Source organism: Falsiroseomonas algicola, assembly GCF_011040385.1.
In the GTDB taxonomy this organism is placed as follows: Bacteria; Pseudomonadota; Alphaproteobacteria; order Acetobacterales; family Acetobacteraceae; genus Falsiroseomonas; species Falsiroseomonas algicola.
Window position 1 is genome coordinate 281,267 of the sequence record NZ_JAAIKB010000005.1, and the last position, 112,553, is coordinate 393,819.

Annotated in this window: 102 protein-coding genes, 1 tRNA gene and 1 pseudogene (2 of these 104 running past the window's edge); 51 read left to right on the top strand and 53 right to left on the bottom strand. The window is 72.4% G+C overall.

What is annotated here, in order from left to right; genetic code table 11:
- The 5 genes from G3576_RS14840 to G3576_RS14860 form a co-directional block, all read left to right on the top strand.
- Positions 1-436, top strand: the 3' portion of a protein-coding gene (locus tag G3576_RS14840) for a CoA-transferase (protein WP_164695192.1). 314 nt of this gene lie to the left of the window's left edge; the window shows 436 of its 750 coding nt (coding positions 315-750); the start codon falls outside the window, past its left edge; it ends in the stop codon at positions 434-436.
- Complete coding sequence (locus G3576_RS14845; RefSeq protein ID WP_164695193.1) at positions 433-1,668, top strand: CaiB/BaiF CoA transferase family protein; 1,236 nt, start codon at positions 433-435, stop codon at positions 1,666-1,668. Before G3576_RS14840 ends, G3576_RS14845 begins: the two co-directional genes overlap by 4 nt.
- Entirely contained in the window at positions 1,665-2,192 is a 528-nt protein-coding gene (locus G3576_RS14850; protein ID WP_164695194.1) for a hypothetical protein, read from the top strand. Before G3576_RS14845 ends, G3576_RS14850 begins: the two co-directional genes overlap by 4 nt.
- Positions 2,193-2,406: 214 nt before the next feature.
- Complete coding sequence (locus G3576_RS14855; protein WP_164695195.1) at positions 2,407-2,589, top strand: hypothetical protein; 183 nt, start codon at positions 2,407-2,409, stop codon at positions 2,587-2,589.
- 74 nt (positions 2,590-2,663) lie between these two features.
- Positions 2,664-3,560: a DMT family transporter gene (locus tag G3576_RS14860; protein ID WP_164695196.1), complete on the top strand. Its 897-nt coding sequence runs from the start codon at positions 2,664-2,666 to the stop codon at positions 3,558-3,560.
- Here G3576_RS14860 and G3576_RS14865 read toward each other — a convergent pair.
- The 6 genes from G3576_RS14865 to G3576_RS14890 all read right to left on the bottom strand — a co-directional run bounded on the left by G3576_RS14865 (position 3,541) and on the right by G3576_RS14890 (position 7,176).
- Positions 3,541-3,783, bottom strand: a complete 243-nt coding sequence (locus tag G3576_RS14865) for a hypothetical protein (protein ID WP_164695197.1) — start codon at positions 3,781-3,783, stop codon at positions 3,541-3,543. The genes G3576_RS14860 and G3576_RS14865 overlap by 20 nt on opposite strands.
- A gap of 107 nt (positions 3,784-3,890) precedes the next feature.
- Positions 3,891-4,313: a protein-tyrosine phosphatase family protein gene (locus tag G3576_RS14870; RefSeq protein ID WP_164695198.1), complete on the bottom strand. Its 423-nt coding sequence runs from the start codon at positions 4,311-4,313 to the stop codon at positions 3,891-3,893.
- Positions 4,314-4,329: 16 nt separating this feature from the next.
- Positions 4,330-5,166 carry a cytochrome c gene (locus G3576_RS14875; protein WP_207622825.1) on the bottom strand — a complete coding sequence of 279 codons (837 nt, stop codon included), beginning with the start codon at positions 5,164-5,166 and terminating at the stop codon, positions 4,330-4,332.
- An 84-nt stretch (positions 5,167-5,250) separates the two neighbouring features.
- Positions 5,251-5,535 (bottom strand): DUF427 domain-containing protein, encoded by a 285-nt coding sequence (locus tag G3576_RS14880; protein WP_164695199.1) that lies wholly within the window; start codon positions 5,533-5,535, stop codon positions 5,251-5,253.
- Between the two features lie 49 nt (positions 5,536-5,584).
- Complete coding sequence (locus tag G3576_RS14885; RefSeq protein WP_164695200.1) at positions 5,585-6,487, bottom strand: CDP-alcohol phosphatidyltransferase family protein; 903 nt, start codon at positions 6,485-6,487, stop codon at positions 5,585-5,587.
- Positions 6,484-7,176: a phosphatidylserine decarboxylase gene (locus G3576_RS14890; protein ID WP_164695201.1), complete on the bottom strand. Its 693-nt coding sequence runs from the start codon at positions 7,174-7,176 to the stop codon at positions 6,484-6,486. The genes G3576_RS14885 and G3576_RS14890 overlap by 4 nt, the downstream gene beginning before the upstream one ends.
- Before the next feature lie 45 nt (positions 7,177-7,221).
- Between G3576_RS14890 and G3576_RS14895 the strand changes: the two genes are divergently transcribed.
- Positions 7,222-7,677 carry a hypothetical protein gene (locus G3576_RS14895; RefSeq protein ID WP_164695202.1) on the top strand — a complete coding sequence of 152 codons (456 nt, stop codon included), beginning with the start codon at positions 7,222-7,224 and terminating at the stop codon, positions 7,675-7,677.
- On the opposite strand, the gene G3576_RS14900 is transcribed toward G3576_RS14895, so the two are convergent.
- Positions 7,581-9,479, bottom strand: a complete 1,899-nt coding sequence (locus G3576_RS14900) for a LysM peptidoglycan-binding domain-containing protein (RefSeq protein ID WP_164695203.1) — start codon at positions 9,477-9,479, stop codon at positions 7,581-7,583. The two genes, G3576_RS14895 and G3576_RS14900, sit on opposite strands and share 97 nt — an antisense overlap.
- Positions 9,480-9,590: 111 nt before the next feature.
- Entirely contained in the window at positions 9,591-10,370 is a 780-nt protein-coding gene (locus G3576_RS14905) for a hypothetical protein (protein ID WP_164695204.1), read from the bottom strand.
- A 127-nt stretch (positions 10,371-10,497) separates the two neighbouring features.
- On the opposite strand from G3576_RS14905, the gene G3576_RS14910 reads away from it, so the two are divergent.
- The gene (locus G3576_RS14910) at positions 10,498-11,247 is read left to right on the top strand and encodes a cytochrome b/b6 domain-containing protein (protein ID WP_164695205.1); all 750 of its coding nucleotides are present in this window, start codon (positions 10,498-10,500) and stop codon (positions 11,245-11,247) included.
- Between the two features lie 61 nt (positions 11,248-11,308).
- On the opposite strand, the gene G3576_RS14915 is transcribed toward G3576_RS14910, so the two are convergent.
- Positions 11,309-11,752: a cytochrome c gene (locus G3576_RS14915; protein WP_164695206.1), complete on the bottom strand. Its 444-nt coding sequence runs from the start codon at positions 11,750-11,752 to the stop codon at positions 11,309-11,311.
- 204 nt (positions 11,753-11,956) lie between these two features.
- Between G3576_RS14915 and G3576_RS14920 the strand changes: the two genes are divergently transcribed.
- The 3 genes from G3576_RS14920 to G3576_RS14930 all read left to right on the top strand — a co-directional run bounded on the left by G3576_RS14920 (position 11,957) and on the right by G3576_RS14930 (position 14,014).
- Positions 11,957-12,033: transfer RNA gene (locus G3576_RS14920), tRNA-Pro, on the top strand.
- Positions 12,034-12,251: 218 nt separating this feature from the next.
- On the top strand, positions 12,252-13,043 hold the full coding sequence (locus tag G3576_RS14925) for a TorF family putative porin (RefSeq protein WP_164695207.1): 792 nt from the start codon (positions 12,252-12,254) through the stop codon (positions 13,041-13,043).
- Positions 13,044-13,216: 173 nt separating this feature from the next.
- Positions 13,217-14,014 carry a TorF family putative porin gene (locus tag G3576_RS14930; protein ID WP_164695208.1) on the top strand — a complete coding sequence of 266 codons (798 nt, stop codon included), beginning with the start codon at positions 13,217-13,219 and terminating at the stop codon, positions 14,012-14,014.
- Between the two features lie 78 nt (positions 14,015-14,092).
- Here the strand turns inward: G3576_RS14930 and G3576_RS14935 are convergent, their stop codons facing one another.
- Complete coding sequence (locus G3576_RS14935) at positions 14,093-14,284, bottom strand: DUF2842 domain-containing protein (RefSeq protein ID WP_164695209.1); 192 nt, start codon at positions 14,282-14,284, stop codon at positions 14,093-14,095.
- Positions 14,285-14,557: 273 nt separating this feature from the next.
- On the opposite strand from G3576_RS14935, the gene G3576_RS14940 reads away from it, so the two are divergent.
- The 3 genes from G3576_RS14940 to G3576_RS14950 all read left to right on the top strand — a co-directional run bounded on the left by G3576_RS14940 (position 14,558) and on the right by G3576_RS14950 (position 18,270).
- Positions 14,558-15,073 carry an adenine phosphoribosyltransferase gene (locus G3576_RS14940; RefSeq protein WP_164695341.1) on the top strand — a complete coding sequence of 172 codons (516 nt, stop codon included), beginning with the start codon at positions 14,558-14,560 and terminating at the stop codon, positions 15,071-15,073.
- A gap of 130 nt (positions 15,074-15,203) precedes the next feature.
- On the top strand, positions 15,204-17,186 hold the full coding sequence (locus tag G3576_RS14945) for an ATP-binding protein (RefSeq protein WP_164695210.1): 1,983 nt from the start codon (positions 15,204-15,206) through the stop codon (positions 17,184-17,186).
- Between the two features lie 88 nt (positions 17,187-17,274).
- Positions 17,275-18,270: a hypothetical protein gene (locus tag G3576_RS14950; RefSeq protein ID WP_164695211.1), complete on the top strand. Its 996-nt coding sequence runs from the start codon at positions 17,275-17,277 to the stop codon at positions 18,268-18,270.
- A gap of 3 nt (positions 18,271-18,273) precedes the next feature.
- Here the strand turns inward: G3576_RS14950 and G3576_RS14955 are convergent, their stop codons facing one another.
- Entirely contained in the window at positions 18,274-19,368 is a 1,095-nt protein-coding gene (locus G3576_RS14955) for an AbrB family transcriptional regulator (RefSeq protein ID WP_164695212.1), read from the bottom strand.
- A gap of 257 nt (positions 19,369-19,625) precedes the next feature.
- Here G3576_RS14955 and G3576_RS14960 point away from each other — a divergent pair, with 257 nt between their 5' ends.
- Positions 19,626-19,916 (top strand): hypothetical protein, encoded by a 291-nt coding sequence (locus G3576_RS14960; RefSeq protein WP_164695213.1) that lies wholly within the window; start codon positions 19,626-19,628, stop codon positions 19,914-19,916.
- Between the two features lie 63 nt (positions 19,917-19,979).
- Here the strand turns inward: G3576_RS14960 and G3576_RS14965 are convergent, their stop codons facing one another.
- From G3576_RS14965 to G3576_RS14995, 7 genes are all read right to left on the bottom strand, one after another.
- Positions 19,980-21,284: a DUF1217 domain-containing protein gene (locus G3576_RS14965; RefSeq protein ID WP_164695214.1), complete on the bottom strand. Its 1,305-nt coding sequence runs from the start codon at positions 21,282-21,284 to the stop codon at positions 19,980-19,982.
- A gap of 1 nt (position 21,285) precedes the next feature.
- Positions 21,286-21,693 (bottom strand): flagellar biosynthesis regulator FlaF, encoded by a 408-nt coding sequence (locus tag G3576_RS14970; RefSeq protein WP_164695215.1) that lies wholly within the window; start codon positions 21,691-21,693, stop codon positions 21,286-21,288.
- A 79-nt stretch (positions 21,694-21,772) separates the two neighbouring features.
- Positions 21,773-22,963: a flagellin gene (locus G3576_RS14975; protein WP_164695216.1), complete on the bottom strand. Its 1,191-nt coding sequence runs from the start codon at positions 22,961-22,963 to the stop codon at positions 21,773-21,775.
- Between the two features lie 193 nt (positions 22,964-23,156).
- Positions 23,157-23,648, bottom strand: a complete 492-nt coding sequence (locus G3576_RS14980; protein ID WP_164695217.1) for a flagellar biosynthesis repressor FlbT — start codon at positions 23,646-23,648, stop codon at positions 23,157-23,159.
- A 271-nt stretch (positions 23,649-23,919) separates the two neighbouring features.
- Complete coding sequence (locus G3576_RS14985; RefSeq protein ID WP_164695218.1) at positions 23,920-24,960, bottom strand: flagellin; 1,041 nt, start codon at positions 24,958-24,960, stop codon at positions 23,920-23,922.
- Positions 24,961-24,962: 2 nt separating this feature from the next.
- Complete coding sequence (locus tag G3576_RS14990; RefSeq protein WP_164695219.1) at positions 24,963-26,492, bottom strand: flagellar hook-associated protein FlgK; 1,530 nt, start codon at positions 26,490-26,492, stop codon at positions 24,963-24,965.
- Positions 26,493-26,517: 25 nt separating this feature from the next.
- Complete coding sequence (locus tag G3576_RS14995) at positions 26,518-27,885, bottom strand: flagellar hook protein FlgE (protein WP_164695220.1); 1,368 nt, start codon at positions 27,883-27,885, stop codon at positions 26,518-26,520.
- Between the two features lie 209 nt (positions 27,886-28,094).
- On the opposite strand from G3576_RS14995, the gene G3576_RS15000 reads away from it, so the two are divergent.
- Both G3576_RS15000 and G3576_RS15005 read left to right on the top strand, forming a co-directional pair.
- Positions 28,095-30,092, top strand: a complete 1,998-nt coding sequence (locus tag G3576_RS15000) for a flagellar hook-length control protein FliK (protein WP_164695221.1) — start codon at positions 28,095-28,097, stop codon at positions 30,090-30,092.
- Between the two features lie 12 nt (positions 30,093-30,104).
- Positions 30,105-30,773, top strand: a complete 669-nt coding sequence (locus G3576_RS15005) for a flagellar hook assembly protein FlgD (protein WP_164695222.1) — start codon at positions 30,105-30,107, stop codon at positions 30,771-30,773.
- Positions 30,774-30,775: 2 nt separating this feature from the next.
- Here G3576_RS15005 and pgi read toward each other — a convergent pair whose 3' ends face one another.
- A complete protein-coding gene (gene pgi / locus G3576_RS15010; protein ID WP_164695223.1) occupies positions 30,776-32,395 on the bottom strand; it encodes a glucose-6-phosphate isomerase in 1,620 nt (539 codons plus the stop codon).
- Between the two features lie 101 nt (positions 32,396-32,496).
- On the opposite strand from pgi, the gene G3576_RS32585 reads away from it, so the two are divergent.
- From G3576_RS32585 to G3576_RS15035, 5 genes are all read left to right on the top strand, one after another.
- The gene (locus G3576_RS32585) at positions 32,497-35,487 is read left to right on the top strand and encodes a PAS domain-containing protein (protein ID WP_164695224.1); all 2,991 of its coding nucleotides are present in this window, start codon (positions 32,497-32,499) and stop codon (positions 35,485-35,487) included.
- 68 nt (positions 35,488-35,555) lie between these two features.
- Positions 35,556-36,329, top strand: coding sequence for an SDR family NAD(P)-dependent oxidoreductase (locus G3576_RS15020; protein WP_164695225.1), 774 nt, complete (start codon positions 35,556-35,558; stop codon positions 36,327-36,329).
- A 19-nt stretch (positions 36,330-36,348) separates the two neighbouring features.
- Positions 36,349-37,698 (top strand): homogentisate 1,2-dioxygenase, encoded by a 1,350-nt coding sequence (gene hmgA, locus G3576_RS15025; protein ID WP_235951944.1) that lies wholly within the window; start codon positions 36,349-36,351, stop codon positions 37,696-37,698.
- Positions 37,695-38,468: a GntR family transcriptional regulator gene (locus G3576_RS15030; RefSeq protein ID WP_164695226.1), complete on the top strand. Its 774-nt coding sequence runs from the start codon at positions 37,695-37,697 to the stop codon at positions 38,466-38,468. Before hmgA ends, G3576_RS15030 begins: the two co-directional genes overlap by 4 nt.
- Positions 38,469-38,555: 87 nt before the next feature.
- Entirely contained in the window at positions 38,556-39,521 is a 966-nt protein-coding gene (locus tag G3576_RS15035; RefSeq protein ID WP_164695227.1) for a tripartite tricarboxylate transporter substrate binding protein, read from the top strand.
- A 28-nt stretch (positions 39,522-39,549) separates the two neighbouring features.
- Here the strand turns inward: G3576_RS15035 and G3576_RS15040 are convergent, their stop codons facing one another.
- From G3576_RS15040 to G3576_RS15050, 3 genes are read right to left on the bottom strand one after another with little or no spacing between them, the layout of a single operon-like run.
- A complete protein-coding gene (locus G3576_RS15040) occupies positions 39,550-39,858 on the bottom strand; it encodes an AzlD family protein (RefSeq protein WP_164695343.1) in 309 nt (102 codons plus the stop codon).
- Between the two features lies 1 nt (position 39,859).
- A complete protein-coding gene (locus G3576_RS15045; protein WP_328729156.1) occupies positions 39,860-40,618 on the bottom strand; it encodes an AzlC family ABC transporter permease in 759 nt (252 codons plus the stop codon).
- Positions 40,615-41,241, bottom strand: coding sequence for a RecX family transcriptional regulator (locus G3576_RS15050; RefSeq protein WP_164695228.1), 627 nt, complete (start codon positions 41,239-41,241; stop codon positions 40,615-40,617). The genes G3576_RS15045 and G3576_RS15050 overlap by 4 nt, the downstream gene beginning before the upstream one ends.
- 14 nt (positions 41,242-41,255) lie before the next feature.
- Here G3576_RS15050 and G3576_RS15055 point away from each other — a divergent pair, with 14 nt between their 5' ends.
- The 7 genes from G3576_RS15055 to G3576_RS15085 all read left to right on the top strand — a co-directional run bounded on the left by G3576_RS15055 (position 41,256) and on the right by G3576_RS15085 (position 49,235).
- Positions 41,256-42,071: an ABC transporter permease gene (locus tag G3576_RS15055; RefSeq protein ID WP_235951946.1), complete on the top strand. Its 816-nt coding sequence runs from the start codon at positions 41,256-41,258 to the stop codon at positions 42,069-42,071.
- A 129-nt stretch (positions 42,072-42,200) separates the two neighbouring features.
- Complete coding sequence (locus G3576_RS15060; protein WP_164695229.1) at positions 42,201-42,830, top strand: PRC-barrel domain-containing protein; 630 nt, start codon at positions 42,201-42,203, stop codon at positions 42,828-42,830.
- 103 nt (positions 42,831-42,933) lie between these two features.
- On the top strand, positions 42,934-43,287 hold the full coding sequence (locus G3576_RS15065; protein ID WP_164695230.1) for a hypothetical protein: 354 nt from the start codon (positions 42,934-42,936) through the stop codon (positions 43,285-43,287).
- A gap of 161 nt (positions 43,288-43,448) precedes the next feature.
- On the top strand, positions 43,449-44,651 hold the full coding sequence (locus G3576_RS15070) for an aspartate aminotransferase family protein (RefSeq protein WP_328729159.1): 1,203 nt from the start codon (positions 43,449-43,451) through the stop codon (positions 44,649-44,651).
- A 10-nt stretch (positions 44,652-44,661) separates the two neighbouring features.
- Positions 44,662-45,615: an ornithine carbamoyltransferase gene (argF, locus tag G3576_RS15075; protein WP_164695232.1), complete on the top strand. Its 954-nt coding sequence runs from the start codon at positions 44,662-44,664 to the stop codon at positions 45,613-45,615.
- 159 nt (positions 45,616-45,774) lie between these two features.
- Complete coding sequence (locus G3576_RS15080; RefSeq protein ID WP_164695233.1) at positions 45,775-47,475, top strand: methyl-accepting chemotaxis protein; 1,701 nt, start codon at positions 45,775-45,777, stop codon at positions 47,473-47,475.
- A 56-nt stretch (positions 47,476-47,531) separates the two neighbouring features.
- Positions 47,532-49,235 (top strand): methyl-accepting chemotaxis protein, encoded by a 1,704-nt coding sequence (locus G3576_RS15085; protein WP_164695234.1) that lies wholly within the window; start codon positions 47,532-47,534, stop codon positions 49,233-49,235.
- On the opposite strand, the gene G3576_RS15090 is transcribed toward G3576_RS15085, so the two are convergent.
- Positions 49,188-50,630: a hypothetical protein gene (locus G3576_RS15090; RefSeq protein WP_164695235.1), complete on the bottom strand. Its 1,443-nt coding sequence runs from the start codon at positions 50,628-50,630 to the stop codon at positions 49,188-49,190. The two genes, G3576_RS15085 and G3576_RS15090, sit on opposite strands and share 48 nt — an antisense overlap.
- 127 nt (positions 50,631-50,757) lie before the next feature.
- Here G3576_RS15090 and G3576_RS31745 point away from each other — a divergent pair, with 127 nt between their 5' ends.
- From G3576_RS31745 to G3576_RS15130, 8 genes are all read left to right on the top strand, one after another.
- Positions 50,758-52,170, top strand: coding sequence for a M16 family metallopeptidase (locus G3576_RS31745; RefSeq protein ID WP_164695236.1), 1,413 nt, complete (start codon positions 50,758-50,760; stop codon positions 52,168-52,170).
- Positions 52,167-53,423, top strand: coding sequence for a M16 family metallopeptidase (locus G3576_RS31750; protein ID WP_328729162.1), 1,257 nt, complete (start codon positions 52,167-52,169; stop codon positions 53,421-53,423). Before G3576_RS31745 ends, G3576_RS31750 begins: the two co-directional genes overlap by 4 nt.
- A 499-nt stretch (positions 53,424-53,922) precedes the next feature.
- A complete protein-coding gene (gene ileS, locus G3576_RS15105; protein ID WP_164695238.1) occupies positions 53,923-56,751 on the top strand; it encodes an isoleucine--tRNA ligase in 2,829 nt (942 codons plus the stop codon).
- A 4-nt stretch (positions 56,752-56,755) separates the two neighbouring features.
- Positions 56,756-57,253 carry a signal peptidase II gene (lspA, locus tag G3576_RS15110; protein WP_164695239.1) on the top strand — a complete coding sequence of 166 codons (498 nt, stop codon included), beginning with the start codon at positions 56,756-56,758 and terminating at the stop codon, positions 57,251-57,253.
- Positions 57,250-57,804 carry a DUF3035 domain-containing protein gene (locus tag G3576_RS15115; protein WP_164695240.1) on the top strand — a complete coding sequence of 185 codons (555 nt, stop codon included), beginning with the start codon at positions 57,250-57,252 and terminating at the stop codon, positions 57,802-57,804. The genes lspA and G3576_RS15115 overlap by 4 nt, the downstream gene beginning before the upstream one ends.
- A gap of 81 nt (positions 57,805-57,885) precedes the next feature.
- Positions 57,886-58,863, top strand: coding sequence for an Hsp33 family molecular chaperone HslO (gene hslO, locus G3576_RS15120; RefSeq protein WP_164695241.1), 978 nt, complete (start codon positions 57,886-57,888; stop codon positions 58,861-58,863).
- 71 nt (positions 58,864-58,934) lie between these two features.
- Entirely contained in the window at positions 58,935-59,600 is a 666-nt protein-coding gene (locus tag G3576_RS15125) for a hypothetical protein (RefSeq protein WP_164695242.1), read from the top strand.
- Between the two features lie 11 nt (positions 59,601-59,611).
- Positions 59,612-59,998: a RidA family protein gene (locus G3576_RS15130; RefSeq protein WP_164695243.1), complete on the top strand. Its 387-nt coding sequence runs from the start codon at positions 59,612-59,614 to the stop codon at positions 59,996-59,998.
- Here G3576_RS15130 and G3576_RS15135 read toward each other — a convergent pair.
- A complete protein-coding gene (locus G3576_RS15135; RefSeq protein ID WP_164695244.1) occupies positions 59,995-63,408 on the bottom strand; it encodes a beta strand repeat-containing protein in 3,414 nt (1,137 codons plus the stop codon). The genes G3576_RS15130 and G3576_RS15135 overlap by 4 nt on opposite strands.
- Positions 63,409-63,536: 128 nt before the next feature.
- Here G3576_RS15135 and G3576_RS15140 point away from each other — a divergent pair, with 128 nt between their 5' ends.
- Both G3576_RS15140 and G3576_RS15145 read left to right on the top strand, forming a co-directional pair.
- The gene (locus G3576_RS15140) at positions 63,537-64,511 is read left to right on the top strand and encodes a tripartite tricarboxylate transporter substrate binding protein (RefSeq protein ID WP_164695245.1); all 975 of its coding nucleotides are present in this window, start codon (positions 63,537-63,539) and stop codon (positions 64,509-64,511) included.
- Positions 64,508-65,647, top strand: coding sequence for a hypothetical protein (locus tag G3576_RS15145; protein WP_164695246.1), 1,140 nt, complete (start codon positions 64,508-64,510; stop codon positions 65,645-65,647). The genes G3576_RS15140 and G3576_RS15145 overlap by 4 nt, the downstream gene beginning before the upstream one ends.
- A gap of 74 nt (positions 65,648-65,721) precedes the next feature.
- Here the strand turns inward: G3576_RS15145 and folE are convergent, their stop codons facing one another.
- The 7 genes from folE to G3576_RS15180 form a co-directional block, all read right to left on the bottom strand.
- The gene (folE, locus tag G3576_RS15150) at positions 65,722-66,360 is read right to left on the bottom strand and encodes a GTP cyclohydrolase I FolE (RefSeq protein ID WP_328729168.1); all 639 of its coding nucleotides are present in this window, start codon (positions 66,358-66,360) and stop codon (positions 65,722-65,724) included.
- 357 nt (positions 66,361-66,717) lie between these two features.
- Entirely contained in the window at positions 66,718-67,479 is a 762-nt protein-coding gene (locus tag G3576_RS15155; protein WP_164695248.1) for a competence/damage-inducible protein A, read from the bottom strand.
- Positions 67,476-67,907 (bottom strand): type II toxin-antitoxin system VapC family toxin, encoded by a 432-nt coding sequence (locus G3576_RS15160; RefSeq protein ID WP_164695249.1) that lies wholly within the window; start codon positions 67,905-67,907, stop codon positions 67,476-67,478. The genes G3576_RS15155 and G3576_RS15160 overlap by 4 nt, the downstream gene beginning before the upstream one ends.
- Positions 67,904-68,146: a FitA-like ribbon-helix-helix domain-containing protein gene (locus G3576_RS15165; RefSeq protein ID WP_164695250.1), complete on the bottom strand. Its 243-nt coding sequence runs from the start codon at positions 68,144-68,146 to the stop codon at positions 67,904-67,906. Before G3576_RS15165 ends, G3576_RS15160 begins: the two co-directional genes overlap by 4 nt.
- 56 nt (positions 68,147-68,202) lie before the next feature.
- Complete coding sequence (locus G3576_RS15170) at positions 68,203-69,282, bottom strand: bifunctional GNAT family N-acetyltransferase/(deoxy)nucleoside triphosphate pyrophosphohydrolase (protein WP_164695251.1); 1,080 nt, start codon at positions 69,280-69,282, stop codon at positions 68,203-68,205.
- Positions 69,283-69,453: 171 nt separating this feature from the next.
- Positions 69,454-70,692 carry a bifunctional glutamate N-acetyltransferase/amino-acid acetyltransferase ArgJ gene (gene argJ, locus G3576_RS15175; RefSeq protein ID WP_164695252.1) on the bottom strand — a complete coding sequence of 413 codons (1,239 nt, stop codon included), beginning with the start codon at positions 70,690-70,692 and terminating at the stop codon, positions 69,454-69,456.
- Positions 70,693-70,706: 14 nt separating this feature from the next.
- Positions 70,707-71,663 carry a peptidylprolyl isomerase gene (locus G3576_RS15180; RefSeq protein WP_235951948.1) on the bottom strand — a complete coding sequence of 319 codons (957 nt, stop codon included), beginning with the start codon at positions 71,661-71,663 and terminating at the stop codon, positions 70,707-70,709.
- Between the two features lie 248 nt (positions 71,664-71,911).
- Here G3576_RS15180 and secA point away from each other — a divergent pair, with 248 nt between their 5' ends.
- Positions 71,912-74,644 carry a preprotein translocase subunit SecA gene (secA, locus tag G3576_RS15185; protein WP_164695253.1) on the top strand — a complete coding sequence of 911 codons (2,733 nt, stop codon included), beginning with the start codon at positions 71,912-71,914 and terminating at the stop codon, positions 74,642-74,644.
- A gap of 61 nt (positions 74,645-74,705) precedes the next feature.
- Here secA and G3576_RS15190 read toward each other — a convergent pair whose 3' ends face one another.
- From G3576_RS15190 to G3576_RS15215, 6 genes are all read right to left on the bottom strand, one after another.
- Complete coding sequence (locus G3576_RS15190) at positions 74,706-75,164, bottom strand: hypothetical protein (RefSeq protein WP_164695254.1); 459 nt, start codon at positions 75,162-75,164, stop codon at positions 74,706-74,708.
- Positions 75,165-75,282: 118 nt separating this feature from the next.
- Entirely contained in the window at positions 75,283-76,776 is a 1,494-nt protein-coding gene (locus G3576_RS15195; RefSeq protein WP_164695255.1) for an MFS transporter, read from the bottom strand.
- Positions 76,777-76,806: 30 nt separating this feature from the next.
- Positions 76,807-77,763, bottom strand: a complete 957-nt coding sequence (locus tag G3576_RS15200; protein ID WP_164695256.1) for an acetyl-CoA carboxylase carboxyltransferase subunit alpha — start codon at positions 77,761-77,763, stop codon at positions 76,807-76,809.
- Positions 77,764-77,819: 56 nt separating this feature from the next.
- A complete protein-coding gene (locus G3576_RS15205) occupies positions 77,820-78,797 on the bottom strand; it encodes a Bug family tripartite tricarboxylate transporter substrate binding protein (protein WP_164695257.1) in 978 nt (325 codons plus the stop codon).
- A 69-nt stretch (positions 78,798-78,866) separates the two neighbouring features.
- Positions 78,867-79,847: a tripartite tricarboxylate transporter substrate binding protein gene (locus G3576_RS15210; protein ID WP_164695258.1), complete on the bottom strand. Its 981-nt coding sequence runs from the start codon at positions 79,845-79,847 to the stop codon at positions 78,867-78,869.
- Between the two features lie 69 nt (positions 79,848-79,916).
- Positions 79,917-80,591, bottom strand: coding sequence for a substrate-binding periplasmic protein (locus G3576_RS15215; protein WP_164695259.1), 675 nt, complete (start codon positions 80,589-80,591; stop codon positions 79,917-79,919).
- 376 nt (positions 80,592-80,967) lie between these two features.
- Between G3576_RS15215 and G3576_RS15220 the strand changes: the two genes are divergently transcribed.
- Positions 80,968-83,460, top strand: coding sequence for a hybrid sensor histidine kinase/response regulator (locus G3576_RS15220; protein ID WP_164695260.1), 2,493 nt, complete (start codon positions 80,968-80,970; stop codon positions 83,458-83,460).
- 211 nt (positions 83,461-83,671) lie between these two features.
- Here the strand turns inward: G3576_RS15220 and G3576_RS15225 are convergent, their stop codons facing one another.
- The gene (locus G3576_RS15225; RefSeq protein WP_164695261.1) at positions 83,672-84,430 is read right to left on the bottom strand and encodes a trypsin-like serine peptidase; all 759 of its coding nucleotides are present in this window, start codon (positions 84,428-84,430) and stop codon (positions 83,672-83,674) included.
- A complete protein-coding gene (locus G3576_RS15230) occupies positions 84,394-84,984 on the bottom strand; it encodes a TetR/AcrR family transcriptional regulator (RefSeq protein ID WP_164695262.1) in 591 nt (196 codons plus the stop codon). The genes G3576_RS15225 and G3576_RS15230 overlap by 37 nt, the downstream gene beginning before the upstream one ends.
- Before the next feature lie 157 nt (positions 84,985-85,141).
- On the opposite strand from G3576_RS15230, the gene G3576_RS15235 reads away from it, so the two are divergent.
- Positions 85,142-85,561 carry a RidA family protein gene (locus tag G3576_RS15235; protein WP_164695263.1) on the top strand — a complete coding sequence of 140 codons (420 nt, stop codon included), beginning with the start codon at positions 85,142-85,144 and terminating at the stop codon, positions 85,559-85,561.
- Between the two features lie 24 nt (positions 85,562-85,585).
- Here G3576_RS15235 and G3576_RS15240 read toward each other — a convergent pair whose 3' ends face one another.
- A complete protein-coding gene (locus G3576_RS15240; RefSeq protein WP_164695264.1) occupies positions 85,586-86,287 on the bottom strand; it encodes an NAD-dependent deacylase in 702 nt (233 codons plus the stop codon).
- A 54-nt stretch (positions 86,288-86,341) separates the two neighbouring features.
- Between G3576_RS15240 and G3576_RS15245 the strand changes: the two genes are divergently transcribed.
- Together G3576_RS15245 and G3576_RS32715 are read left to right on the top strand one after the other, a co-directional pair.
- Positions 86,342-88,045: a methyltransferase domain-containing protein gene (locus G3576_RS15245; RefSeq protein ID WP_164695265.1), complete on the top strand. Its 1,704-nt coding sequence runs from the start codon at positions 86,342-86,344 to the stop codon at positions 88,043-88,045.
- 257 nt (positions 88,046-88,302) lie between these two features.
- Positions 88,303-88,857 (top strand): annotated as a pseudogene (locus tag G3576_RS32715) (M48 family metallopeptidase); the annotation flags it as partial.
- An 83-nt stretch (positions 88,858-88,940) separates the two neighbouring features.
- Here G3576_RS32715 and G3576_RS31760 read toward each other — a convergent pair.
- Entirely contained in the window at positions 88,941-90,068 is a 1,128-nt protein-coding gene (locus G3576_RS31760; RefSeq protein ID WP_164695267.1) for an MFS transporter, read from the bottom strand.
- Between the two features lie 102 nt (positions 90,069-90,170).
- Between G3576_RS31760 and G3576_RS15260 the strand changes: the two genes are divergently transcribed.
- Positions 90,171-90,551 (top strand): rhodanese-like domain-containing protein, encoded by a 381-nt coding sequence (locus G3576_RS15260; RefSeq protein WP_164695268.1) that lies wholly within the window; start codon positions 90,171-90,173, stop codon positions 90,549-90,551.
- 221 nt (positions 90,552-90,772) lie between these two features.
- Here the strand turns inward: G3576_RS15260 and G3576_RS15265 are convergent, their stop codons facing one another.
- The 3 genes from G3576_RS15265 to G3576_RS15275 form a co-directional block, all read right to left on the bottom strand.
- A complete protein-coding gene (locus G3576_RS15265) occupies positions 90,773-91,240 on the bottom strand; it encodes a GlcG/HbpS family heme-binding protein (RefSeq protein WP_164695269.1) in 468 nt (155 codons plus the stop codon).
- A gap of 61 nt (positions 91,241-91,301) precedes the next feature.
- The gene (locus G3576_RS15270) at positions 91,302-92,840 is read right to left on the bottom strand and encodes a hypothetical protein (protein WP_164695270.1); all 1,539 of its coding nucleotides are present in this window, start codon (positions 92,838-92,840) and stop codon (positions 91,302-91,304) included.
- A 325-nt stretch (positions 92,841-93,165) separates the two neighbouring features.
- Positions 93,166-94,812 (bottom strand): electron transfer flavoprotein-ubiquinone oxidoreductase, encoded by a 1,647-nt coding sequence (locus tag G3576_RS15275; protein WP_164695271.1) that lies wholly within the window; start codon positions 94,810-94,812, stop codon positions 93,166-93,168.
- 126 nt (positions 94,813-94,938) lie between these two features.
- Here G3576_RS15275 and G3576_RS15280 point away from each other — a divergent pair, with 126 nt between their 5' ends.
- The 3 genes from G3576_RS15280 (at position 94,939) to moaB (ending at position 98,290) form a co-directional block, all read left to right on the top strand.
- Positions 94,939-95,745 (top strand): uracil-DNA glycosylase, encoded by an 807-nt coding sequence (locus G3576_RS15280; RefSeq protein WP_164695272.1) that lies wholly within the window; start codon positions 94,939-94,941, stop codon positions 95,743-95,745.
- 397 nt (positions 95,746-96,142) lie between these two features.
- Positions 96,143-97,702: a lytic transglycosylase domain-containing protein gene (locus G3576_RS15285; RefSeq protein ID WP_235951950.1), complete on the top strand. Its 1,560-nt coding sequence runs from the start codon at positions 96,143-96,145 to the stop codon at positions 97,700-97,702.
- A gap of 48 nt (positions 97,703-97,750) precedes the next feature.
- A complete protein-coding gene (moaB, locus tag G3576_RS15290; RefSeq protein ID WP_164695274.1) occupies positions 97,751-98,290 on the top strand; it encodes a molybdenum cofactor biosynthesis protein B in 540 nt (179 codons plus the stop codon).
- A 97-nt stretch (positions 98,291-98,387) separates the two neighbouring features.
- Here moaB and G3576_RS15295 read toward each other — a convergent pair whose 3' ends face one another.
- Both G3576_RS15295 and G3576_RS15300 read right to left on the bottom strand, forming a co-directional pair.
- Positions 98,388-98,627: a DUF2188 domain-containing protein gene (locus G3576_RS15295; RefSeq protein WP_164695275.1), complete on the bottom strand. Its 240-nt coding sequence runs from the start codon at positions 98,625-98,627 to the stop codon at positions 98,388-98,390.
- Between the two features lie 44 nt (positions 98,628-98,671).
- Entirely contained in the window at positions 98,672-100,336 is a 1,665-nt protein-coding gene (locus G3576_RS15300; protein WP_164695276.1) for a stimulus-sensing domain-containing protein, read from the bottom strand.
- A 116-nt stretch (positions 100,337-100,452) separates the two neighbouring features.
- On the opposite strand from G3576_RS15300, the gene G3576_RS15305 reads away from it, so the two are divergent.
- Positions 100,453-102,078, top strand: a complete 1,626-nt coding sequence (locus G3576_RS15305; protein WP_328729177.1) for a long-chain-fatty-acid--CoA ligase — start codon at positions 100,453-100,455, stop codon at positions 102,076-102,078.
- A 10-nt stretch (positions 102,079-102,088) separates the two neighbouring features.
- Here the strand turns inward: G3576_RS15305 and G3576_RS15310 are convergent, their stop codons facing one another.
- The 4 genes from G3576_RS15310 to xseA all read right to left on the bottom strand — a co-directional run bounded on the left by G3576_RS15310 (position 102,089) and on the right by xseA (position 105,792).
- Positions 102,089-102,625 carry a hypothetical protein gene (locus tag G3576_RS15310; protein ID WP_164695277.1) on the bottom strand — a complete coding sequence of 179 codons (537 nt, stop codon included), beginning with the start codon at positions 102,623-102,625 and terminating at the stop codon, positions 102,089-102,091.
- A 107-nt stretch (positions 102,626-102,732) separates the two neighbouring features.
- Positions 102,733-103,488, bottom strand: a complete 756-nt coding sequence (locus G3576_RS15315; protein ID WP_164695278.1) for an SDR family NAD(P)-dependent oxidoreductase — start codon at positions 103,486-103,488, stop codon at positions 102,733-102,735.
- 40 nt (positions 103,489-103,528) lie between these two features.
- On the bottom strand, positions 103,529-104,338 hold the full coding sequence (locus tag G3576_RS15320) for a M23 family metallopeptidase (RefSeq protein WP_164695279.1): 810 nt from the start codon (positions 104,336-104,338) through the stop codon (positions 103,529-103,531).
- Entirely contained in the window at positions 104,335-105,792 is a 1,458-nt protein-coding gene (gene xseA / locus G3576_RS15325) for an exodeoxyribonuclease VII large subunit (protein ID WP_164695280.1), read from the bottom strand. The genes G3576_RS15320 and xseA overlap by 4 nt, the downstream gene beginning before the upstream one ends.
- 75 nt (positions 105,793-105,867) lie before the next feature.
- Between xseA and purD the strand changes: the two genes are divergently transcribed.
- Positions 105,868-107,136 (top strand): phosphoribosylamine--glycine ligase, encoded by a 1,269-nt coding sequence (gene purD / locus G3576_RS15330; RefSeq protein WP_164695281.1) that lies wholly within the window; start codon positions 105,868-105,870, stop codon positions 107,134-107,136.
- Between the two features lie 5 nt (positions 107,137-107,141).
- Here purD and G3576_RS15335 read toward each other — a convergent pair whose 3' ends face one another.
- Positions 107,142-107,765, bottom strand: a complete 624-nt coding sequence (locus tag G3576_RS15335; protein ID WP_164695282.1) for a TetR/AcrR family transcriptional regulator — start codon at positions 107,763-107,765, stop codon at positions 107,142-107,144.
- A 146-nt stretch (positions 107,766-107,911) separates the two neighbouring features.
- Between G3576_RS15335 and G3576_RS15340 the strand changes: the two genes are divergently transcribed.
- Both G3576_RS15340 and G3576_RS15345 read left to right on the top strand, forming a co-directional pair.
- A complete protein-coding gene (locus G3576_RS15340; RefSeq protein WP_164695283.1) occupies positions 107,912-108,214 on the top strand; it encodes a hypothetical protein in 303 nt (100 codons plus the stop codon).
- Positions 108,215-108,676: 462 nt separating this feature from the next.
- On the top strand, positions 108,677-109,099 hold the full coding sequence (locus G3576_RS15345; protein WP_164695284.1) for a hypothetical protein: 423 nt from the start codon (positions 108,677-108,679) through the stop codon (positions 109,097-109,099).
- Between the two features lie 44 nt (positions 109,100-109,143).
- On the opposite strand, the gene G3576_RS15350 is transcribed toward G3576_RS15345, so the two are convergent.
- Together G3576_RS15350 and G3576_RS15355 are read right to left on the bottom strand one after the other, a co-directional pair.
- Positions 109,144-111,330 (bottom strand): glycosyltransferase, encoded by a 2,187-nt coding sequence (locus tag G3576_RS15350; RefSeq protein WP_164695285.1) that lies wholly within the window; start codon positions 111,328-111,330, stop codon positions 109,144-109,146.
- 16 nt (positions 111,331-111,346) lie between these two features.
- Positions 111,347-112,553, bottom strand: the 3' portion of a protein-coding gene (locus tag G3576_RS15355) for a mannose-1-phosphate guanylyltransferase/mannose-6-phosphate isomerase (protein WP_164695286.1). The gene runs 263 nt beyond the window's last position; the window shows 1,207 of its 1,470 coding nt (coding positions 264-1,470); its start codon lies off the right edge, out of view; the stop codon is at positions 111,347-111,349.

A 112,553-nucleotide genomic window follows, 5' to 3' on the forward strand; every position in this document is an offset into this window, starting at 1 on the left:
CGGCACAGGCGTCCGCTTCCCCGGCAGCTTCGGCTCCGCCTTCATGTATTTCATGACGCCGCGGACCATCCTGTTCCGGGAGGAGCATTCCGCCCGCGTCCTGGTCCCCCGCGTGGACAACATCTCCGCCCCCGGTGTCTCGGAGCCCGGCGTGTTCCGCCGCGGCACCGCCCAGGCGCTCGTCACCGGAAAGTGCGTCTTCACCTTCGATCCTGGTGCCGCGCGCTTCACCCTCGCCAGCCTGCACCCCGGCGAGACGGTGGAGAGCATCCGGGAGGCGACGGGCTTCGACTTCGACGCCCCCGCCGAGGTTCCGCAGACGCCGGACCCGACGCCGGATGAACTCGCGCTTCTCCGCGGCCCCGTCTGCGACGAGATGCTGGAAACCTACCCCGATTTCTGTGCCCGCGTTTTCTCGAGGAAGCTTGCCGCATGACGGATGCCGTCCCGACAACCGAAGGAAAGGGCCTGGCGAAATCCGCCGGCGCGCTCGCGGGCCTGAAGGTCATCGACCTCACCCGCGTCCTGGGTGGCCCCTACTGCACCATGATCCTCTCCGACCACGGGGCGGAGGTGGTGAAGATCGAGCCGCCCCAGGGCGACGAGGTCCGCGACTGGGGCCCCCCCTTCGTGGAGGGATCGGCCAGCTACTTCATCGGCGTGAACCGCAACAAGCGGTCGCTGGCGCTCGACCTCGGCAAGCCCGAGGGGCGCCAGGTCCTGATGCGCCTGCTGGAAGGCGCTGACGTGCTGATCGAGAACTACAAGCCCGGCGCCATGGAGAAATGGGGCATGGGCTACCAGGAGGTGCTGTCCAAGCGCTTCCCGAAGCTGGTGCATTGCCGCGTCTCCGGCTTCGGGCCGGACGGGCCGCTCGGCGCGCTGCCGGGCTATGACGCCGTGATCCAGGCGATGGTCGGCCTCATGTCCATCAACGGCAATGCCGATACCGGCCCGCTGCGCATGGGCACGCCCATCGTCGATCTCGCGACCGGCCTCTATTCCGCGATCGGCATCCTGATGGCGCTGCAGGAACGCAACCGCAGCGGGCAGGGACAGTTCCTCGACATGTCGCTGCATGATTGCGGCATGGCGCTGCTGCACCCCCAGGCCGCCAACTACTTCCTCAATGACCGCCGGCCCAAGGCGACCGGCAACCCGCACCCCAACATCAGCCCCTACTCGAAGTACCGGACCGCGACCTGCGAGGTCTTCCTGGCGGTCGGCAACGACCCCGCCTTCCGCAAGTTCTGCGACTTCCTGTCGCTGAAGGCGCTGCCCGACGACCCGCGCTTCCGCACCAATGGCGACCGCCTGACCAACCGCGACACGCTGACGGAAATCCTGGAAGCGCGGCTGGCGGCGGAGGACGGCCACGACCTCTGCGAGCGCCTGTTGAAGGCCGGCGTGCCGGCCGGGCCCGTCTTGCATGTGGACGAGGCGATGAATGCGGCCCATACCGCGCATCGCGAGATGGTGACGGAGCTCGGCGCCTATAAAGGCCTCGGCACCCCCATCAAGATGAGCCGCACGCCCGGCGGCACCCGTGCCGCCCCGCCGCGGTTCAACGAGCATGGTGACGACATCCTGGCCCGCCACGGCTTCACGGCGGATGAGGTGAGCGAGTTGAAAGCGAAGGGAATCGTGGTGGGCACGCGGCGTACATGAGCAAGGAACCACCGCGCAGCCTCCGCGCGATCGAGACGCCGGCGGAAATCGACCGCCTGCTGGCGCTCTGGGGCAAGGCCTTCGACGACAAGGCCATCCCCGCGCGCCAGCGGCCGCGGCTGAAGCCCATGGGCCCGGGCCGCCGCGACGGCTTCACGCAATGGGGCGCCAAGGTGGGCGGGATGGAGATGAACATCTCCCTCGAGGAAGTGACCCATAACCGCTGGCGCATCGACCACGGCAACCAGGGCGCGCTGGCGCTGCTGGATGGCCAGCCGGCGCTGCTGCGGCAATGGTATGTGAAGCGCGCCCCCGCCGATGCCTCCCTCTCCGCCAAGGAGATCGCGGAAGTGACGGAGGAAGCGCCCTTCTACGTCACCCCCGGCGTGCATCGCGGCACGCCCACGGAACGGCGGCTCTACCAGCTGGTGGCGATGCCGGAGGCCGATGTCGCGACCATCCGCGAGCAGACGGCGGCGGCCATCGCACGGCACGCGGCGGCGCTGGAGAAGTTCGGCTTCTGAGGGCGCGAAGGGGGAGCGCTGCTCCCCCTTGGACCCCCTCGCCAGGGTCGAAGGCGACCCTGGACCGCCGGGTTTTTGGCACTGGAATCAAATTGATGACGGTCCAGGAGGCTCTGCCTCCTGGCGGATGGGGTGCGGGGAAGGCAGCGCCTTCCCCGCATCGGGGGCCCGCCCTTCACCCCGCCTTCATCCCTGCCTGCGACCATGCTGTGTCATGGAAATCGTCAACGGCTATCCCTGCCGGGACTGCGCCGATGTCGCGCGCGCGGAGCGCGGCATCGATCCGGCGCGGCCGGAGCAGGGCCCGGCGCCGAAGCCGGCAGGGCAGGAACCCGGCTGGGTCGCTGGCGCCCGCGCCGCGGGGGTGCCGGAGCGGCTGCTCGACCTCTACGCCTGAGGGGGCAGACCCGCGCAACGGCCGGATGGCGCGGGTCCCCGGCATGCGCCACACCGCGACCCATGCCCGGTCCCATGACCCCCCGCCTCTGGGCGCTGCTGATCGCCCTCTCGCTGGCCTGGGGCACCTCCTTCCTCACCATGGCGGTCGCGCTGCGCGGCTTCCCGCCCTTCACCATCGTCCTGGCGCGCACCGCCATGGCGGCGCTGGTGCTGGGCCTGGCCTGCGTCGCGATGGGGCTGCGTCTGCCGCGGGGCCGCCAGGCCTGGACCACCTGCGCAGGCATGGGGCTGCTGAACAACGCCATCCCCTTCACCCTGATCGTCGCGGGGCTGCAATTCATCCCCTCCGGCCTCGCCGCCGTGGTGAATGCCGCGACGCCGGTCTTCGCGGTGCTCTGCGCCCATTGGCTGGCGGATGACGAAAGGCTGACGCCGAACCGCCTGGCCGGGGCGCTGACGGGCGTGCTCGGCGTCGGCATCCTGGTCGGGCCGGCCGCCTTCGACCTGACGCGAGGCGGGGAGGCGCTGGGCATCGCGCTCTGCCTGGGCGCCTGCCTCTCCTATGGATTGTCCGGCGTCTGGTCCCGCCGCGTGAAGCGCGTGGGGCTCGCGCCGCTGCCGGCGGCGACGGGGCAATGCGCGACGGCGGCGCTGCTGATGCTGCCGCTGGTCGTGCTGGTGGACCAACCCTGGGCACTGCCCGCCCCGCCGCTGGAGGCCGTGCTCGCGCTGCTGGCCCTCGGCCTGGTGGCGACGGCGCTGGCCTATGCGCTGTTCTTTGCGATCCTCGCCGGCGCGGGCGCCACCAACACCATGCTGGTGACCCTGCTCGTCCCCGTCTCCGCCCTGCTGCTGGGCTGGGCGGTGCTGGGGGAGGCGCTCTCCCCCCGCCAGGTCGCCGGCATGGTCGTGATCGGCGCCGGGCTGCTGCTGATCGATGGCAGGCTGGTCAGACGAGCGGCCGGATGAAGACGGCGTAGACGCCCACCGCCGTCACCACGCCACCCACCGCCATCGCGGCGATGAATCCCAGCGCCCGTCGCCAGCCCCGAAGCCCCCGCGTCGCCAGCCAGGCCAGGGGCACAGAGGCCCCCCACCAGGCGGCGACGAGGATGAAGAAGGGCCAGGAGGTATCGCGCGGCAGCAACTCGGGCGCCGGCCAGATCGCCAGCAGCAGCGGCTCCGTCGCCACCGCCAGCAGCGCGCCCGGCAGGCCGAGCAGCCCCAGCGCGCCGAGCGCCGAGAAGGCCGCGCCCGCCAGCGCCGAGACCAGCGCCGCCTGCCAGAGCGGGCGCCTCCTCAGGGTTTCTCGTCCTTGGGCCAGGTGAACCCCCGCGCCATGGCCTGCTGCTCCGCAGTTTCCGCGGCATGGGCCAGGTAATGCGCCCGGACATAGTCCAGCGGATCGCCCGGCACCCCCGCCGCCTTGGCGAGGCAGGCCATGAAGAGCCCCGTCCGCCCGATGCCCGCCCGGCAGCCGATATGCACGGGCCGGGCAGGGTCGGATTCCAGCTGCGCCAGCACGGTGCCCACCGCCGCCCGCAGCACCGCCGGGTCCGGCAGGCCGAAATCGGGCGTCGGCACCGCGACATCCGCGAGCCAGGCCTTCTCCGCCTGCATTTCCAGGCAGACGCCGAAGGCGCCGTCCGGGATGGCGTCGAAGGGGCCTCCGGTGATGGTCACGGGCTGTCCCGCGACCATCAGGGGCAGGGTGCCGCGCACTCTCAAGGCTGCGTCCTCAAGGTTGGGGCGGCAGGCTGCGGAGGTAGCTGACGAGGTCCGACAGCTCCTGCGGCGTCATGTTTCGGTAGGCCCAGAAGGCCATGGGCGGCGCCAGCGGTCGGCCGTTCTGCGACACGCCGGTCGTGATGGCGCGGATGATCTCGGCGTCCGTCCAGCCGCCGATACCATTGGCATGCGGCGTGATGTTGCGCGCGACGGAGACGCCCCAGGGGCCGCGGAATTCCATGCCGCCGCCGCCGATCCGGCTGAAGTCGTTCCGGCCATCCACCATCGGCGTGTGGCATTCCATGCAATGCGCGACCGCATTGGCCAGGTAGGCGCCGCGCGCCACCGGATTGTCCGCGGGGTCCGGCACGCTGGTGACGGGCGGGCCATAGGCCGGCGGCAGCGGGATGCGATAGACGCTGGCCTCCACCGCGTTGCGCACCGGCGCCACGGTGCGGAGATACGCCACCATCGCCGCGAGGTCGCGATCGGACAGGCCGCGATAGAGGCCGATCGGCATGGGCGGGCCGATGATGCGGCCGTCGGGGCGGATGCCCTCCCGGATCGCGCGCGCAATCTGCGCATCGGTCCAGCGGCCGATGCCCGTCTCCGGATCCTGGGTGATGTTGGAGGCGACGGCGCGGAAGGGCGGCTCGTCGAACACCGTGCCGCCGGCCAGGGTCTGGCCGGCCACCGGACCCTGCGGCCCCATGGGCGTATGGCAGTTCCCGCAGGCGCCCGTGACTTCGACCAGGTGCTTGCCCCGCGCCAGCAGCGCGGCGTCCTGCGCCAAGGCAGGCAGGCTGAAGCACAGCGCGGCCAGCGCCGCGCCCATCAGACGTTTCATGATGGAAATCTCCCCGTTCCTTCCCCGGCGGCGACAGCCTGCCGCAGGGGGAAGGTCAGGGCAATGCAACGGTTTGCAGGACGATCAGTCGGAGACCGTCACGCCGCGCCAGAAGGCAATCCGATCACGGATGTTTGCGGCCGCCGGCTTCGGGTCCGGGTAGTACCAGGCGGCGGCGGCATTGGTTGCGCCATCGACGACGATGTCGTGGTAGCGCGCCGTGCCCTTCCAGCCACAGACCGTGGTCTGGCTGCTGTCGCGCAGGAATTCCGGCTTCACCGCTGCGCGGGGGAAGTAGAGGTTGCCTTCCACCCGTTCCACCGCGTCGCTTTCCGCGATCACCGCGCCGTTCCAGACCGCCTTCGCCATCCGCCTGCCCTCCGCCATCAGGCGGCAGGTGGCGCGGCGGGCGCCGGCATCAAGGCCGGCCGTTGGCGGGCTCTGGCACCTGCTCGATCAGCGCCTCGGCCTCCTGCTTCAGGGTCAGGTAGGATTTGAGGGAGAAGGGCAGCATGCCGAGATAGATGATCCCGCCCGCCGCCAGCGCCGCCCAGGGCTCCGCCACCAGCATCGCGACATAGAGCCCGACGCCCAGCAGCAGCGGCAGGATGGCCGCGCGCGGCACCCGGAAATTCTTGAAGGACCAGGTCGGCAGGGTGGAGACCATCAGCCCGCCCACCGTCACCAGCACGATGCCCACCAGGATCGGGTGGCGCACCACCGATGCCGTGCCCTCCCACCCCCATTCGCCAAGCGCGAGCCCGGCAAAGAGCGGGAACAGCGCGCAGCCAGCCCCGGCCGGCGCCGGCACGCCGGTGAAGAAGTTGTAGGAATAGGCCGGCTTCGGCGCCGGCCCGATGTCGAGCGAGGCATTGAAGCGGGCGAGGCGGAGGGAGGAGCAGACCGCGAACATCAGGCAGGGCACGAAGCCCAGCGGCCCGACCGCCTGCATGGACCAGAGGTAGAGCACCAGCGCCGGCGCCACGCCGAAGCTCAGGAAATCCGCCAGGCTGTCGAATTCCGCGCCGAAGCGCGACGTGGCCTTCAGCAGCCGCGCAAGCCGCCCGTCCAGCCCGTCGATCACCGCGGCGACGACGATCATCCCCGCCGCCGGCGCCCAGCGCCCGTCGATCGCGAAGCGGATCGCGACCAGCCCGGCGCAGAGCCCGAGCATGGTCAGGATGTTCGGGATCAGCCGGTTGAAGGACTGGCCATCGAAGCGCGGCCGCGTCCGTGGCCGGAAGCGCCGGCGGAACCGGTGCAGCGGCTGCGGTCGGCGGGGCGTGCCCTGGTTACCGGAACCGGGGCCAGTGTCGCTCATGCGCGCGTTCCCGTCGTGGCGTTGAGATCGGCCACCACCGTCTCACCACCGATCATGAGCTGGCCCACGGCGACCAGCGGCCTGACGCCTTCCGGCAGGTAGACATCGGTGCGGCTGCCGAAGCGGATGATCCCGAAGCGGTCGCCGGCCGTCACCTGGTCCAACTCCCGGACATGGCAAAGGATGCGTCGCGCGATCAGCCCGGCGATCTGCACCACCGCGACATCGCGCCCATCCGGCATGCGGATGGCCAGCGCGTTGCGCTCGTTGTCGTCGCTCGCCTTGTCCAGGCTGGCATTGAGGAAGGCGCCGTGGCGGTAGGCGATGCGCGTCACGACGCCATCGACCGGCACGCGGTTCACATGCACGTCGAGCACCGAGAGGAAGATGCAGACACGCCAGCGCGGCACGTCGCCAAGCCCGAGCTCGGCCGGCGGCACGGCGGGCCCCACCATGACGACGCGCCCATCGGCGGGCGCGATCACCACCCCGGGCCGGGGCGGCGGTACGCGCTCCGGGTCGCGGAAGAAGTAGAGGCAGAACAGCGTGAAGGCGACGCCGGGCCAGAACAGCCACTTGCCGAGGATCAACCCCCCCAGCACGGCCACGGCGACGCCGCCATAGATGAAGGGTCGCCCCGCCGGATGCGGCTTGGCGAGGACGAGGCGGAAGCTGGAGATCAGGCTCATGCGGGCGCTTATGGTCCGTTCACTCTATCCGGACAACATAGGGCCATGGCACACCTCACGCACGGTCCTTTCCTTGTCGCCGAGGACGGGTCGCTCACCCCCCATCGCCAGCCCGCGATGCGCTTCGAATGGCGCGGCCGCGACTGCGAGGCGACCTTCGATGACGGCCAGGTCAGCCTGACCGTCCAGGCCGGCGCCATCCCCTATACCGCGGAGCGGGCGGAGGTCCGCCCCGGCGCCTTCGCGGCGCTGGGGGAGCTTGCGCCGGAATTGCCGGAGGGCTGGCGGCTGAAGCTGCTGCCGGACCATCGCGTGAGGCTGGAGGCGGCCCTGCCGCGGCAGGGCGACGTGACGGCGACGGCGCTGGTGCGGGCGATGGTGGCCTTCGCCCTCGCGCTCGATCCCTATCTGGACCGGCTAGAATCCGCCGGCCTCGATGCCGGCCGGGCCGCTGGCCTGGGCGCCGGGGGCGGGGGTGGCGGCGGCAGGGTGAAGACCTGACCCGGCCAGATCATGTTCGGGTTGCGGATCTGGTCGCGGTTGGCTTCGTAGATGATGGTGTAGAGCACGCCGCGCCCATAGGCCGCGCGCGCCAGGCGCCACAGGCTGTTGCCGGGCTGCACGATGACGCGGCCCTCGGGGATCTCGCCCTGCGGCACGCTTTCCCGCTGGAAGGGCAGTTCGACCCGCGCGGAGACCGCGCCATTCGCCGCCAGCTGGTCCACCCGCACGCGGTGCCGGCCGATGGCGGGCGCCGTCGGGGGCGACAATTCCCAGCGCCCCTGCTCATCCGCCCGCGAATCGCCGGCATGGACGCCGTTGACATAGATGCGCACCGGCGCGCCGGGCGTGGCGCTGCCGGAGAAGCGGATGCTGCCGGTGTCGTCGTAATCCACCAGATCGAGACCGAGGCCCCGGCGTGCGGGCCCGGTCGGCGTCTGCAGGATGCGCGGCGTGGCGTTGGGGGCGCCCGGCACCAGCACCACCATCGGCGGCTGCGGCGCCGGCGGCGGCGCGGCCTGGGCGGTCTGGCGGCGCGCAGCCTCCGCGGCGCGCGCGGCTTCCGCCTGGCGGGCGGCGGCGGCGCGCGCCTCCTCGGCCTGGCGCGCGACCTCCGCCTGGCGGGACTGCTCGGCGCGGCGATTGGCCTCGGCGCGCGCGGCAGCCTCGGCATCGGCGCGCGCCAGGGTCTGCTGGCGGATCGCGACCTCCGCCGCGCGGGCGGCGGCCTCGGCGGCGCGGGCGGAAACCTCCGCGGCGCGGGCACTGGCCTCCGCGGCGCGGGAAGCGCTTTCGGCGACGCGCATCGCCGCATCGACGCGGGCATCGGCCTCGGCACGGGCCGCGACTTCGGCACGGGCGGCCGCGGCCGCGCGTTGAGCGGCCTCCGCGGCACGGGCCTGCGCCTCGGCTTCCTCGCGGGCCTGCGCCTGGAGGCGGGCGGCTTCCTCGGCGGCGCGCGCTTCGGCGGCCAGGCGGGCGGCCTGTTCGGCGGCGCGGGCCTCGGCCGCGGCGCGTTCCTCTGCCTGCCGGCGCGCGGCGGCCTCGGCGCGGGAACGTTCATCGGCCGCGCGGGCCGCCGCGGCGGCCTCGCGCTCCGCTTCCTGGCGCGCCAGCGCCTCGGCCCGGGCGGCGGCTTCGGCGCGCGCGGTGGCCTCGGCGCGTTGCGCAGCCTCCCGCGCCTCGCGCTCCGCCTGCAGGGCGGCCTGGCGGGCCATCTCCTCCAACCGCGCCAGCGCCGCGGCGCGTTCCTCCGCCTGGCGGCGGGCCTCGGCCTCGGCGCGGGCGGTCGCCTCGGCGCGTTCCTGCGCCTCGCGCGCCTCGCGCTCCGCCACCACGGCGGGGTCGGGCACGACGACGACGACGACGTCGGGACCCGCGATCTCCGCGCCGCCCTGGCGGCCGCGCAGGCTGAACTGGCGGGTGCCCGGGCGCAGCGGGTCGGCGGGCAGGATCACCCATTCACCGCGGGCATCGGCACGGGTGCGGCCGATCTCCCGCTCATCCTCCAGCAGCAGCACCTCGGACCCCGGCGCGGCGCGGCCGGCGACCACCACATTGCCGCGTGCGCCGACCCGCGCCACGTCGAATCGCGGCGGCTCCAGCGCGGCCACGGCAGGCGGTGACGCGGGGGCGGGCGGGGGCGGGAGGCTGGCCTGGGGCGGGGGCGCGGGGGTGGCCGGCGGCGGCACCAGGACCGGCCGCGTTTCCGGCGGCGCCGGGGGGCGCGGAGTCGCCACCCGCATCGGCTCCTGCGATGCGAACTCGCTGGCGACGTAAGCGGCCAGGCCACCAGCGGCCATGGCCACGATCAACAGGACACGCCCGCTGGGCTTCATGTCTTCGTAACTAGAGCGTGAAGTCGCGTCGGCACAAGGGCCTATGAGGCGCAACCATCATTTCGCTGCAACTGGTCAACGCAAAAGCCACACCCCCCCAAGGCAGCCGAGCGCCGCCAGTCCCGCCGAGACGGGGGATGGCATCCTGAGGAATGGCAGCAGCCCCGCCAGCGCCCCTGCCCAGAGCACCGAGGCCGGCGCCGCCGCCACCAGCCAATCGGCCGGCGCGCCCCGCGCCAGTACCGGCAGCGCGGCCAGCGCCGCCATGCCGGCCGCGAGCGGCATTGCCGCCGCGGGCGATCCACGCCCGGCCTGTCCACCCGCCAGGGCGCCCAGCGCCGCCCCGGCCGCGGCCACGCCCAGCACCACCGCCGGGCCCGGCAGCCGCGCCAGCACCAGCGCCGCCAGAAGGGCGAGCGCCGCGGCCGGGGCGGACCAGGCGGCAGGGCGACGCAGCAGCAGCGCCGCCAGCGCGGCCACGCCGAGAAGAGCAGGCAGCGCGGCCAGCGCATCCGCCACGGTCCGTGGTGCGCCCCCCATCCACCATCCCGTCGCCAGCACGCCCATCCCCGCCGCGGCAGGGGCGACCCAGCGCCCGCGCCGCGCCGCCATGCCGCCCAGCGCGGCCAGCAGCAGCAGCGCCGCCGCCAGCAGCGGCAGCCGTTCCGGCAATTGGCGGGGGGAGGCGGTCACCAGACCCATGGTCCACCACCACCCCGCCAGCAGCCCGGCCGCCGCCGCCAGCGCCGCGAGCACCGGCCGCCGCGCCACGCGCCCGCCCAGCGCGATGGCCGCCGATACCGCCAGCGCGACGAGTCCCGGCACGAATCCCGGCCAGACGATCCATCCATCCATGCCGCCTTCCTGCCGCCATCCACCGCCCGGGCGCAATCGGCGATGGGCGCGCCCGTCACGCAACGAAACTTGCGGGGGGCGCCCCGGCGCGGCCTAATCCCGCGGACAACGACACCGGGCTTTTGGCATGGCGGATACGACACCACGGGGCAGGGCCTATTCCGGGCCGGGGACGGGGCCGGGCACGCGGCGCCTCAAGGTCTGGGACCCCTGGGTGCGCCTGGTGCACTGGTCGATCGTGCTGCTGATCCCGTTCTCCTTCTGGACGGCCAAGACGGATCGCTGGGACCTGCACCTGCTGGCGGGCTACACGATGCTGACGCTGATCGTCTTCCGCATCGCCTGGGGGCTCGTGGGATCCCACACCGCGCGGTTCCGGAACTTCCTCAAGTCACCGCTGGAGGCGCTGCGCCACCTCGGCCATCTGCGCCAGCGGCCGGTCGGCGTGGAGATCGGCCACAATGCGGCCGGCGGCTGGATGGTGCTGGTGCTGCTGCTGCTGCTGCTGACCCAGGCGGGCACCGGGCTCTTCGCCAACCACGATCCCGGCTTCACCTATTCGCAGCATGGCCCGCTCTCGATGCTGGTCAGCGAGGCGGACAGCGAATGGGCCACCAGCATCCATCTCAGGCTGTTCTGGGTGATCGTCGCCGCGGCGGTGCTGCACATCCTGGCGATCATCGCCTACCGCGTTCTGCGCGGGCAGAACCTGGTGGGGCCGATGGTGACGGGGGATCTCAAGATCCCGGTGCTCTACAGCGGCCCGCAGCCGAAGATGGGGCATCCGCTGCTGGCGCTCGCGCTGCTGGCGGCGGCGGCGGGGCTGGTCTGGTATGTGGTGGGGCTGGGGGCCGGTGCCGTGGGCGGCTTCGGCTGACAGGCTCCGACGCCTCATCTGGCCGCGCGCCCGCACGGCCAGAGTGAGGCGTTTCGGGCCTTCAGCGGGCGCGGAAGGGCTGGTGGCAGGCGCCGCAGGTGCCGCCCACCGTCCGCAGCGTATCCGCGGTGACGGTGCCGGCTTCCGCGGCCGTCTTGAGCGTGGCGAAGGCGGCCGCGGCGGCGCTGGCGCGCGTCGCGAAGGTGGCGCGGTCCGCATCGATGGCGGCGAGCGCGCGGGTCTGGCCCTCATTCGTGCCCTGCGGCTGCGGCGGCGTCAGGGATGCGGCCGGCACGCGGTTCGGGAGGCTGTTGATGAAGGCCGTCATCTGGTCGACCCGCGGCGCCAGGGCACGGGTATCGCCGCGCTGGTTCACCGCCTGGGTGAAGGCCTCCATCGTCTGGCCGAGCATGCGGAAGCCGGCCCGGCGTTCCGCGATGACATCGCCCTGCGCGAAGGCCGGCGCCGCCGTCCCCACCGCCAGCACGACGCCGGCCACAAGCATCCAAGAACGCATCCGTCCATCCCTTCCGGTATCGGAGGGCTGGAAGGCTGGCAGCATCGAAGTGCCGGCGCAACGGTCAGGCGCCCTTGTCGCATTTCGTAGCATTCGGGCCCGGCTGCGCCGGTGGCCTGACCGCCGGCGGGGATACCCCCCCTTGTCGGGCCCTGGGGGCTTCGCTATAGCGCCCACCTCGCCGCGCCCCACCGGAGTGTAGCTCAGCCTGGTAGAGCACTGTGTTCGGGACGCAGGGGCCGGAGGTTCGAATCCTCTCACTCCGACCATCAAGGCCGCGGCGCCGAAGCCCCGCCAGACTGACGTCTGGCGGGGTTTTTCGTGCCGATGCCCAGAAGCTGGGCAATCCGCTGCGGATGTGACGATTGTGCGATGCATCGGTGCAACTATGCGGCATGAATTCAACACAACGTTGAACTTTGCCCCTCGCGCGATCGTGTGGTGCTGCTAATGGAACCGGGACCGATCCCCTTCGAGGAGCCTCCCGATGGCCCGTAACCTCATCCTGGCCGCCACGGCGCTCTGCGGCGGCATCCTGCTGGCGCCCCAGGCCGGCACCGCCCAGACCACGATCGACAGCATCGGCGTGACGGTCACCACGACCCCCGCCATCACCAGCGACTACCTGTTCCGCGGCCTCAGCCAGACGCGTGGCCGCCCCGCCGCGCAGCTGACGCTGGATGCCGAGCACAGCAGCGGCGTCTATGTCGGCGCCTTCGTCAGCAATGTGGCTTTCGCCGGCACCAATGCCCGGAGCGAGGTCGACTACAGCGCGGGCTACCGCTTCGCGCTCGGCGACCTCAAGCTCGACCTGGGCGGCACCTACTACAGCTACCCCGGCTACACCGCCCCGCGCGGCGGCTTCGAGCTGAATTTTTACGAGCTCGCCTTGCGCGCGAGCTACGAGATCGCCCCGGTGAAGTTCGTCGGCCTCGCCGCCTGGTCGCCCAACTTCACGGGCGAATCCGGCAGCGCCGTCTACCTCGAGGGCGGCTTCGACATGGCGCTCGACTACGGCTTCACCATCTCGCCGCGCCTCGGCTACCAGATGGTGGAGCGCAACATCGTCCCCGCCGCCGGCAGCCGGGACGGCTATTTCGGGGCGCCCGACTACTACACCCTGTCGCTGGCCGTCTCCCGCGAGATCTTCGGCGGCTTCATCGGCACCGGCATGGTGGTGTGGAACAGCATGACGCACTCCAGCGGCCGGTCCGACTGCTTCGGCGGCAGCAAGACCTGCGACAGCCGGGCGATCGTGACGCTCAGCCGTCCCTTCTGATCCGCGGCCCTTCTTCGGAGCGTGGCAGGCGGCGTCCCCCGGGGGGCGCCGCCTTTTTCATGGGGTTGTGGACTGATTCGAGCACGAAATCTTGAGGAAGGGTGCGCGGACCTTGTCGTGGCGCCAGGTTTGCAAGGCCTGCTGCAGTGCAACCGCAGAAGGCGCTCCGTCCGATGCTCCGCGTCTCCCTCCTCGCCGCGACCGCCCTGTTCGGCGGCATCGTGCTTGCCCCCCAGGCATCCCAGGCCCAACAGGCCATCGACAGCCTCGGCCTGACGGTCACCACCACGCCGGCCATCACCAGCGACTACCTGTTCCGCGGCCTGAGCCAGACCCGGAACCGCCCCGCGGCACAGCTCACCCTCGATGTCGAGCATGCGAGCGGCGTCTATGTCGGCGCCTTCCTCAGCAACGTCGCCTTCGCCGGCACCAATGCACGGCAGGAACTCGACCTGCTCGCCGGCTACCGCTTCGCGATCGGCGACCTGAAGCTCGACCTCGGCGCCACCTACTACGCCTATCCCGGCTATTCCGCGGCGCCTGGCGGCTTCGACCTCGATTTCTACGAATTCGCCCTGCGCGCGAGCTACGAGATCGCGCCGATGAAGTTCGTGGCCACCGCGGCCTGGTCGCCGCAATTCACCGGCGAATCCGGCGCCGCCTACTACCTGGAAGGCGGCTTCGACATGGCGCTGGACTACGGTTTCACCGTCTCGCCGCGCGTCGGCTACCAATGGGTGGAGCGCAACATCGTTCCCGCCGGCGGCAGCCGCGACGGCTATTTCGGCGCCATCGACTACGGGTACTTCTCGCTCTCCGTGTCGCGGGAGATCGTGGGCGGCATCATCGGCACCGTGACCGGCGTCTACAACACGCTGTCGACGGAGCGGAATGGCGTCGCCAGCGACTGCTTCGGAGGCTCCAAGGTCTGCGACAACCGCTTCACCCTGACGCTCAGCCGCCCCTTCTGAGGCCGGGACCATGGGCCGGCGCGCGGCAGCGCGCCGGTTCGCTACCGCGCGCCGATCTCCCTAAGAAAAAGCCGGCGCCTACCGTGCGCCGGCCGCCCAGAACATCAGCCGCTTGGCGGGCCAGGCCCAGGCGATGCCCGCCACCGTGAAGTAGATGAACTGCAGCACCCAGTGCAGCGGCAGGACATGGTCCGCCAGCGCGACCACCGCCATCACATAGAGCGCGAAGCCGACCAGGCCGATGAGCAGGGCAATGGGGGTGCGGGACATGGCGGCGATGTGGACCGCGCCTGCCGATCCGCCAAGCCCCCAGCCAGCGTGATCGCGCGCGACTCCATCCTGCTGTTGCGGCGGCCAGCCCCCCGGGCGTAGCGTGCCCCCCGAGGAAGGCACAGGCTCGCCCGCCATCCGCGCACCCCGCGCGGTGGCCCACGGTCTTGCGCCCCCATCCCGGAGCACACGACCACAGGCATGGCTGACCAGAACCTCCCCCCTTCCGGCCTCCCCGGCACCGATGGCACGCGCCTCATCCCCGATCCCGCGATCGACCTGAAGGACCATATCCGGGGCATCCCCGATTTCCCGAAGCCGGGGATCCTGTTCTACGACATCTCCACCCTGCTCCGGCACGGCTCCGCCTGGCGCACGGCGATGGCGCGGATGGCGGACATCATCCGCCCGCACCAGCCCCAGGTCCTGGCCGGCATCGAAAGCCGCGGCTTCCTGGTGGCCGCGCCGCTCGCCCTCGAACTCGGCCTCGGCTTCGTCATGCTGCGCAAGCCGCGCAAGCTGCCGGGCCTGACCATCGGGCTCAGCTACGCGCTCGAATACGGCACCGACCGGATCGAGATGCAGGCGGATGCCGTGCAGCCCGGCCAGCGCGTCGTGCTGCTGGATGATCTGCTGGCGACGGGCGGCACCATGGCGGCCGGCATCTCCCTGCTCCGCCAGGCCGGCGCCGTCGTGCCCTGCGCCGCGGCGCTGATCGAATTGACCTTCCTCGGTGGCAGAGGCCGGCTCGATGTCCCGTTCGAAGCGCTCATCCAGTACGACGACTAGCCGGCCTCCGCCGGCGGGTTCGGAATCGGACCCGCCGCCGGAAACGCCGGCCAGACTGTCGCCCGCCGCCGGATCACTCCCCGGACCGGCGGCGGGCATCCCGGACCACGCTGCCCCGCCAGCCGTCCTCATGGCGGCCGGCTTCCCTTCCGTGCTGGCCGCCGCCGCCGCCGCCGCGCCCACCGGCATCGTCATCGCCGACCCGACCCTGCCGGACTGCCCCATCGTCTTCGCGAACCCGGCCTTCCACCGCATCACCGGCTATGCGCCGGAGGCCGTCATCGGCCGCAACTGCCGCTTCCTCCAGGGCCCGGGCACGGACCCCGATTCCATCGCCGCCATCCGCGCCGCGATCCGGGAGGCCCGGCCCCTCGACATCCGCCTGGTCAACTACCGCCGCGACGGCCGCCGCTTCGTCAACGAACTCCACCTCTCCCCCGTCCTCGATGCCGAGGGCCGGCTGCGCCACATCCTCGGCATCCAGCACGACGTCACGGACCGCGTCGCCGCGGAGGCCGCCGCCCGGTCCGCCCAGCGCGCGGCGGAGCGTGCCCGCCGTGCCGCGGAGCGCGCCAGCCACGAGAAATCCGAATTCCTCGCCTTCATGAGCCATGAGGTCCGCACGCCGCTCAACGGCGTGCTCGGCACGCTCTCGCTCCTCACGGACACGCCGCTCGATGCGGAGCAGCGCGCCTATGTCGATACCGCGCGGCGCTGCGGCGATACGCTGCTCTGGACGGTGAACGAGATCCTCGACCTCTCGCGGATCGAGGCCGGGCAGCTGATCCTGGAGGCGATTCCCTTCGACCTCGACCAGCCGGTGCGGGACGTGCTGGCCCTGCAGGCCGCGGCGGCGGCGGAGAAGGGGATCGGGCTGCGCGCGGTGATCGACCCGGCGCTGCCGCGCCGCGTGGTGGCGGATCCGCAGCGGCTGCGCCAGGTGCTGCTGAACCTGGCCGACAACGCCGTGAAGTTCACCGCCGCCGGCGCCGTGGAGATCCGCCTGGCCCGATTCGGCGATCGCCTGGTGGTGGAGGTGCAGGATAGCGGCTGCGGCATCTCCCCCTCGCTGCGCCGCCGCCTGTTCCAGCGCTTCCAGCAGGCGGATTCGGGCACGGCGCGGCGGCATGGCGGATCGGGCCTCGGCCTGATGATCTGCCGCCGCCTGGTCGGGCTGATGGGCGGCACCATCGCGGTGGAGAGCGAGGCCGGCGCCGGCAGCGTCTTCCGCTTCGACCTGCCGCTGGTCGCCGCGCCGGACCAGCCGGAGGGGATCGGCCCCGCCACGCTGCTGCCCATCGCGCCCGATCCGGCGCCTGGAACCTCCGCCCCGCGCCGCGCGCCCGCCGCGCCCCGCGGCCATGTGCTGCTGGCGGAGGATGGGGAGGCGAGCCAGCTCGTTGCCGCCGCCATGCTGCGGCGCGCGGGCTTCGGGGTGGACCTCGTGACCGATGGCACGGAGGCCGTCGCCGCCGCCGCGCGGGGATCCTACGACGCCATCCTGATGGATGTCCGGATGCCGGGCCTCGATGGCTATGCTGCCACGGCCATGATCCGCGCGCTGGAGGGGGAGGCCGCGCAGGTCCCGATCCTGGCCTTCACCGCCGCCGCCATGCCGGGCGATGCCGAACGCTGCCTCGCTGCCGGCATGGATGCGCATCTCGCCAAGCCGGTGGACCGGGAGGGGCTGGTCCGCGCCGTCGATGCCCTGATGGAACGCCGCCCGCGCCGTCCCACCCCGACGCCCGAACCCGGCCCCGCCCATTCGCTGCTGGACCGGGAGACGGTGGAGGAACTGCGCGGCGCCCTCGGCCCCGGCCGCCTGCCGGACCTCATCGCCATCTTCGTCGCGGAGACCGAATCCCGCCTCCGCCGCCTGCTGGCCCGCCCCGACCTGGCCGCGTTGGAGGAGGAGGCGCATTCCCTGCAGGCCGCCGCCGGCACCTTCGGCACGGCGGCACTCCGGGAGGCGGCGCTGGCGCTGGAGGACGCCGCCCGGGCGCGGGACCAGGGGCGCGTCGATGCCCTGCTGGCAAGCCTGCCGGCGCTGGTGGAACGCAGCCTCCAGGCGCTGACCCGCAGTATCGGACAGGCCGCGACGGCGCGATCCTGACCCTGCCCACCTGGGGTGGGCTGGCAGCTTGCCACGATTGCGCCTTAATCCGACGGCTAGGTGGCGCCCGATGGAGAGGCCGAGGGGGATGGGAACCACGCACCCGACCCGAAGGGGGCTCGCCGGCGCCGGCCTTCTGGCGGCGCTGGGCGTTGCCGCGCGGCCTGTCCTGGCCGCGACGCCCGTGCCGGAGGCCGCGATCCTGCTCTCGCCGGGGCCGGAGGATGGGCCGGAAGCCCGCATGGCCGGCCGCGCCGCCGCGGCGCTCGCCCGGGGCCTGGTGCAGGCCTCGGCGCTGCGAGTCACCGTGCTCGGCGGGCCGGATGGCATCACCGCCGCCAACCGCTTCGCCTCCTCCACCGCGCCGGATGGCCGCGTGCTGCTGCTGCTGCCGGGGCTCGCTGCCCAGGCCCAACTCGTCGGCGACAGCCGCGCCCGCTACGAGCCGCGGCAATGGCCGGCGCTTTGCGCCAGCCTGCAGGCGGCGGTGGTGGCGGGACGAGGGGCGCCGGCGGATGGCACGCCGCTGCGGGTCGCACTCCCCGGCCCCGCCGCGCCGGAAGCGGCGGCGCTGCTGGCGCTCGATCTGCTCGGCCGGCGCGCGGCGCCGGTCTTCGGCCTGTCCGGCGCGGCGGCGGAAGCGGCCGTCAGCCAGGGCCAGGTGGATGCGCTGGTGCTTTGCGGGGGTGCGCCGGGGCCGCGTGCCGCCGCGCTCGGCCTCACCCCCTGGTTCGCCTTCGATGCCGCCGGCGGCGGGCGGGATGCGCTGGCGCCGGAAATCCCCTCCCTCGGCGACCTGATCCCCGACCCGCACCGCCCGGACCTGCTGGAAGCCGCCCGCGCCGCCGGCGCGGCCATGCGCACCCGCGCGCTGGTGGTGCTGCCCCAGCTCACCTCCGCCGATGTGGTGGCGCTGTGGCGCGGCGCCGCGCAGCGCTGGGCGGAGGAACCGGCGGATGAGGGGGCGCGCCGCGTCGGCGCGGCGGAGGCGACGATGCTCTCCTCCACGCTCTGCGCGGCGCCCGACATCGCCCTGGCCTATCGCGAATGGCTGCTGCGCCGCCTCAACTGGCGGGCGGGGTAGGCGCTACTTCGCAAGCCCCACCTTCACTGCGACCCGCCAGATCGGATCGACCAGCAGGTTGCAGGCGACCGTGCGCACCAGGTGGAAGCCCAGCACCAGCGGCACCGCCATGTCGAGCGCCTTGGCCGTGATCGTCATCTCCGGCATGCCCCCCGGCGCCATGCCGAGCATCGCCGCCGTCACCGGCAGGCCGGAGACCCAGGCCAGCCCCACCGCGACCGCGGCCAGGATGGCGGAGAGCAGCAGCGTCGATCCGACGGAGGCCAGCGCGAGTCGCCGCGAGCTCAGGATGAAGCGCCGGTTCAGCCGCTGCCCCAGGCTGGCCCCCATGCCGATCTGGCCGAGATTCACCATCCAGGTCGGCACGCCGGAGGGCAGCATGTCGAAGGCCGCCATCAGCACCACGATGGCGCAGGGGCCGAGCATCCAGGGATTGGCGATGGGCAGCAGGCGGAACAGGAAGGCCGCCCCGAAGCCGATCGGCATCAGCGCCAGCAGGCCGAGCCATTCCACCGGCGGGCGTTCCGCCAGGAAGGCGCCGGCGCCGCCGCGGGGCGCCAGCCAGGTGATCAGCGGCGGGAAGATCACCACCACCAGCATCACCCGGATGGTCTGCGCCAGCGTCACCGCGGGGACGGAGACATTGGCCCGCTGCGCCAGCACGGCCATGACGATGACGCCGCCCGGCACGGCGGCGAAATAGCCGGTGCGCGTATCCGTGCCTGCCATGCGCGCGAAGGCCTGCGCCACCAGCGCGCCGACGACGATGCTGAGCACCGCTGCCAGCACCAGCCAGGGCAGCGCCGTGGCCAGCGCCGCCAGCACGGAGGGCGAGAAGGTCTGCCCGAAGCCGAGGCCGAGAAACACGAGGCCGACCGGCCGCAGCGGCGGCGCCACCGCCGCGCGGTCATGCCAGGCCAGCACGCCGGTCGCCGCCATGGCGCCCAGCATCCAGGCCAGCGGGATATGCAGCAGGGAGAACAACGCGCCCCCGCCCGCCGCGGCCAGCGCCGTCAGCAGATAGGCGATCGGCCCGGGCGAGGCTCGGGCAGCGGGTGCGGGGTCTGGCGCGGAAGGGGGGGAGGGGGAGGGTGCCACGAACGACCGGTCTTGCCGTGGTGCAGCATCCACCCGGGCCAGCCCGCGGTCAAACCGCCGCGTGGGGAGGCCGCCCGTCGCGATGCAAGAGGAAATCTCGCACGACGAGGCACTGTTTCGGTCGCGCTTAACGCTTCTGTAGCGGCTGTGTCGCATGGTGGGCTGTGCCGCCGGAAATCCCATGTTCCGGTTGCCTGCCGCCGCCCCGCCAGGGACGGCCGATCCCGCCAGGAGGGCGCTTCCCGGAAGATTCCGCCATGAGCACCTCACTGCTCCAGCCCGCCAGCCCCGCCGCCGCCGCGACGCCGATCGCGCAGCCGCGCAGCCAGGCGCCGTCCTCGGCGCCCGCGGCGCCGGCCGAATCGGCGCCGGCCATGCCGAACCCCCGGCTGCGAATCGACCCCGCGCTCAGCCTGGTGGTGATCGAGTTCCGCGACTCGGTGGGAGAGGTGTCGCTGTCCATCCCGACGCCGAAGGAGCTGGAAGCCTATCGCGACCAGCCCAAGGCGGAGCCGGAGCCCGCGCCGCAGGTCGACGTCTCCCGCTGAGGCGGGGCCTTGCCGCCGCCTGGCGCGTGATCAGGCGGTGCCCCGCCGCCGCTTGCGGCGGCGTCAGGCGGTAAAGGAAATCCGCCTGGTGGACAGCGTGGCGATGGTGCTGGCGCTGCTGCCGCCGAACAGCGCCATCACCGCGCCGTTGCCGCTGCTGCTGGTGCCGGCCGACAGCGCCAGGAAGCGCTGCGCCAGCTTCGCCACCTCCCGCGTGTCCTGCAGCTTCGTGATGTCGAGCCGTTGCGTCAGCAGCGTCTTCTGCTGGTCGAAATCCAGCACGCCGAAGCTCTCCGGCAGGCCGAGCGCGCCGCGCACCACCGCGGTCATGGCCTTGTCCTCCATCAGCCCGACGATGGTCGTCACCTTCGACGCGTTGCGCATGAAGTAGAGCGCCTCCCGCAGCCCCGCATTGCCATCGCCCATCGCCTTCTCGTAGCGGTTGGTGATGGCGCCGGCGACCACGCGGTCGAGCAGCTTCGGATCGGCGCCGAAGGGGGAGACGGCGCTCGCTTCCGCCGCCGCCGCGGCTTCCACCGCCTCGTCGCCCGCCCGCGTCGCGCGGCTGAGCGAGGCGAGTTGCGCGGTGCCGAGCGCGGCCACCTGCCGCGTGGTCAGCGCGCGGGACTGGTCGAAGCTCATCGCCGCCAGCTGCGTGGTGGACAGCGCCGCCACCTGCTCCGTCCCCATCGTCGCGATCTGGGCGGAGGAGAGGGCGCGGATCTGCGCCGCGCCCCATTGCCGAGCCTCCGCGGGATCGATCACCGCCACCTGCAGCGGCGTCAGCGCCGCGACCTGGCTGGGCCGCAGCGCGGCGACCTGCGTCGATCCCAGCGCGCGCACATCCGGCAGGTCGAGCACGGAGATCGCGGCGCTGCCGAGCGCGCGGAGCTGCGTGGTGGACAGCGCCGCCACCTGGCTGCTGGAGAGCGCCCGCACCTGTTCCGTGCTGAGCCCCGCCACCTGCTTCGCGGTGAGGGACGCGACCTGCATCGTCGTCAGCGCGGCGATCTGCGTCGTGGTCAGCGCACTCGCTTCCCGCGTCGCGAAGGCGGCGGCGAGTTCGCGCCACCGCCGGTCGGTCAGCTTGTTGGCCAGGCTGCCTTCCGCGGTAGGGTCCTCGGTCAGGATCTTCCGCAGGATGCCGCGCTTGTCGATCTCCCCTTCCAGCTGGAAGGCTTCCAGCACCACCTGCAGGGTGCGGCGGTCCTTCAGCAGGGATTCGACATCGCGATGCTTCGAGGCGGCGTCGCGGAAGCGCTCCATCGCCGCCTTGTTGTCGGCGCGCGTCGCGAAGCGCGCTTCGAGGTTGGCGCCTTCGCGCTGTGCGACGGCGAAGGCCGTCAGCGCGCCAAGGCCGGGCAGCATGTCACGCCATGCCCGGAACGAAGTGCAGCACGGTGCCGGGCGCCTTGGCCGGGGCCGGCGCCGCGGGAAGGGCGCGCTGCGCTTCCAGCGCCTCGATCAGGTCGCGATGCAGCGCCATCAGCGGATCGAGGCTGCCGCCGTCATCCAGCCGCCGATCCGTCTCCCGCTGCGCCCAGAGGCCGAGGGAGATGAGCTGCCCGCGCAGCGCAGGCGGCAGCTTGTTGCCGGGGGATCCGAGGTCGCTGATCAGGATCGACCACAGCCGGTGCACCTTCTCCAGCGCCACGGCGCGGGACCTTGTGTCGGTGGCGGCGGCCATCAGCCCGTTGACGTAGCGGAAGGCGCGCAATTCGATGTCGCGCGGATGCGCGTGGGCGTTCTGGGTGGCGGCGTAGCGCGCTGCGCTCATGATCCCTCCGGTTGGACAGAAGCGGCGGGGGCGCCGGCTCCATCGCCGCCCCCGCCGCCTTGGACGACGCCTCAGCCGATCATCGGAACAGGCTGAGCAGCGACTGGCTCTGTTCGTTGGCGATGGAGAGCGACTGCGTCGCCAGCTGCTGCTTGGTCTGCAGGCTGGTCAGCCGCGCGCTTTCCTCCGCGAGATCCGCATCGACCAGGGCGCCGAGGCCTTCCTTGATCGAGTCGTTCAGCTGGGTGGTGAAGGTCGTCAGGCCATCCACCTGGCGGATATTGGCGCCGAGGTTCGCGAGCCGCGTGCCCATCAGGTCGATCGCACCCTCGACGAGCGCGATCGCCTCATCCTGGCCCGTGCCCGCCGCCGGCGCGGCTTCCACCGTGGCGCCGGTGATGTCGGTGGTGACATCCTCCGAATTGCCGCGGATGTAGAGCTCACCCTCATTGTTCAGGCCGGCATCGAGGCCCGCTTCCTTCATGCGCGTGATCAGCGCGGTGACGCGCGTCAGCGGGCTGTCCGTCGCCTCGAACTGCACGTCGAAGACGCGGACGTTCGGGTCGGGCGTGGTGCCGAGCGCGGCGGAGCCGTCGCTGAACTCGAACACCAGGTCCACGTCTTCCAGCGCCGTCGTCGGGTCATTGTCCAGGTCGCGCTGCACCGTCACGGTCAGCACTTCGCCATTCGCGGGCGCCAGCGTGTCGTCGAAGGTCACGGTGCGTGCCGCGGAGGTGACGGACAGGCCCGTCAGGTCGAGCCCGCCCGAGGTGCTGTCCGTGCCCTGGACCGACGTGACGGAGCCCGAGATGTCGCGGACGATGTCGACGGAGGTGTTGGTCACCCCTTCCACCGTCAGGCCGTTCACCAGCAGGTTCACGCCGTTGAAGGTGGCGGAGCGCGCGAAGGCGTCGATGTTCTGCAGCGCGTTGGTGATCTGGTTGTTGATCTGCTCCGCATCCAGGCCCTGCTGCTGGCCCTGCGTCATGGTCTGCTTCAGCCGGCCGAGCTCGTCGGAGATCTGCGTCGCGGCGTCGCGCGCCACTGTCAGCGCGGACTTGCCGAACTTCAGGCTGTCCTTCACCGCCGTCATGCCGTTGAGGTCGGCGCGCATGTTCTGCGAGATCGCGAACACCGCGGGATCGTCATCCGCCTTGCTGATGCGCAGATTCGTCTCGATCCGCTGCTGGGTCTTCCCCATGTCCTTGCCGATATTGTTCAGCGAGCGGATCGCCGCCATGGCGGCGGCATTGGTGTTGACGGAGGACATCGTCCCCATCTCCTTCGACAGGCGTTCCGTGGTCAGGCCGGCCTTTTGCCTCCCTCCTCACGGGGCCGGGCGCATGGCGTCGCGACGACGCCCCCGCCTCCGGCCGGAGACCCGCGCTTCGCGGGCCTTCTCCCACATCCTGCCATGCCGGGGATGAAGCTTGCGTAAAGCCCCGTCCGGCACGGCGGGAAATCTAGTCGGCGTGCGGCCGCATCCCCTGCATCTGGGCCTGCGTATGCGCCTGCGCCGCGGCGGCCACGCCCACCATCGGCATCGGCAGGCCGGTCTGCACATCCAGCCCCAGCACCGTCGCCTCATGCCGCATCACATGCCGCACCAGCCGCAGCGCCTGGTACCACTCATCCTGCTCCGCCATCGCCAGCGCACGCTCCAGCAGCTGCCGCGCCATCGACGATGTCGTCGCCTCCTGGAACTCCGCCACCAGGCGATGCGCATCCGCCATCGCGGATTCGCGATCCTCCTCGGGCCCGACATAGGCGCATTGCAGGGCGAAATAGATGCGGCGCGCCGGGGTGTTCGCCGCCTCCGGGGCCATCACCTGCTTGCCGAACAGGAAACGCGCCTTGGCAACAAGCTCCACCCGGGTCCGGCTGCGGAACCGCAGCGACGCGCCGTTCACCACCATCAATTCGCCGGCACGCATCTCGAGCACCAACGTGGACATGCCACTCTCCCAAGCCTGGCGGCATGGCGGCGGGGGGGTAGAAGCCCGCCATGCCGGGGGGCCGGCGAACGCCGGCCAACGCGAATCTTTCGCCACCACACAGCCTGCGCCGCGTGCTCGATCCTTCGAGGGCGCGTCGCGCGTCCCGGCACGGGGGCCGGGGACGCACGTCGCAGACGCATCATCACCCATCCGGCTTAACCAGGGTTGAAGGCGGCGCCCCCGATCCATCGCGTCATCCCTCATGCCATGTCTCCTGCCCCATCCCGCCTCAGCCCAGCATCGACGCGAGCGAGAGGCGGGAGACCATCGTCGTCACGGTGTAGGAAGCCTCCAGCCGTTCCTTCACCTGCGCCAGCTCGGCGGAGACCTGCGCCAGGTCCACCTCCGCCACGTCGCCCAACTGCGTGCGCAGCGCCACCACCAGGTCCGCATGGCGTTCCCGCGCGGCATCGATGCGGGAGGCGGCAGAGCCGAGCTTGCCCTGTTCCGCCGCCAGCCCATCCGTGGCGCCATCCAGCATGGCGGTCGCGCCTTCCAGCAGGTCATCCCAGCCATCGCCCGCCTGGAACTGCGCCTGGGTGACGGAAGCCAGCACCGCCAGCCCGCGCAGCAGCTCCCGCCCCCAGGATTCCGTCACCTCATCCGCGCTGTCGCGGTTGGCGAAGACGCCGATCGACACGCGCTCCCCATCCGCCACCTGCAGCGCGCGCCGCGCCTCCGTGGTGCCGTCGCCTTCCAGGAAGTCAGAGAAAGGGGTGGTCGCCGGGTCGGTCGCGATCGCCTGCGTATCGGCCAGCACCGTCGCGGCATTGGTCGGGTCCAGCGTGGCGACGGAAGCGGCGATGGCGGTCGCCATCGGCCCGGTCGCGATGTTCACGGCATCCGGCACCGGCGGGTTGGTCACGTCCGACCCGCCGAACAGGTATTCATTGCCGTGCTTCGTGTTCAGCAGCGCCGCCGCCTCCTCAAGCGCCGCGCGGGCGATGTCGGCCAGCGATTCGACGGAGACCGAGCCGAGCGTGCGCGCCCGCAGGGCTTCGGAGGCCACGTTGCTCGACAGCTGGTGCAGCCGGTTCAGCACGGTCTGGGTGGCATCGGTGCGCGCGAGCGCGCGGTCGGCGGCCTCCGTGAAGACCTCCCGCTTCGCGATCTCCACCTTGAGGTCGATGGCGCGCCGCGCATCGAGCCCGAGGTCGCCATGCACCACCCCCCGCTGGCCCGTGCTGACCTGGCGGGAGATCACGTCCATCCGGGCCCGCATGGAGGCCTGTTCCAGCGCCATGCCGCCGATCATGGAGATGGTCGACATGATCAGCGCACCGCGCCGAACAGCGCGTCCCACATCGCCTGGATGGTGGAGATCACGCGCGCATTCACGCCATAGGCCGTCTGCAGCTGCACCATCGCTGCCACCTCCTTGTCCACATCGACGCCGGACCGTTCCTGCAGGCGCGATCCCAGCACGTCCCGCAGCCCCTCCGCCCGTTCCTTCGTGGCCGTGGCGGCGGCGCGCGTGCCGGCCTGCTCCGCCACCAGCGCGCTGCCGTATTCCTCCAGCGTCCGCAGCCCGCTGAGGGGCGAGGAAAGCGTGCCATCCGGGCCGAGCCCGCCGGTCGCGAAGCCTGGCTGCGCGACGCCGGCCGCCAGTTCGGCGCCGAAGCTGAAATCCAGCAGCCGGTCGAGCAGGGTGGAGAAGCCGGCCGGCCCGGTCGCCGTGTTCGGCGTGAAGGCGGTGGGCCCGCCCGGCGCCGCCGCCACCGCATGGGTGCCGTCGCGCACCAGCGACGGGTCCGCCACCACATCCGGGTTCACGCGGATGGCGCCGGCGAAGCCCACCATGGCGCTGCCGGCATAGGGCTGCGTCACATCCGGCACCGTGCCGGCATCGTCGGTGAAGAGCCGGAGGCCCTGCGCCTCCATGCGGTAGGCGAGCTGGGAGGCCGCGACATCGGCCTCCGCCTGCATGCGCGGCAGCGTCGCGTCCCGCAGTTCCGCCGCCGCACCCAGCCGCCCGCCGGCCAGGCGCCGCGTCACGTCGATGCCGTCCAGCATCACGCCGGGCAGCGTGCCGCCATTGCCGTGCCAGGCGCCGGAGCCGACGGTCGCATCGTCCAGCGAGAAGGGCTGGCTCCCTTCATCGAGCGGCAGCGTGATGCCGCCGCGGGCGATCAGCGTCACCTCCCCGGTCGAACGCCGGATGACGGTGATGTCGATGCTCTCCGCCACCGCGCCGATCAGCCCGTCGCGCTGGTCCTCCAGCTCCGCCGTGCTGCGCGCGGCCGCGGCTTCCTGCCGGATCGCCTCGTTCAGGCCGGCGATGGCGGAGAGGTTGGCATTCAGCGACGCCACCTCCGTCCGCATCGCGTCCTGCGCCTGCTGCCGCGCCTCCCCGATCGCGGCGGAGACGCCGTTGAGCCGCGCGGCCAGGTCCTCCGCCGCGCTCACCACATCGCCGCGCCGGATCGCATCCGCCGGCGCCTCCCGCAGCGCCACGATCGCGTCGCGCAGCCCGCCCATCAGCCCGCCGATGCTGTCGCCATTCTCGGGCGATCCATGCGCGGCCTCCACGCCGCGCAGCAGATCCTCCCGCAGCGCGCCGGCCGCCACGTTGCCCTTCGCGCGGTCCTGCGCCGCGATCAGCGCCAGGTCCACGTCGCGTGCCGCCGGCTGGCTCTTCACGCCGATGCCGGTGCCGGCCGCCGTCATGGTGGTGCCTTCCAGCACCTTGCGCGTATGCCCCGCGACACCCGCATTCGCGATGTCGTTGGAGGCGCGCGCCATCTGCTTCTCGAGCAGCCGGAGCCCGCTGCGCGCGACGGTGAAGGCGAGGTCAAGGCCCATCGGTCAATCCTGCCGGGTCGCCGCCTCAGCGCTTCATGTTGATGGTGTCCTGCAGCATCTCGTCGCTCGCGGTCACGATGCGCGTGTTGGAGGTGTAGGCGCGCTGCGCCAGGATGAGCTTCGAGAACTCGGCGGCGATATCCACGTTCGACCGCTCCACCGACCCGGTGACGAGCTTGCCGACCCCGTTGGTGGAGGCATCGGTCACGCGCGCCTCCCCGCTTTCCACCGTGCGCAGGAAGGCCTGGCCGTCCAGGCGCTGCAGCTTGTCGGGATCGTTGAAGGCCACGACCGGCACGCGCGCCACGATGCGCGTCTGGCCATTGTCGTAGTTCACCGCGACGTCGCCATTCTCCCGCACCGTCACGCCGGAATAGGAACCGAGCGGCACGCCATCCTGCGACAGGTCGCGCACCGTGTATTCGGTGCCGGCATACATGGTCAGGCCCGTCGGCACGCCGAAGCCGCCGAGATTGATCTGCACGTCCTGGTTCCCGTAGCCGTAGTCGACGCTGAAGCCGAGGAAGGCGTTGTCGCCCGCCTCCGCCGGCGCGGGCGTCGTGCCCGTGGCGTTGGCGATGGTGGTGATGGAGGAGATGGTGCCGGGCGCCGCCGTCACCACCGGCGGGCCGGCGGCGATCTGGCCGCCGAACTGCACATCGACGAAGCGGCCGGCCGCGGGGTTCAGCGTGTCGTTCTCCGGCGTGATGCGCAGCCGCCAGGTGTCGGTATCCAGCCGCCACCAGTCGAGCGTCACCTGCTGCTGGTTGCCGAGCGCGTCATAGATCTGGATCACGCTGCTGACGGGATCCTCCACCGGCGCCCAGGGCGCCGCGGCGGGGATCGCGGCCACCGCATCCACGTTGCTCGGCAGGTTGGCCGCGAGGTTGATCTCCCCGGTCGGGACGGGGTTGTAGACCAGCTCGGAGACGCGGATCGGTGCCAGCGTGGTGCGGTCCGGCTCCCCGGTCGCCAGCATCTTCCAGCCTTCGAGGTAGTAGCCGCTGCCATTCACCATGTAGCCGTCGCGGTCCATGGCGAAGTCGCCGGCGCGGGTGAACATCTGCCGGTCGTCGAAGATCACGTCGGCGCCCGAGCCCCCGCGCGACTGCGCGACGGAGAAGAAGCCCTGGCCGGCGATCGCCATGGCCAGCGGGTTCTCCACCTGCTCGATCGTGCCCTGCACCGTATTGGTGTAGTCCGGCCGCGCCTCCACCGAGCCCGGCATGTTCAGCCGCAGGTTCGACCGTGTCAGCCAGTTGGTGAAGTTGGTGTCGGTGCGCTTGAAGCCGACCGTCTGGCTGTTGGCCACGTTGTCGGAGACATGGCCCAGCGCGCGGGCCTGCGCCGCAAGCCCGCTGATCGCGGTGGTCATCGAGCCGAGCAGCGACATGTCCCTGGTACTCCGCAAGGGGTGGGGGCCAGCGTCGTTGCCGTCGCCGAACCCGGTCCCGGGGGCCAGCGCAACCGCCGTGCCAGCGCCATCGGCCCGCCGGCCGGGCCAAGCCTGCCCGGTGCCGGCAGATCCTGCCGGGCAGGAACCCGCTTCTGCCGCCGCCGGCCGCCGCCGCCCTGGCATGGTCGTTGCGCTGGGGCCCGGCCATGGACCAGCCGCTTGCCGCCACCGCGCCGACCCTGTCCGTGAACCCGCCGGGCCGCACGGCGGAACGGCCGGCCGCGACGCCCGGCGGCTTCGGCCAGGTGCTGGACGCCGCGGTGGCGGGGGAGGGCGCCCCGGCGCCCGAGGCCGCGCCGGCGGCGGAGCCCGCCGCGACCGAGGCGGCGGCGGTGCCTGCTTCGGCCGAGGCCGCGGTTCCAGCGCCGGCCGAGCCTGCCGGGGAGGCGGTGGCCGAGGACGCGATCCCCGTGCCCGGCGGCGACGCTGCCCCCGCCTTGCCCGCCACCATCCCCCTGGCCGAGCCGGTCACGCCACTGGCCATCGAGCAGGCGCTGGCCGGCCTGCCGCCGACATTGGCAGCCGCCCTGCCGCCGGTCGCGGCGCCCACCGCCCCGTCCCCCGCCACGCCATCCCCGCCCGGAGCCGCCCCGGCCCCCGCGCCACTGGCCCCGACCGCGATGCCGCAAACGGGCGATCCGGAGGCAGCGCCGTCTCCGACGCCGGATGTGGCGCCGGGGCAGCCGGCCCTTGCCGTGCCCGCCGGTCCGGCTTCCCCCGTCGAGGGGCCGGCACCCACCGCGATGGAGCTTCCCGTGCCGGCTGCCCCGGCGGAGGCAGCCGCCGACTCGCCCGCACCATCGATACCCGGCGTCCCATCCCCCGGCACCGCGACCCCCGGCACCGCAACCCCGGGCAGTGCCGGGCCGTCACGCCCTGCGTCCGAGGGCACGTCGGCGCCGGCTGATCCGGGCCAGGCCAACCCCGGCGCAGCGCCCGTCGCCGTTGCGGCCGATGCCGCCGCGCCTGGGGAGGCAGCGCCTTCCGTCACCACCTCCGCTGCCGCGGTCGATCGACCGGCCCCAGGGCAGGCAGCCACGTCGCCATCCGTTGAAGAACCCGCACAGGCGCCGGGGTTGGGCGCCACGCAGGGCCCCGCGCCGCCCGCCGGGCCTGGGCCGCAAGCTCAGGCCCCGGCGCTGGCCATGGGCGATCCCGCGCGGCCATCCCCTGCCGTGCCAGCCAACGCGCCGCCGACGGGCGGGCCCGCGGCAGAGACCGCTGCCGCCGTCGTGTCGGTCGCCACCACCGGCGTCCCCACGGGCGCCCCCACGGGCGCCGCGACGCTCGCGGCCGCCACCGCTGCCCAGGCTGGCGCGACCGCCAACCCGAGGGCGGCCCCGGCCGCGGCACCGGCCCCCACCGCTCCGACCCCGCCCGGCGCCATCGCGGCGGAGGCATCCGCCACCGATCCCGCCCCCCTGCCAGCCGCGCCCGGCTTCGATCTTCCGCCGGAGGCTGACGCCATCCCGGCACCAGGCATCCCCGCCGCGGCACCGGCCACCGATGCGGCGACCGCGATCCAGCCGGAAGCGCCGGCGGCCGATCTCCGCCTCGCCGAGGCCGCGCATCGCCCCGCCGACCACCGCGCCGCGGAACCCCGCGCCGAGGCCGCGACGCCGCCCGCCCAGCCCTCCGCCCCCACCGATCCCGCCCCGCGCACGCCGCCCCTGCTGGCGCGAGCCCCCGCCACCCCCGCCGCCTGGCCCGCGCGCCAGGTGGCGCCCTTCGCCGTCGCCCTGGCGCTTGGCGGCGATTCCTCCCTGACGCTGACGCTGGACCCGGTCGAACTCGGCCGGGTGGAGGTCTCGATCGACCGCAGCCGGGGCGAGGCGCTGGTCCGCGTCACGGCGGAGCGTGCCGATACCCTCGCCCTGCTGCAGCGCGATGCGCGGGAGCTGGAACGCGCGCTCTCCGATGCCGGGCTCGGGGAGCGCGGCACCAGCCTCTCCTTCGGCCTCAGCGATGGCGGCGCGGCGCGGGACCAGCGGCAGGCGCAGGAGCAATCGCAGGCCGAGGCCCAGGCCCAGGCCCAGCGCAGCCAGCCCGACCGGGCCGCGGAGCTCGGCGGCCCGCTGACCCGGCTGGGCGCCATCCCTCGCCAGGGGGCCGCGCATCGCGGCCTCCTTGACCTTGCCGTCTGAAGGAGGACCGCGATGAGCGGCAGCATCACCGCCACCACCAGCCGGACCACCTCCGGCACCGCCGCGACCGCGAACAGCAACCGCCTGTCGTCGGACCTCAACACCTTCCTGCGCCTGCTGACGACGCAGCTGCAGAACCAGGACCCGACCCAGCCGATGGATGCCAACCAGCTGACCCAGCAGCTGGTGCAGTTCTCCACCGTCGAGCAGCAGATGAACACCAACAGCACGCTGCAATCGCTGCTGTCGCTGCAGCAGGCCGGGCAGCTCGGCCAGGCGGCGTCGCTGGTCGGGAACCGCGTGACGGTGGCCTCCGACCGGCTGCCGCTGCAGAACGGCGGCGCCACGGTGAACCTGCCCGCCGCCGGCGCCGCCCGCTCCGCCCGGATCGAGATCCGCGACACCACGGGCAACCTGGTGCGCAGCCAGACCGTGGCCCTCGGCACCGCCGCCGGCAGCTGGCAGTGGGACGGCAAGGATACGCGCGGCCGGCAGCGCGACGATGGCAGCTATCGCCTGACGGTGACGGGCCTGGCCAGCGATGGCGGTCGCGTCGATATCGACCACACCGTCACCGCCACCGTCACCGGCGCGACCCGCGTCGATGGCGCGGTCACGCTGAAGATGGGCGCCGTGAATGTCGGCTACGACGCCATCCGCGACATCGTCGCGACCAGGTAGGATCAGCCCTGCAGCCGCCGGATCGCCGCCACCATGGCGGCGGTCGCGGCATCGCTGGCCGGCGCATCCCCCGCCAGCGCCGGCAGGATGCCGCCCGCCAGCTGCTTGCCCAGCTCCACGCCCCACTGGTCGAAGGGGTTGATCCCCCAGAAGGCGCCGAGGCAGGCCACCTTGTGCTCATAGAGCGCCACCAGCGCGCCGAGGCTCTCCGGCGTCAGCGCCGGCAGAAGGATGGACACGCTCGGCCGGTCGCCCGGGAAGGTGCGGTGCGGGGCGAGGCGATCGATCTCGTGCGGCGGCAGCCCGGCACGCTGCATCTCCGCCCGCGCCTCCGCCTCCGTCCGCCCACGGGCCAGCGCCTCCGCCTGCGCCAGCGCATTGGCCAGCAGGATGCGGTGGCTTGCGGCGTGACCGTGGTCCGGCCGCGCCACCAGCACGAAATCCACCGGCACCGGCGTGGTGCCCTGGTGGATCAGCTGCAGGAAGGAATGCTGCGCGTTCGTCCCCGGCTCCCCGAACACCACGGGGCCCGTCGCGTGGGCCACCGGCGCGCCCTGCACGGTCACCCGCTTGCCGAGGCTTTCCATCTCCAGCTGCTGAAGATGGGCGGCGAAGCGCGCCAGGCGTTCGTCATAGGGCAGCACGGCGCGGGCGGGGTAGCCCAGCGCATTGACGTGCCAGACCTCGGTCGCCGCCAGCAGCAGCGGCAGGTTGGCGTCCTCCGGCGCCGCCAGGAAATGCTCGTCCATGGCGCGGGCGCCGGCGAGCAGGCCCTGGAACGCCCCCATGCCGCAGGCCAGCGCGATGGAGAGCCCGACCGCCGACCACAGGCTGAACCGTCCGCCCACCCAGTCCCGGAAGCCGAAGACTCGGTCGGGCGCGATGCCGAAGGCGGCCGTCGCGGGCAGGTTGGTGGACAGCGCCGCCAGGTGCCCGCGGGCGCCCTCCTCCCCCAGTGAAGCGGCCAGCCAGGCCTTCACCAGCCCGGCATTGGCCATGGTCTCCTGCGTCGTGAAGGTCTTGGAGGCCACCAGCACCAAGGTCCGCGCGGGATCGAGCGTGGGGCGCAGCGCCTCCCACGCATGGGCATCGACATTGGCGAGGTAATGGGCCCGCATCGGCATGCCGGTCTGCCAGAGGGCCCGCGTCACCATGGCGGGGCCGAGGTCGGAGCCGCCGATGCCGATATTCACCACATCGGTGAAGCGGTCCCCGCGCGCGCCAAGGATCTCCCCCTCATGCACCGCCCGCACGAAGCCGGCCATGGCGGCCAGGGTGCCGTGCACGGCGGCGGAGGCGTCCTCCGACCCCGCCCGGAAGGCGCCCTCCGGCCCCCGCAGCGCCATGTGCAGCGCCGCGCGCGCTTCGGTGCCGTTCACCGCCTGGCCCGCCGCCATGGAGTCGCGGAAGGCCGCCACGCCGCGCGCCCGCGCCAGGGCCAGCAGCGCATCGAGCACCGCCGGCGTCAGCGCGGTGCGGGACAGGTCGAGCGTCAGCCCGGCGGCCTGGTGGGTGAAGGTGGCGGCCCGCCCGGGATCGGCATCCAGCCTGGACCGGATGGCGGCGGCACCCGGCTGGCGGCCGAGCGCCAGCAGCGCCCCCCAAGCCTCTCCGTCCGTCATGCCTGCCCCTCCAATGTTCCGGCTTCGCCCTAACGAACGTGTGCCGGCTCCGTTTCTCGGTCTAGATAACGCCGGCACGAGGCACTGCGAAGGGAAGCGGCGTGGCGGAGACGGCGGGGCGTTTGGCGGGGCGGGGGCGCCCGGTGGCGCGGGGCGGGCGATGGCTTGCCCTGAGCCTGGCCGCTTTCGCGCTGATCGCGACCTGGCTGTTCGGCGCGACCGTGCTGGTGGATCGGCAGGCCACGCTGGAACAGGGCTGGACGGATGCAGAGAACACCGCGGCGCTGCTCGCCCAGCACACCGACCGCGTGCTGCGCATCGCCGCCATCACGGCGGAACGGGTGGAAGCGCTGATCGATCGCCATGGGCTGGAGGAACTGGGGGAGCGGCGCCAGCCGCTGCTCGCCGCCCTGGTCGCCGGCACGCCGGAAGTCTCCAAGCTTTGGATCATGGATGCCGAGGGCCATGTCGCCGCCAGCAGCGAGGGCACGCTGCTGCTGGGCCAGGACTACGGCAGGCGGCCCTATTTCGCGCCCCTGCTGGATGGCGGCCGGGACCACATCTCCGGCATGATCTACACCCGGCCCGAGACCGGCTGGTACTTCACCTGGAGCCGCGCGCGGCGGGATGAGCGGGGCGCGCTCGCCGCCGTCGTCGTCGTCGCCATCAGCAGCGCCGATATGAGCCAGGTGGCGGGTGGCCTGGCCCTCGGCCCCGGCGCCATGCTGCGCCTGTCCCGGCAGGACGGCACGCGCGTGATGCAATGGCCCCTGCCGCCGGTCGGTGCCGTGCTGCCCTCCCCGGACCCGCTGCCGGGCCCGATCGGGCGGCGGGAGGAGCGGGGGCCGGATGGCAATGAACGCCTGCTGGCCTGGAGCAGCACGCCCGGCCAGTCCCTCGTGGCGGTCGCCGCCGTGTCGCGCGACCATGTCCTCGCCCCCTTCTACGGGCGGCTGCTGCGCAACGGGCTGCTCTTCGGCGCCGCCATCGCCATCGCCGGCCTGCTGGCCCGTGCCGCGCTGCGCGCCGCGCGGCGGGAGGCGGCCGCGCTGTCCTCCGCCGAGGAGCGTGGCAGCGCGCTGGCCTTCGCGCTGGCGGAGCGGGAGGACCTGCTGGCCTCCGTGCAGGAAGGCGAGGCCAGGCTGCGGCTGGCGGAACAGGCCGGCGGCATCGGGCTCTGGGACTGGGACCTGCGCGATGGTCGCCTGACGCTGATCGGCGACGTCTTCCTGGCCTGGGGGCTGCGCATCCGCCGCCGCGTCTCCACCCGCGCCGCGCTCCGCGCCGTGCATCCGGAGGATCGGCCGGCGCTGGCCGAGGCGCTGGCCGCCGCGGTGCGTGGCGATGCGCCGCTCGACATCGAGTTCCGCCTGGCGCCCCGGAGGGGCCCCGCGGGTGGGGAGGCCGCCGATCCCCGCTGGATCGGCGTGCGGGCGGAGGTGCGGCGCGCGATCGACGGGGAGGCGCGGCGCCTGCTCGGCATCGCGCTCGACGTCACGGCGCGGCGGCGGCAGGCGCTGGCGCTGACGGAAGCCAACGCCATGCTGGAACGCCGCGTCGCCGAACGCACCCGCGCGCTGGCCGACGCCAACGCCCGGCTGAGGGAGGGGGAGGCCCGCTTCCGCGGCATCTTCGACGCCACCTTCCAGTTCATCGGCCTGCTGTCGCCGGATGGCACGGTGCTGGAGACGAACGATGCCCTGCTGCGCCTGGTCGGCGCGGAGGCCGCCAGCATGACCGGCCGCAAATCCTGGGAAGCCCCCTGGTGGCCGGAGGAGGAGAAGGAGGCCGTTCGCGCCGCCATCCGCCAGGCCGCGGAAGGCGGCTTCGTGCGGCGGGAAGCGCGGATGCGCGCCGCGGATGGCACCCTCATCACGGTCGACTTCTCCATCAAGCCGGTGCGGGACGAGGACGGCATCGTCTCCCTCCTCGTGCCGGAGGCGCGCGACGTCACCGACCTCAAGGTCGCGCAGGCGCAGCTGCTGGAAGCCCAGAAGATGGAGACGCTGGGCCGCCTGACCGGCGGCGTGGCGCATGACTTCAACAACCTGCTGATGGCGGTCATGGGCAACCTGGCCCTGGCCCGCAAGCGCCTGGGGGAGGCGCCGCCGCCTGCCGTCATCCGCCACCTCGATGCCGCGACGCTGGGGGCGGAGCGCGGCGCGCAGTTGACGCAGCGGCTGCTGGCCTTCGCCCGGCGGCAGGACCTCAAGCCCTCCGCCGTCGATCTCGCCGCGCTGCTGGAAGGGCTGCGCGACCTGATCGCGCGTTCCGCCGGGCCGCGGGTGACGGTGGCGACACGTGTCGCGCCCGGGCTGCCCGCCGCGCGGGTCGATCCGCACGCGCTGGAACTCGCCCTCATCAACCTCGTCGTCAATGCGCGGGACGCGATGCCGGAAGGCGGGCGGATCGAGCTGACGGTCGCCCTGGCCAGCTCCCCCGCCGGGCTGCCGCCGGGCCGCTACCTCTCCGTCGCCGTCGCCGATACCGGGCATGGCATGGATGCGACCACCCTTGCCCGCGCCGTGGAGCCCTTCTTCTCCACCAAGGGGCCCGGGCAGGGGACGGGGCTCGGCCTGTCCATGGTGCATGGCCTGGCGCACCAGTCCGGCGGCGCGCTCCGCATCGACAGCACGCCGGGGGAGGGCACGACCTGCACGCTCTGGCTGCCCGTCTCCGCGACCGAGGCGCTGCCGGCGACGGTGGCGGCGGAACAGCCCGCGCCGCTCGGCACCGGGCGCGTGCTGCTGGTGGATGACGAACCGCTGGTGCTGGACAGCACCGCCGCGCTGATCGAGGAGCTGGGCTACGAGGTCGCCACCGCGACCTGCGCGGAGGATGCGCTGGCGATGCTGGATGCGGCGCAGGAGCCCTTCCGCGCCGTGGTCACGGATTTCGCCATGCCGGGCATGACGGGCGCCGAACTCGCGGGCCGCATCGGCGCGCTGCATCCGGGCCTGCCCGTCATCCTCGCCAGCGGCCATGCGGGACCCTGGCCGGACGGGCCCGGCCCGCTCCGCCTGGCGAAACCCTTCAGCCTGGCGGAACTGGCCATGGCGCTGGACAGCGCCCTGGCGCGGGCGGCGGCCTGAATGCCTCGTTGACCATCGGTCAGGCTGTCGCGTATTCATCCTATCCATAGAAGGATTGGAGGAAGCGCATGAGCGGGGCACTGCGTCAGGGTGGGCAGGGCGAATACCGGCTGGATGGGCGCATCGCGGTCGTCACGGGCGGCAGCAGCGGCATCGGCGCCGCCACCGTCCGCCGCCTGGCCGCCGCCGGCGCTTCCGTCGTGGTGGGCTACAATGGCGGCGCGGATCGCGCGGCGGCGCTGGTCGCCGAACTGCCGGGCCGGCACCTCGCGCTCCGCATCCCGATGGAGGACAGCGCCGCCATCCGCGACGCGGCGGCGAAGGTCGAGGCGGAGTATGGCCGCTGCGACGTGCTGGTGAATTCCGCCGGCGTGACGCGCGCGGTGCCGCATGCGGATCTGGAGGGGCTGGACGATGCCAGCTTCGACCGCATCCTGATCACCAATGTGCGCGGCCCCTTCTCCACCATCCGCGCCTTCGCGCCGCTCATGAAGCGGGGCGGCGATGCGGTGGTGGTGAACGTCTCCTCGCTCTCCGCCTCCACCGGCCTTGGCTCCTCCATCGCCTACTGCGCGTCGAAGGCGGCGCTCGACACGATGGGCATGTCGCTGGCCCGGGTGCTGGGGCCGGAGGTCCGGATCATCAGCGTCTCCCCTGCCGCCGTCGCGACCGATTTCGTGCCGGGCCGCGGGCGGGAAGGGGTGGAGCGCCAGGCCGCGACCACGCCGCTCAAGACGGTGGCGGAGGCCGATGACGTCGCACTCGCCATCATGGCGGCGGCCACCCATCTGCGGCTGACCACCGGCACCGCCATCCTCGTCGATGGCGGCAGGCATCTTTGACACGAACGGAGGATCGACCATGCCCGACACCGTGCTGATGCCGCCCTCCGAGGCGGTGCTCTCCCCCACCGATGGCTCGCTGGCCTACATGACCGGCTTCGCCAATTCCTTCGCGACGGAGGCCGTGCCCGGTGCGCTGCCGGTTGGCCGCAATTCGCCGCAGAAGGCGCCGCGCGGCCTTTATGCCGAACAGCTCAGCGGCACCGCCTTTACCGCGCCGCGCCATGCCAACAAGCGCACCTGGTTCTACCGCATCCGCCCCAGCGTCCGGCACGGCAACGGCTTCCGCCGCGTCGATGCCGGCCTGATCCGCACCGCGCCCTGCCGGGATGAGAGCGACCTGCCGATCGGCCAGCTGCGCTGGCACCCGATCGAGATGCCGACGGAGCCCACGGATTTCATCCAGGGCCTGCGCACCATCACCACCTGCGGCGACGCGCAGATGCAGGCGGGCATCGCCAGCCACGTCTATCTCGCCAACCGCTCCATGGATAACCGCTACTTCTACAATGCGGATGGGGAGATGCTGCTGGTGCCGCAGACCGGCGCCATCGAGGTCTTCACGGAGTGCGGGAAGCTACACGCCGCGCCCGGCGAGATCGTGCTGATCCCGAAGGGCATGAAGTTCAAGGTGGACCTGCCGGACGGCCCCGTGCGCGGCTATGTCTGCGAGAATTACGGCGCCTATTTCACCCTGCCCGAACGCGGCCCGATCGGCGCCAATTGCCTGGCCAATCCGCGCGACTTCCTGACGCCCGTCGCGGCCTATGAGGATCGGGAGGAACCCTGCGAGCTGCTGGTGAAGTCGCAGGGCAAGCTCTACACGACGGAGCTCGCGCAATCGCCGCTCGACGTCGTCGCCTGGCACGGCAATTTCGCGCCCTGCAAGTATGATCTCCGCCGCTTCTCGCCCGTGGGATCGGTGCTCTTCGACCATCCCGATCCCTCGATCTACACGGTGCTGACGTCGCCTTCCGAAACGCCCGGCACGGCGAACGTCGATTTCGTCATCTTCCCGGAGCGCTGGGTGGTGATGGAGGACAGCTTCCGGCCGCCCTGGTACCACATGAACGTCATGAGCGAGTTCATGGGCCTGATCTACGGCCAGTACGACGCGAAGCCCGAAGGCTTCAAGCCCGGCGGCATGAGCCTGCACAATGCCCTCATCGCCCATGGCCCGGATACCGAGGCCTTCGAAAAGGCCTCGAACCGCGAGCTGAAGCCGGAGCGCCTTTCCGGTACCATGGCCTTCATGTTCGAGACGCGTTACCCCATGAACGCCACCGGCTACGCCTCCTCGCTGGAGTTGATGGATACGGGCTACCCCGATTGCTGGGACGGCCTGGCGCGCGAATTCCGCCCGCGATGAGCCTGGAGACAGGGGACGGGACCTTGTGGCCCGCCCCCGCCAGCTTCGACCGCGACCTGCCGCTGCGCTACCAGCTGCAGCAGCACCTCCTCGCCACCATCCGCGCCAGGCCACGCCCGAACCAGGCGCTGCGCCTGCCGACGGAGGCCGAACTCGCGCGCCACTACGGCGTCGGCGTGGTGACGGTGCGGGAAGCGCTGCGGCCGCTGGAGGCCGATGGCGTCATCACCCGCCACCGCCGCCGCGGCACCTTCGTGGCGGCGGACGCCCCCACCGCGCCGCCGCTCGAACTCCGCGGCTCCCTCGCCTCCCACTTCGCGCAGCATGACGCGGAGGAATTCGAGTTGCTGGAACAGGCGGAGGTCCCGGTGCCGCCGCGCCTCGCCGCGCATTTTCCGGGTGCCTCGGTGCTCTCGATGTTCCGCCGCCTGCGCCGCAACGCCGGCGAGGTCGTGAGCCACGCCGTGAACTGGCTGCCCGTCGAGCACGGTCGCCGCGTGCCGCTCGACCGGCTCGCACGCTGGCCGATGACGCGCGTGCTGCGCGACGCACTCGGCCTGCCCGTTGCGCGCATCGAGAACAGCGTGGAAGCGCGCCTCGGCAGTCCCGACGTCACGCGCCTGCTCGGCGTGCCGCCGCTCAGCCCGATCCTCTTCTTCACCGGCATCAGCCAGGATGCGCAACGCCGCGTGCTGGACCTGGTGGAGATCGACTACCGCGCGGACCGGTTCCGCTTCGGGGTGAGCTTCGACGTGGCACAGAACGAATAGGTGCGAGGCGCTGCCTCGCGCTCCGCCGGGGGGCGTGGCGCCCCCCGGACCCCGCCTTCAATCAACAAGAATGAGGAACGACAAGGAATGACCACCATCACCCGCCGCGCGACACTCGCCGCCGCGCTCGCGCCCCTCGCCACGCCAGCCCTCGCACAGACCTGGCCCGACCGGCCCATCACCCTGATGCACGGCTTCGGCGCCGGCGGGAACGCCGATGTCATCGCGCGCGTCATCGCAGCCCCGCTGGCCGAAGCGCTGGGCAAGCCCGTCGTCGTCGAAGCCCGCACCGGCGCGGGCGGCAACATCGCCAGCGAAGCCGTCGCCCGCGCCCGGCCCGATGGCCACACGCTGATCCTGCTGACCGGCGGCCACGCCGTCTCCGCGGCGCTCTACCGCTCGCACCGCTTCGACCCGATCGAGGATTTCAGCTTCATCTCCACCGTCTCCGTCTTCCCCTTTGTCGTCGCCACGCGCGCGGACGGCCCCATCACCTCCATCGCGGAAATGGCGGCACGCGCGCGGCGCGACCCGGGCGCGCTCACCTTCTCCTCCGTTGGCGTCGGATCGACGCAGCACCTGACGGGCGAACTGCTGGCGCAGACGCTCGGCGTCTCCCTGACCCATGTGCCCTATCGCGGCGGCACCCAGCCGCTGACGGACCTGCTGTCCGGCCGCATCGACATGATGGTGGACAGCGTGACCGTCACGGGCGCCGGCATCGCCGCCGGCACGGTCCGTGCCCTCGGCGTCACCAGTGCCACCCCCTGGCCCGCCCTGCCGGAGGTGCCGACCGTGGCCAGCGCCGCGCCGGGCTTCGAGGTCGTGTCCTGGGTCGGCCTCGCCGCCCCCGCCCGCACGCCGGCGCCCATCGTCGAACGCCTGAACGCCGAGCTCCGCCGCGCCGTCGCCATCCCCGCGGTGAAGGAGAGGCTGGAAGCGCTCGGCACCCGCGTCGCCCCCAATGCGCCGGAGGAGATGCGGCGCTTCGTGGCCGGCGAGGTCGCGCGCTGGAACCAGGTGATCGACCGCGCGCGGATCGACCGGCAGTAGGCGCGCCTACCCCGGGGGTGGCGTGCCACTACCCCGCGATCAGCCGCAACCCCCAGGTCGCCGCGATCCCCGCGATGATCGCGGCGCCCATGTTGCGCGTCGTGACCTGCACGCCCACCACCACGGCCGCGCCGCACCAGCCCGGCCAGCCCAGCGCCAGCAGCGGCGGCGCCACATAGGCGGCGAAGAGGCAGCCGGGCAGGTGCCGCAGCACCATCTCCACCCAGGGCGGCGGCCGCACGGCCCGCAGCACGGCATAGCCGCCCGCCCGGCAGGCATAGGTCACCAGCGCCATGCCCGTGATGGCGGCCAGCACGTCCCAGCGGACCACCCACATCTCAGCCACGGGACGCGTCCTTCCATCCCGGCATCCCGCGCCCGCGCATCTCCATCCAGGCGCCGAGCCCCGCGCCGGCGAAACTGCCCAGCAGCAGCGGCAGCGGCACCGGCAGTGCCGCGCGATGCGCCGCGATGGCGACCAGCGCCGCCACCCCCCAGGGCAGCAGATCCAGCCTCGGCCCGCGCCACAGCGGTACCAGGATCGACAGGAAGGCCGCGATGGAGGCGAAGAACAGCGGATGCCCCGGCGGCACCCGCACCAGCCCGCCCCCGAGATGCCCCGCCGCGACGGTCGCGACCCATCCCACCCAGATGCAGAGCCCCACCCCCAGCAGGAACCCCGCATCCCGCCCGCCCGCCCGCTGTTCCGCGATGCCGAGCGCGAAGGAATGATCGACGAGGGTCGAGAGCGTCCCCCACAGCTTCCAGCCCCGCAGCTTGTCGAGCCAGGGCGCCAGCGCCGCGCCCATCGGCGCCATGCGGATGTTGACGACCAGCGCCGCGATGGTCGCGGCCAGGATCGGCGCCGGATCGGTCCAGAGTTCCAGCACCACCAGCTGCGCGGCACCCGCGAAGACGAAGGTGCTCATCAGCACCGCCTCCGCGAAGCTCAGCCCCTTGGCGGCGGAGAGCACGCCGATGACCAGGCCGAAGGGCACCATCCCGATCAGCAGCGGCACGGAGGTCACCGCCCCCCGCCGCACCCCGTCCCGCGTGAAGATCACGCGCCCGCGCGAACGCTCCTCGCTGCCGCTCACGAATGCCGCGCCGCCAGCAGCCGGTCCTCCGCCAGGCCGGGCTCCATGCCGAGCGCCCGCGCCGCGACATCCCGCCCGAAGCCGCCCCGCGCCAGCGCCGCCATGGCCTTCCGCCGTTCCTCCAACCCCGGCTCCGCCGTGCCGAAGGGCCCGATCCGCCGGCGGCGGCAGAAGGCCAGCGCGGCGTCGAGTTCCGCCTCCTCGCCCTCCGGCAGCGCCGCCGCGGCGGTTTCGGAATCCACACCCTTGGCCGCCAGGTGGGCCAGCGCCGCGCGGCGGGACTTGCCGCCCCGCAGCAGCCGCCGCGCCCGGCTTTCGGCGAAGGCCGCGTCATCGACACTGCCGGTGGCGACCATCTTCTTCGCCACCTCCGCCGCCGCCTGCTTCCCCGCGGCGACCGCCGCTTCCGTGTCCTGCATCCCGAAGGCTTCCGCCGCGCGCTTCCAGCGATCGACGCGCCGCATCAGCACGCGCCGCAGCCCGGCCTCCGTCGCCGCAAACCGCGCGAGATGCGCCACCGCCGCCTCCTGCAACCGGATGGCGTTCGGCGGCGGTCCGGGCGGGCGGGGTTCGCGGCGTTCACCGGCGGGGGGTCTGGCGTGGCGGCGCCGCTCTTGTGCCATGGCGGTATTCTGCCATGGTCCGCGCCCTCATGGCGACCCTCACCCCCTCTCCCATCGATGCCGGCCATCCCGCCTGGCGCGGCTTCCTCGCGCTGACGGCGCGGGAGACGAAGCGCTTCCTCAAGGTCTGGGCGCAGACGCTCGGCGCGCCGGTCGTCACCACGCTGCTCTTCCTCGCCGTCTTCGTGCTTGCGCTCGGCGAGACGAAGAAGGAGGTCGGCGGCATCCCCTATCTCGAATTCCTCGGCGCCGGCCTCGTGGTCATGGCGCTGGCGCAGAACGCCTTCTCCAACTCGGCGTCGTCCCTGATCATCATGAAGGTGCAGGGCAACATCGTGGATTTGCTGATGGCGCCGCTGCCGCCGGCGGCGCTCCTGGGCGGCCTGGTCGCGGGCGCGGCGTTGCGGGGCTTGGCGGTGGCGGCGGTGGTGCTGGCGACGATGTGGCCGATCGTCGGCTTCTCCGTGCCCTCGCCGCTCACGGCGCTGGCCTTCGCCGCGCTGGGTTCGACGCTGATGGCGATCCTCGGCGTGCTGGCCGGGCTCTGGGCGCAGAAATTCGACCAGATGGCCACCATCACCAACTTCGTCATCACGCCCTTGGCCTTCCTGTCGGGCACCTTCTATTCGGTGGAGCGCCTGCCGCCCGCCTTCCGCGCGGTGGCGCATGCCGATCCGCTCTTCTGGATGATCGATGGCTTCCGCGCCGGCATCGCCGGCCATGCGGAGGGACACACGCTGCTCGGCCTGCTGGCGCTCTCCGCCACCACGCTGGCGCTGTGGCTGGTGACGCTGCGGCTGGTGCGCCGGGGGTGGCGGCTGCGCGCCTGACAGCAGGCATGGTGATCCTCCCAAGCGGTTGACGAAGCGGATATCGCAACCATCGCGACCATGGCCGCGTTGGGTGGCCGATCGCGGGGGGCAACCACCCGCGGCGCCACCCCCCGGAGACGCCACGCCATGCTGACCAGCAAGACGATCCTCACTATGACGACCGCGGCCGCGCTCTGCGCCGCGCCCGTGCTGGCCTTCGGTCAGCCCAACTCCCCCGGCACCAACCAGCAGCCGCAGACGACGCAGACCAGCCCCTCCGACGGCACGCCCGGCAACCCGCCCTCCACCGCGACGCAGCGTGCGCTCGATGCCGTGACCGGCAACCGCACCGACGCGGACGGCACCGGCAACAACCCGCCCGGCACCGCCGCCGGCCGCGCCATCGACCGCGCCACGGGCAATGCCCCTGCCGCCGGTGCCAGCGCGACTGGCGCGACCACGCCCGGCATGGCTGTGGACAGCCTCCGCCTCCGCGATGGGCGCCGCGCCAGCCAGGTGATCGGCTCCACCGTCTACAACGAGAACAACGAGAGCATCGGCGAGGTCGACGACCTCATCGTCCCCTCGGCCGGCGGCCAGCCCGTGGCGGTCATCTCGGTCGGCGGCTTCCTTGGCATCGGCGCCCGCCTGGTCGCCGTCCCCTATGAGCGCCTGACCCACAATGCCGAGCGCAACCGCTGGATGCTGCAGGGCGCGACGAAGGAAGGGCTGCAGGCGCTGCCGGCCTTCAACTACGACAACAACCGTCGCGGCTGATCCGCCACCCCCGTTCGGGCCCGTCGCAGTCGCGGCGGGCCGCCTCCGGCGGGCGCGGGGCGCGCCAAGAGGCCAGATCAACGCCCTGCCAGGAACCCTGAGCATGAAACGCACCCTTTTCGCCATGGTGGCGCTCGCGCCGCTCGTCGCCTGCGCCAACCCGCAGGATGGCCGTCCGGGCAACCCGCCCTCCACCGCGACGCAGCGCGCCTATGACCGCGCCACGGGCAGCCCGCCCACCAGCGCGGACGGCACGGGCAACAACCCCTCCGGCACCGCCGCCACGCGCGCGCTGGACCGGGCCGCCGGCACCAACACCTCCGGCGCCTACCCGTCCCAGTCGGATGGCCGTCCGGGCAACCCGCCCGGCACGGCGGCGGAGCGCGCCTATGACCGCGCCACGGGCTCCAACACCTCCGGCGCCTACCCGTCCAACAGCGGCGGCGTCCGCCAGTAATCGCTGGCGTGCGGAAGAGGCCGGTTCCCGCAAGGGACCGGCCTTTTTTTGTGCCTCCCTGTTTTGACCCGCGCCTCTCTTTCGTGCAATTTCCTCCGCTTCCGCGCCTGCCCTGGCGAATGGACGCCCCGGGCCGTGCGGACCGAAGGAGGATGGATCCCGTGATCCCCGCCCTGATGCCGACCTACAACCGCGCCGACCTCGCCTTCGAGCGGGGCGAGGGCGCCTGGCTGTGGACGGCGGATGGGCGACGATACCTCGATTTCGGCGCGGGTATCGCGACCAGCAGCCTCGGCCATGGCCATCCGCACCTGACGAAGGTGATCGCGGAGCAGGCGGCGAAGGTCATGCACGTCTCGAACCTGTACCGCGTGCCGCAGGCGGAGCAGCTGGCGGCGCGCCACGTCGCGGCCTCCTTCGCCGACAGCGTCTTCTTCTGCAATTCGGGCGCCGAGGCGAACGAGGGCATGGTGAAGGCCGTCCGCAAATACCATGCGGAGAACGGCCACCCCGAGCGCTTCCACATGATCTGCTTCGAGGGCGCCTTCCACGGCCGCACCCTCGGCATGCTGTCGGCCACGGGCAACGAGAAGTACCTGGCCGGCTTCGGCCCGCCGGTGCAGGGCTTCGACCATGTGCCCTTCGGCAACATGAATGCCGTGCGCGATGCCATCGGCCCGCAGACCGCGGGCATCATGATCGAGCCGGTGCAGGGGGAGGGCGGCGTCCGCCCCGCCGATCTCCGCTTCCTGCGCGAACTCCGCGCCGTCTGCGACGAGTTCGGCCTGCTGCTGGCGCTCGATGAGGTGCAGACCGGCATGGGCCGCTCCGGCAAGCTCTGGGCCCATCAATGGGCCGGGATCGAGCCGGACGTCATGTCCTCCGCCAAGGGCATCGGCGGCGGCTTCCCGCTGGGTGCCATCCTGGCGAAGGAGAAGGTGGCCAAGCACCTGAAGCCCGGCACCCATGGCACCACCTATGGCGGCGGGCCGCTGGCCTGCGCGGCCGGCAATGCCGTGCTGGACGTGGTGCTCGCGCCCGGCTTCCTCGACCAGGTCGATCGCGTGGCCCGCGTGCTGTGGCGCGGGCTGCTCGACCTCGCGCAGAAGCACCCGGCGGTGATCGCCGGCGTGCAGGGGGCGGGGCTGCTGCTCGGCCTCAAGCTGCGGCCGGAGGTCAACAACGGGGAGATGCAGGGCGCCTGCGTCGCCGAGGGGCTGCTGACCGTCGCCGCGGGCATGAACGTGCTGCGCCTGGCGCCGCCGCTCATCATCACGGAGGCCGAGGTGGAGCAGGCGCTGGCCCTGCTCGACCGCGCCTGCCTGCGCATGACCCCGTCCCAGGCGCAGGTCGCGGCGAAGTGAGCGTGGCCCCATGAGCGTGGCACTCAAAAGCGTGGCGGGGGGCGGCAAGGCCGCTCCCCGTCATTTCCTCGAACTGATGGACCATGATGCCGCGACGCTGCGGCGCATGCTGGATCTCGGCCAGCAGGCCAAGCGCGGGCAGGTGCAGGGCAAGCCGCTGGCCGGGAAATCCGTCGCGCTGATCTTCGAGAAGCCCTCCACCCGCACCCGCGTCAGCTTCGAGGTCGGCATCCGCCAGCTCGGCGGCGACGTCATCGTGCTGTCCTCCAGGGACATGCAACTGGGGCGGGGGGAGACGCCGGCCGATACCGCGAAGGTCCTGTCCCGCTACGTCGATGCCATCATGCTGCGCACCGACAATGTGGCGAAGATCCGCGAGCTGGCGGAACACGCGACGATCCCCGTCATCAACGGCCTCACGGATGTCTCCCATCCCTGCCAGCTGATGGCCGACATCATGACCTTCGAGGAGCATCGCGGCCCCATCGCCGGCCAGGTCGTGGCCTGGACGGGCGATGGCAACAACGTGGCCCAGAGCTTCATCCAGGCCGCGGCGCGCTTCGACTTCACGCTGCGCCTGGCCACGCCGCCCGAACTCGCGCCCCCCGCGCAGCTGATCGACTGGGCCCGCCAGCAGGGCGCGCGGATCGAGCTGACCGCCGACCCCCACGCCGCCGTCGCCGGCGCGCGCTGCGTGGTGACCGATACCTGGGTCTCCATGTCGGATGAGAAGGGCGAGGCGCAGATCAGCCGCCACAACCTCCTCGCCCCCTACCAGGTGAATGCCGGCCTGCTGCGCGGCGCCGCGCCGGACGCCATCGTCATGCATTGCCTGCCCGCCCATCGCGGGGAGGAGATCACCGACGAGGTGATGGACGGCCCGCAAAGCGTGGTGTTCGACGAGGCCGAGAACCGCCTGCACGCGCAGAAGGGCGTGCTGCTCTGGGCTCTCGGCGCCGGCTGAGCCGACCACCCGACGACTTGTCGGGAAAATAGGGCAGCTTCACTGCCCATTAAGCGCTTGCCCCCATGGTAAGGTGTCCCTGCCGGGACACCGAACCCGCCCCTCGTCGGTGCATGGCGCGCCGTCCCTCGGGGGGCGCCGTGCCATGGATCCGCCGGCATGAAGCTGCCCTTCCCCCCATCCCTCAGCCTGGCCGCCATCGGCGTGCGCACCCGCATCCTGCTGCTGGTCATGGCCGCCCTGCTCGCCAGCGTCGCCGGCCTCGGCGCCTGGAGCCTCCGCACCCTGCATGGGCATGAGATGGAGGCGGCCTCCCGGCAGCTGGAACGCAATCTCGAGCTGATGAACGCGCTGCTCGGCGATGTCGGCGGTGCCTGGCGGCTGGAGGCGGGCAACCGCCTCTTCCTCGGCGATACGCTGATGAACGACAACCACCGCATCCCCGACCGCGTGAAGCAGGGCGGCGGCGGCGTCGCCACCATCTTCGCCGGCGAGACGCGGATCGCCACCAACGTCCCCGGCCCCAATGGCGGCCGCGCCATCGGCACCGCGCTCGGCGCCGGCCCGGCGCTGGACGCCATCCGGCGAGGTGAGACCTATCGCGGGGAGGCGATGATCCTCGGCCGCCCGCATGTGACGATCTACCAGCCGATCCGCGACGCATCGGGCCGCCAGGTCGGCATCGTCTTCGTCGGGCAGGACCTCGTCGCCGCGACGACGACCGTGGAGGCGCAGAAGCGCGACCTCATCCTCGCCGTGCTGGTCCTCGGCCTGGTCCTGGCCATCGGGCTCTGGGCGCTGCTGCGCTGGTCGCTGCGGCCGCTGGTGGCGCTCGGCGCGGCCCTGCGCGCCATCGCCGCGGGGCGCACCGACACCACCGTGCCCTGCACGGATCGCCGCGACGAACTGGGCGATATCGGCCGCGCCGTGGCCGCGCTGCGGGACGGCACGGCCGCAGCCCGGCGCGCCCAGGCGGCGGCGGAGGAGGAGCGGCATCGCGCGGAGGCCGCGCGTGACGCCGCCCGTCGCACCGCCGCGGACCAGATGGAAGGCGCCATCGGCGGCATCGCGCAGGGCGTGGCCGGCGCCGCGACCGCCGTGCAGGACGCGACCGCTGTCGTCGGCGATGTCAGCCAGCGGATCGGCGACCGGGCCCGCCACGGCGCCTCCCGCATCGGCGAGGCGACGCAGAACGTCCATGCCGTTGCCGCGGCGGCGGAGGAACTCGCCACCTCGGTCGCCGAGATCACCCGCCAGGTCGCCGCCAGCACACGGACGGCGCAGGAAGCCGCGGAAGCGGCCCGCGCCTCCGACATCACCGTGGCAAGCCTGGCGGAAGCCGCGACGCGGATCGGCGACGTGGTGCGGCTGATCAGCGACATCGCCGGCCAGACCAACCTGCTGGCGCTGAACGCGACGATCGAGGCGGCGCGGGCCGGGGAGGCCGGGAAGGGCTTCGCGGTGGTGGCACAGGAAGTGAAGGCGCTGGCCAACCAGACCGCGAAGGCGACGGAGGAGATCGCGTCCCAGATCGGCGCCATGCGCGGCGCCACGGACCAGGCGGTGGGCGCCGTGCGCGGCATCGCCGATGCGGTCGGCCGGATGGAGCAGGTCACCACCAGCATCGCCGCGGCGGTGGAACAGCAGGGCGCCGCGACGCGGGAGATCGCCCGCAACGCGGCGGAGGCCGCTGCCGGCACGCAGCACGCCGCCGCCGACATCGACGGGCTGAGCGAGGAGATCGCCGCCGGCGCCACGGGCATCGCCACGCTGCGCGCGGCGGGCGTCGAGGTCGGCCGCCAGGGTGACGCGCTGCGGACGGAACTCGCGAGCTTCGCAGGCCGCATGCGGGCTGGGTGACGAAATATTCATGACATTTTCGTAGGAATTGCCACTTCCGATCACGGGAACCTCTGATGGCCATCACCCTGCGCGGCACGCTTGCGCGCCTCCGCCGCCCCTCCCTTCGCGCCGGGCTGCTCGCGGCCGCGCTGGCCATGCTGGCCGCTGCGGCCGTCATCCCCACCGCCCTGCTGCTGTCCGACAGCCGGGAGCAGGAGCGGAAGCAGGCGCAGGACTCGATCCGCGCCAACCTCGCCTTGCTGGCGGAGGTGCTGAAGCCCCTCGGCACGGAGTGGCGGATGGAGGGCGAGGTCCTCCGGCTCGGCGATACGCCGCTGAATGGCCGGCATGAGCTGGTGGATACGGTCAAGCGCGTCACCGGCGGCGTCGCCACCGTCTTCGCGGGTGAGGTCCGGGTCGCCACCAACGTGCTGCGTCCCGATGGCAGCCGCGCGGTCGGCGCGCCGATCGGCCCCGGGCCGGTGCGCGATGCCGTCTTCGGCCGCGGCGAACGCTATGAGGGCCGCGTGACGATCCTCGGCCAGCCGCATCTCGGTGCCTATGAACCGGTGAAGGATGCTGCGGGCCGCGTCGTCGGCATGATCGGCGTCGCCGTGCCGATGGCGGAAGCCGATGCCCGTGCCGATGCGCTGATCCAGCGCGCCATGATGGCGGCGGGGCTGACGCTGCTGCTGGCGGGGGTGCTGCTCTGGTGGCTGCTCCGCCGGTCGCTGCGGCCGCTGCAGGGCCTGTCGGCCGCGCTGCGCGCCATCACCGCCGGGCGGCTCGATGCGGAGGTGCCCTGCGCGGACCGGCATGACGAACTCGGCGATATCGGCCGCGCCGTCGCGGCATTGCGCGACGCGACCGCCGTGGCCCAGGCCCAGGCCCGCGCGGCGGAGACCGAGCGCCAGGAAGCCCAGGCCGCCCGCGCCGCCGCCCGGACCGCGACGGCCGCCCAGCTGGAGGAAGCGGTCGGTGCCATCGCCACCGAACTCGGTGGCTCCGCGGAGGCGCTGCTGGCGGCGGCGGAGACGGTGGGGGAGGCCGGCACCCGCACCGCAGGCCGCGCGGCCCAGAGCGCGGTGCGCATCGACCAGGCGACCGCCAACGTCAACGCCGTCGCTGCCGCGGCGGAGGAACTCGCGGTCTCCGTCTCCGAGATCACCCGCCAGGTCGCGGAAAGCGCCCGCACCGCGCAGGAAGCGGCTTCCGCCGCCCGTGCCTCCGACACCACCGTGGCAAGCCTGGCGGAAGCCGCGACGCGCATCGGCGACGTGGTGCGGCTGATCAGCGACATCGCCGGCCAGACCAACCTGCTGGCGCTCAACGCCACGATCGAGGCCGCGCGGGCCGGCGAGGCCGGGAAGGGCTTCGCCGTGGTGGCGCAGGAGGTGAAGGCGCTGGCGGCGCAGACCGGCAAGGCGACGGAGGAGATCGCCAGCCAGATCGGCGCCATGCGCGGCGCCACGGACCAGGCGGTGGGCGCCGTGCGCGGCATCGCCGATGCGGTCGGGCGGATGGAGGAAGTCACCACCAGCATTGCCGCGGCGGTGGAGCAGCAGGGTGCCGCGACGCGGGAGATCGCCCGCAACGCGGCGGAGGCCGCCGCCGGCACGCAGGACGCCGCCGCCGATATCAGCGGCCTGACGGAGGAAGTCGCCGCCGGCGCCGAGGGCATCGCGACGCTGCGGGAGGCCGGCGCCGCCGTCGGCCGCCAGGGCGCCGCGCTACGGACGGAGGTGGCGAGCTTCGCGAATCGCCTGCGCGCCGCGTGACAGCACGACCATCCCGATGAGGACCAGGAGCGGCGCCACCGGCATCAGGTAGCGCTGCTCCACATGCACCGGCAGGTAGACGCCGAGGAACCCGCCGCAGACCAGCCAGGCGCCGAGCAGCGGCAGGAAGCGCGGATCCCGCCGCAGCAGCAGCGGCGCCAGCATCGCCGCCCCCGCCAGCAGCAGCGCGATGGCCCGGCTGCCCGCCAGCGTGACCAGCGCCGCCAGGGCCATGGGCGATCCCTGCTTCAGCCGGTCCAGGATCGCGTCGATCCGCCCGAACCAGGGCCGCGGCCGGTCGAAGCGCAGATGCAGCTCCGCCACCGCATCCACCGGCATGAAGCCGATCTGGAACAGCTTCACCGGTGCCCGGACGACCATGGCGCGCAGCATCTCCAGCGGGTGTCGCTGCCAGGCGCGCCAGTAGCGGTCGCCGGCCACCGCCGCGATCTCCGGTGCCGTCATGCCGGCCGCGAAAAGCGCGTCATTCATCGCGTCCAGCCCCTGGTAGCCGCGCGGCACCACGTGCTCGCGCACCGTTCGGTCGAACAGGTCATCGCCATCGAAGACCGGCACGCCGCGCGCCAGCAGCGGCAGCACCGCCTGCACCATCACGATCTGCTTCGTCGTCGACAGCACCGCATGGCCGCTGCGGCGCAGATTCTCCTCCATCAGCCAGCCCGCCGCCAGCAGCACGGGCGCCAGCAGCAGCCCCGCGCCGAGGATCCGCCGCGATGCCCCTCGGCCAGCCGCGATGACGGCCGCAGGCAGGAAGGCCAGCACGAGATAGGCCGTGGCCTCCCGCACCAGCAGCCCGATGCCGAGCATGGCCCCCGCCAGTGCCACCGCGGTCAGCGACCCGCGTCCCAGCCCGGCCTTCAGCAGCAGCAGCCCCGCGCCGCCGGCCAGCGCGCCGTAGAGCGCATCCGTCATCACCGCGACCTGCATGGCGAGGGTGACGCCGACCGCCGGCATCAGCGCCGCCGCCACGGCCCAGGCCCCGCGCAGCCCGAGGGCCAGGGCCACGCGATGCGCGAGCCCCGCCAGCGCCGCCTGCGCCGCCATCTGGAGGACGACCAGCCCCCAGACCCAGCGCTCCGGCGCCAAGACCTGCAGCGCCGCGATCACCGCGGGATAGCCCGGCGTGCGGAACAGCGTGGCGGGGGAGGATGCCTGGCGCAGCAGCGCCTCGCCCGCCGGCAGCGGCCCGGCGCGCAGCGCCTCCGCATAGGCCAGGTAGCTCGGGCTGTCCGGCGTCATCATCGGACCGAAGGCCAGCAGCGCCGCCAGCGCCGCCGCCAGGGATGCCAGCACGACCAGCGCCGTCCCGCGCCAGCCCTGATCGCGCGGGGCCAGCAGGGCAGGGGGCGCCGCCATCGAGGGCTGGACATACATGGCGGGCCTTCACGGTCCTGTGACGGGCGCGGCCTACCATGCGCGTCGAACCTTGGTCGAGCGCGCCGATACACATCGAAACCGTCGCCGCTTTGCGTGGCGCCCATCCGGGCCCATCTTGCAGCCCATGATCCCGATCACCCGTCGCACCTGCCTGCAGGCCGCGGCCGCCACCACCCTCCTCGCCACCCCGCTCGCTGCGCCCTCTGCCCAGCCGGCCGCCCCCGCTGCCCTGGAGGATCGACCCCTGTTCGGCGCCACGCTCCGCACCCTGCCGAACGGCCTCCGCGTCGCGCATGTGGAACAGCGCCGCGCGCCGGTGATCGCCAACTACGCCTATGTCTCGGCCGGGGGCGGCGAGGATCCGCCCGGCCTGTCGGGCATCGCCCACTACCTCGAGCACATGCTCTTCAAGGGCAGCCCGCGCGTCGCCTCCGGCGAGTTCTCCCGCCGGGTCGCCCGTGAGGGGGGCAACGACAACGCCTTCACCTCCCGCGACGTCACCGGCTACTTCCAGCATGTCGAGGCGTCCCGCCTGCCGCTGGTCACCATGATGGAGGCCGACCGCTTCGCCGGCGCCCTGATCCCGGCGGCCGAGATGGAGAGCGAACGCCGCGTGATCCTGGAGGAGCGCGCCCAGCGCACCGGCTCCTCCCCCCGCGCGCTGTTCTACGAGGGCTTCGACGCCGCCATGTGGGGCCGCCAGCATTGGCGCGGCCGCCCGATCATCGGGTGGGAGGAGGAGATCCGCGCCATCTCCCATGCCGACCTGCTCGCCTTCTTCCGCGCCCGCTATGCGCCGGGCAATGCCGTGCTGGTCGTGGCCGGCGCGGTCAGTGCCGAGGATTTCTGGCGCATCGCCGAATCCGAATGGGGCGCGCTGCCTGCCGGCCCCGCCGTGCCGCGGGACCGCGCGCCGCCCCCCGCCGCCCCGCCCGAGCCCCGTTTCGTCCGCAACGATCCGCGTCTGCGGGGCGAGGCCAACTTCGTCCGCTCCTGGCAGGCGCCCTCCATGACGGCGGGCGATTCCGCGCTCGCCGATCCGCTGGAGGTGCTGCGCCACCTGCTGGGCGGTGGGCAGGGATCCCGCCTGCACCGGGCGCTGGTCGAGGGCGGCATCGCGCTGGCGGCGTCGGCCAGCTACGACGGCGATGTCGCAGGCTGGACCGATTTCGACATCGCCGCGACGCCGCGGCGGGAGGTGCCGCCGGAGCGCGTGGAACAGGCCATCATGGCCGAGGTCAAGCGCCTGCTGGATGCGGGCGGCCCGACCGAGGCCGAGGTCGCGCGCAGCATCCGCCAGATGACGGCAGGATCGCTGCTGGCGCTCGATGGGCTCGGAGCCGCGCCACGCATGATCGGCAATGCGCTGGCCATCGGCCTGTCCATCGACACCGTCGAATACTGGCCGCGCCGCATGCGCGCCGTGACGCGCGACCAGGTGGCGAAGGCCGCCGAGGCCGTGCTGGGCCGCGCGCCGTCCGGCAGCGGCTGGCTGCTACCCGAAGGCGTCGCGGCGCCAGCGGAGGTGCGGCTGTGACGACGCCCTTCCGGCTGGAGATCCAGACCGTCACCGCGCCGGGTGGCCTCACCGCCTGGCTGATCGAGGACCACTCCGTCCCCGTCGTCTCCCTCGCCTGGGGCTGGGGCGGCGGCGCGGCGCTGGATGCGCCGGAGCATGCCGGCGCGCTGGCGCTGGGCGCCGGGCTGCTGACGGATGGGGCGGGGGATCTCGACAACGTCGCCTTCGCCGATGCGCTGCGGGACAACGCCATCGGCCTCGGCTTCGATGCCCAGCGCGACGGGTTCGAGGGTTCGCTCCGCGCCCTGCTGCCCGCCCTGCCGGAGGCGGTGCGCCTCGCGAACCTGGCCATGACGGCCCCCCGCCTGGCGCCGGACAGCGTGGCGCGGATGCGCGCCCGCGCGGTCGCCGGCGCGCGGTCGCAGCTGGAGACGCCGCGCGGCCAGGTCGGCCGTGCCTTCTGGGCCGCGGCCTATCCCAATCATCCCGCCGGTCGACCCACGGGCGGCACGGTGGAGACGCTGTCGACCCTGCCCGAACAGGCGATCCGCGACGCGCTGGCCCGCCAGCTGCGTGCCGGCGGCGTGCTGGTGGCGGCCTCCGGCGCCATCACCGCGGCTCAACTGTCCGCGCTGCTGCCGACGCTGTTTGCCGGGCTGCCGGCCGGGGAGCCGCCCACGGCCCCGCCGCTGCCCGCCTTCGTCCCCTTCGCGCCCCGCATCATCGAGGTCCCGGCCCCGCAATCCGCCATCCAGTTCGGCCAGCCGGGCCTGGCCGTCAGCGACCCGGATTGGGAAGCCTTCCAGGTCGTGCTGCGCATCCTGGCCGGCGGCGGCTTCTCCTCCCGCCTCATGGAAGCGGTGCGCGTCCAGCGCGGGCTCACCTACGGCATCGGCGCCGGGCTCGACACGCTGTTCGGCCAGGGCTTCGTCGTGGGCTCCTCCGCCACCGACAACGCCAAGGTGGGGGAGGCGATGGCCGTCACCCGTGCCGAATGGGCGCGCATGGCCGCCGAGGGGCCGACGGCGGAGGAGCTGGACGATGCGGTCGCCTTCCTGACCGGCAACCTGCCCCTGCAATTCACGGACAGCCGGCGCATCGCGGCCACGCTGCTGGCGCTGCGCCGGAACAACCGGCCGATCGACTGGCTCGACCGGCGCAGCGATCGCCTGCGGGCGCTGACGGTGGAGGGGCTGCGCAGCGTGGCGGGGCGGCTGTTGAAGCCGGAGGCGCTGTCGGTCGCGATCGCGGGGCGGCCGGAGGGGGTGTGATTCCGCTGGCGTCAGGGTCGGTGTTCCTGATAGGTTCCAGCGACCAGGGCCGAGCCATGCGCCGGTGATTCCGGGAAAGGCGCTGCCTTTCCCGGACCCTATCCGCCAGGCCCGAGACGGGCCTGGACCGTCGTCGTTCAGGGTTGCGCCAAAATCCCGCGGTCCAGGGTCCCGCTGGACCCTGGCCCGGGGGTGCGGGGGGGCGGAGCCCCCCTGCGAAAGCGGGCAGTGCAGGGGGGCGGAGCCCCCATGCGAAAGCGGTGCTAAATGCACCTAATCGGGATAATCGGCTAAAACCGCCTTAGTTTTAGTGACCTCAAAGCCACAGTCCGCCCCGCCTGCTTGACCCCGGCGCCTCCGCCTCCGCATATGGTCGACATGTTCCGGCAGCCCGCCCTTCGAATTAGCGGCCCGGCCCTCCGCTGAGGGTCGGGACTCGCCGCGCGCCGAACACCCCCTTTCCGCCGCCCGCCCCGCCGGGCCGCCCGGGACACCACCGATGACCGACAGCCCCGCCACCGCCGAAGCCGCTGCCCGCGACTACCGCGGCACCGTCTTCCTGCCCAAGACGCCCTTCCCGATGCGCGGCGACCTGCCGAAGCGCGAACCCGAATGGATCGCCCGCTGGCAGAAGATGGACCTCTGGTCGAAGCTCCGCGAACGGTCGAAGGGCCGGCAGAAATTCGTCCTGCATGACGGCCCGCCCTATGCGAACGGCCCGCTGCATATCGGCCACGCCCTCAACAAGATCCTGAAGGACGTCATCAACCGCGCCGCCCAGATGGCGGGGCATGATGCCGACTACGTGCCTGGCTGGGACTGCCACGGCCTGCCGATCGAATGGAAGATCGAGGAGGAATACCGGTCCAAGGGCAAGGACAAGGACAGCGTCCCCGTCCTCGACTTCCGCGCGGAATGCCGCGCCTATGCGCAGCACTGGCTCGGCGTGCAGCGGGACGAATTCACGCGCCTCGGCGTCTTCGGCGACTGGCAGGGCCGCTACGCGACGATGGACTTCCCGTCGGAGGCCGTGATCGCCGGCGAGATCGGCAAGTTCTTGATGAACGGCTCGCTCTATCGCGGGCTGCGCCCCGTGATGTGGAGCCCGGTCGAGAAGACCGCGCTGGCGGAAGCGGAGATCGAGTACCACGACCATGTCTCGCCGACGCTGCATGCGCTGTTCCGCGTGCTGCGCGCGCCTTCCTCGCCCGGCCTGGTCGGCGCCGATGTCGTGATCTGGACGACGACGCCCTGGACCATCCCGGGCAACCGCGCGCTCGCCTATGGCCCCGAACTGACCTACGCGGAGATCCATGTGGACAGCGTCGCCGAAGGCGCGCTGGTGAAGCCGGGCGCGCGGATGCTGGTGGCGCTGGCGCTGCTGCCGCAATTCTGCACCGACGCGAAGATCGCCACCCACACCCTGGTCCGCACCTTCCCGGGCACGGAGTTCGAGGGCGCGGCCTGCGCCGCGCCGCTCCGTGGCCATGCCGGCGCCTACAACCATGATGCGCTGATGCTGGCCGGCGACTACGTCACCGACGATGCCGGCACGGGCATCGTCCATATCGCGCCGAGCCATGGCGAGGAGGACTTCGCCCTCGTCGTCACGCATAACCGCGCGCATCCGGACAGCCGGATCGAGATCCCCGAATGCGTCGGCGATGACGGCACCTACACCGTCCAGGCCCCGGGCTTCGAGGGCCAGCACGTCTTCAAGGCGCACACATCGGTCTATGCCGCGCTGGAGGCCCTCGGCACGCTGGCCGCGACGGGCAAGCTGCAGCACAGCTACCCCCATAGCTGGCGGTCCAAGAAGCCGGTGATCTACCGCGCCACGCCGCAATGGTTCATCGCCATGGATGATGAGCGCCAGATCCGCGCCAAGTCCCTCGACGCCATCGCGAAGACGCACTTCGTCCCCGATATCGGCCGCAACCGCATCGGCAGCATGGTCGCCGCGCGGCCGGACTGGTGCATCAGCCGCCAGCGCGCCTGGGGCGTGCCCATCGCCGTCTTCGTGGAGAAGCGCACGGGCGAACCGCTGCGCGACCCGACGGTCATGGCGCGCATCCTGGAGGCCTTCCGCGTGGAGGGCGCCGACGCCTGGTACCAGCCCGGCGCCGCGGCCCGCTTCCTGGGGAATGAGCGGAACCCGGATGACTACGAGCAGGTGATGGACATCGTCGATGTCTGGTTCGAATCCGGCAGCACCCACGCCTTCGTCCTGCCGCCGCGCGGCCTTCCCTTCCCGGCGGATCTCTACCTCGAAGGCTCCGACCAGCATCGCGGCTGGTTCCATTCCTCGCTGCTGGAATCGGTCGGCACCAACGGCGTCGCGCCCTTCAAGGCGATCCTGACGCATGGCTTCGTGCTCGATGAGCAGGGCCGGAAGATGTCGAAGTCGCTCGGCAACGTCACGGCGCCCCAGGACGTGATGAAGCAGTATGGCGCGGATATCCTGCGGCTCTGGGTGATGAACTCCGACACCGCGCTCGACCTGCGCATCGGGCCGGAGATCCTGAAGCAGCAGGCGGAGCTCTATCGCCGCATCCGCAACACGCTGCGCTGGCTGCTCGGCAGCCTCGACGGCTTCTCCGAGGAGGAGAAGCTGCCGCATGACCAGCTGCCGGAGCTGGAGCGCTGGGTGCTGCACCGGCTGACGGAGCTGGACACGAAGCTTCGCGCCGCCGCCGATCCCGCCAGCCCGACGCGCTTCGACTGGACCGGCGTCTATCCCGAGATCCACAATTTCTGCTCGACGGATCTCAGCGCCTTCTACTTCGATATCCGCAAGGACGCGCTCTACTGCGACGCGCCGGATAGCCTGCGGCGACGTGCCGCGCGGACGGTGCTGGACGTGCTGCATCGCTGCCTCTGCGCCTGGCTGGCGCCGGTGCTGGCCTTCACGGCGGAGGAAGCTTGGCTGGCGCGCTTCCCGTCGGAGGATGGGTCCATCCATCTGGAGGATTGGCCCGCGATCCCAGGCGAGTGGCGGAACGAGGCGCTGGCCGGGAAGTGGGCCCGCATCCGCGAACTCCGCGGCACGGTGACGACGCAGTTGGAAGCGCTCCGCACGGCGAAGGAGATCGGCTCCTCCCTCCAGGCCGCAGTCACGCTGCGCCTGCCCGAAGGGGACGCGCTGCTGGATGCGGAGCGCTGGGCTGAGGTGCTGATCGTCTCTGACGTCGCGATCGAGGCCGGCGAGCCCCCGCACGCCGCCGGCAAGGCGCCCGGCGAGAAGTGCGAGCGCTGCTGGCGCGTCCTGCCGGAAGTGGTCGGCCACGCCGGAAAGCTCTGCCGCCGCTGCGACGCGGTGGTCGGCTGATCCCATGCTGCGCATCGGGCTGATCCTGGCGGCGATCGTGCTGGTCGCCGACCAGGCCTCCAAGTGGTTCATGCTGGAGGTGCTGCGCCTGCCGGAGGTGGGGCACATCCCGCTGCTGGCGATCGGCCCCTTCGGCTTCGACCTGACCATGGTCTGGAACCGCGGCGTCACCTTCGGGATGTTCGCGGGCGACAGCATGGGCACGCAGATCGTGCTGGGCGTCATGGCGCTGCTGATCGCGGGCTTCCTGCTGCGCTGGATGGCACGGGCGGAGAACCGCCTGACGGCGCTGGCGCTGGGCGGCGTGGTGGGCGGGGCGGTCGGCAATGTCATCGACCGTGCCCGCTTCGGCGCCGTGGCGGATTTCGCCGATGCCCATGCCTGGGGGTGGCACTGGTACGTGTTCAACGTGGCGGATGCCGCTATCGTGATCGGCGTCTTCTGCCTGCTCGCGGATGCCTTGTTCCGGCCATCGGGCAGGGGTAAGGATCAGGCGCCATGACCCGCATCCGCACCCTCCTGCTCGGCCTGCCGCTCGCCGCGACGCTCGCGGGTTGCGGGGGCGATACCGCCCGGTCCCTCGGCTTCACCCGGGACCCGCCGGACGAATTCCAAGTCACCACCCGCGCGCCGCTGTCGGTGCCGCCGCGGATGACGGACCTGCCGCCGCCCACGCCAGGCGCCCCGCGCCCGCAGGACCAGGCGCGCGGCCCCGCCGCCATCCTGGGCGGCGCCGCCGGCACCACCGCCGCCGCGCCCTCGGGCGCGGAGCGCGCCCTGCTGGCCCAGGCCGGCACCCCCGTCACCGGCGATGTCCGCCGCGCCGTGGATGCCGAGAGCCTGCGGCTCGACCGGCCGGAGCGCAGCGTGGTGGACCGCCTGATGTTCTGGCGTGAGCCGCCGCCGCCCGGCATTGCCGTGGACTCGACCCGCGAGGCCCAGCGCCTGAGGGAGAATGCGGCGCTCGGGCGGGAGACGACGGAGGGCACCACGCCCATCCAGCAGCCCGCCACCACCAACAGCCGCACGGGCATCCTGAACCGGCTGTTCTGACGGCCCGGGGGCGGGCCGGGTTCACTCCCCGGTCCTGCGCCCCTATCTAGGCGGCTTACCCTCCCCGACTGGTAGCTGCCCGTGACCGATCCGACGTCGCCTTCCGCCACGCCCAACTTCCTGAACCATGACCGGCCGCCCGTGCCGGACCTCGTCGTGCCCCGTGGCGTGCTGCCTTTCCACCTGGAGGAACGGCCCGTCCGTGGCCGCTTGGTGCGGCTCGGCGCGCTCGCCGATGCGCTGCTCGGCCGCCACAGCCAGCACCCCGCCGTGCTGAGGCTGATGGGGGAGGCGCTGGCCCTGACGGCGGCGCTGGCGACGGCGCTGAAGTTCAAGGGCTCCTTCAGCCTCCAGGCCAAGGGCGATGGCCCCGTCTCCATGCTGCTGGCGGATTGCACCGATGGCGGCGCGTTGCGCGGCACCGCCAAGGTGGATGCCGAAAGGCTGGACGCGCTGCTGGCGGAACACCCCCAGCCCAGCGCGAAGCAGTTGCTCGGCAAGGGGTACCTGGCCTTCACCTGCGACCAGGGCCCCGACATGGACCGCTACCAGGGCATCGTTGCGATCGAGGGCGAGAGCCTGGCGACCATGACCGGCGCCTATTTCGAGAATTCGGAGCAGTTGAAGAGCCAGGTCTGGCTCGCCTGCGGCCGCAGCCTGTCCGGCTGGCGGGCCAGCGCGCTGGTGATCGAGCGGGTGGCCGCCGATGGCGGCATCGGCGCCGCCGAGGATTCGGAGGAGCATGAGGAGGCCTGGCGCACCGCCCAGGTCCTGGCCGGCACCATCACCCCCGCCGAATTGCTGGATGATGGCCTGACGCCAGACCAGCTGCTGCATCGCCTGTTCCATGCGGAGGGCTTGCAGGCCGACCGCGCCCGGGCGCTGTCCTATGGCTGCCGCTGCTCCCGCGCGCGCCTGGCCTCGGTGCTGGAGACCTTCGGCCAGGACGACCTGGACCACATGGCGGAAGCCGGGGCCATCACCATGACCTGCGAGTTCTGCGCGGTGGATTTCCGCTTCGAACGGGCGGAGGTCCGCGGCCAGGCTGGCCGGGCGTAGCGGGCGCGGTTGCCGACCGCGCGCGGCCCGTGTCTAGTCACCGCCGATTCCCGCCGGAGGCCCCGAACCCCATGACGATGCGCCGGTCGCTGCTCAAGGCTCCGCTGCTGCTGCCCCTCGGCCTGGCCGCCTGTGGCGGGGACCCCGAGCCGGTCGCCCTGCCGCCGCTGGTCACGGGCTACCGGCACCTGACGCCGCTGCGCCTCAACGTGCTGGATATCGAGGTCGCGGAGCCCGCCCCCGGCGCCGTCCAGCTCTCCAACCCCGCCCCCGCGCTGCGGCCGGATGTGGAGATGCGGCGGATGGCGGATGAACGGCTGGTGCCCGTCGGCACCGAAGGCCAGGGCCGCTTCATCATCAGCCAGGCCCGCTTCACCCGCGAACGCCTGGCCGGCGGTGGCGGGCTCACCAGCCTCTTCGCCGGGGAGCCCGGGGAGCGCCTGACCTGCCAGCTGCTCGGACGGCTGGAGATCCTCTCGCCCGAGGGCCGCCGCGTCGCCTTCGTGGAGGCTGAGGCCCGTCGCGGCCGTACCCTGCCCGATGGCGCCACCCCCGGCGCCCGCGCCCGCGCGGCGGAGGATGTGGTGCGGGAGGCGATGGACCAGCTCAATGTCGAGTTCGAGTTCCAGGTCCGGCGCACGCTCCGCGCCTGGCTGCAGGAAGCCGTGACCACGCCCGCCGCGCCGGCGCCCGAGGCGGTGGAGCGCGAAGACCTCTCCGCCACGCAACGCCGCTGAGGAGCTGCCCGATGCCCGTCACCTTCAGCAATCCCGAGGGCGTCCACGCCCCCGGCTCCCGCTACTCCCACGCCGCCCTGGTGGAAAGCGCGTCCCGCCGCCTGGTCATCTCCGGCCAGATCGGCGTGGCGCCGGATGGCAGCATCGCCTCGGGCGGGGAGGCGCAGATCGCCCAGGCGCTGGCCAATCTCGGCGCCATCCTGGCGGCCCATGGGATGGGCCCCGCCAACATCGTGAAGATGGGCGTCTTCCTCACCGACCGCGCCCTGATCGGCCCCTGGCGGGCGGAGCGGGAGAAGTTCCTCGGCACGCTGGCGCCGACCAGCACGCTGCTGGTCGTGGCGGGCCTCGCCGATCCGCGCTTCGTCTTTGAGGTGGAGGCGGAAGCCGTCGCCTAGCCGTACAAGGCCGCAAGCTGCGGCTCGCTGAACTGCTGCAGCTGCGCCTGGGTGAAGGCGGCGACCTGGCGGGCGCGGATGGCGGCCAGCTGCGCCGTCGTCACCGCCGCCAATTGGCCATTGTCCAGCGCCGCCAGCGTCCCGGGGCGCATCGCCGCGAAGGCCTCCGCGCCCAGCGCGCCGATATCGCCGGGCTCCAGCGCCTGGAGCTGCAGGGTGGTGAGCCCCGGCGTATCCTCCGACCCCAGCGCGGCCAGCGCGTCGGTCGTCAGTGACGCCACCTGCGCCGTGGTCAGCGCCGCGATCTGCGTCGTGGTCAGCGCCCTGAGCTGCGTGGTGGTCAGGGCGCCGAGCTGGTCGGTCGTCAGCGCCAGCACCTGCACGGTGCTCAGCCCGCCGATCTGCGCGGTGTCGAGCACGCCGATCTGCTCCGTCGTCAGCGCCCGCGTCGCGGAATAGCCGAGCGCGCCCAGCTGCGTGGCCGAGAGCGCGCCCAGCATCGCCGTCGTCAGCGCCCCGATCTGGGTGGAGCCGAGCCCCGCCATCTGCGTGCTGGTCAGCCCCGCGATGCGGGTGCCGAGCGCCGCCAGCGTGTCCGTCGTGAGCCCCGCGATGGCGCCGGAGCCCAGCGCAGGCAGGGCGGTGGAGGCGAGCGCCGTCGCGGCCTCGCTCCCCAGCGCCGCCATCTGGGTGGAGACGAGGCCGGAAAGCTGCGTGGTGCTCATGGCGCCAAGCCGCGCCGTGACGCTGGCGGCATCGATCCCGCCGATGGCGGCGGCCGACAGCGCGCCGAACTGCGTGGTGGTGAACGCTGCCACCTGGTCCGACGACAGCGCCGCCAGCGCGGCGGAGCCCAGCGCCGAGACCTGCCCGGTCGTCAATGCCCGCAACTGGGTGGTGCCGAGCCCCGCTACCACGGCGGGCTGCAAGCCGCCGATCACCGCCGGCGCCAGCACCGCCAGCCGTGCCGTTCCCTGCGCCGCGACCGCGCCCGGCTGCAGCGCGGCACCCTGGGTGGAGGTCAGCGCCGCCAGGCCCTCGGTCGGCAGCGCCGCCAGGAAGCCGGCATTCAGCGCGCCGATCGCCTCCGTGGACAGGCCGCGGATGGTGGCGCTCGCCAGCGCGGCGAGGCCGGCGGTGCCGATCGCGGCCATGTCCTCCGCCGCCAGCGCGCCCGCCTGTCCGGCATTGAGCGCCGCGACCTGCGAGGTGGTCAGCGCCGCCAGATGCTCAGTCCCCAGTGCCGCCAGGGTCGCCGGGCGCAGCGCGGCGATGGCGCCGGTGGAGAAGGTGGCGAACTCCCCGGCGTCCAACGCCGCCACGGCCTCCGTCGTCAGGCCCGCCATGGCCTTGGTGGACAGTGCCGCCCATTGCGTGGTGGCGAAGCCGGCCAGCATGGTGGAGGTCAGCGCGGTCGCCTGGACGCGGGTCAGCGCGTTAAGCTGCGTCGTGCCGAGAGCGCCGATCCGGCCCGCATCCAGCGCCTCGATCTGGGAGGCGGTGAGGGCGCCGATCTGCGCGGTGGAGAGCGTCGCGAAGCGGGCGGCCGAGAGGGTCGCGAGCCGGGTCGGCAGCACGCCCGACAGCGCCGCGGGCGTCAGCGCGGCCAGGCCGGTGGTGCCGAGCGTGTCCAGCGCCTCCGTCGTCAGCGCAGCGCCCTGGGCGGCGGTGAGCCCGCCGATCTGCGTCGTCGTCAGCGCGGCGAGCTGCGTCGTGGCCAGCGCGGCGATGGCGGTGGCGGACAGCGCCGCGACCTGCGGCCGGCCGAGCGCCGACAGGCCGGCGGTGCCCAGCGCCGCGACGCCCTGGCTCGACAACCCCGCAATGCTCTCGGTGGAGATCGCCGCGACCTGCGTCGTGGTGAGCGCCGCGATGGCGGTGGTGCCGAGCGCCGCCATCTGGGCGGAGCCGAGGCCCGAGAATTGCCGCGGCAGCAGTCCCGCCAGCTGCGTCGTCGTCAGCGCCGCCAGCGTGGTGGGCGGGATGCCGCCGAAGGCGCTGGCGGAGAGCCCGTCCAGCGCATCCACGCTCAGCCCCTGCACCGCCGCGGTCGAAAGCCCAGCCAGCGCGGCGGAGCCCAGCATCGCCACCTGGCCGGCACTCAGCGCGGCCAGGCCGGTGGAGCCGAGTGCAGCGGTCTGGGTCGAGCCCAGCGCGCGAAGCTGCGGCAGGCGGAGCGCGGCCAGCGCCTCCGTCCCCAGCGCGGCGAAGGCGTCGGAGGAGAGGGCGGCGAGCGCGGTCGGGGGCAGCGCCGCGACCTGGTCGGGCCGCAGCGCGGCGATGGCGGTCGTGGACAGCGACCCCAGCTGCGCCCCGCGCAGCGCCGCCATCTGGGTGCTGGTGAGGGCACGCAGCTGGTCGGTGGACAGCGCGGCCAGGTCCTCCGCCCCAAGTCCCGAGACGCCGGCGGCGGAGAGGGCCGCAAGCTGCGTCGTCTCCAGCGACGCCACCTCCGCCGCCGTCAGCGCCTCCACCTGCGCGCGGCCGAGCGCGCGCAGTTGCGTCGTGGAGAGTGCATCGAGGTCCGCGCTGTCCAGCGCCGCCACCTGCGCCACCGTCAGCAGCGCCATGGCGGAGGCGCTGATGGCGGCGAGCTGCGCGCCGGAGAAGTCTGCCACATCCTCCGCCGCGATGGACGCGATCTGGCGCCCGTCCATCGCCGCGATCTGGGTGGAGGACAGCGCCGCCAGGGCGTCGTCCGACAGGCGGGCGACGGCGGTGGCGCGCAGCCCGGCGACCGCGGCGGGGGAGAGGGCGGCGACCTGCGCCGTGCCCAGTGCCGCGACCTGGGCGGGCTTGAGGGCCGCGACCTGCTGGCGCGTCAGGCTGCCGATCTGCGCCGTGGACAGCGCCGCCACCTGCTCCGTCCGCAGCGCGGCGATGTTCGCCGTCGGCATCGCCGCCAGCGCCGTGGCGCCGAGGGCGCCGATCGCCTCCGTGCTCAGCGCTGCCGCCGCGGTGGGGCGCAGCGCCGCAACCTGCGTGGCGCCGAGCGCCCCCGCCTGGGCGGCGGAGAGCCCCGCGACCTGGAGGGGCGAAAGCGTGGCGATGCCGGCCGGCGCCAGGGCGCGCATCTGCGCCGCGCCGAGCACGGCAAGCTGGCTGGAATCGAGCGCGCCGACCGTCCGCGCCTGCAGCGCGGCGATGCCCGCGGTGCCGAAGGCCGCGAGCTGCGCGCTGCCCAGCGCCGGCGCCTGGGTGGAGGACAGGCCGGACCAGGCGCGGCCGGGGATCTTGCCGATCGCCTCCGGCGTGAAGGCGGCCAGCTGGTCCGCCCGCAGCGCGGCGATGGCCTGCGGCGTCATGCGCGCCAGTAAGGCGTCGCCAAGCCCCGCGATCTGCTCGGGCGTCAGCGTGTTGATCGTCACGGTCTGCCCGGCAGCGCGCAGCGTGACCGATGTGACCTGCATCCCCTTCGTCCCTGGAGCGTGCTTCACGCGGCCGGCCAGTCTGCCGTGGCAATGGTAAAGATTCCGCCGATGGAAGCCCGGCTGATCCGGGTCTAGGCTCGCGGTCCAAGAAGGGTGGAGGAAGCGCGATGCGGCGAAGGACCGTGCTCGGGGCCATGGCGTCGGCCCTGGCGAGCCCCGCTTTGGCCCAGCCGCGCTGGCCGGACCGGCCGATCCGCCTGGTGGTCCCCTTCGTCGCCGGCTCCTCCACCGACCTCATCGCCCGCATCGTCGCGGCCAGGCTCTCCGAATTGCTGGGGGAGCGGATGGTGGTGGACAACCGTGCGGGGGCGGGCGGGCTGATCGCGGCGCAGACCGTGGCGCGGGCGGCGCCGGATGGGCTGACGCTCTACTTCGGCGGATCGACGCTGATCGGCAATGCGTCGCTGCATCGCGACCCCGGCTACGACCCGGTGGCGGATTTCACCCCGATCGTGAACATCGTGGAGAACCCGGCCCTGCTGGTGGTGAAGCGCGATGCTCCCTGGCGGGATGCGGCCGCGCTGGCGGCGGCGATGCGGGAGAGGGCGGCGGCGGGGCGGCCCCTCACCTACGGATCGGGCGGCGTCGGCACGCCTGCGCACCTGGCCGCGGCGGCGCTGGCGACGCTGGCGGGCACCCAGGCGCTGCACGTGCCCTATCGCGGCGCCAACCAGGCCGTGCTGGCGCTGGAACAGGGGGAGGTGGATTTCACCTACGCCATCATCGGCATCGCACTCCCCCAGGTCCGCGCCGGCAATTTCCGGCCGCTGATGGTGACGGGCGCCCGCCGCGCTTCCTCCCTGCCCGAGGTGCCGACCTTCGGGGAGGCGATCGCCGATGGCCCGGTCGTCACCACCTGGTCGGCGCTGTCCGGCCCCGCCGGCCTGCCCGCCCATGCGGTCGCGACGCTGCATCAGGCGGTGCACCGCGCCGCCCGCGACGCGCCCTTCGTGGAGGCGCTGACCCGCGACGGCGGGGAGATGGTACTGAGCGAAAGCCCGCAGGCCTTCGCCGCCTTCTGGCGCGACCAGCGGCGCGTGCTGTCGGAACTGGTGACCATGACGGGGGCGCGGGTGGAATGAGCATTCGGGACCGGATCGCCGCGCGATTCCAGGCCTATGACGGGCTCGGCACGCTTCGCGCGACCACGCCGGATGACCTGCCCGCCGCGCGCTGGCTGGCCGGGGAGGCCGGGCGGGCGGGCCTGGCAACCGTCGCCATCCCGCGCCTGGTGGTGAAGGCCGCGCGCGCCGAATGGGCGGGCGGCGTCGTGGAGGGGCTTCCCCTGTTCGATGGCGGGCTGACCGGGCCCGGCGGCGTCGAGGGCCGCTTCGGCGCCATCGACGATGCCGCCGCGACCATCGGCTTCCTGGAGATCCACCCCGGCGCGGCGTCACTCAAGAAGATGCCCTTCGAGCGGCAGCGGCGCGAATCCCGCCACGCGGCGCTGGTGCTGGCGCCGCGCACGCTGACGGATGGGCTGGCGCCGCTGAACGCGCCGAACTTCCTGGCCCCCTTCGGCCCACCCGTGCTGCAGGTGGCGGGGCATGAGGCCGGGCGTCTTGCCGCCCTGGCCGCCAGCGGCGCGCCCATCCGCGTGACGCTGGACGCGGCGCGGGAGGAGGGGGCGAGCGCCAATGTGGTGGCGGAGGTGGCCGGCCCGCCGGCGGCGCCGCTCGTGGTCATGACGCCGCGCACCTCCTGGTGGACGAGCCTCAGCGAACGCGCGGGTGGTATCCTCGCCTGGCTGGAGGCGCTGCAGGCCGTGCGCGCGGCGGGCGAGCTGGCGCGACCCGTGCGCTTCGCCGCGACCTGCGGGCATGAACTCGGCCATCTCGGCCTGAATGCCTGGCTGGCCGCGTCACCGGGGCTGGTGGAGCAGGCGTCGGTCTTCCTGCATCTCGGCGCCAATCTGGGCGCGGCGGGCGATGCGCGGCTGACGGTGCGGAGCAACGTGCCGGGTCTCTCGGCCCGCGCCGCCATGGCGCTGGCCCATGCCGGCTACCCTGCCGCAATGATCGAGCAGGCGCCCGGTGAGACCGCCAACGGGGAGGCGCATGACATCCTGGTCCGGGGCGGGCGCTTCCTGTCGCTGATCGGCGCCAATCCGCGCTTCCACGCGCCCGAGGATCGGTGGCCGCATAGCGTGGACGTGCCTCATGCGGCTGCCATCGCGGAGGCTGTCGCGCGGCTGACTGTGGAACTGGCGACGAGCTGAAGACAGAAAAGGCGACCGGGCCGTGATGGCCTGGTCGCCTTTCGCGTGGCTCCGGCGCGCAAGGCGCCGCCGGGTCAGCCCTCCGCGCCGAGGCGCGGGGAGCCGATCATCGCCAGGAACTCACGGCGCGTGGACGGATCGTCCCGGAAGGCGCCGAGCATGCGGGACGTCACCATGCTGACGCCGGGCTTGTGGATGCCGCGCGTCGTCATGCACTGGTGCTGCGCCTCGATCACCACGGCGACGCCCTTGGGCTTCAGCACCGTCTCGATCGTGTTGGCCACCTGCGCCGTCAGCTTCTCCTGGATCTGCAGGCGCTTGGCATAGGCTTCCAGCACGCGGGCGAGCTTGGAGATGCCGACGACGCGGCCATCCGGGATGTAGGCGATATGCGCGCGGCCGATGATCGGCACCAGGTGGTGCTCGCAATGCGATTCCAGCCGGATGTCGCGCAGCACGACCATCTCGTCATAGCCGTCCGTCTCCTCGAAGGAACGGGCGAGCAGCTCGACCGGATCGGTGGCGTAGCCGCCGAAGAACTCCTCATAGGCGCGGGCGACGCGGGCGGGGGTATCGACCAGCCCTTCACGGTTCGGGTCGTCGCCGGCCCAGAGCAGCAGGGTACGGACGGCAGCTTCCGCCTCCTCCCGCGTCGGGCGTTGGAGGGTGGAGGCCTGGGGGGCGGCGATGCTGGCGGGCGTCTGGATGTTCACGGTCTTGGTTCCTGATGGCGTCTGGATGCGGCGGTAGTCTTGTCGCGCCGCCGCGTCACGGCGCCTTCCTCTGCAGGCCAGATGGGGCGCGTCCGGGATCGCGCAATAGTGGGTGGAATGTCGCATGCCGCCCCCGCGTAGCGGGCATGGAAGTTCATATCAGCGGCCCTGCGGTGCCACCTGCGGCCGGCAACGCCAGCCGAGGCCGCGACGGGTGCCCATGCGCGTTGCTTCGCAATGTGCATGGGCACCCGGAATGCGGCCCGCGGCAAGTGCGTCACGCCGAAGGCGTGCCTCCGGCACGACGCTTGAGGGCACCGATATATACCGACAGGTCGCTGCAAGCGGCCGTTGGTGTCACACAGGGGGTTCGCCCTGCACCGGCTGGCTGCCCACGGCGCGCAGCAGCATGGTGATGGCGGCGGAGGCCGCGTCCACCGCCTCCGCATCATTCCCCTTGGCTACCAGCGCCACGCCGCCGCCACCCATGCGGTAATAGGGGTAGCTGCCGATATCGAGGTCCGGCCACCGCTTCTGGATCTCCGCCAGCCCCTCCGCGATCCTTCCCTCCATCACGCCATTCGCGTGCACGGTGCGGGAGTTGATGGGCGGGCCGCCCTGCAGGGTCGGCGCCAGGCTTTCGAACATCGCCTGCATGATGCGCGGCACGCCGGCCATGACATGCACGTTGCCCATGGTGAAGCCGGGCGCGATGGAGATGGCGTTGTCGATCAGCGTGGCGCCGCGCGGCATGGTGCCCATGCGCTGGCGGGCCGGGTTGAATTCGCCCGGCTTGTAGTGGCGCTCGAGCCGCCCCCAGGCCTCAGGATGCGGCTCCCACGGCACGCCGAAGGCGGCGGCGATGCATTCGCTGGTGATGTCGTCATGCGTCGGGCCGATGCCGCCGGTGGTGAAGACGTGGTCGAATTTCTGCCGGACCTCGTTCACCGTCGCGACGATGGTCTCGCGGATGTCGGGGATCACGCGCACCTCCCGCAGCGGGATGCCGATCTCGCCGAGGCGCGTCGCCAGGAACTTGATGTTGGCGTCCTGGGTGCGCCCGGACAGGACCTCATTGCCGATGACGAGCAGGCAGGCGGTGGGATTCGATCCGGTCATGCTGGAGGATCCTGGGCGGCGGGCGGAAGAGGGAGGGCGGCAGGGATCGCGAGGCGCTGGGCGAGGAGCGCGACCGGCCGGTCGAAGGTGGCGATCGGCGCGCGCCGTTCCAGCGCGACGATGAGGTAGAGGCAGTCGAACAGCGCGTGGCGATGCTGCATGGCGAGTTCGGTGGCACGGCGCAGCCGCGGCGCCACCGGCAGCAACTCGATGCCGAGCGACTCTAATTCTGCCAGTGCGCGCATGGCCGTGCCCGGCTCGACCTGCCCGCCGCGTTCCTTGCGGAGCAGCGTCGAGGAAACCTCGACCGGCATGATGTCAGGGGCGAGGAATGATGCACCGCTGTCGAGCAGCGCCAGCGCATCCTCTGTCCCCTGCTCCCGCGCGAACCACTTCACGGCGGCGGAGGCATCCAGCACCAGGATCACGCGCCTTCGCCAAGCCCGTCGCGATGTTGGCGGATCAGGGTCGTGGAATCGACCGGCGACAGCGGCTGTCCGGCCAGCCTGGCGCGCAGCCGGGCCGCGATCGCCTCCCGGCTCTCGGCCGCGTCGCGGGTCATGAGGTCACGGACATAGGCTTCGAGCGAGGCGCCTCGGGCGGCAGCCTTGCGCTTCAGCGCTTCCACCACCGTGTCCTCGACCTGGCGGACCAGGACCTGCGCCACGAGATCCCCTCCTCGGATGCTATCAGTCGATGATAGCGCGAGGTCGTGCGGCGCCGCTACAGGAAATCCCGCAGCAGCGCGACCAGCGGCTTGTCCGCCGGCGGCATGGCGTAGTCGGACAGCTTCTGCGGCCGCACCCAGGCCAGCGCCTGCCCCTCCACCGCCGTCACCGGGCCGCTCCAGCGGCGGCAGAGATAGAGCGGCATCAGCAGGTGGAACTTCTCGTAGCCGTGGCTGGCGAAGGCGAAGGGGGCCAGGCAGCTTTCGGCCACATCGATCGCCAGCTCCTCCTTCAGCTCGCGGATCAGCGCGGCTTCCGGCGTCTCCCCGGCATGGACCTTGCCGCCGGGGAACTCCCAGAGCCCTGCCAGCGGCTTGCCCTCGGGCCGCCGCGCCAGCAGCACGCGGCCATCGCCATCGATCAGCGCGCAGGCGGCGACGAGGAGGATCTTCTTGCCCGGCGCGTCTTCCAGCGCGGGTGCCGGGGCGGCAGGGGCGGCGGGCGGGGCAGGCAGGTCGGCGCGGGTCATGGCGAAGAGCTTGACCGGCATCGGCCCGCCGCGCGCAACGAAATCCCGCACGCCCTCTCCGGCGTCGCGGAAGCCGATGCGGCCCAGCAGCTTCTGGCTGCGCTCATTGTCCACCAGCGCGGAGGCCACCAGGCGGTCCACATCGATATGGGCGAAGGCCCAGCTGACGATCCGCGCCGCGGCCTCCGGCCCCACGCCATGGCCCCAGAAGCGGCGGCCGACCCAGTAGCCGAGCTCCGCCTCCCGCTTCGCGGCATCGCGCGTCAGGCCGATGCAGCCCACCAGCACCTCCCGCTCCTCCGCCGTGCCGGCGCCCTCCAGCCCGGTGATGGCGAGGTGCCAGGCCTGGCCGGCCGCCATCTGCGCGCGGGTGGAGGCGATCCATTCATCCGCGAGGTCGCGGGGATAGGGGAAGGGCACGCGCGCCAGGGTCTTCGCCACCTCCCAGTCATTCACCAGGCGATGCAGGTCTGCCGCATCCTCCGGCCGCAGCGGGCGGATGGTCAGGCGTTCCGTGCGCAGCGGCGTGAAGGGCGGCGGCGCGAGGGGATCGGGCTCATCCCCGGGGGGCGAGGCGGTCGGCGCAAGGGGGGAGGTGGTCGCCATGGGTAGGGCGGGGTCCTGCGGCGTTCAAACGGGGCGATCCCGCCCGCCGGGCCGATCACGACCTGGTGGGTGGGGTTGCCCCGGTCTTAACGCCGGGACTCGGGCGCTGTCAGGCGGCGTGCCGGGGGCGGGCGGAAAGTTTCCGCCGCTGTGGCCCGCGCGCCCCTCATCTCAGCTCCGATACGACCCGTTGATGTTGATGTAGCCATGCGTCAGGTCGCAGGTCCAAACCGTGGCCTTGCCGCGGCCGAGGCCGATATCGACCTCGATATGCACTTCCCGCCCCTTCATGTGGGCGACCACCGGCGTTTCGTCATAGCCCGGCACCACGCCGCCTTCGCGGGCCATCCAGGTGCCGCCGACGGCGACGGAGAGGCTGTCGCGGTCCGCGGGCTCGCCGGCCTTGCCGACGGCCATGACGATGCGGCCCCAATTCGCGTCCTCGCCGGCGATCGCGGTCTTCACGAGCGGCGAATTGGCGATCGACATGGCGATGCGGTGCGCCGATTTCGCGCTGACGGCGCCGGTGACGTCGATCTGGATCAGCTTCTGCGCACCCTCGCCGTCGCGGGCGACCATCAGCGCCAGGTCCATCAGGACCTCATGCACCGCCCGGGTGAAATCCTTCAGCATCGCGCCGCCCTCGGCCGGCACGCGCGGGTGCTTGGTGGCGCCGGTGGCGAAGAGCAGCACGGTGTCGCTGGTGGAGGTGTCGCTGTCCACCGTGACGCAGTTGAAGGATCTGTCGGTCCCCTTCGACAGGATCTTCTGCAGGACGGGGGCAGGAATCTTCGCGTCGGTCGCGAGGAAGCAGAGCATCGTCGCCATGTCGGGCGCGATCATGCCGCTGCCCTTGGCGATGCCGCTGACCGTCACCGTCGCATCGCCGATCCTGGCCGTGCGGGTCGAACCCTTGGGGAAGGTGTCGGTCGTCATGATGGCGCGGGCCGCGCCCTGCCAGCCATCGGTGCCGAGCGCGCCGAACAGGCCAGGGAGCGCCGCCACCAGCTTCTCGGTCGGCAGCTTCTCCCCGATCACGCCGGTGGAGGCCAGGAACACCTCCTTCGGCTTGCAGCCCGCGAGCTCTGCCATGGCGGCGGCGGTGTCGGCGCAGGTCTGGCGGCCGGCCTTGCCGGTGAAGACGTTGGAATTGCCGGCGGTGACGACCAGCGCGCGGGCCTTCCCGCCCGCCAGCGCGGCGCGGCACCAATCCACCGGCGCGCCGGGGCACTTGTTCTTGGTGAAGACGCCCGCGACGGTCGTCCCCTGCGGGAAGACCATCATCGTCACGTCTTCCCGCGTCGTGTAGCGGATGGCGGCGCGGCCGGAGCCGAGGCTGACGCCCGGCACCGGCGGCAGTTCCGGCAAGGGAAGGGCGAGGGGGGAGACGGGAAGGTCCTTGCCGGCCATGGTCGTGGTCTCGTTCAGCGGCGGGGTTGGGCAGGGGTTGCGGGCGCGGGCGGCGCGGCGCGGTCGAGCAGGGAGGGGGCCTGGACGGGGCTGCCATCCATGCCGAAGCGTTCGATGCGCGCGGCGCCGCGGATGCGCTCCACCTCGGCATTCACGCCTTCCTCGAAGGCGGTCTGGCGCAGCTGCTCGCGCGCTTCCTCGAAGGGCGGCGGCGGCACGGCGCGGCGCTCCTCCACCTTGATGACGTGCCAGCCGAACTGGGTGCGCACCGGGTTGGCGCTGATCTGGCCGGGCTGCATGCCGAAAGCGGCTTCCGCGAATTCCGGGATCATGTCGCCGCGCTTGAAGAAGCCGAGGTCACCGCCCTCGCGGGAGCCGGGGCCGGTGGAGCGGCGGCGGGCGACCTCGGCGAAATCGGCACCGGGGCGGCGCGCCTCCGCCATGGCGGTGCGGGCCTCGGCCTCCGTTGCCGTGAGGATGTGGCGGGCGCGCACCTCCTCCTCGGCCGGGCGGGTCGCGATCTGCTGCTGGTAGCGGGCGCGCAGCGCCTCCTCCGTCAGCAGCGGGCCGACGGCACGGGTGATGAGGGCCTGCTGGAGCGTCTCCTCCTCCACCCGCCGCAGCCTGGCGGCCACTTCCGGGTCCTGCGCCAGGTTGGCGGCGCGGGCGGCCTGGGTGATGGCCTTCTGCGTGATCATCTGGTCGAGCAGCAGCGGGAAGAGCATCTGCGGCGGCATGTTCCGCAGCTCCTCCGGCAGGCGGCGGGCTTCCTCCTGGACGTCATCCAGGCGGATCTCCTGGCCATCGACACGCGCCACGACCGGGTTCGCCGGGGCCCCGGCGGGCGGGTTCGCCGGGGCTGCGGCGGCAGGATTGGCCGGCGCGGGGGTGGAGGCGGGGGGCGTGGCCTGGGCCAGGGCCATGCCGGCCGGCAGCATCAGGGCGGCGAAAAGCAGGGCCGTGCGGCGCATTCGGGGGTTCTCCGTCAGGGGGCGGAACATGGCCGATGGCGGTCCCTGCGACAAGAACGGCACCGTGACGGGGGGCGCCGCGCCCTCGCGTTGACGTGGAGGGGCCTCCCGCCTATCTCTCCCGCTGCCGCGCCGCCGCCGGCAATGGGCCTTGCCTGGCCGGCCGCGCCCCCCCGATGGAGTTCGGCGCGGGCGCTCCGCCTGGCGACCCGGGCCGGCGCCGCGCCGGCCGGAGACCCCAGGACCCCATGTTCCAACGCCTCGTCCGCGCCTTCTTCGGCACCTCGAACGACCGTCAGGTGAAGCGCTACCAGGCGCGGGTGCCGGCGATCAATGCGCTGGAGCCCGCCTTCTCCGCCCTGTCGGATGATGCGCTCCGCGCCAAGACCGCGGAGTTCCGCGCCGCATTGGCAGCGGGCAAGACGCTCGACGACATCCTGCCTGACGCCTTCGCGACGGTGCGGGAGGCCGCGAAGCGCGTGCTCGGCCTGCGGCACTTCGACGTGCAGATGATCGGCGGCATGGTGCTGCATGAGGGCCGCATCGCCGAGATGAAGACCGGCGAGGGCAAGACCCTGGTCGCGACGCTGCCCGTCTACCTCAACGCGCTGCCGGCCAAGGGCGTGCATGTCGTCACCGTGAACGACTACCTGGCGAAGCGCGACAGCGAATGGATGGGGCGGATCTACCGCTTCCTCGGCCTCAGCGTCGGCGTCATCGTCCATGGCATGACGGATGACGAGCGGCGGGACGCCTATGCCTGCGACGTCACCTACGGCACCAACAACGAATTCGGCTTCGACTACCTCCGCGACAACATGAAGTACCGGCTGGAGGAGATGGTCCAGCGCGACTTCGCCTTCGCCATCGTGGACGAGGTGGACAGCATCCTGGTGGATGAGGCGCGCACGCCGCTGATCATCTCCGGCCCGACCGACGATACCTCGGAGCTCTACAGCCGCGTGGACGCGGTGATGAAGGAGCTGGTGAAGGACACGTCGCTGTTCGAGAAGGACGAGAAGTTCAAGACCGTCCACCTGCTGGAGAACGGGACGGAGGCGCTGGAGCAGGCGCTGACCGACGCCGGGCTGCTGACGGAGGGCAACCTCTACGACAGTTCCAACGTCACGCTGGTGCACCACGCGAACCAGTCGCTGCGCGCCCATGTCCTGTTCACCAAGGACGTCGATTACATCGTCCGTCAGGACAAGGTCGTCATCATCGACGAGTTCACGGGCCGCATGATGGAAGGCCGCCGCTACTCCGACGGCCTGCACCAGGCGCTGGAGGCGAAGGAGCGTGTGACAGTCCAGCCCGAGAACCAGACGCTGGCCTCCATCACCTTCCAGAACTACTTCCGGCTCTATCCCAAGCTCGCGGGCATGACCGGCACGGCGTCCACGGAAGCGGACGAGTTCGCCGAGATCTACAAGCTCGAGGTCGTGGAGATCCCGACCAACGTGCCGGTGGCGCGCATCGATTCCGATGACGAGGTCTATCGCTCCGCGCGCGAGAAATACGAGGCGGTGGGGACGCTGATCGAGGAGGCGCGGGCCAAGGGCCAGCCCATCCTGGTCGGCACCACCAGCATCGAGAAGAGCGAGCTGATCTCCGAGATCCTGAAGAAGCGCGGCGTGCCGCACCAGGTGCTGAACGCGCGCTACCACGAACAGGAAGCCGGCATCGTCGCGCAGGCCGGCCGCCCCGGCGCCGTCACCATCGCCACCAACATGGCCGGCCGCGGCACCGACATCCAGCTTGGCGGCAATGCGGACATGCTGGCCCGCGCGGAGGTCGGCAACAGCGACAGCCCGGAATACGAGGCGGCGCTGGCCCGCCACAAGGCGGAGGTGGAGGCGATCCGCCCCGCCGTGAAGGCGTCCGGCGGGTTGCTGGTGATCGGTACCGAACGGCATGAGAGCCGGCGCATCGACAACCAGCTCCGCGGCCGGTCAGGCCGACAGGGCGACCCGGGTGCCAGCCGCTTCTTCCTCTCGCTCGAGGACGATCTCATGCGGATCTTCGGATCCGACCGCATGGGCGGGATGCTCCAAAAACTCGGCCTGAAGGAGGGGGAGGCGATCGTCCACCCCTGGATCAACAAGGCGCTCGAGAAGGCGCAGAAGAAGGTCGAGGCGCGCAACTTCGACACGCGCAAGAACCTGCTGAAATACGACGACGTCATGAACAACCAGCGGAAGGAGGTCTATGCCCAGCGCAAATCCTTCATGACCGCGCCCGACGTCGCCGAAACCGTCGCCGAGATGCGGCGGGAGACCATCGGCAAGATGGTGGATGCCGCCATCCCGGAGAACGCCTATCCCGAGCAGTGGGACCTGACGGGGCTGCAGGAGAAGGTCTTCACCATCCTCGGGCTCGACCTGCCTGTCGCCGATTGGGCGCGGGAGGAGGGGATCGACGAGACGCAGGTGCGCGAGCGGCTGGAGAAGGCGGCGGACGAGGCCTATGCCGCCCGCGTCGCCAATATCGGCACCGACCTGATGCGGATGGTGGAGAAGAGCCTGCTGCTGCAGATCTTCGACGCGGTGTGGAAGGAACACCTGCTGTCGCTGGACCACCTCCGCCAGGGCATCGGCCTGCGCGCCTATGGCCAGCGCGACCCGCTGAACGAATACAAGTCGGAAGCCTTCAACCTCTTCAACGGCATGCTGGAGGATCTGCGGGAACGCACCACCAGTGTGCTGATGCGCATCGACATCCGCCCGGACGCACCGCCGCCCATGCCGGAGCCGGTGCGGGTGATGGACCTCCGCCACGACGCGCCGCCGAACGAGCTGGAATATGCGGATGGCGCGCCGCCGCCGATGGAATACGGCACGGCGACCCAGACCATGCGCGCGCCGATCACGGCGACCGCGGTCGATCCCAACGACCCCGCCACCTGGGCCGCCACGCCGCGCAACGCGCCCTGCCCCTGCGGGTCGGGCAAGAAGTACAAGCACTGCCACGGCAAGGCCTGACGGCCTTCTTCGAGGCGGCATGAAAAAGGCCCGGTGCCGATGGCGCCGGGCCTTTCGCGTTTCAGCGCCCGCGGCGCCCCTGGCCCGGCCCGTCGCTCGGGTCGCTATCCGTCAGGCCGGTGCGGCGCCCGCGGCCATTGCCGGGGCCGTCGCTCGGATCGCTGTCGGTGATGCCCGTGCCACGGCGCTGGCCGCGGCCATTGCCGGGCCCGTCGCTCGGGTCGCTGTCGGTCAGGCCGGTGCCCCGCGGGCGGCCGCGGCCATTGCCGGGCCCGTCGCTCGGGTCGCTGTCCGTGATGCCGGTGCCGCGCCGCACGCCGCGGCCATAGCCGGGGCCATCGCTCGGGTCGCTGTCATTGATGCCGGTGTAGCGGCCCTGGGCCGGCGTCGCGCCCGTCTCCGGCCCGGCCTGGCGGGCCGGAGCGGCCGCGGCCGCGCCCACGGCCAGGCCCGGTGCCACCGCACCCAGGCGGATGACCAGCAGGCGGCGCCCGAGGCCCTTCGGCGAATCTTCTGTCATGGCAAGCTGTTCCTTCCCCGCCACAGCCTGCGGGCGACAGCCGTCATGGACAAGATCGTGTGATCAGACGCTGCGTGAAATCGCGGCAATCTGGTTAATAAAGCGACGATGCCTAGCGTCACACCCGCTGCAGCGGCACGCGCGTGCAGAGCCAGGCCGCCAGGCCCGTCAGCAGCGCGGCCGCGCCGAACAGGGCGCGGAAGGCGTCCAGCAGCTCCGACTGGAACAGCGCCCGTGCCGCCGGCGACAACCCCGCCAGCGCCCCCAGGCCCTGGTTGACCAGCGCTACGAACAGCGCTGCCGCATCCCCGGGCGCCACCACCAGCGCGCCGAACAGCACCGCCCCCAGCAGCGCCGTCCCCGTGGCGGCGCCGAGGGACCGGCTGAACTGGACGGAGGCGGTGGCCGACCCCAGCCTCTCCCGCCCCGCGGCCACCTGCACTGTCACCTGCACCATCGGGAAGGACGACCCGAAGCCGAGCGAGGTCACCGCCAGCAGCAGAGCCAGCACCGGCATGGGCAGCGCCCCGGCGCCGATCGCGATCACCACCAGCGCGGCGGCGGCCAGCGACAGGCCGATGGTCGGCCACAGCATGGTCCGCCCCGTCCGCGCCAGCCCGGTGCCCGCCATCAGCGCGCCGAAGCCGGAACAGGCGGAGAGCGGCAGCAGGGCGAAGCCGACCTCGGAAGGGCTGAGGCCGCGCACCGTCGTCAGGTAGATCGGCAGGAAGGCGATGGAGCCGACGAAGGCGCCATTCACCAGGCCCGTCATCAGGTTGGTGCGCCAGATCGTGGCGTCACCCAGCAGGTTGAGCGGCAGCAGCGGATCGGGTGCGCGCCGTTCCTGGCGCAGCAGCAGCCACAGCGCCACGCCCGCCACCAGCGCCAGCCCGCCCGCCACCAGCAGCGGCAGGGCAGCGAGCTTGCGCGCCTGGTCCAGCGCCAGCAGCGCCGGCGCGACGAAGAGGCTGAACAGCACCAGGCCCCACCAGTCGAAGGCGAAGCCCCGCGGCGACCCCTTCGCGGTGTTCGTCAGCCGGGTCACCGCCAGGTACGCCGCCAGCATCGCCAGCGGCAGTTGCAGCATGAACACGCTGCGCCAGCCGAACTGCCCCGTCAGGAAGCCGCCCAGCACGGGGCCGAGCGCACTCGCGCCGGTGAAGACCGCCGCGATCCAGGCCTGGAAGCGCCCGCGCTCCCGCGGCGGCACCACCTCCGCGATCAGCGCGACGGAGAGGCTGATCAGGCCGCCGCCGCCGAAGCCCTGCACCACCCGCGCCGCCGCCAGCCAGGGAAGCGACGGTGCCGCGGCGCAGGCCGTGGCGCCGGCGGCGTAGAAGCCGAGCGCCACCAGCAGCATGCGCCGGCGCCCGAAGGCATCGCCGAGCCGCCCATAGACCGGCGCCGCCACCGTATTGGCGACGAGGTAGAGGACGATGATCCAGGAGACGCGCTCGACCTCACCCAGGCTGCGCGCGATGGCGGGGAGCGCCGCGGCGACCAGCGTCTGGTCGAGCGCCGCGCCGAACATGGCCAGCGCCACGGCGGGGAAGAGGCGGAAGAAAAGCCGCTTCAGCTCGGCGGGCGGGATCGGCGCATCGGGAGGGGGCATGCAGCCCCGATCATCCCATGGCCGGGCGGATCAGACGACGGCCGTCCGCCCCATCTCCAGAAACTTCTCGCGACGCCGGGCGCGCAAGGTCGCGCCATCCAGCGCCATCAGCGGCTCCAGGCAATCCCAGACCTGGCGGGACACGGCGGCCAGCATGGCGCCGGGATCCCGATGCGCGCCGCCCAGCGGCTCCGCGATAACGGCATCGATCAGGGCGAGCTTGCGGAGGTCCTCCGCCGTCAGGCGCAGCGCCTCCGCCGCCTGGGGGGCGTTGGCGGAGTCCCGCCACAGGATGCTGGCGCAGCCCTCGGGCGAGATGACGGAATAGATCGCGTGTTCCAGCATCAGCACGCGGTCGGCGGCGGCCAGCGCGATGGCGCCGCCCGAGCCGCCTTCGCCGATGATGGTGGCGACGAAGGGGACGGGCGCATCGAGCCCGGCCTCGATGGAGCGTGCGATGGCTTCCGCCTGGCCGCGGGCCTCGGCCTCGATACCCGGGAAGGCGCCGGCGGTATCGACGAAGCTGACGATGGGCAGGCCGAAGCGGCCGGCGAGTTCCATGATCCGCTTGGCCTTCCGGTAGCCCTCCGGCCGGGCCATGCCGAAATTATGCTTCACGCGGCTTTCGGTATCGCGGCCCTTCTCGGTCCCCAGCACCGCGACGGCGCGGCCCCGGAACCGGCCGAGCCCCGCCAGCACCGCCGCGTCATCGGCGAAGGCGCGGTCGCCGGCGAGCGGCGTCCACTCCTCGATCAGGCCGCGGATGTAGTCCGCGGCCTTCGGACGTTCGGGGTGGCGGGCGACCAGCGCCTTCTGCCAGGGCGTGAGCTTCGCGTAGGTCTGGCGGAGCAGCGTCTCCGCCTTGTCGCGCAGCTTGCCGACCTCCTCGGCAACATCGATGCCGCCGGCGTCGGTCGCCCGGCGCAGCTCCTCGATCTTGCCTTCGAGCTCGGCGATGGGCTTTTCGAATTCCAGGAAGTGGCGCATGGCGGCGGAGCCTTAGCCCGGAACGGTGCCGGGCGGAAGCGCCGCCGCCTCACCCATCAATCCGCATTCGCCCCACTGGCGCGGACGATGGGCGCCCATTTCGCCGTCTCGTCCCGGATGAAGCGCGCCAGTTCGTCGGGGGAGGAGGGGGTGGGCTCCACGCCATGGCGGGCCAGGTGGGCGCGGACATCGCTGTCGGCCAGCGTGGCGCGCATGGCGGCGTTCAGCTTCTCCACGATGGGCTGGGGCAGGCCCTTCGGTCCGACCAGCGCGTACCAGTTGCCGACCTCATACCCCGGCAGCGTTTCCGCCACGGTCGGCACATCGGGCATCAGGGGGGATCGCTGCAGCGTCGGCACGGCGAGGGCGCGGAGCTTGCCGGCCTCGATCTGCGGGATGGCGGTGGGGGCGGTGGAGAAGGAATAGTCGATCTTGCCGCCCACCATGTCCGTCATCAGCGGCCCGCCGCCGCGATAGGGGACATGCACGGTCTTGATGCCGGCCATCTGGTCGAGCAGCGCGCCCGCCAGGTGTCCCGCGCCGCCGACGCCGGAGGAGCCATAGGTGATGGTGTCGGGCCGGGCCTTCGCCGCGGCGACGAGGTCCGCGACCGTCCGCCAGGGGCGGTCCGCCGGCACCACCAGCACGTTCAGGATGGAGCCGGACTGGCTGATCGGCGTCAGGTCCGTGGCCGGGTCGAAAGGCAGGTTGCGGTAGATGGTGGGGTTGATGGCGAGTGCCGCGATCGTGCCCATCAGCAGCGTGTAGCCATCGGGGGCCGCCCGCACCGTCATCTCGGTGGCGAGGTTGCCGCCGGCGCCGGGGCGGTTGTCGATCAGGATCGTGCCGCCCAGCGCCTGCTGCAGCTTGGGCTGCATGGTGCGCGCCGTGAGGTCCGTCCCACCGCCGGCCGCGAAGCCCACGATCATGCGGATGGGCCGGTTCGGGTAGTCCGCCTGGGCCAGGGCGGGGGCGGCCAGCGTGGCGGCGACACCACCTGGCACGAGCGCGGCAAAGCCGCGACGGGTGATCATCATTCGTTTCCTCCAGCGGGATTTTTTGCATTTAACCCCGCCGGAGGTCGCCGCGATAGCGGGAAGCGATCAGCCCTCCCGCCAGGGATGGGCGTTCCAGAGGGTCTGGTAGCGGGTCTGCAGCGCGCGAAGCTCCGCGGCGTAGGCATCGGGCGCCAGGAAGCGCAGCGGCAGGTTCTGCTGCGTGGCGGCGGCCTGGAACTCCGGGTTCTCGACCGTCCGGCGGACGGACAGCGCCAGGCGTTCCAGCACTGGCGCGGGCAGGCCGGCCGGCGCCGCCATGCCGCGCATGGAGCCCTCGATCACGTCGAAGCCCTTCTCCCGCAGCGTCGGCACCTGCGCCAGCGGCTGCCAGCGCGTCTCCCCCATCTGGGCGAGGGGGCGCAGCACGCCCTGGTTCATCTCGTTGATGCCCTCCGCCACGTTCATCACGGCGACCGGGATGGCGCGGGACAGCAGGTTCTGCTTGACCTGCGCGCTGCCGCCGAAGGGCACGTGCAGGAACTTGGCGCCGCTCGTGCGCTCCAGCGCCAGCATGGCCAGGTGGTCGTCGGACCCGATGCCGGTGGTGCCGTAGCCGATCGTCTCCGGCCGCGCGCGGGCGGCGGCCAGCAACTCCTCCAGGCTGCGATAGGGGCTGTCCGCCAGCACCCATAGCCCGCCCGGATCATCCACGATGTTGCCGATGAGGGTGAAGTCGGAAAGGGCGAAGCGGGTGCGGCGCTCGATCGGGAGCGTCACGATATGGGGCGTGTTGATGAAGCCGATGGTGAGGCCGTCCGGCCGCGCGCGGGCCAGTTCGGTGAAGCCGATCTCGCCGCCCGCGCCGGGGCGGTTCAACACCACCACGGGCTGGCCGAGGTCCCGTTCCATGAAGCGTGCGATGGTCCGCGCCGCGAGGTCCGTGCCGCCGCCGGCGGCGAAGGCCACGACCATGGTCAGCCCCCGGTCCGGCGTCCAGGCGCCCTGCGCCAGGGCGGGCCGGGGCAACAGGGGCGCGGCCCAGGGGGCAGCCAGGGCGGCCGTGAGGGCGCTGCGGCGGGTGAGCATGACGTCGTCTCCCGTTATGGTCGTTCGGTGACCGTCATGTGACAGCGCCGCCGCGGCGCGGCAAGCGCCTCAGGGCAGCAGGATCGGCGCCAGGCCGTGGCGGGTGGCGGAGCGCGTGATGGTGCCGTCCAGCCGCGCGCGTTCCAGGAAGGCGTTCACCTCGTTCAGCCAGGCGGCGTCGTTGCGCTGCACGGCGTAGGCATAGAGCGTCTCCCCGAACCGGCCCGGCGGGTCGATGACGCGGGCCCAGTCATGCATCAGCACCATGCGGCGGGTGTAGGGGTAGTCGGACATGAAGACGTCGGCGCGGCCAGAGAGGATCTCGCCCTCCCGCGTCCGCGGCATGCGGACCACCATGAGTTCCGCGTTGCGGAGGGAGTCGCGCATCAGCGGTTCCATGATGGTGCCGGCGGCAACCGCCACGACGGTGCCGGGGCTGTCGATGTCCCGCCAGGACTGGATGCGGGTGTTGGTGCGGGTCGTCACCGCATAGACCGGGCTCGCCAGATAGGGCTTGGAGAAGGCGACGCGCAACGCGCGGGGCGGCGTGATGCCCACCGCCATCATGGCGATATCGCAGCTGCCATCATCGATGCGGTCCATGAACTCGCCGAAATTGGTCTCGACGAAGGTCAGGCGGACATTGAGCCGCGCGGCGAGCGCGCGGGCCATGTCGATGTCGATCCCCTCCAGCTCCCCGTTCCGGGGATTGCGGTAGGAGATGGCGAAGTATTCGGGCCACATGCAGACCCGGACCTCGCCTCTGGCGCGAATGACGGGCAGGCGCTCGGGCCGCGGGGCAGCGGCTTGCGGGGTCGCGGGGGCGGTGCCGGCCGAGCCGGGTGCCGGATTCTGGGCCAATATCAACGATGTATTGACGCCGGAAGATTGCGCTTCCGTTGTCTGCGCCAGAACCTCGTCACAACACTCGCAAAAAAAGACGAACAGGCTGATAATGGCCGTCGCAAAGATGGTTCCACGCATCGCCCAACTCCGTGCCGCCTTCCGCCGTTCGCTGGGCCTCGGTGCGCCGAAGCCCAGCGAGCCTCGCCCGTGGCTGCTTTTCTCCGCCGCGGTTGGCCTGGTCGCCCTATGCCTGCTCGGCATCTACAGCATCTTAATGCATCGCGGCCAACAGGACGCCATCGCGGAAGCGGAACGGCTGACGCAGGGGGTCGCGGCCGGGCTGGCGGACCAGCTGACGCGGGCCATGCAGACCGTGGACCTGGTGGTGATGGACGCCACCGACCGGCTGGCGGAGACCGATCCCGCCACCGTCGCCCGCCAGATCACCGGCCGCATCCGGGACGTGCCGCAGATGCGCGCCCTGCTGATCACCGACGCGCAGGGCTTCATCATCGCGAGTTCCGTCGATGGGCTGCGGGAGGCCTCGGTCGCCGACCGCGAATGGTTCCGCCTGCTGCGCTTCGGCAACCAGGCGCTGCGGCTCGGCGCGCCGGAAGCCGGGCGCTTCATCGGCCCGCAGGGGCGCAGCATCCAGCAGGCGGGGGGCCTCTATTCCATCCCCTATGCCCGCGCGATGCGCGGTGCGCGCGGCGAGTTCCAGGGCGCCATCGTGGCGGTGCTGAACCCGGACTACCTCGTCGGCGTCGCGCGCCGGCACGCTGACGCTTTCGGCGCCATCGTCCGCGTCCATTCCTTCCAGGGCCTGCTGCTGGCGCGGTCCGACGGATCGGCGCAGGGGGTGGGCGAGCTCAATTCCTCCTCCTGGATCTTCCGGGACTTCCTGCCGCGGCGGGAGACCGGGACCTGGGCCGGCGTGGACCAGGACGGGTCGGAGGTCGTCGCCTCCTTCGCCGTCACCCGGCAGGGCACCTTCGTGGTGGAGACGGCGCGGAGCCGCGCCGATGCGCTGGACACCGCCAATCGCCTCGGCGCCCTGCTGGCCGCCGGCGTCGCGGCCGCCGCCGTGGTGACGCTGGTCGCGCTCTGGCTGCTGGTGCGCCAGGCGCAGGCCTTGAAGATGCAGGGCCAGCGGCTGGCGGAGAGCGAGCGCGCCGCGGTCGCCGCCAGCCGGGCGAAGGAGGAGTTCCTCGCCTCCATGAGCCATGAGATCCGCACGCCGATGAACGGCGTGATCGGCATGACGGGCCTGCTGCTCGACACCGGGCTCGATGGCGTGCAGCGGCGCTATGCGGAGACGATCCAGGGTTCCGCCGAGCACCTGATGATGGTGCTGAACGACATCCTCGACTTCTCCAAGCTCGAAGCCGGCGCGCTGCAGCTGGAAAGCGTGCCCTTCAACGTGGAGCAGGAGATCGCGACCATCGTCGAGCTCTTCGCCCCCCGCGCGGCGGCGAAGGGGGTGGAGCTGGTCTGCGCGCTCGCCCCCGACCTGCCGCACAAGGTGGTGGGCGACCCGGGCCGCATCCGGCAGATGCTGTTCAACCTGGTGGGCAACGCCATCAAGTTCACGGAAACCGGCTGGATCCAGGTGGCGATCTCGATCGAGCCGGAGCTCGACTATTGGCGGCTCCGCGTCTCCGTCTCCGACACCGGGATCGGGATCGAGCGCGACAAGATCGGCATGCTGTTCGAACGCTTCACCCAGGCCGATGCCTCCATCCGCCGGAAGTATGGCGGCACGGGCCTCGGGCTCGCGATCTGCAAGAAGCTCGCCGAGGAGATGGGCGGGGGCATCGAGGCGGTGCCGCGGCTCGCCGGCGTGCGCAATGGCGGCGGCAGCATCTTCCGCTTCACCGTCAAGATCGGGCGCGTCGAGGGCGACCAGCTGCCGCTGACGGGGCTGGCGGGCCGCCGCATCCTGGTGGTGGACGACCTGCCGCTGAACCGGGAGATCATGGTCCGGCAGCTCGCCGGCATGGGGGCGGAGGCGATCGCCGTGCCGGATGGCGGCACCGCGCTGGCCGCGCTCCGCCAGGCGGCCGCGCTCGGCCGGCCCTATGAGGCGGCGGTGCTGGACGGGCAGCTGCCGGATGGCGACGGGTTGGCGCTGGCGCGGCGCATCCGCCAGGAATGGGACGCCTTCGGACGGCCGCGCCTGCTGCTCTGCGCCTCCGGCTCCACCGACCCGCGGGAGGCGAACGGGCAGGGCGTGCTGGATGGGCTGCTGCTGAAGCCCGCGCTGCCGACCCGGCTGCGGGACGCGCTGCTGGTCGCCGTGGCGCCGCCGAAGCCGGTGGCCGCCCCCGCGCCGCGGCCGGTGGCGCCGGTGGCGGAGGAAGGCGGCGCCGCGGGCCCGCAGGTGCGGGTGCTGCTGGTGGAGGACAACCCGACCAACCAGCTGGTGATGAAGACCATCCTGAGCCGCGCCGGGGCCAGCGTGGTGGTGGCGGGCGACGGCCAGCAGGCCGTGAACGCCGCCCGGGCCGGCCAGTACGACGTGATCCTGATGGACCTGCAGATGCCGGTGATGGATGGGCTGGAGGCGACGCGCAGCATCCGCGGCCATCCCGGCCCGAACCGCCGCACCCACATCATCGGCCTGACCGCCGCCGTCGGCCCCGAATTCGAACGGCAGTGCCGGGAGGCGGGGATGGACGACTATGTCGGCAAGCCCGTGCAGCGCGACCTGCTGCTGCGCAAGCTCGGCCTGGTGGCGAAGGCGGCGGGGTCGTCCCAGGCCGCGTGATCCCCGCTGAATCAAGGGCCTGTGCGGCAGGACGCTTTAGATTTTAGGAATACTGCCCTTTTAGCCGATTATGCCGTTTATGCACCTTTAGTGCGATTCTTCGAGGTCCGGGTGCTGGTGGCCAGTGGGGCGGCTGTTGGGGCGGCTGTTGGGGCGGCCGGGCATGGATCGGCCAGTGTCGTAGGTATATTATCCTTGATGCCGTCGCCTGTCAATCCAGCGCCAGGCCCTCCAGCGCCACGGCCAGGCCGCCGCGGGCCTGGCGCTGGGCGCCGGCGGCGATGCCGGCGATGGCCCAGCCCTCCCCCTGCCGGACCAGCAGCGGCCCGCCGGAAGCCCCCCGCGTGGCGGCGCAGCCATGGCGGAGCAGCAGACGCCGCGCCTCGTCGCGATACGGCGCCTCGATGGCGCAATCCGTGTCGGCCAGCAGCGCATGGGCGCGGTCCTGCTGGAAGCCGGCCAGCATGGCGGGGGTGCCGGCGGCGGGCAGCGGCGCGCGCGGCAGGGTGGGGCCGGGCAGGGGGGATGCCAGGCGCAGCAGCGCCCAGTCGGCGCCGAAGGGGCCGCGCGACGCGGGATCGAAGCCCGGGCCCAGGCGGAACTCCCGCACCGTCGCATGGGCGCGGAACTCGCCCCGCTCATAGCCCGCCAGCACATGGGTGCGGGTGGGCAGGACGAGGTTGCCGGTGCGCGGCGCCACCAGGCAGTGGGCGGCGGTCAGCACGCGGTCAGGGGCGATCAGCGCACCGGTGCAATGGGTGCCGGCCTCGGTCTGGACGCGGACCAGGCTGGACCAGGGGGCGGCGCGGATATCGACGGACTGGCGCGCCTCCGCCGCCGGGTCGAGGCCGGGGCGGGGGAGGGGCTGGGCCAGGGTGGCGACAGGGAGGAGGAGGCCCAGCAGGGCCAATCCGCCCGTGGGCAGCCGCGTCGTCACGACCGCGCTGCCAGCAACCCGCTGGCCAGGCACCGGAAGGCCTCCAGCGCGCGCGGCAGCACCGATGCCGCGTCCTCGCTCGCCGCCACCCACAGCGCGGCGTTCAGCGCGGCGCCGTTCAGCAGGCGGGCGGCGGCCTCGGCGTCCACGGGCTTCAGGACGCCCCGCGCGATCAGGTCCCGCACCGCCTCCATCGTCGCCTCCAGGCAGCCATCCTGGCTGGGCCAGCGGGACGGATCGCCGAGCACGGCGGGTCCGTCGAGCAGCACGATGCGCTGCACCTCCGGCTCCAGCGCCATCTCGATATAGGCGGCGCCCTCGGCCAGCAGCGCCGCCCAGGCATCGGGAGCGTCGCGCGCGGCCAGGCGGGCGCGGGCGGCCATCTCCGTGTCGATCTGGTGGACCACCGCCTGCAGCAGCCCGCGCTTGTCGCCGAAATGGTGGTAGAGGGCGCCGCGCGTCAGCCCGGCCTCGGCCGTCAGCTCATCCATGGAGGCGGCGGCATAGCCCTGTTCGGCGAAGGCGCGGCGGGCCGCGCGCATCAGGCGCGCCCGCGTCTCCTCCACCATCTCCGCCCGCCGGGCCATGGCGTGGTCTCCCTTCCGTGAAGACATACGCGGCGTATGTAAATTGACATACGTGGCGTATGTGCCGATGTTTGGCATACGAGGCGTATATGAAACCGGCGTGGCCTCGGGTGAAGACCCCGCCGGCGCCTTGCCCATCCATTGAAGGAGCAGACCCATGCCCGAACGCGAGGCGATCTTCCCCCCCGGCCGGCGCGCCCTCTATGACGCGCATGAGTATTCCGCGGCGATCCGGTCCGGGGACCTGCTCTTCGTCTCCGGCCAGGTGGGCAGCCGGGAGGATGGCTCGCCGGAGCCCGACTATGCGCGGCAGGTGGAGCGGGCCTTCGAGCGTGTGGAGGCGGTGCTGGCGGCGGCGGGCTGCACGATGCGGGACGTGGTGGACGTCACGAGCTTCCATACCGACCCGCCATCCCAGTTCGAGACCTTCATGGCGGTGCGCCGGCGCTTCATCGGCGACCCGCCCTATCCGAACTGGACGGCGGTGGGCGTGACCTGGCTGGCGGGCTTCGATGCCGAGATCAAGGTCATCGCCCGCATTCCGGCCGGGGACGCGCCGGCGCCATCGGCTGCCTGACGGAGGCCGGGGAGCGCCCCGGCTTCAGCCCAGCAATCCGGCGACGAACTCCGGCACCAGCCGCGTCGCCGGGCCGTGCCGCGCTTCCTCGAACCGGCTCCGGCCCGCGCTGGGCTCCAGGTTGAGTTCGAGGGTGCGGGCGCGGCCCGCGACCTCCGCCACGAAGCCCGCTGCCGGATAGACATTCCCGGAGGTGCCGATGGAGACGAAGAGGTCGCAGGCATCGAGCGCGGCGCCGATGCGCTCCATCTGCATCGGCATCTCCCCGAACCAGACGATGTACGGGCGCATGCGGCCTGCCGTGCCGCAGGCGGGGCAGGGCGTGGCGGTGGAGAGGTCGTCGGTCCAGGCCTGCACGGCCTCGCAGGCCAGGCAGCGGACCTTCGCCAATTCCCCATGCATGGCGACCATGCGGCGTGATCCGGCGCGGGCATGCAGGTCATCGACGTTCTGCGTCACCAGCAGCAGCTCGCCCGGCCAGCGCGCATTGAGTTCGGCCAGCGCAAGATGGGCGGCGTTGGGGGCGATGGCGGGATCGCGGAGCTGGGCGCGGCGGGCGTTGTAGAAGGCGTGGACGCGGGCGGGGTCGCGGGCGAAGGCCTCGGGCGTCGCGACATCCTCGATCCGGACCTTGGACCAGAGGCCGTCCTTGTCGCGGAAGGTGGCGAGGCCGCTCTCCGCGGAGATGCCGGCGCCGGTGAGGATGACGATGTTTCTGGGCTTCATCCGGCGACCGTAGCGCTTGGCGCGGGAGGCCCGAAAGGCGAGGCTGCGGCCGGGATGGAATACGACACCGTCACCCCCTACCACCGCGGGTTCCGGGAGTTCACGGAGGCCTATGAGGCCTTCGGGTTCGAGGAGATCCACGCCGGCGCCATCCCCTTCCTGCCCGCCACGCCGGGGCTGGTGCTGGATGTCGGTGCCGGGTCCGGCCGCGATGCCGCCTGGTTCGCGGAGCGGGGGTGGGAGGTGGTGGCGGTGGAGCCCGCCGCCGGGATGCGGGAGGCCGCACGCGGCCTGCACCCCACCGCCGCCATCCGCTGGGTGGATGACCGGTTGCCGGCCTTGGCGGCGGTGCATCGGCTCGGGCTGCAATTCGACCTGGTCTGGGCCAGCGCGGTCTGGATGCATATGCCGCCGGCCGACCGCCCGCGGGCCATGCGCAAGCTGGCGACGCTGCTCAAGCCCGGCGGGCGGCTGGTGGTGACGCTCCGCCACGGCCCCGCGCCGGAGGACCGACCCATGTGGCCGGTGGCGGCGGCGGAGGTGGAGCGGCTCGGCCTTGACCATGGCCTGGCGCTGCGCGTCGCGACGGAGCGGGTGGAGGACCGGCAGGGACGGGCGGGGGTGACGTGGCAGACCGTCATCTTCGACCTGCCGGATGATGGCGGCGCGGCGCTGCCGCTGCTGCGGGGCGTGATCCTGCGGCAGGAGAAATCGGCCACCTACAAGCTCGCCTTGCTCCGCTGCCTGGCACGGATCGCCGATGCCTCGCCCAATGTGGCGCGGGAAGCGGGGGATTCGGTGCAGGTGCCGCTCGGCCTGGTGGCGCTGTTCTGGCTGCGCATGTTCAAGCCGCTGGTGGCGCGCCGCCTGCCGCAACTGCCCGGCGATCGGATGGGTTTCGTGCGGGACGCCTTCCGGGCGCTCGCGCCGCTGGCGCCGGCCGATCTGCGCCCCGGGGCGAGCTTCGGCGCGGAGACGGGGGCGGCACTGCGGATGGCGCTGGGCGATGCGGCGAAGGTCATCGCCACCATGCCCGCGACCCACCTGACCTTCGCCGATGACACGCCGGTCTTCCCCACCGTCTATGGGCGCCTGCCGTTGGCCGCGGAGGGGCTGCGGCTGGACCAGGAGACGCTCTGGACCTACGGCGCCACCACGGTGCCGCTGACGGTCTGGCAGGCGCTGCGCCGGATGGCGGCCTGGATCGAGCCGATGCTGCTGGCGGAATGGGTGCGCCTGACCCAGGGCTATGCCGCCAGGGCGGGGCGCGTGGTGAGCACGGATGAGGTGCTGGCCGCGCTGCAATGGCTGGAGCCGGAGCGCGAGACGGGCTTCGTGCGCGGCCTGGTGGCGGATCGCCTGGCGCGCGGCGCGCCCGTGGACTGCGTCTGGACGGGGCAGCGGCTGCGGCCGGGCGCCATCGACATCGACCATTGCCTGCCCTGGTCCGCCTGGGCGTGCAACGACCTCTGGAACCTGCTGCCGGCCTCGGGCGTGGTGAACCGCAGCAAGGGCGGCCTGATCGTCGGCGCGAAGGCGCTGGAGGCGGCGCGGCCGCGCATCATCGGCTGGTGGGAGGAGGCGTATCTCGGCGCCGATCCCGCGCTGCGCGCGCGATTCGCGGAGGAGGCGCGCACCACGCTGCCCCTCGCGCAGGATCGCGATCCGGGGGTGGAGGAGCTGTTCGCGGCGCTGGATTTCCGCCGCCTGCGGCTGCGGCAGGAGACGCGGATGGCGGAGTGGCAGGGGCCGCGCTGAGGCCTGCCGAATCCGCTTCCCCGGCGGGGCCACGCCGCGCCATTGTTGGTAGATCGGAACGGATGGCGGGGGCCTGCCCCATGATCGGACGGCGCTTCTTCCTCGGTGGCTCCTGCCTGCTCTGCGGCTGCGCCGGCGCGGTGCACCAGGTGCCGGCGGTGACCGGCGCGCAGGTCGGCCTGGCGCAGGCGGAACTGGAGGAGGCCGGCGGCGCGCCACCGCGGCGCCCGATGCCGGAACGGCAGGCCCAGGCGATGATGCGCAGCGCGCTGGCGCGCATCCGGCCCGCCGCCACGCGGCTCTGCCAGGAGATGGCGGTGGGGGTCTGCCACTGGGAGGTCAGGACCAGCCGCGACCGCAGCCTGAATGCTGGCGCGGGGGGCGATGGCCGCATCGTCATCAACCAGGGCATCATGGAATACGCGGCGAATGAGGAGGAGGTGGCGCTCGTCATCGCGCATGAGATGGGGCACCACGCCGCCAACCATGTGGCCAGCAGCGCGGAGGCGCGGTCCGTCGGCAGCGCGATTGGCGCGGCGGTGATGGCGGCGGCGACCGTGGCGGCGGCGGCGGGTGGGCGTGTCGGCGCGCGATCGGCGCAGCGCAGCGTGCGGAGCGGCGCCAATCTCGGCGCGGCGGTCGGGCGGCTCGCCTTCTCCAAGGAGCAGGAGCGGGAGGCCGACTACCTGGCGGCGGCGATCCTGTACCGGGCGGGGCTCGACCTCGGGAAGGCGCGGGGATTCCTGGTGACCATGGCCCGGGTCTCCGGCCGGATGGAGACGGGGTTGTTCGACAGCCACCCGGCGGGGCCGGAGCGGATCGCGGGGTGGGACGAGGCGATGCGCGACCTCGCGCGCAGCAATGGCGCGCTGCGCCCCCGCGGCGGGGGGTGTAGCTACCGCCTGACCGGCAGCCGCCAGATCATCGCCGTCAGCGCGACGCCGAGGCCGACCAGCAGCCAGGGCACCACCCAGGGACCACCCGCGAGGTCCGCGCCCAGGCCGAGCGCGGCCGGGATGACGGCGACGCCGATGGTGGCCGCGGCGACCTGGAGGCCGACCGCCTGGGCGGCGTCGCCCGGCCCGACGCGGGCGGGGGTGCGGGCCATGACGGTCGGGAAGATCGGCGCCAGGGCGAGGGCGCAGACGGCGAGCGCCACCAGATCCGCGACGCCCAGCGCGAAGGCGACCATCGCCAGCAGGGCGACGGGCGTCAGCAGCCGCAGCACGCGGTCGGCGCCGATGCGGTCCACGACGAAGCCCAGCGCCAAGCGGCCGCCGGTGAGCGCCGCGAAGAAGAGGGTGGCGGCGACCGCGCCCTCCGCCGGGGTGGCGCCGCGCGCGCCGGTCATGATGGTGGCGACCCATTGGCCGGCGCCGGCCTCGAGCCCCGTATAGAGGAAGAAGACCAGCACCTGCAGGCGGGCGACCGGGTTGCGCAGCACCGCCAGCGGGTTGGCGCGGGAGGCGGGGGGGCGGGGGGTGCCGTCCTCCCACCGCTTGCGCGTGGCGAGGAAGCAGAGGGTGAGGGCGCCGAGCGCCAGCGCCACGGCGGCGTAGCCCGCCTGCCAGCCGAAGCCCGCGGCCAGCAGCGCCGCCGCGGTGGCGGGGCCGAGGGTGGCGCCCACGCCCCAGAAGCCGTGCAGCCAGTTCATGTGGCCGGGCTTGAAGCGGGAGGCGGCGAAGAGGTTCATGGCGGAATCGACCGCGCCGCCCCCGAAGCCCGCCAGCACGGCCAGCGCGACGAAGCCCGCCCAGGGCGGCGCGAAGGCCTGGCCGCCGGCGGCCAGGGTTGTGGCGGCCAGGCTGCCCACCAGCACGCCGCCGATGCCCACGGCCGCGATCATCCGCGCCGTCAGCATCCCCGCCGCGACATAGCCCACCGCGACGGCCGCCAGCACCAGGCCGAGCGCGGCGTTCGGCACCTCGTAATGCGGGCGGAGCGAGGGCCAGAGGCTGCCCGGCATCGGGTCCGGGAGGCCGAGGCCGATGAAGGCGAGGAAGGCGAGGGCGAGGAGGGGCACGCGCCCGCCTACACCGGAACGGCCTCGCGCTCCACCATGCCCCCGGTTGCGCGGGGTGCGGCGCCAGGGGCAGGCTTGACCCTACAAGAGGGAGAAAGCGCCATGCCATTGACGGTCAAGGACATGCTGGCCGCGGCGAATGCCGAGGTGCCGCGGATCGCGCCCGCGGACGCCGTGACGCTGGCGGAGGAGCCGGGCGTCCTGCTGCTGGATGTGCGCGATGCCGCGGAAGTGAAGGCGAGCGGCAAGGCCGCCGGGGCGCTCGCCGTCAGCCGGGGGCTGGTGGAGTTCCGCGCCGATCCGGACAGCCCGATGCACGACCCCACGCTGAAGCAGGCCAGCACGATCCTGGTCTACTGCGCCTCCGGCGGGCGATCCGCGCTGGTGGGCAAGACGCTGAAGGACATGGGCTATGGCGATGTCCGGAACCTCGGCGGGTTCAAGGACTGGGTCGAGGCGGGCGGCCCGGTGGAGCCGGGGTAGCTGTTTCATGCCCCCAAGTGGCGGGCGCGGCCCCCGGCCGCTTGCCTTCGCCGCCTAGAGCAATATGCGTTCAGATGGCATCATCTAAACGCATTTCTTGCTCTAGATTCAAATACTTCTAGAGCACGAGCTGCGTTCACCTGAACGCAGCGTGCTCTAGGCGGCGGCGCCCGTTCGGGCGCTCGGACGGGCCAGGTGGCCGGTCCGCCATGGGCATGGCCTCAGGCCGCGTCGCCGGTGTCGGGCACCAGGCCCGCGGCCTGGATGCCGGCGACGGCGCAGACCTCGTCCTTGTCGGAGGCATCGCCGGAGACGCCGACGGCGCCGAGCACGGCGCCATCGGGGCCGCGGACCAGCACGCCGCCCGGCACCGGCACGGCGCGGCCGCCGGCGAGGTCCGACAGCGCGTTCATGAAGCCCGGCATGGCGGTGGAGCGGCGGGCGAGCTCGCGCGACCCGAAGCCCAGCGCCATGGCGCCGAAGGCCTTGCCCCAGGCGATGTCGGGGCGGAGCAGGCTGCACCCATCCTCCCGCAACGCGGCCTTCAGGTGGCCGCCGGCATCGAGCACGACGACCGTCAGCGGCGCCAGGCCGAGTTCGCGACCCTTGGCGAGTGTCGCATCGACGATGGTGCGGGCGGCGGCGGCGGTGATGCCGTGCTGGAAGCCGGCGGGGGCGGTGTTGCTCATGCGCGTGTTCTCCGGTGGTGCCGCTGTCTGCGGTCTCCGGCGGGCGCTGTGAAGGGGGACCTCAGCGGATCGGCAATTCCAGGGGGTTCGACCGGCTGCCATCGGCGAAGACGGCGGTCAGGATCAGCAGCCGCGCATTGGCGGGGGCCTGCATCTCCACCACCGCACGCGGCGGGTCGCCGGCCAGCAGCACCTCATCCGGCACGCCGACGGGCACCACGCGGGGGCGCCGTTCGGCGTCGGTCGCCCATTCGATGGCGATCAGCCCGGCACGCAGATGCCCGGCGACCGCGAAGTTGTTGAGCCTTCCGCCGGAAAGTCGCCCCGGCGCGTAGTTGGCGAAGGTGCCCTGGCGCTGGAGGGTGCGCTGCGCCTGGTCGCGGATCGCCTGGGCGGGGTCGAAGGTCACCGCCACTTCCGGCGCCATCACGCCGTCCCGGTCGATGTAGCGGAAGCGCATGGGCTGCACGCGCCAGGGGCGGTTCATGCGGAGCGTCGGCGCCGGTTCGCCGGCGCGCTGCGCGACCTCCGCCCAGACCGCGCCTTCGGCATCCGTGCCGCGGAGGAACTGGACGGAGGTCGCGGGCTCCGGCGCCTGCACGCGCAGCAGGATGGGCTGGTTGGGGGTGCCGGGGGGCGGTGGCACGGCGGTCAGCGTCAGGCGGCGCTGCGAGACCTCCCGCGTCCAGGACAGGGCCAGCATCTCCTCCTGCAGCCGGGCGACGGCGCCCTGGTGGAGGAAGCGGGCGGCGAAGGCGGGCAGGCGGTCCTCATCCTCGAAGGCGGCGATCAGCGCCGCGATCCGGCCGGCCATGGCGATGGTCGGGCCCTGGGGGAGGGAGGCGGCGATGAGGGAGCGCGCCAGCGCCGCCACGGCCAGCAGCGCCTCCGGATCCTGGTCCACGATCCGGGTCAGGGCGGCGATGCGCTCGGGCCCCTCCGGCAGCGCCATCGCCTCAGCATGGTCGCGGAAGGCGGCGGAGAGGTTGGCGGGCAGGGCGGAGAGGATCTCCCGCACCGCGGGCAGGCCGGCGGCCATCAGACCGTCATGCAGCAGCAGGGCGTCGGGGCGCGGATCGGCGGAACGCCGGATCGATTCGGCCAGCGCCCGGGCGGCGAGCACGGGTTCGTCCCGCATGCGCAGCAGGGTGGCGTTGTAGAGGTATTCGTCGGCCGAGGCGGGGCGGGGGCGGAGCGGCGGCTGATCCTGGTCCAGCGCGGCACGCAACTCCTCCAGCGCCGCGACGTCGTGGCGGGGCTCCCCGAACCAGGAATCCTGCCTTGCGGCGATGGCGGAGGAGAGGCTGCCGAGCACCCCGCGCTGCACGCCGATGAGGGACTGGAGCCCGGCGAGGAGCAGGAAGCCCAGCAGCAGCACCGCGGCGACGGCCATGATGCCATGCGGCCAGGACGCTTCCCGCTTCATCCGCGCCAAGGCAAGGCCGGCGCCGAGGCCGAGGGCGGCCAGGCCCGCGAGGATGAAGGTGGCGGGCAAAGCGGGCTGCAGGATGTCGGCAGCGAGGCCGAGGACCAGCAGGGCGCCGAGGGCGATGCCGGTGAGGGCCGGGCGGTCCAGGAAGGGTCGGATCAGGCCACGCATGGCGGCGTGATATGGGCTCACGCGATCGTGGGCAACCGCCGGGTGGGCGGCTTCGGCGATATGGCGATGAAGGGGTTAGGGGCAGCACACGCCGGGGGCGAGTAGTGCAATCGGGGGTTGGTGCGCTGAACGGCCCCCCACCCCGACCCTCCCCCGCAAGCGCGGGGGAGGGAGGGAGCAGGCTGCGTCATTCGCGCCCCCTCCCCCGCGCTTGCGGGGGAGGGTCGGGGTGGGGGAAACGCTCCCCTACATGCCCCCGATGGTGTTCGGGCCGCCGCCGCCCTTGTGTTGCCAAGCGGTCGGGCGTCGGCGGCCTGCGGTCCCTCTACATCCCGCCGATGTAGTTCGGGCCGCCGCCGCCCTCCGGCGTCTTCCAGTCGATGTTCTGCGTCGGGTCCTTGATGTCGCAGGTTTTGCAGTGGACGCAGTTCTGGGCGTTGATGACCAGGTGCATCTCGCCCTCGGCGTTGCCGGCCTCGCTGCCCACGGCCTCATAGACCGCGGCGGGGCAGTAGCGGCTCTCGGGGCTGCGGAACTGCTCCCAGTTCGTGCCCTTCCAGCGGCCGGGGTCGCGCAGCACGAGGTGCGAGGGCTGATCCTCCTCATGGTTGGTGTTGGAGAGGAACACCGAGGAGAGGCGGTCGAAGGTCAGCACGCCATCGGGCTTGGGGTAGACGATCTTCGTCGCCTGCGCGGCGGGCTTCAGCGTCTCGTGGTCCGCATGGTGGCCCCAGGTCCAGGGCGCCTTGCCGCGGAAGACGTAGGTATCGAGCGCCGCGGCCGCCATGCCTCCCCAGAAGCCATACTTCGCGAAGCCCGGGCGAATGTTGCGCACGCCCTGCAACTCCTCCCACACCCAGCTGGCCTTGATGCCGGCCTCGTAGCTGTCGAGCACCGCAGGCCGGTCGCCGGCCAGGGCGGCGGCGATCGCCTCCGCCGCCACCATGCCGGACTTCATGGAGGTATGCGTGCCCTTGATCTTCGGCACGTTCAGGAAGCCTGCCGTGTCGCCCGCCAGCATGCCGCCGGGGAAGACCAGCTTCGGGATGGCCTGGATGCCGCCCTCGTTCAGCGCCCGCGCGCCGTAGCTGATGCGCTTGCCGCCCTCGAGGAAGCCGCGCACCGCGGGATGCGTCTTGAAGCGCTGGAACTCGTCGAAGGGGGAGAGCCAGGGGTTCGGATAGTCGAGCCCCACCACGAAACCCACGCTGACCAGATTGTCCCCCAGCATGTAGAGCCAGGAGCCGCCATAGGTGTCGGAGGAGAGCGGCCAGCCGGTGGAATGCCAGACCAGGCCGGGCTTGTGCTTCTCCTTCGGGATCTCCCACAGCTCCTTCATGCCCAGCGCGAAGGTCTGTGGCGCGACCCCGGCGCGGAGGTTGAAGGTCTCGAACAGGCGCTTGGTGAGGCTGCCGCGGCAACCCTCCGCGAAGACGGTGTAGGTGGCGCGCAGCTCCATGCCGGGCTGGTAGTTCGGGCCCTTGGTGCCGTCCCGCTGGATGCCCATGACGCCGGCGACGACGCCACGCACCTGACCTTCCTCGATGATCGTCTCGCTGGCCGCGAAGCCGGGATAGATCTCGACGCCCAGCGCCTCCGCCTTCGCCCCCAGCCAGCGGCAGACATTGCCGAGGCTGACGACGTAGTTGCCCTCATTGTGCATCTGCGGGGGCGTGGGCAGCTTGAACCCCTTCGTCTCCGTCAGCAGCATGAAGCGGTCATCGGTGACGGGGGTGGCCATCGCCGGCGGGTCGTCGCGCCAGTCCGGGAACAGCTCGTCCAGCGCGCGGGGTTCGAGGACGGCGCCGGAGAGGATATGGGCGCCGATCTCGCCGCCCTTCTCGACGACGCAGACAGTGGTGTCGGGGCTCAGCTGCTTCAGGCGGATGGCGGCGGCGAGGCCGGCGGGGCCGCCGCCCACCACCAGCACATCGAACTCCATCGCTTCGCGCTGCTCGGTATCCCCGCTCATTCCGCTGTTCCTTCCGGCGTATCGATGCCTGTTGGGTGGCTGGCTTGGCTCGGCTAAGCAGCCTCCCTTCGCAGATAGCGTCGCGGGCCATTGCGCGGAACCCCGCCCCGCGCCGATATCACCGGCATGGAGGCAGGATATCGCGAGGAGCTGCTGGCCGCGCTGCGGCTGCAGCTGGAATGGGGGGTGGACGAGGCGCTGGAGGAGGCGCCGGTCGATCGCTTCGCGGTGCGCGCGGCCCCGCCCTTGCCGGACGCGCCGCCCGTCCTCGCCGCGCCCGCCGTGAAGCCGGCGGCGCGTCCCGTGTTGCCGCTGGTGCCGCCGCCCGCCGCCGCGGCCGCCGCGCTGGCCGCCGCGGCGCAGGACCTGGCGGCGCTGAAATCCGCGATCGCGGAGGCCGACAGCCCGCTGCGCGACACCGCCACCAACCTGGTCTTCAGCGACGGCGTGGCCGAATCCGGCCTGATGATGATCGGCGAGGCCCCGGGCGCCGATGAGGACCGGCTGGGGCGCCCCTTCGTCGGCGTGTCCGGCCAGCTGCTGGACCGGATGCTGGCCAGCATCGGGCTGAAGCGCACCGAGAATTTCTACCTGACCAACATCCTGCCCTGGCGGCCCCCCGGCAACCGGACGCCCACGGACGCCGAGATCACGCTCTTCCTGCCCTTCCTGATGCGGCACATCGAACTGGTCCGGCCGCGCCACCTGGTGCTGCTGGGCGGCGTCTCGGCCAAGGCGCTGCTGCGGGCGAAGGACGGCATCACCCGGCTGCGCGGGCGCTGGCACCAGGTGGAAACGCCATCCGGTCCCCTGCCGGCGCTGGCGACGCTGCACCCCGCCTATCTGCTGCGGACGCCCATGGCCAAGCGAGAGGCCTGGTCGGACCTGCTGCTCCTGCGGCGGACAATTGATGGTGATGTCGCGCCACGCTGACGATTCCCGACGGAAAAAGCGCTGGAAGAACGTCCCTTAAGCGGCTGATTCCATGATGCGGCGTCTCAATATGTGAGAATCGTTTCGGATTCGGGGGTTGCCAGCCCCTTTTGGTGGCGTCTAGGGGAGTCCCGCCATGCGAGCGATCTGCCCCATGGCCCTTCGCCGCCGGCCGGTCTCCCCGTCACGCTCCCTCGTGATGGCGGCCCTGGTCGGGGCGACGATGATCGCGGGGGCTCAGGTCCCCGCCTTCGGGCAACGGGCCGACCAGACCGCCATGAGCGTCCCACGTCCTGCGGTGCAGGGCGGGGTCGCCGGGTTCCCGCAACCCCTAGCGCCGTCCGACGCGACGCGCCTGCGACGCATATTCGAGCTCCAGTCCCGGGGTGAGAATGCGTTGGCGGCGCGTGAGATCGAGCGGCTGGATGACCGTCGGCTGGTGGGCCATGTGCTCGCCGATCGCTGGCTGAGGGGCCATGAGCCTCCGCCATCGGAACTGCTGGGCTGGCTGACGGATTATGCCGACCATCCGGATGCACCGCGCATCCATGCGATGCTGGTGCGCCGTGCGCCCCGCGGCATGGTGCTGCCGCCCGCGCCTTCCCAGGAAATCCTGGCCGATGGGGCCGAGGTGGTGCCGGAGGAGCGGGAGCCGGCCTCCCGCACCATCACCCGCAACGCCTCGCTGGACCGGACGGTGCGCGACCGCGCGGGCAACGGGGATGAGGCGGGGGCGCTGGCCGCCATCGCCCGCGCTCGCGTCTCCGCCCCCTATGCGGCGCTGCTGCGGGGCGAGGTGGCGCAGGCGCTGCTGCAGCAGGGGCGGGACCAGGACGCCTTCCGCATCGCCTCCGAGGCCGCCCGGCAGTCCGCCGGCACGGCCTTCCCGGGGTACATCGCGGGGCTCGCGGCCTGGGCGCTGGACCGGCCGGATGTGGCGCTGGCCTATCTGGAACATGCGGCGCGGTCGGAGATCGCGTCCCCGGCCATCCGCGCCGGCGCCGCCTTCTGGACGGCGCGGGCCGCGGTGCGGGCGCGCCGGCCGCAGGCCTATGTGCCCTGGATGATGCAGGCGGCGCAGGAGCCGCGGACCTTCTACGGCATGGTGGCGCGCCGTGCGCTCGGCCTGCCCATGGGCTTCGCCTGGGAACGCGAGATCGCCGGCGAGGGCGAGGCCGCGGCCATCGCCGAATCGGCGGCGGGCTGGCGGGCGCTGGCGCTGTTGCAGATCGGCCAGCGGGACCGGGCGGAGGCGGAGATGCGCGCCCTCTGGCCGCGGGTGCAGGGCAATGCGGGCGTGCTGCGGGCCATGCTGCTGCTGGCCTCCCAGGCCGGCATGACCGACCTGGCGGCGCAGCTGGCGGCGCTGAGCCAGACGGCGGATGGGCGGCCGCGCGACTTCGCGCGCTTCCCGTTGCCGCGGCTGGAGCCGATGCTGGGCTTCCGCGTCGATCCCGCGCTGCTCTATGCGCTGGCGCGGCAGGAATCGAATTTCGACCCGCGCGCGGTGTCGCCCGCCGGGGCGCGGGGGCTGCTGCAGATCATGCCCGCAACCGCGAGCTACGTGACCGGGGACAGCAGCCTGCGGGGGTCCAACGTCTCCCGCCTGCATGATCCCGGCTTCTCGCTGGAGGTGGGGCAGCGCTACGTCCACTACCTCGCCCGCAGCGAGAACGTGAATGGCGACCTGATCCGGCTGCTGGCCTCCTACAATGCGGGGCCGGGCAATCTCGGCCGCTGGCTGCCGGCGATCCGGCACCGGGACGACCCCTTCCTGTTCATCGAGAGCATCCCGGTGGGGGAGACGCGGCAATTCGTGCAGCGCGTGCTGGCCTATTCCTGGATCTATGCGGCGCGGCTGGGGTTGCCCTCGCCGAGCCTCGATGCGCTGGCCACGGGTCGGTTCCCGCAGTTCCAGGACAGCCAGGCGGTCGCCGCCATGCTAACACCGCGCTGAACGACGCCCCCCGCCCCGGCGGGGGGCTTCCCAGCGACGGGTGGTGCCATGCCGATCGACGAGTCGAGAAAATTCGTGCCGGTGAACATCGCGGTGCTGACGGTGTCGGACACGCGCGACCTGGCCAGTGACCGGAGCGGGGAGACGCTGGCCGGGCGCATCACCGCGGCCGGGCATGTGCTGGCGGCGCGGGAGATCGTGAAGGACGACGCGACCCTGATCGAGGCGGTGCTCCGCCGGTGGATCGCGGACCCGACGGTGGATTGCGTGATCACCACCGGCGGCACCGGCATCACCGGCCGGGACGTGACGCCGGAGGCCTTCGCCCGGGTGCTGGAGAAGGAGATCACCGGCTTCGGCGAGCTGTTCCGGATGCTGAGCTACCAGAAGATCGGAACCTCCACGATCCAGTCGCGGGCGATCGGCGGCGTTTCGGGCGGGACCTACCTGTTTGCCCTGCCGGGCAGCACCGGGGCCTGCAAGGATGCCTGGGATGACATCCTGGTCTGGCAGCTCGACAGCCGCCACCGCCCCTGCAACCTGGTGGAGCTGATGCCGCGCCTGCTGGAGCATCTGAAGGCGGCGTGAGGTTCGTCGCTGCTGTGTCCCGCGGTCCAGGGTCCCGTTGGACCCTGGCGAGGGGGGTATCGGGGGGAACGGCGTTCCCCCCGGGCAACCGCCGTCGCTATCCCACCACCTCCGCTTCCGGCCGGTCGTCCCCGGCCGCGTGTTCGGTGCGCCAGGTGCCGTCCTTGTCCTGGAACTCGATCTCCGCGGGTTCGCCCGGCGTCTCGTGTTCGCGGGCGACGAGGCGGGCGGCGGCGAGTGCCGCGTCGTGGGTCGGATAGGTCTCGGAGAAGACGTCGCCGAGCTTGTAGGCGTAGCCGCCATCATGCTCGACCACCCGGTACTGCACCTTGTCCATCGCGCGCTCCTGCTGCCGTCGTGGGACCTGGCAGATGGGGCGTGTCAGGCCGCGGGCAGGGTCACGATGAAGCGCGCGCCGGTGATGGTGCCGTTGGCGTCGCGCTTGTTCTCCGCGCTGATGCGGCCGCGAAGCCCCTCCACGATCTGGCGGGAGATGGAGAGGCCGAGGCCCGAATGCTGCCCGAAGCGCTCGCCGCTCGGCCGTTCGGAATAGAAGCGGTCGAAGATGCTCTCGAGCTTCGCGTCGGGGATGCCGGGGCCTTCATCCTCCACGACGAATTCCACCATCTGGCCGGTGGGGCGCGCGCGGACCGTGACGTGGCCGTTCGCGGGGCTGAAGGAGACGGCGTTGCCGATGAGGTTGCGGAAGACCTGCACGATGCGGCCTTCGACGCCGCGGACGATCAGCCCTTCCTGCGGCGCCTCGATCTCCACCACCGGGTCCTCGTCGTCCCGCGTCGCGGCGTGGAGCTCGCCGAGGGCGGAGAGGATGGGGGCGACATCGACGGGCTGCGCGATGGTGCGCGACAGCTCCGCATCGACGCGGGAGCTGTCGGCGATGTCGTTGATCAGCCGGTCCATCCGCACCGCGTCGTCGGAGATGATGGCGAGCAGCCGGCGCTGCTTCACCGGATCCTCGATCCGGCGCAGCGTCTCGATCGCGCTGCGCACGCTGGTGAGCGGATTGCGGAGTTCGTGCGCGACGTCGGCGGCGAAGCGTTCATTGGCGTCGATCCGTGCCCAGAGGGCGCGTGCCGCCGTCTGGAGGTCCCGCGCCAGCACGCCGATCTCGTCGGGGCGGTCGAGCAGGGGTTTCGGCACGCTGCCGCCGCGGCCCTCGCCTTCGCGCATCGCCGCCGCGGCGCGGGCGAGCTGCAGGATCGGCGTGGCGAGGGTGCGGGAGAGGTAGGTGGAGAGCAGCACCGTCAGCACTAGCGCCGTCGAGAACAGCGCGAGGACGGAGACGCGGATGTCGAGCAGGCGGGCATCGACCTCCCGCGCCTCCCGCGTCAGCAGCACGATGCCGACGGAGGCGGCGCCGCGGCGGGCGGGTTCGGCGACGGAGACCAAGAGGCGGCCGTCATTGGTGCGGCGGATATAGGGGCGGACGCCGCCCTCCAGCGCCAGGCGCAACTCCTCACGCCGGTCGGCGCCGAATTCGGGCTGCCAGTCGAAGGAGGGGGCGTCCGGATTCACATCGACCACCACCTCCGTCCGCACCTGGCGGGGCAGGAGGGTCAGCAGGCGGTCATAGAGCCCGGCGACGGTGCCGGCGAAGACGCCGGGGGGCTGCGGTGGGGGCAGCGGTTCGGTGACGATGGCGCCGCCGGGGCCCTCCCGCACGCGGCTGTCGGCGACCATCAGGCCGGTATTGTCGAAGAGCCGCGCCTGGGTGTTGGGGGAGGGCTCGACCAGGCGGCGCAGCAGGGGGCGGGCGGCTTCGGGGACCAGGATGGTGCGGTCGTCGCGAGGGCGGGTGGCCGCTTCGCCGATGGCGGCGGCGTAGATGCGGGCCTGGGTGCGCAGCGCCTCCACCTCCGCCGCCAGCAGCCCGTTCTGGTACTGGTCGAGATAGAGCAGGGCAGCCGCCAGCAGCGCCGGCGGCAGGGCGTTGAGCAGCAGGATGCGGCGCAGCAGGGGCGAGAGCCAGCGCGGCTTCTCGCGGTCCGTGGTGGGGGAGGGGGGCGGGCCGCCCGCATCCGGCATTCGGTATCTCCGTCCTTCCCGCACAGTAGCGCCCATCCCGGTGGCGGCGCCATGGCGAGAGGTTGCGCGCGGCGCGGCTTCGGCCAAGACTCGCCGGCAATCAAGGCTCAGGGGGGATGCGTATGCTCGGGCTGATGCAGGACTGGCCGCTTCGGATCCATCGGCTGATCGACCATGCGGCGCGGCACCATGGCGGCCAGGCGGTGGTGAGCCGGAGCGTGGAGGGGCCCTTCCACCGGACGGATTACCGCACGCTGCGGGCGCGGTCGCTGCGCCTGGCGCAGCGCCTGGTGCGGGAGGGGGTGCAGCCTGGGGATCGCGTGGCGACGCTGGCCTGGAACACCTGGCGGCATATCGAGGCGTGGTACGGCATCACCGGCGCGGGCGGCGTCTATCACACGCTGAACCCGCGGCTGTTTCCGGACCAGATCGCCTGGATCCTGAACCACGCCGAGAGCCGGCTGATGCTTTTCGACGTTACCTTCCTGGCCTTGGTTGAAAAGCTTGCGCCTTCGCTGCCGCATGTGAAGCGCTACATCGTGCTGACCGATGCCGCACACATGCCGGCAACCTCGCTGCCCGGCGCGGTGGATTACGAAAGCTGGCTCGCCGAAGCGGATGGGGATTTCGACTGGGTGCCGGGCGGGGAGAATGACGCGGCCGGGCTCTGCTACACCTCCGGCACCACCGGGGAGCCGAAGGGGGTGCTCTACTCCCACCGCTCCAACGTGCTGCACGCCATGGCGAGCACGGCGGCGGACATGTTCGGCCTGCGATCGGTGGACAAGGTCATGCCGGTGGTGCCGATGTTCCACGCCAATGGCTGGTGCCTGCCCTTCTCCGCGGCGCTGACCGGGGCGGGGCTGGTGATGCCGGGGCCGAAGCTCGATGGCCCCTCCATCCATGAGGTCATCACCCAGGAAGGCGTCACCTTCACCGCCGCCGTGCCGACCGTGTGGCTGTCCCTGTTGCAGCACCTGGAAGCCACGGGCGCGGGGCTCGGTTCCTTGCAGCGCGTCATCATCGGCGGCAGCGCCTGCCCGCGCGCCATCACCAAGGCCTTCGCGGATCGCGGCGTGAAGGTGATGCATGCCTGGGGGATGACCGAGACCTCGCCCATCGGGACCATCTGCGGGATCAAGCCGGCGGTGGCGGGTCGGGACGCGGAGGGCATGCTGGATCTGCAGGAGACGCAGGGCTTTCCGCCCTTCACGGTGGACATGCGGATCGTCGGCGACGATGGCGCGGAGAAGCCCTGGGATGGGGAGACCTTCGGGAATTTGCAGGTGAAGGGGCCAACCGTCACGAAGGGCTACTTCAAGGCGGCGAAGGACTCACTGACCGAGGATGGGTGGTTCGAGACGGGCGACGTCGCGACCATCGACGCCAATGGCTACATGCGCATTACCGACCGCACCAAGGACGTCATCAAGTCCGGCGGCGAATGGATATCCTCGATCGAGCTGGAGAACCTGGCGGTGGGGCACCCTGATGTGGCGGAGGCCGCGGTGGTGGCGGCGCGGCACCCGAAATGGGATGAGCGGCCGCTGCTGATCCTGGTGCCCAAGGCCGGGCGCGTGATCGAGAAGCAGTCCGTGCTGGACCACATCGCGCCGCATGTCGCGAAATGGTGGATGCCGGATGATGTGGTGGTGGTGGAGGAGATTCCCCATACGGCGACAGGGAAGATCCTGAAGACGAAGCTCAGGGAGCAGTTCGCGGGCTATTTCGGGGTCGCGTGAGGGGGCGCGATCAGCCGGCTTCGACGAGCCGCGGGGCGAAAACGAAGCGGAACCGATCCCAGACCGGTGCGGCGACGGAGGTGGTATCGATCAGCGTGCCGAGCAGCCGGGTTGCTGCCTCCTCGTCGGAAATCGGCGGCGTTATGTTGCCGGGGACCACGATGTAGCCGTCGAAGCGGAGCGCTGCCTCGATGTCGAGCGGGGGTAGCGAGGCGCCGCCATCCGCTGTCGGAACCTCCATCGACAGGGTGGCATGGAAGGTCGCTGGTTTCTCCCCCGCCGTGACCGACAGGGACAACAAACGCGCCAGCAGATGCTCTCCGTCGATGTAGAAGGAGCAGCCCATCAATTCCGGCTTCACGACATCCGACAGCGAGAGTTCGCCGAGGCCTCGCCAACTTGCCATGGCCAGGGTCATCCAATCGCAGCTCACGGCGAGCACGTGATCGGAGCTGTCGAGGGCGACGTGCAGTCCCCAGAAAAGCTGGTTATCCGCGCCCTCGTGCACGCGCGCGACATGCGCGTAGATGTAACCCTGACCGATCATGACGAGCCCCTCGCGGGTCGGCCCATCATGCATGCGTCATGGGGCGGCGGCAATGAATTGCAGTGCTCGCTCGGTGCCTCCAGCGCCGGCGAGCGCCGCGCGCTGCCTCAGACCTTGCCGCCATCCACGACGAAGTATTGCGCCGTGACCATCGCGCTGTCGTCGGCGGCCAGCCACAGCACCATGCGCGCGACGTCGGCGGGCATCAGCTTGCTGTGCAGGCACTGGCCTTCCAGGTGGTTGGCCACGCCTTCCGGCGTCGCCCACAGCTCCTCCTGGCGTTTCGTGAAAATCCAGCCGGGGACGACCTCGTTGACGCGGATGCCGTCGCCGCCGAGGTCCCGCGCCAGGCCGCGGGTCAGGCCGCGGATGGCGGATTTGGCGGCGACATAGGCGGGCATGCCGCCCTGCGCGCCCATCCAACTCGTGCTGCCCATGTTGATGATGGAGCCCGCCTTGGCGGCGCGCATGCCGGGTGCCACGGCCTGGGCGCAGAAGAAGACGTGGCGGAGGTTGGTCGCCATGCGCTCGTCCCAGTAATCCGGCTGCACCGTCTCCAGCCCGTGGCGATCGTCGCGCGCGGCGTTGTTCACCAGCACCTGCACGGGGCCGAGCGCCGCCACGATCTGCGCGATGGCGGCGCGCAGGGCCTCGATGTCCCGCAGGTCGCAATGGACGAACATCGCGCCCGTCTCCGCCGCGACCTTCCGGCCGCCCTCGTCGTCGAAATCGAGGAAGGCCGGCTTCGCACCCTGGCCCGCGAAGGCGCGCACCATCTCCGCCCCGATACCGGAGGCGCCGCCGGTGATGAGCACGACCTTGCCGGCCAGGCTGGGGTAGCGGGCGTAGCGGTCGTCGGTCATGGCCATGTCCTCGATGCCGGGCGCCAACGCGGGGCGGTGGCTATTGTTGCTGGGCGGGCAGCACCGGCTGCGGGTCCAGCCAGGTCTGGTACCAGGACAGGCTGAAATGCAGATGCGGGCCCGTGACGCGGCCCGTCGCGCCCATCAGCGCGATCTGGTCGCCGCGGCCGACCGTGGCGCCGACCTCCACCAGGCGGCGGGAGAGATGGGCGTAGAGCGTATTCACCCCATGCCCGTGATCCACCACCAGCAGATGGCCGAAGAAGAAATGCTCGTCGGAGAGGGTCACACGCCCGCCCAGCATGGCGTGGATCGGCGTGCCGACGGGGCCCGCGACATCCAGCCCGTAATGCGGCTGGCGCGGCTGGCCGTTCAGCACGCGCTGGCTGCCAAAGATGCCGCTGATGCGGCCGCGGGCGGGCCAGACGGGCGGCTCCGCGAATTCTGTCAGCGTGCTGTCGGTGGCGCGGGCAGCGGCGAGCTTCTCGCGCTCCGCCAGGATGCGGCGCAGCGCCGTCTCGTCGGGTGTGACCTGGGCGGGGGGCAGGCCGGTGATGGACTGCACGTCCCATTGCCGGCGCTCCACGGCGATGGCGCGGGTCTCGGCGCGGCCGCCGGGATGGGTGATGAGCAGCGTCGAGGAGGCGGCGTGGTCCCGCCCGAAGCCGAAGGCGAACTTTCCCGAGTTCGAGACGCGGATCGCGCGGCCATCGAGCGCGAGGCGGGTGCCGGGCGCGGCATCGCCCAGGATCAGCGCGCCCTGGCGGGCGGGCATGGTCCAGGTGACGGCGGCGGCGGGGCGGGCCAGCAGCAGGGCCGGCGCGGCGAGGAGGAGGCGGCGGGCGATCACAGCAGGCTCTCCTGCGCCGGCGGCTTCGGCTTTGCGCGCGCGGTCCTGGTGGTGGCGCCATCGGCGGTGGCGCCGACCGCGCCATCGGCGAAGGCGATGGAGAGCCTGGCCCCGGCCGCGACATCTGCCGCGCGGGTCAGCGGCTGGCCATCCGCGTCCTTCACCAGGGCGAAGCCGCGGGCGAGGACGGATTGGTAGGACCCGGCCTCCAGCCGCGCCGAAAGCCCCTCCAGCCGTTCCCGCTTCTGGCGCAGCAGGGCTTCCACCGGCGCGCTCGAGAAGGCCTGCAGCGCGCGGGCGCCACGCTGGCGCTGGACGATCCGGGCGAAGGCGGCGGCCTTGCGGCCGTCCAGCAGCGCGACGGCGTGGCGGCGGGCGGCGATGCCGGCACGGGGGTGGGGGACAATCAGGGGGGCGAGGGCGGCGCGGCGGTTGGCGATGAAGCCGGTGAGCGCGCCGGGCAGCGAGTCGCCGGCCTCGTCCAGGCGGCGGCGGAGGTCGAGGACGCGGGCGGGCACGTCGGGCAGGCGGCGTTCCAGGCGCAGCAGCGTGGTCTCCGCCGCGCGAAGCTGGCGCACCACGGCGCCGCGCAGCCTGGCCTCCCGCTGCGCCAGGTCGGCCAGCAGGTCGGCGCGGGCGGGGACGGCCAGTTCCGCCGCCGCCGTGGGGGTGGGCGCGCGGCGATCCGACGCAAAATCGATCAGCGTGGTGTCGGTCTCATGCCCCACGGCCGAGATCAGCGGGATGGGGGAGAGGGCGGCGGCGCGGACCACCACCTCCTCGTTGAAGGCCATGAGGTCTTCCAGGCTGCCGCCGCCGCGGGCCACGATCAGCACATCGGGGCGCGGGATCGGGCCACCCACGGGCAGGCGGCCGAAGCCCTCGATGGCGGCGGCGATCTTCTCCGCCGCGCCCTGGCCCTGCACGGGCACGGGCCAGAGGATCAGGCGGCGGGGGAAGCGGCGGAGGATCGTCGTGCGGATGTCCTGGATGACGGCCCCGGCCTCGCTGGTCACGACGCCGACGACCAGCGGCAGGCGGGGCAGGGGGCGTTTCCGCGAGTCTTCGAACAGGCCTTCGGCGAGCAGCTTCTTCCGCAGCATCTCGATGCGCGCCAGCAGCGCGCCTTCGCCGGCGAATTCCAGCCGGTCGATGACCAGCTGGTATTTGGAGCGGTCGGCATAGGTGGTCAGCTTGCCGGTGGCGATGACCTCCAGCCCGTTCTCCGGCTGGACCGAGAGACGGCTGACGCTGGTGCGCCAGACCACGGATTCCAGCTTCGCGTTCTCATCCTTCAGCGACAGGTAGATGTGGCCGGAGGGGTAGCGCTTGCATTCCGTGATCTCGCCGCGGACGCGCACGCGCCCGAAGGCGCCTTCCAGCGTGCGGCGGATGGCGCCGGCGATCTCGGCGACGGCGTATTCGGGGATGTTGCTGGGCGGCGGCGTGTCCATGGGCGGACCCTATGCTATCCGGAGGTCAGCGCGGAACCGGCCGCGCGGTCTTTTCTGTGTGTGCGGGGGCGGGTCATGCAGGTGCTGGTGGTGGGCGGCGGCGGGCGCGAACACGCGCTCTGCTGGGCGATCGCGGTCTCTCCCCTGCTGGGCAAGCTCTACTGCGCCCCGGGCAATCCGGGCATTTCCTCAATTGCGGAATGCGTGGCGATCGGGGCGGAAGACATCGCCGGCATCGTAGCCTTCGCCGTGGAAAAGCGGATCGACCTCGTCGTGGCGGGGCCGGAGGCGCCGCTGACGCTCGGGCTGGCCGATGCCTGCGCCGCCGCGGGGATCAAGTGCTTCGGCCCGTCGCAGGCGGCCGCGCGGCTGGAGGGCAGCAAGGTCTTCACGCGGGAGGTCGCGGAAGCCGCCGGCGTGCCGGGCGCGAAATGGCAGCGCTTCGATGACCCTGCCAAGGCCCGCGCCTATGTCCGCGCGGAAGGCGCGCCGATCGTGGTCAAGGCCGATGGCCTGGCGGCGGGCAAGGGCGTGGTGGTGGCTTCGACCGTCGAGGAGGCGGAGGCCGCCATCGCCGACATCATGGAAAGCCGCATCCATGGCGAGGCCGGCGCCACCGTGCTGATCGAGGAATGCCTGGTGGGCGAGGAGATCAGCTTCTTCGCCCTCTGCGATGGCGAGACGGCGCTGCCCTTGGGTGCCGCGCAGGACCACAAGCGCGTCGGCGATGGCGATACGGGCCCGAACACCGGCGGCATGGGCGCCTATTCCCCCCCGCCCGCCCTCACCCCCGCGCTGCAGGCGCAGGTGATGGCGGAGATCGTGCAGCCGACGCTCGAGGAAATGTCGAGGCGGGGGACGCCGTTCAAGGGCGTGCTTTTCGCGGGCCTGATGCTGACGGAAGCCGGGCCGAAGCTGATCGAGTTCAACGTCCGCTTCGGCGATCCGGAATGCCAGGCGCTGCTGCTGCGCCTGCGATCCGACCTGCTGCCGGCGCTCTTCGCCTCCTGCGACGGCGGGCTCGACATGTTCGACCTGAACTGGGACGCGACCCACAGCCTGGTGGTGGTGATGGCGGCGGAGGGATACCCCGGCAGCCCGCGCAAGGGGACGGAGATCAAGGGGCTGGAGGCGGCGGCCGAGGTGCCGGGCGTGCAGGTCTTCCACGCCGGCACGGCGCGGCGCGATGATGGCGCGCTGGTCGCGAATGGCGGCCGCGTGCTGGCCGTGGCGGGCACGGGGAAGACGCTGCAGGAGGCGCGCGACGCCGCCTATGCGGCGGTGGACGCCATCGACTGGCCGGGCGGCTTCTGCCGGCGGGATATCGGCTGGCGGGCGCTGTAGCGGGCTCAGGCCGCCAGCAGGGCGCGTAGCCGTTGCTGGATGAGGGTCGCGGCCGTCGCCACCTCCGCCGTGCCGAAGACCACGGGGCGCAGGCCCTGGGTGTAGACGGCGATGATGGTCTCCACCGCGATCTCCTCAGGGATCGGGCGGATCGTGCCCTCCGCGATGCCATCCCGGACCAGGGCAGCCAGCGCGTCCCGCGCCGGGCGCAACTCCTCGATGTTCGCTGCCTCGCTTTCGGGCGGCCAGGTCCAGGACAGGCCCTGCAAGCCGGCCAGCAGGCGTGGCTTGCCGAGATCCATGGCGGCCTGCGCGGCGATGAAGCGGTCCAGCCGGTCCAGCGCCGGCGCGTCTTCCCGCAGGATGGCCATCAGGACCGGCCATTGCGGCGCGTTGTGCCGCGCCACCACCGCCATCAGCAGCCCGGCCTTGCCGGCGAAATAGGTGTTGATGAGGGAGGGGACGACCTTCGCAGCCCCGGCGATGTCCGCGACCGAGACATTCTCGTACCCGGCCTCGCTGAACCGGGCCTCGGCCGCATCCAGCAGCCGCGCCTTGGTCTGCTCCCGCTGCTGGCTGCGTGATTCGGACTCATACCGTTTCTTGCGGGGAACAGGTGCGGGGGGCACGGATAGGCCTTCGTGAGGGGGCACGAAGGTTATGCGATTTCTTTTTTGATATTCAAGGAAGATTTTTCTTGAATATGTTCGATGATCATAGTCATTGCGGTCCTGCCGCGGGCGATCCTGCCCGCTGGCGTTGGAGGACCGGTTCGATGAACACGCTTCACATCCTGCACGATGACTCGAATGGGCCGTCGGACCCCCGGCTGGCCGTCGCCATCGCGAATGAGATCCGGCTGATCGGCCTTGGCGCCGCCTCCGCCGGCGACAGCGCGCCGGAGGGCGCGAGCTTGCAGGCGCTTCTGGCCCGGCTCTTCGCGGATGTGCCCAGCCTTTCGGCCAGCACGGTGACGGTCCGGCTGACGGGTGCCCTGCTGCGGGCGGATGCGGAGGCGATCTGGTCGCGGGTGCAGATGCGGTCGGGCTGGTGGGACGCCGCCGACGGCTATGAGTGACGGGGCCGTGGCACCGGCGGCGCGTGTGCGGCTTGGCCCTCGGCGAGCGGCCGCCACGGTCCCGGCCAGGCGCGTTCCCGCGATCGGTTGCGCGTTTTCCGGACATGCGGTTTCTTGCCGCGGAGCATCGCAGGCATCGCAAAACCGGCATGCTCGGGCGGTCGGCGGGAAGGAGAATTGCTTTTTCTGAACTCAACAAAATTCCGGCTTGATGGCCCTCCCCGAAGCCACGCATGAGCGCGCCGCCGGGCCCTGCCGCGATGATGCAGCCCGCGGAACAGGATCGGCTGACGAGTGGCCATGGCCCAGCAGACACCGGGACACACCGTCCTGCCGGACAGCCGGCGGCGCGGTGCCATCTGCCCCGACGGCGCTGGGCCGGCCTGACCGCGGCCTGATCCTTCCCGCCCCTCTATCCGCCATGCGCGGCCACGCCAGGGCGTGGCTGCCGGAGTTGCCTTCATGCGTAGCGTCAGCATCAGCATCGACAGCCGGTTCGCGGCGGTTGCCATCAGCATCAAGGGCGAGATGGAAGGTGGCGCCATCGTCGACGCCATCGTCGAATGGTTCGACCGCCGGCCGCTCGCCGCCTCCCTCGACCGTCTCTATGACGTGACGGCCTTCAGCGGCAGCGTGGGGGAGGAGGATATCCGCAACCTCGCCATCCGCCTGCCGGAGGCGGCGCTGACCACGGCGGCGATGACGGTGATCGCGACGCGCAAGCCCCAACTGCCGCTCTGGTCGGAGGCGCTGCCGCAACTGGCCCCGGCGCGAATCTTCCGGGTGGAGCCGAGCCTGACGGCGGCCTGGGCGACGCTCGCGATCGAGCAGGATGTCCGATTCCGGGACCGGCGGCGGCGGCGCACGGAGCGGCCGCAGGGATAGACGTCATGCTGCCCGGGGCATGATCGGCCTGAGCCGATGATGCTTCAGCGCTCCGCCTCCGGCCAGGTGAAGCGCTGGTGTTCCAGGTAGTCGAGCCGCGCCAGCAGGTCATCCGCCCGGCAGGCCATGACGGAGACGAGGCCGACGCCGACCTGCCGCCCCGCCGGGCTGCCATCGGCGGCCAGGGATTCGGGCGCCGCCTCCGCCTCGATCCCCAGGTCGATCACGCCGCCGGCCACCGCCAGTTCCAGGGCGGCGATCGCCTGTTCGCCGGGGGCGAGGGTCATCGCCAGCGGGTCGGCGCCGCGCGGGACCAGGCGGATGGCCTGAGCGGTGGCGGGGCCGCGGAGCAGCAGGTGCAGGCGGATGCGGCCGCTGGCCTGGGGGGGCAGGGCGATGCGCAACGCGGCCCGGCCGAGGGGGCCGAGCGGGCGCGTCCAGCAGCCCCAGCGTTCCGGCGCATGCCAGGCCGCGCCGTCGCGCAGCGCCTCCGCCAGCAGGGGCAGGGGGCCGGGCTCCACTTCGCCGCCGATGCCGAGGCGGATGATGGTGCCGAGCGGCATGGCGGGGGGCGAGACCGGGCGCGGCGGGGCGGCCTCCCGCGACAGGCGCGCCATCACCGCATCGCCGATGACCTGCCAGCTGCGGGGCTTCGCGGCCGCGGAGCGGGCTTCCGCCGCGGCGCGGAAGGCTGGGTCGAAGCACAGCTGTTCAACCTTGGCCGCGAAGTCGGGCTCGCTCTGTGGCCGGAACAGGATGGCGGCGCCGAGGCCCGCTTCCGGCAGCGCGGAATGGTCGGGGGCGAGCACCGCCTTGCCATGGGCGACGGCTTCCGTGACCGGCAGGCCCCAGCCCTCATGGTCCGAATTGTAGAGGACGAAGAGCGCGCGGCGGTAGAGCGCGGGAAGGGCGGTGTCCGGCACGTCCGGCAGCAGGACCGCGCCATCGCGGAAGGCCGGGGCGGCGCGCAGCAGGGCGGCGGCGGCCTCTCCCCCGAAGCCGGTGCGCCCGGCCAGCACCAGCAGCGGCAGCCGGCCCGGGCCGTGCTTGCGGATCAGCGCCAGCCAGGCGTTGAGGACGAAGAGGTGGTTCTTGCGCGATTCCAGCGTGCCCAGGAACAGGGCGTAGGGTCGCCCGGCGAGGGCGTTGACGCCGGCATGGACGGCCGCGCCGGGTGGCGGGTCGCCCGGCGCTCCGTCGAGTCCGACGACCATCAGGGGGGGCAGGGGGATGTCGGGCAGGTGGCGGGCCTGGAGGGAGCGGACGTCGCGGGCCGTCGCCTCCGACACCGTCAGCAGCAGGTCGGCATGGGCGGCCAGGCCCGAGAACCAGCGGGCGAATTCGCCGACCGTCTCCGGCGGCGAATGCTCCGGCACCACCAGCGGCCCGCAATCATGCACCAGCGGCGCGTAGCGCAGCCCGAAGCGCGCCTTCGCCAGTCGCACGGCCAGGTGGTAGTCCGGCAGCCACCAGGACGATCCCGGCACGACCAGCCAGGCGCCCTCCGGCACGATCAGGTCGGGCGCGGCCTCCACCGCCTGGCGGGCGACGGCGACGGCCTGTTCCCAGGCGGGATCGCGCGCATCCGCGCTGGCGCGGGACAGGGCGGCGAGGCGGTTGAAGGCTTCCCGCGGCAGGGCACGCCAGGACAGCGTCGGCGGATGGTAGATGGCCAGGATGACGCGCGCCGCCGGCCCGCCGCCGCGCAGCGCCGGGGCCACCAGTTCCATCTGCACGCGCTGGATGCCGGTCGGCGCGCGGTTGGCGCCGAACCAGGACAGCAGGTCCGTGAGGTCGAAGACGACGGTGATGTCGCCGAGCAGGGAGAGCGGCACATCCGGTGCCGCCAAGGCGGCGACGCTGGGCTGGCCGAGCAGCAGGGAGACCTCTCGCCAGGCGGCCTCATGCCCCGGGTCGATCTCCATCGCGCGGCCATAGGCCTGGCGCGCGGCGGGCAGGTCACCCAGCATCTTGAGCGCGTGGCCGAGCTGCATCTGCAGATCGGCATCCCCGGGGCGACCGCGTTCGGCGCGGCGATAGGCGTCGAGCGCGGCACCTGGGTCCCCGCCTTCCTTCAGCGCGTGGCCGTACTGGATCCAGGCTGGCCAGTCATGCGGATGGCGGGCGAGCCAGGCGGCATAGGCCTGCGCGGCGCCGGCCCAGTCCCGCGCATCGCGCAGGCGGTCGGCGTCGCGCAGCGAGGGGGGCGCGGCGTCCGGGCCGGGCGGCATGCCGCCTCCCCTGGCGTCAGGCCCGGCCGTAATTGTCCTCCAGCCGGACGATGTCGTCCTCGCCGAGGTAGGGGCCGGACTGCACCTCGATCAGCGTGAGCGGGATCATGCCGGGGTTCTCCAGCCGATGGACGCAGCCGAGCGGCAGGTAGACCGACTCGTTCTCCCGCAGCAGGATGCGTTCGCCGTCGCGTTCGACCACGGCGGTACCGGCGACGACCACCCAGTGTTCGGCGCGGTGGTAGTGCTTCTGGAGCGACAGCTTGCGGCCGGGGCGCACGGTGATGCGCTTCACCTGGAAGCGGCTGCCATGGGCCACGCCCTCATAGGCCCCCCAGGGGCGGTAGACGCGGCGATGCTCGGTGGCTTCCTTGTGGCCGGTGGCCTTCAGATGCTCCACCATCTTCTTCACGTCCTGCGCGCGGTCGCGATGGACGGCGAGGACGGCGTCGTCGGTGACGACCAGCACCACATCCTCGAGCCCCACCACCGCGGTCAGGATGCCTTCCGACCGGACATAGCAGCGCTTGGAGCCCAGGACGGCGGCGTTGCCGAGGGCGGCATTGCCATCCTTGTCCTTGGCCGCGATGTCCCACAGCGAGGCCCAGGAGCCGACATCGGACCAGCCGGGGTCGCAGGGCACGACGGCGGCCAGCGCGGTCCGTTCCATCACCGCGTGGTCGATGGAGATGGAGGGCGCTTCAGCGAAGCTGGCGCCGAGCCGGACGAAGCCGAGGTCGCGCGCGGCATCGGTCACGGCGGCGCGGGCGGCGGCCAGCACGCCCGGCGCATGGGCGGCGAGTTCGGCGATCAGCGTCTTCGCCGTCGCGACGAACATGCCGCTGTTCCAGAGGTGGCGGCCGCCCGCCAGGAAGGCTTCCGCCGTGGCGGCGTCCGGCTTCTCGACGAAGCGGGCGACGGCGAGCGCGCCGTCCGCCCCTGCCAGGGGGGCGCCGGATTCGATGTAGCCGTAGCCGGTCTCGGGCGCGGTGGGTCGGATGCCGAAGGTGCAGATGCGGCCTTCCCGCGCGGCCAGGGCGGCGGCGCTGAGGGCCTGGCGCAGCGCCGGCACGTCCTGCACCGCGGCATCGGCGGCCATGATCCAGAGGATCGCGTCCGGCGCATCCTCCCCGATCAGGATGGCGGCGGCGGCGATGGCCGCGGCGCTGTTGCGGGCGCTGGGTTCCAGGATGATGCGGCTGTCTTCCGCGCCGGCTTCCCGC

Coding starts and splice junctions, on each gene's coding strand:
- G3576_RS15155 (WP_164695248.1), bottom strand. CDS start 67,479: ATGACCGGATCGAATCCCACCGCCTGCCTGCTCGTCATCGGCAATGAG.
- G3576_RS15125 (WP_164695242.1), top strand. CDS start 58,935: ATGACGATGCGCCGGTCGCTGCTCAAGGCTCCGCTGCTGCTGCCCCTC.
- G3576_RS15345 (WP_164695284.1), top strand. CDS start 108,677: ATGCGTAGCGTCAGCATCAGCATCGACAGCCGGTTCGCGGCGGTTGCC.
- G3576_RS15040 (WP_164695343.1), bottom strand. CDS start 39,858: ATGTGGGTGGTCCGCTGGGACGTGCTGGCCGCCATCACGGGCATGGCG.
- pgi (WP_164695223.1), bottom strand. CDS start 32,395: ATGACGGACGGAGAGGCTTGGGGGGCGCTGCTGGCGCTCGGCCGCCAG.
- G3576_RS14935 (WP_164695209.1), bottom strand. CDS start 14,284: ATGTCCCGCACCCCCATTGCCCTGCTCATCGGCCTGGTCGGCTTCGCG.
- G3576_RS14945 (WP_164695210.1), top strand. CDS start 15,204: ATGGCGGCCGGCTTCCCTTCCGTGCTGGCCGCCGCCGCCGCCGCCGCG.
- G3576_RS15230 (WP_164695262.1), bottom strand. CDS start 84,984: ATGGCCCGGCGGGCGGAGATGGTGGAGGAGACGCGGGCGCGCCTGATG.
- secA (WP_164695253.1), top strand. CDS start 71,912: ATGTTCCAACGCCTCGTCCGCGCCTTCTTCGGCACCTCGAACGACCGT.
- G3576_RS15005 (WP_164695222.1), top strand. CDS start 30,105: ATGAGCGGCAGCATCACCGCCACCACCAGCCGGACCACCTCCGGCACC.
- G3576_RS15215 (WP_164695259.1), bottom strand. CDS start 80,591: ATGTGGCCCGAATACTTCGCCATCTCCTACCGCAATCCCCGGAACGGG.
- G3576_RS15200 (WP_164695256.1), bottom strand. CDS start 77,763: ATGCGCCACTTCCTGGAATTCGAAAAGCCCATCGCCGAGCTCGAAGGC.
- argJ (WP_164695252.1), bottom strand. CDS start 70,692: ATGGCCGGCAAGGACCTTCCCGTCTCCCCCCTCGCCCTTCCCTTGCCG.
- G3576_RS14925 (WP_164695207.1), top strand. CDS start 12,252: ATGGCCCGTAACCTCATCCTGGCCGCCACGGCGCTCTGCGGCGGCATC.
- ileS (WP_164695238.1), top strand. CDS start 53,923: ATGACCGACAGCCCCGCCACCGCCGAAGCCGCTGCCCGCGACTACCGC.
- G3576_RS15085 (WP_164695234.1), top strand. CDS start 47,532: ATGGCCATCACCCTGCGCGGCACGCTTGCGCGCCTCCGCCGCCCCTCC.
- G3576_RS14845 (WP_164695193.1), top strand. CDS start 433: ATGACGGATGCCGTCCCGACAACCGAAGGAAAGGGCCTGGCGAAATCC.
- G3576_RS14990 (WP_164695219.1), bottom strand. CDS start 26,492: ATGGGCCTTGACCTCGCCTTCACCGTCGCGCGCAGCGGGCTCCGGCTG.
- G3576_RS14975 (WP_164695216.1), bottom strand. CDS start 22,963: ATGTCCTCCGTCAACACCAATGCCGCCGCCATGGCGGCGATCCGCTCG.
- G3576_RS14950 (WP_164695211.1), top strand. CDS start 17,275: ATGGGAACCACGCACCCGACCCGAAGGGGGCTCGCCGGCGCCGGCCTT.
- G3576_RS14915 (WP_164695206.1), bottom strand. CDS start 11,752: ATGCTTGTGGCCGGCGTCGTGCTGGCGGTGGGGACGGCGGCGCCGGCC.
- G3576_RS15130 (WP_164695243.1), top strand. CDS start 59,612: ATGCCCGTCACCTTCAGCAATCCCGAGGGCGTCCACGCCCCCGGCTCC.
- G3576_RS15190 (WP_164695254.1), bottom strand. CDS start 75,164: ATGACAGAAGATTCGCCGAAGGGCCTCGGGCGCCGCCTGCTGGTCATC.
- G3576_RS15210 (WP_164695258.1), bottom strand. CDS start 79,847: ATGCTCACCCGCCGCAGCGCCCTCACGGCCGCCCTGGCTGCCCCCTGG.
- G3576_RS15220 (WP_164695260.1), top strand. CDS start 80,968: ATGCATCGCGGCCAACAGGACGCCATCGCGGAAGCGGAACGGCTGACG.
- G3576_RS15055 (WP_235951946.1), top strand. CDS start 41,256: ATGGTCCGCGCCCTCATGGCGACCCTCACCCCCTCTCCCATCGATGCC.
- G3576_RS15170 (WP_164695251.1), bottom strand. CDS start 69,282: ATGGCGACCACCTCCCCCCTTGCGCCGACCGCCTCGCCCCCCGGGGAT.
- G3576_RS15265 (WP_164695269.1), bottom strand. CDS start 91,240: ATGAGCAACACCGCCCCCGCCGGCTTCCAGCACGGCATCACCGCCGCC.
- G3576_RS15195 (WP_164695255.1), bottom strand. CDS start 76,776: ATGCCCCCTCCCGATGCGCCGATCCCGCCCGCCGAGCTGAAGCGGCTT.
- G3576_RS15310 (WP_164695277.1), bottom strand. CDS start 102,625: ATGATCGGTCAGGGTTACATCTACGCGCATGTCGCGCGCGTGCACGAG.
- G3576_RS15135 (WP_164695244.1), bottom strand. CDS start 63,408: ATGCAGGTCACATCGGTCACGCTGCGCGCTGCCGGGCAGACCGTGACG.
- lspA (WP_164695239.1), top strand. CDS start 56,756: ATGCTGCGCATCGGGCTGATCCTGGCGGCGATCGTGCTGGTCGCCGAC.
- G3576_RS15270 (WP_164695270.1), bottom strand. CDS start 92,840: ATGCGTGGCCTGATCCGACCCTTCCTGGACCGCCCGGCCCTCACCGGC.
- G3576_RS15245 (WP_164695265.1), top strand. CDS start 86,342: ATGGAATACGACACCGTCACCCCCTACCACCGCGGGTTCCGGGAGTTC.
- G3576_RS14965 (WP_164695214.1), bottom strand. CDS start 21,284: ATGCTGCCCGGCCTTGGCGCGCTGACGGCCTTCGCCGTCGCACAGCGC.
- G3576_RS15280 (WP_164695272.1), top strand. CDS start 94,939: ATGGAGGCAGGATATCGCGAGGAGCTGCTGGCCGCGCTGCGGCTGCAG.
- G3576_RS15350 (WP_164695285.1), bottom strand. CDS start 111,330: ATGCCGCCCGGCCCGGACGCCGCGCCCCCCTCGCTGCGCGACGCCGAC.
- G3576_RS31745 (WP_164695236.1), top strand. CDS start 50,758: ATGATCCCGATCACCCGTCGCACCTGCCTGCAGGCCGCGGCCGCCACC.
- G3576_RS15090 (WP_164695235.1), bottom strand. CDS start 50,630: ATGTATGTCCAGCCCTCGATGGCGGCGCCCCCTGCCCTGCTGGCCCCG.
- G3576_RS14930 (WP_164695208.1), top strand. CDS start 13,217: ATGCTCCGCGTCTCCCTCCTCGCCGCGACCGCCCTGTTCGGCGGCATC.
- G3576_RS14960 (WP_164695213.1), top strand. CDS start 19,626: ATGAGCACCTCACTGCTCCAGCCCGCCAGCCCCGCCGCCGCCGCGACG.
- moaB (WP_164695274.1), top strand. CDS start 97,751: ATGCCGATCGACGAGTCGAGAAAATTCGTGCCGGTGAACATCGCGGTG.
- G3576_RS14980 (WP_164695217.1), bottom strand. CDS start 23,648: ATGTCCACGTTGGTGCTCGAGATGCGTGCCGGCGAATTGATGGTGGTG.
- G3576_RS14895 (WP_164695202.1), top strand. CDS start 7,222: ATGGCACACCTCACGCACGGTCCTTTCCTTGTCGCCGAGGACGGGTCG.
- G3576_RS15240 (WP_164695264.1), bottom strand. CDS start 86,287: ATGAAGCCCAGAAACATCGTCATCCTCACCGGCGCCGGCATCTCCGCG.
- G3576_RS15080 (WP_164695233.1), top strand. CDS start 45,775: ATGAAGCTGCCCTTCCCCCCATCCCTCAGCCTGGCCGCCATCGGCGTG.
- G3576_RS15315 (WP_164695278.1), bottom strand. CDS start 103,488: ATGACCGACGACCGCTACGCCCGCTACCCCAGCCTGGCCGGCAAGGTC.
- G3576_RS15180 (WP_235951948.1), bottom strand. CDS start 71,663: ATGCGCCGCACGGCCCTGCTTTTCGCCGCCCTGATGCTGCCGGCCGGC.
- G3576_RS15050 (WP_164695228.1), bottom strand. CDS start 41,241: ATGGCACAAGAGCGGCGCCGCCACGCCAGACCCCCCGCCGGTGAACGC.
- hmgA (WP_235951944.1), top strand. CDS start 36,349: ATGCCCGACACCGTGCTGATGCCGCCCTCCGAGGCGGTGCTCTCCCCC.
- G3576_RS15305 (WP_328729177.1), top strand. CDS start 100,453: ATGCGTATGCTCGGGCTGATGCAGGACTGGCCGCTTCGGATCCATCGG.
- argF (WP_164695232.1), top strand. CDS start 44,662: ATGAGCGTGGCACTCAAAAGCGTGGCGGGGGGCGGCAAGGCCGCTCCC.
- G3576_RS15000 (WP_164695221.1), top strand. CDS start 28,095: ATGGACCAGCCGCTTGCCGCCACCGCGCCGACCCTGTCCGTGAACCCG.
- G3576_RS14995 (WP_164695220.1), bottom strand. CDS start 27,885: ATGTCGCTGCTCGGCTCGATGACCACCGCGATCAGCGGGCTTGCGGCG.
- G3576_RS15035 (WP_164695227.1), top strand. CDS start 38,556: ATGACCACCATCACCCGCCGCGCGACACTCGCCGCCGCGCTCGCGCCC.
- G3576_RS14880 (WP_164695199.1), bottom strand. CDS start 5,535: ATGGCGAAGGCGGTCTGGAACGGCGCGGTGATCGCGGAAAGCGACGCG.
- G3576_RS15260 (WP_164695268.1), top strand. CDS start 90,171: ATGCCATTGACGGTCAAGGACATGCTGGCCGCGGCGAATGCCGAGGTG.
- G3576_RS14985 (WP_164695218.1), bottom strand. CDS start 24,960: ATGTCGACCATCTCCATGATCGGCGGCATGGCGCTGGAACAGGCCTCC.
- G3576_RS15115 (WP_164695240.1), top strand. CDS start 57,250: ATGACCCGCATCCGCACCCTCCTGCTCGGCCTGCCGCTCGCCGCGACG.
- G3576_RS14850 (WP_164695194.1), top strand. CDS start 1,665: ATGAGCAAGGAACCACCGCGCAGCCTCCGCGCGATCGAGACGCCGGCG.
- G3576_RS14900 (WP_164695203.1), bottom strand. CDS start 9,479: ATGGCCGCTGGTGGCCTGGCCGCTTACGTCGCCAGCGAGTTCGCATCG.
- G3576_RS14855 (WP_164695195.1), top strand. CDS start 2,407: ATGGAAATCGTCAACGGCTATCCCTGCCGGGACTGCGCCGATGTCGCG.
- G3576_RS15300 (WP_164695276.1), bottom strand. CDS start 100,336: ATGCCGGATGCGGGCGGCCCGCCCCCCTCCCCCACCACGGACCGCGAG.
- G3576_RS15145 (WP_164695246.1), top strand. CDS start 64,508: ATGAGCATTCGGGACCGGATCGCCGCGCGATTCCAGGCCTATGACGGG.
- G3576_RS15065 (WP_164695230.1), top strand. CDS start 42,934: ATGAAACGCACCCTTTTCGCCATGGTGGCGCTCGCGCCGCTCGTCGCC.
- G3576_RS15140 (WP_164695245.1), top strand. CDS start 63,537: ATGCGGCGAAGGACCGTGCTCGGGGCCATGGCGTCGGCCCTGGCGAGC.
- xseA (WP_164695280.1), bottom strand. CDS start 105,792: ATGGACACGCCGCCGCCCAGCAACATCCCCGAATACGCCGTCGCCGAG.
- G3576_RS14875 (WP_207622825.1), bottom strand. CDS start 5,166: ATGAAACGTCTGATGGGCGCGGCGCTGGCCGCGCTGTGCTTCAGCCTG.
- G3576_RS15340 (WP_164695283.1), top strand. CDS start 107,912: ATGAACACGCTTCACATCCTGCACGATGACTCGAATGGGCCGTCGGAC.
- G3576_RS14885 (WP_164695200.1), bottom strand. CDS start 6,487: ATGAGCGACACTGGCCCCGGTTCCGGTAACCAGGGCACGCCCCGCCGA.
- G3576_RS15205 (WP_164695257.1), bottom strand. CDS start 78,797: ATGATCACCCGTCGCGGCTTTGCCGCGCTCGTGCCAGGTGGTGTCGCC.
- G3576_RS15235 (WP_164695263.1), top strand. CDS start 85,142: ATGCCCGAACGCGAGGCGATCTTCCCCCCCGGCCGGCGCGCCCTCTAT.
- G3576_RS15295 (WP_164695275.1), bottom strand. CDS start 98,627: ATGGACAAGGTGCAGTACCGGGTGGTCGAGCATGATGGCGGCTACGCC.
- purD (WP_164695281.1), top strand. CDS start 105,868: ATGCAGGTGCTGGTGGTGGGCGGCGGCGGGCGCGAACACGCGCTCTGC.
- G3576_RS14970 (WP_164695215.1), bottom strand. CDS start 21,693: ATGAGCGCAGCGCGCTACGCCGCCACCCAGAACGCCCACGCGCATCCG.
- G3576_RS14905 (WP_164695204.1), bottom strand. CDS start 10,370: ATGGATGGATGGATCGTCTGGCCGGGATTCGTGCCGGGACTCGTCGCG.
- G3576_RS15020 (WP_164695225.1), top strand. CDS start 35,556: ATGAGCGGGGCACTGCGTCAGGGTGGGCAGGGCGAATACCGGCTGGAT.
- G3576_RS14890 (WP_164695201.1), bottom strand. CDS start 7,176: ATGAGCCTGATCTCCAGCTTCCGCCTCGTCCTCGCCAAGCCGCATCCG.
- G3576_RS14910 (WP_164695205.1), top strand. CDS start 10,498: ATGGCGGATACGACACCACGGGGCAGGGCCTATTCCGGGCCGGGGACG.
- G3576_RS15030 (WP_164695226.1), top strand. CDS start 37,695: ATGAGCCTGGAGACAGGGGACGGGACCTTGTGGCCCGCCCCCGCCAGC.
- G3576_RS14860 (WP_164695196.1), top strand. CDS start 2,664: ATGACCCCCCGCCTCTGGGCGCTGCTGATCGCCCTCTCGCTGGCCTGG.
- G3576_RS15060 (WP_164695229.1), top strand. CDS start 42,201: ATGCTGACCAGCAAGACGATCCTCACTATGACGACCGCGGCCGCGCTC.
- G3576_RS15275 (WP_164695271.1), bottom strand. CDS start 94,812: ATGAGCGGGGATACCGAGCAGCGCGAAGCGATGGAGTTCGATGTGCTG.